The sequence below is a fragment of the Simiduia sp. 21SJ11W-1 genome (assembly GCF_024138675.1).
Classification (GTDB): Bacteria; Pseudomonadota; Gammaproteobacteria; order Pseudomonadales; family Cellvibrionaceae; genus Simiduia.
Window position 1 is genome coordinate 3,330,172 of the sequence record NZ_CP090959.1, and the last position, 115,343, is coordinate 3,445,514.

The window sequence follows — 115,343 nt, forward strand, 5'->3', positions numbered from 1 at the left end:
TTATCGCTGGTATTTTTTTGCAACAGGCGAATACGCACTTCACGGAATGCATTTAAAACATCGCGCTGGCGCATGCCCACGTACACCACTTTACGCTCGTGTAGCTCATCTTGATTCCAGAGCGGGGCCGGCGCCATGTCTTTAATGTTGGAGCTGGCTATCCGCTTTACCGCACCGGGTTGCGTAGTGGCGATATTGGCTTCTTTTAGCATCTTGCTTGCCTCTGAAGGTAATTCATTGCGAGTTAGTGCACGCGGCGCGTTAACCTGCGGCCTAGTTTCACTGGCAGGCATTGCATCAGCGCCCACCTTCTTACTGCCCACCAAGGCATCGCATTTGTCGTCTGCCCCGCCTAAGATCTTTCTGAAAGCCGCAGCTTCATTGTGCTTGCCTTGTGCGCTTAACACCTTTACCAACTGTGTGAGTGCTACCGCTTTATCCAGGCTGATCACGCTTTCCACCGGCAGCGTTTTTAACGCGGCCCTAACATACATTTCCGCCTTGGCGTAATTCAGGCGCCCAATGGCTATAGCACCTTGTAGCATCAGCGAGCGAAAGTGCGTGGGGTGGTGCTTTAGTAATTTATCTAGCATTTTTTTGGCCAACGCACTGTCGCCGCGCTTTAAGGCCAGATCTGCTGTTGCAAATTCGCGCTCTACGCGAATGGCATCCGCCTCGCTTGTAAGCTTGTCACTTACCGGCAGTACTGATTTACTTGGCGGGCCCATGATTTCCATTAAAGCGCAATCCGATACCAGTAAATGGCTAATCCGCAGTAGGCCGCCATAGAAAGGATAGACAGCAGCACCAGTAGCAGGATGTCTTTGCGCAATATGCGGTTTGCTATGGGCGAGTCGTAGTGTGGTACCACACCAATAAGATCTATCTCGGGCGGCAATTGCTGTTGCAGCACCCTGGCACTTCTGAAGTGCGGATCAATCAGTATCAGTAAAATGATTAGGCCAAAAGGCGCCAACAAGCCCAACACCGGCCCCGCTATAGCAAAGTGCAGGTATTGAATACCTGCAGGCGCCAGCGGGAAGGTGGCTGGATCTTGAATTCGGTAGGTAACCCCCTGCCCCTCTTGATCCAGCGTCATTGAAAGGCGCGCAGATTCTTTGCGCTGCAACATTTCCTCATAAACATCACGGGTAACGTTGTAGTCGCGGGTAAGCTCTGAAAGCTGAGCCTGGTTGGCGGCAACACGTTGTGCCCGGTCTCGCTCTTGATCAAGCAACTTCTCAAGCGACTGCATGCGGCGAACCTGGGCTCGCAAATCTACCTCAGCGAGTGAAAGCTGTTTGCGCAGTTCTTCATACAAGGGGTTCTCTACGTCTTTGCCATAGATTTCACCACTTTGCTTGGTTTGATCTATAAGTGCATCAAGCTCGGCAATCTGGCCCCTCAGGGATATCACATCCGGGTAATTCTCCTGGTAGCTCAGCAGCATATGCTCAAGCTGCGTACTCAGGGCTTGCTTGCGCTGCACCAGATCTTCAATCTGGCCTTTGGTTTTTAAATATTGGCCTTCGTCTGAGAGTTGCTGCTGGATGGTATTAATTCGTGAACGGGATTCCTCTATACCTATGGCCAAGGTTTCAATATCTACCCTTAGCTGCGCCATGCGGGAAGACACAGAGGCCTCTGTGCCATCTAGGTTTTTTGATTTGAACTCTTTCAGCCGCTCTTCAGCAAGCTCAAGCTGACGCTTATAGGATTGCACCTGGGCATCAATAAAGTTAAAGGCACCAAGGCTTTCTTCACGCTTTTTCTTTTCTGTGTTTTCTATAAATGCAGAGGTAATGGCATACAGCGTTTCAAAAGAGTTATCAGGCGTTTCTGCGGAGTAACTAACGGTAAAATAGTTGTTTTTATCTGGCTTTACCTTCAGGCCTGAGCGAATCTTCTTGATGGCGCGATCTTTTTCCTCTGGCAGGCTTGCTTTGGTTATTAGCCCAATTTCTTCTGCTGCGGCCTCCATAATTACCCGCGCATAGATGATTTCACGGGCCTGCTGGGAGCGATCTATCTCTGTTACCGCCGCCCGGCCTTTCAGGAGTGGCTCAATAATATTGGTGACATCCGAATAAAGCACCACACTGGTTGTGTACTTATTGGGCCACAGCATTCCAATACCGAGCGCCAGAAAGCTGGTAAGCAAAAACAAACAAACCACCGCAACGCGGTAGCGGATCAGCTCGGCCTTTAGGGCTGCGAGCATTTCTTTTAAGTAAACCTTATCCATGGAGGTATCTCATTGGGCCTTAAGCCTTTCCATCAAAACATTCTTTCAGGCACGGTTACGATGTCTGAGGGCTGCAAGGGGTAGTTGGTGCTTACATCCCCCTTGTGAAGCAGGTCGTCCAGGCGCACGGGGTATATTTTCATCTCGCCGTTTACGCGCCGGTACAATTTAGCGTTGTTTGACGATGCAAAATCGTTAGCGCCGCCGGCAATGAGCACAAGGTCTAGCACCGTCATGCCCTCGCGAAAGGGAATAGATTGCGGCGCTTGTACCGCGCCGGTAATCCGCACCCTGCGCTGAAAATCCGAACTGCTAGGGTTGGCAACTATTACCGTCACCTGGGGGTTGCGCACATAATTTTTGAGCCCGGCAACAATATTCTCAGACAGCGCAATAGGCGTAAGGCCTGCTGCCACTATGTCGCCCACAAGGGGCATGGAGATTTTCCCATCGGGCCTTACTGGCACTGCCAGAGAAAGCTCCTGATTGCGCCACACATTGATTTGCAGCGCATCGCCCACGCCAATGCGGTATTCCTGCACGTTGCCCACATCTGCAGCCGGCGGGGCCTCAGATTTCGGGTTGCCGGCACAGGCCGCCAGAACAATCAGGCCTGCGATAATTGCCAAGCGATAGATGATAGACGCCATAATCTGCCCTCAATAATTGGTATACATTTAACGCACACCCTTGCCCAGCAGAATAATTTCCACTGTTTGCACAAGAATGAGCATATCCATAAAAAAGCTTTTATTTTTTGCGTAGTACAAGTCGTATGTGAGTTTGTTTTTGGCATCTTCAACGGATGCGCCGTAGGGGTATTTCAATTGCGCCCACCCCATTAACCCCGGTTTGACTTTGTGCCTCACATCGTAAAACGGAATTTCTTTTGCAAGCTGTGCAACAAATTGTGGGCGCTCGGGCCTTGGGCCAACAAAACTCATTTCCCCAACAATCACGTTATAGAGCTGGGGCAGCTCATCAAGGCGGGTATTGCGAATGAAATTACCAACGCGGGTTACGCGTGAATCGTTCTTTTGCGCCCACACAGCCTTGCCCGCCTGCTCGGCATCCTGGCGCATACTTCTGAATTTATAGATACGGAACACCCGGCCATTTAGCCCCACACGCTCTTGTGAATAGAGCGCAGGGCCTGCGCTCTCAAGCTTTACCGCCAGTGCGGTAAGCAGCATAAATGGCCAAAGCACTAACAGAAAAAGTACAGACACACACAAATCAAAGGCGCGCTTGATAAACAGGTGCCGTTTAGAATTTTTAAAGCCATCGGAAAACAGCAGCCAGGAAGGTTGCAGCATGTTGACATCAATACGGTTTAGCTCGCGCTCACAAAATCCAAGCACATCGGTAGAGCCCACGCCTGCCACTTTGCAATCCAGAAACTCGCCCACGGGCAAGCCTTCACCGGCCGACTGGCTGCGGCGTTCATCGGGTGCAATAACAATTTCAGAGATTTGCTCGCGCTTTACAAAGGCTACCCAATTTTGCGGCACGGCGCGCAACAGCGCAGAATTTACGGCAATCTCGTCACCTGCGTCTGCAATGCACCCCACCACCTGCACGCCCAGCTTGGTGTTTGCGGTATCCAGCTCGGTCAGTAGCGCCTCTGCCTTTTTGCCAGCGCCATAGATAATCACCCTGCGGCGCAGATTGGCGGTATCCACCAGGCCAATAAACAGCGCCCGTACGGCAAACACTACAAGTGTTGCCACCAGCACGCCCCAAAATACCAGCCCACGGTCTATGAACTCATCACCCAACGCCAAATTGACGCAATACAGGCTTAGGCTACCTAACAGGAAAAAGCTTACGAGTGTACGCAGCATCATGCTGGCGTAACCTTCGCGCACCAAGGCGATGTAAACGCCCATAGACAAGGTGCAGCAGCTCAGCACGACGGCAAAAATGAATAGAGGAATCCAATCAGAAAAATTGATAGACCAAACGGGTGCCGCGTTCAGCAGCAATAACTGAAGATGTTCTGCAAACCATGCAACACCGATGAGCAGACAAGTTTCTACAACCCCCAGAACAACAAAGTGCTGGTGAATGTAGTGCTTGTTGAGGCGTATATACGACACCCTGAATCCCTTTCCCTTTTAATACTTCCTGTGCAGGCCTCTAACGTGCCTTTAGTAAACTGATAGCACTTAAGCACTGCCAGCGAAGCCCACCATTATATCGTAATCAAGAATTTTTACCCGAGCCTTTAGTATGAATATTATTTAACCAGCATTAAACTTTTGCCATACACCGGAAATCGGTTTTTGTGATAACTTACCCGCCGAAACAATGAGACCATCACAAGGACAGCGGCTCATGCTCCCCAGCTCCCCAAAGATTTGTATTATCGGCCTTGGCTACGTTGGCCTGCCCCTGGCTGCCGAATTCGGCAAGCAAATTAAAACCCTAGGCTTCGACATACACGCGGCACGCATAACGGCGCTGCAACAGGGCATAGACCATACGTTAGAGGTAGACAAAGAAACCCTAACTCAGTCTAAAGACTTAAGCTTTACATCCAACGAAAACGATATTAAAAACTATGATGTTTATATCGTTACAGTTCCTACGCCAATAACCAGCGCCAAACAGCCAGACCTCACGCCCCTTCAAAAGGCCTCTGAGCTTTTGGGGCGGGTAATTTCTAAAAATGCGGTAGTGGTATTTGAATCCACCGTGTTCCCTGGCTGCACTGAAGAGTTTTGCATTCCCATTATTGAGCGTGCGTCTGGGCTCAGGTTTAATCGCGACTTCTTTGCAGGCTACAGCCCCGAGCGCATAAACCCGGGCGATAAAGAACACAGGGTCCACAACATTACCAAGGTGACCTCAGGCTCTACACCCGAGGTTGCCGACTATGTTGACGCCCTGTACGCGCGCATTGTGACCGCCGGCACCCACAAGGCCAGCAGCATTAAAGTGGCAGAGGCCGCCAAGGTGATTGAGAACACCCAGCGCGATATCAACATCGCTTTAATCAATGAGCTGGCACTTATTTTCAAGCGCCTGGATATCGACACCCTGGAGGTGCTTGAAGCCGCCGGCACCAAGTGGAATTTTCTGCCATTTCGGCCGGGGCTTGTGGGCGGGCATTGCATCAGCGTAGACCCCTACTACCTCACCTATAAGGCGCAGCAGGTTGGCTACAACCCGGAAGTGATTCTAGCAGGGCGCCGCATTAACGATGGCATGGGCGCGTTTGTTGCGGAATCTGTAGTTAAAATGATGACCCAACGAAGGGTGCATGTGGTGGGCAGCCGCGTATTGATTATGGGCCTGGCATTTAAAGAAAACTGCCCAGACCTGCGCAACACACGGGTGGTAGATATTATTAACGAGCTCAATACTTACCACGCGGAAATAGACGTTTACGACCCCTGGGTAGACCCCGGCCAAGCAGCAGAGGAATACAACCTCAACATGGTAAACGAGCCTGCCATCGGCCAGTATGATGCCATTATCCTGTGCGTTGGCCATACACAGTTCCGCGCCATGGGCGCCCAACAAATACGCGCATTGGGTAAACCGGGTGCGGTGGTGTTCGACGTCAAACACATTTTGCCAAAAACCGAGGTGGATGGCCGGCTTTAGGCCTTCGGCGCCTACCCACATCAGTTAAATTAAACGAGCTTATACAATGAAAATTCTGGTTACCGGCGCCGCCGGGTTTATTGGGTCTACCCTTGCCCACAGGTTGCTTGATCGCGGCGACGATGTGCTCGGCATAGACAACCTCAACGATTACTACGATGTAACGCTAAAGCATGCACGCCTGGCCCGTTTAACCGAGCGCGAGGGCTTCCAGTTTGAGCAGCTGAGCATTGAAGATAAAAGCGCGCTCGATAAAGCCTACAAGCGCTACCAGCCCGATCGCGTGGTGAACCTGGCAGCGCAAGCCGGCGTGCGCTATTCCCTTGAAAACCCGCAAGCCTACCTGGATGCCAATATCACAGGCTTTTTGAACATTCTTGAAGCCTGCCGCCACATGGGCACAGAGCATTTGGTATATGCCTCAAGCAGCTCTGTGTATGGTGCGAACACCGCCATGCCCTTTTCGGTGCACAACAATGTTGATCACCCGGTAAGCCTTTACGCGGCGAGCAAAAAAACCAACGAGTTAATGGCGCACACCTACAGCCATTTGTTTGACATCCCCACCACTGGCTTGCGCTTTTTTACCGTATACGGGCCCTGGGGCCGGCCAGATATGGCGCTGTTTATTTTTACCCGCAAGATTTTGGCGGGCGAGCCCATTGATGTGTTTAACTACGGCAACCACCGCCGCGACTTCACCTACATCGACGACATTGTAGAGGGCGTAATACGCACACTCGATCACACAGCACCGCGCAATGAGCGCTGGTCGGGCGATACGCCAGATCCGGCCACCTCTAAAGCGCCCTTCCGCCTCTACAACATTGGCAGCAACAACCCCACAGAACTGCTGCGCTATATCGAAATTCTGGAGCAGTGCCTGGGCAAAAAGGCCACCAAAAACCTGCTGCCATTGCAGCCCGGTGACGTACCCGATACCTATGCCGATGTTGATGCACTAATGGAAGACGTTCACTACAAACCCACCACCCCCATCGAAGTGGGCGTGGAAAAGTTTGTGAAGTGGTACCGCGATTACTACAAGGTTTAACAAAGGTTCTTACCCGTGGCAGCAGAGCAGCGACGCATTACCCACGCCATGACCGTGGATGTGGAAGACTACTTCCACGTGGCGGCGTTCAACCAGGTAATTAAACCCGAGGATTGGGGTAACTGGCCGTCGCGGGTTGAGCGCAATACCGATGCGCTACTGGCCCTGTTTGATTCAGCGGATGTGCGCATCACTTTTTTCATTTTGGGTTGGGTGGCCGAGCGCCACCCACAGCTTGTGCAACGCATTCAACAAGCCGGCCATGAAATTGCCTCGCACGGCTACAGCCACCAACTGATTTACCAACAAACGCCTGAGGTTTTTCGCGAAGAAACCGCGCGCTCAAAGGCCATTTTGGAAGACATAACCGGCACCCAGGTGAAAGGTTACCGGGCGGCCAGTTATTCGATTACCCAAAAATCCCTGTGGGCATTAGACATACTGGCCGAACAGGGCTTTAGCTGGGATTCCAGTATTTTCCCTACCCGGCACGATAACTACGGTATACCCGGTAGCCCCGAGGAGCCCTACACCATCATTACGCAATCGGGAGCAACGCTTACCGAGTTCCCGCTCACCACAGCAAAGGTGTTAGGCCAGGCCATTCCAGCCGCCGGTGGCGGTTACTTCAGGCAATACCCCTACGCACTTTCGCGCTGGCTGTTTAATCGTGCAAGCCACAACCAAACCAGGCCACAGATTTTTTATTTACACCCCTGGGAAATAGATCCAACGCAGCCTAGAGTGGCAGGCGCCAGCTGGTTTTCGCGCTTTCGCCACTACACCAACTTATCGCGCTGCAAGCCGAGGCTGGAACAATTGCTGAAGGATTTTGCCTTTGGCACCATGACAGATAGCCTGCGCGATGCACCTATCTCGCAAGTGCTGGATTTGCGCGCCGCACAAAAGCTCAGCGCCTAGCTGCGCCCGTAGCGATCATCAAAGCGCACTATGTCGTCTTCACCCAGGTAGCCGCCCGTTTGGATTTCTATTAATTCAAGGGGAATTTTGCCGGGATTTTCCAGCGAGTGCACATCGCCAATGGGTATGTAAGTGGATTCATTTTCGCTGATGAGTTGCTCGCGCTCACCCACGCGCACTTTGGCCGTGCCACTTACCACCACCCAGTGCTCGGCGCGGTGGTAATGCATTTGCGTTGAAAGCTTTTGGCCGGGGTTTACGGTGATGCGTTTCACCTGGTAGCGGCCGTTTATTACCAAGCCATGGTATTTACCCCAGGGCCTGTGCACTTCGCGATGCCAATCCACCTCTGGGCGGCCTTCACGCGCAAGGTGATCAACTATTTTTTTAACGTCTTGGGCACGATCTGCACGGGTAACCATGACTGCATCATCTGTTTCAACAATAATGAGATCTTCCACCCCAACAGCTGCCACCAAACGCGACCCGGCGTGCACCAACGTGTTTTTGCTATCAAGCAACAAGGCATCGCCGCGGGTCACATTATTTTGCGCATCCGGCTCGCCCAATTCGCGCATGGCAGACCAACTGCCCACATCGTTCCAGATGGATGGAAAGCGCACCACTTGCGCACGCTCGGTGCGCTCCATAACCGCGTAATCAATTGAAATAGACGGCAAGCGGGTGAATGGCTCTGGCGCCAAGCGCGTAAAGGTGAGGTCTGCCTCAGCCTGCTCAAGTGCGGCCTGGCTTAAGGCGTGAATCTCTGGCTCAAAGGCCGCCAACTCGCGCAGGTAGGCATCGGCGCGGAACATAAACATGCCGCTGTTCCACAGGTAATTGCCATCGGCAAGGTAAGCCTTGGCGCGGGCGAGGTCTGGCTTTTCTACAAATTCGGCAACAGCGGCAACGGGCGCGCCCGTGCGTGCGCGAATATAGCCGTAGCCTGTTTCCGGCGCACTGGGCTCAATACCAAAGGTAACCAGGTCACCGGTGCTTGCAACATCGGCACCCTGGGCCACCTTTTCGGCAAATTGGGTGGCGTCGTCTATGACGTGGTCAGAGGGTAGCACCAGCATAATGGCGTCTGGCTCTGTTTGCGCAATCAGCCAAGCCGCTACTGCAATGGCGGGCGCCGTATTTTTACCGACGGGCTCCAACAAAATACTGCGCGGCGTCACCCCAATTGCGCGGGCTTGCTCTGCAATTAGAAAGCGGTGTTCTTCATTACACAGCAACACCGGCGCTTGGGTTGTCATGCTGCAGCGCTTGAGCGTGGCCTGCAGCAAACTATTGCCACAATCCTCTAGATCAATGCATTGCTTTGGAAAGCGAGACCGCGAAAGCGGCCAAAGCCTGCTGCCTACACCACCGGCAAGAATTACGGGAACAATATGGTGCGCCATGGTCAAAATCCTTTTTGCTCCAGCATGAGCAGGTCATTGGTTGCTAAGGGCCCGAGGGCCCGCGCGAAAAATCAACCGGCCACGAACCTTGCGCTCGCAGCCGGGCAGCAAAAAATATTAGAACGGAATATCGTCATCAAAACTGTCGAAACCACCGGCCTGTGGCGCAGACTGCTGTGGTGCAGACTGCTGCGGGGCTTGTTGTTGCGACTGTTGAGGCTGCTGATACCCACCCTGCTGCTGCGCCTGCTGAGGCTGCTGGCGTTGCTGGGGCGCCTGGTTGAAGCTTTGATCATAACCGCCGCCCTGGCTGTATCCGCCCCCTTCGCGGCTATCGAGCATTTGCATCTCGCTGGCTACAATTTCGGTGGTGTAGCGATCCTGGCCATCTTGCCCCTGCCACTTGCGGGTGCGCAGTGAACCTTCAACGTAAACCTTGCTGCCTTTTTTCAGGTACTCGCCGGCGATTTCAGCCAGACGGTTAAAAAACACCACGCGGTGCCATTCGGTACGCTCCTGGGGCTGACCGGTATTTTTGTCTTTCCAGGTTTCAGAGGTGGCCACACTTACGTTGGTTACGGCGCCACCGCTGGGCATGTATTTTGTTTCAGGGTCCTGACCGAGGTTACCCACCAAAATCACCTTGTTCACACCTCTTGCCATGCTTGTATCCCCTATTCGAATTTATGTCACTTGTAATATGAAGTTATCTAACCAAAGGTCTGTTTGGCTGTCGAGCTTAATTGCACTATGGCCTTGCGGCCTCTGCGGGCCACCATTCATAGCGGGCCAATAGCGCGGTATTGAAATTGCGGGCATCCACCTGCACCAGCGCCACGTGATCTGAATCTACCCATGTTACCTGACTCACGCCTCGCAGCTGCGCCAACTTTTGCAATTGCCCATGATCACCGCTTGGCAAGCGCACGCTAAAGCGCACGGGCTTGGCCGGCGGCACATGAAATAACGCCACCAACAACCACACCAGCAACACCAATGCACAAATGCCAAATACCGCCTGCATGCCCATGTTTTGCAACACCCAGCCGCCGGCCGCGCCCCCTAAAAATGCGCCGCTAAACTGCCAGGTGGAATAGATACCTGTGGCCGTGCCCTTAAGTTCAGGCGCCGCCACTTTGCTCACCCATGAAGGCAGGGTGGCCTCTAACAAATTAAACGCCATGAAAAAGGCAAACAAGGCCAACACCAGGGTTACCGCAGAGCCTGCAAAGGCATACAGGGTGAACTGTACGGCGCACAAGAGCGCTATGGCGCCCACGAACACCCACTTAACCTGCCCCGAGCGCTCACCCAAAATCATAAAGGGCAACATTGCCAGAAACGAAAACACCATCACCGGCAGGTAGACCCAACCGTGCTGGTCGCGCGCCCAGCCTTGCAACTCCAGGTAGCGTGGCAAGGCGATAAATGCCGCCATCAACACGAAATGCAGCGCAAAAATACCGAAATTCAGGCGCCAAAGCTCCAGGTTTTGCAACACCGGGCCCCAGGCCATGTCTTTCGGGCGCATCACCTGTGGCGCTTGGGGCACTTGGGCCCACAACAGCCAAAGCCCGGCGAGCGCCAGTCCCGCGGTGGCCCAAAACAGGCCAGCCATGCCCACACTGGCCGCCAGCAGCGGCCCCAGGATCAATGCCAGTACAAAAGACGCACCAATAGAGGCGCCAATTATCGCCATAGCCTTGGTGCGGTTTTCTTCGGCCGTCACATCGGCCACCAGCGCCATGATGACACTGGCAATGGCACCACAGCCCTGTAAAAAACGCCCGGCAATCAAGCCGTATACGCTATCTGCCAGCGCCGCAACCACGCTGCCCACACCGAATAACACCAAACCGAGCGCGATCATGGGCTTGCGGCCTAGTTTGTCTGACAGGTAGCCAAAGGGAATCTGCAGCAGCGCCTGGCTTGCGCCGTAAACGCCCAGCGCCAGGCCCAGCAGCAAAGGCGTGGCGCCGGCATAGTCTTGCCCGTACAAAGACAGCACCGGCAGCACCATAAAGAGCCCCAGCATCCTGAAAACGTACAGGCCCGCCAAGGGCAAAACAGCGCGGCGTTCAAAGGGGGGATTCACGAAAACTGCTACCTTGTCAAAATACTGAGGCCGAAAGGGCAGCTATTCTAACAAATGCGAGCCAACTCTGGGGCACCAACTGCAACCCCCGGCGCTATTAGCGTCTTTTGATCTGGGAAGTCGATTATCTATAACTATCGCTTCTTTAGCGCTAATTGCTTAGATTTTGCCCCCTCGCTATAGTGAACTGACTAGATTTTGTACGACCGATCGCCCCGCCAGCCCTGTGGCCGGCCCCACAATAACAACTGCACTTGATTGCACCAGGAAGTACCCATGAATACGAACAAGCTCCTAATCAGCATTGCAGGCCTGGCCCTGATTTCCTCAATGGCACAGGCAGACACAGCGCTGAAAGACGCAAGCAAAGCCGCACAGGCGCTGACCGACAGCCTGGCCTATGCCGATGAAGCGATAATGGCAGTGAGCTCTCAGGAGGCCGTCAACCTGCTTACGGCATCTATTGCCGAGGCAGACCTCACCATCGCACTGGCTGAGGCAGATTTCGCCATACGCGATGTGACCCGCCAGGAAGCCGTGAATCAACTAGCAGCAGCCGTAGTAGGTGCCGAGTTCGCCATTGCCAGCGTAGAAGCGCAAGTGGCCATTAATAGTGTTTCAGACGACCAATTGCTGAACGAGCTGGACGCCACCCTGGCCGGCGCCACAGCTGATGACGCCAACGACATGATCCGGGCAGTGGTATCTGAACGCCCCATGCTAGCCGCAGCTGTACAAGACCGGGCTTTGGCCCAAGGGCTTGATGAAGCAATGGTGGCCAATGCCCTTACCGCAGGGTTTGGCGAAGCGGCCGCAACTGCCGCCGGCGAATAGACCGCGAGCACTTGCACACACCAAGGCCCCCAAAATTGGGGGCTTTTTTATGGTTTGATGAAAATTCCCGGGCTGACTGTGACGCCGGTACCAATAGCAAGGTGCCGCCGCAAAAGTGCGTAAAATCACGACATTCACACCAATTTATGCCTGATAGCCGCACATCTGCGTTAAATTTTTGCAAGGCGACAACGTTGTTTAATTTTGGCCAATCAATCTGTGCTTAAAAGCCTCACAAATACTTGCCAAATAATCTAACGAACCCATACTAAGGTGGTATTTTTAGAAGTCTAACTTCCGCCGTCTTGCCGTACTAATACTGACACTTTACTCTTAACAGCAGCGTCAGGACGCAATGGAAAGCTAATCATAACTAACATGGACTCAAGTATGATGAACGCCCACAGTGCCCCCCAAAAGGCCAGTGCCGAAACCATGGTGCTGCTCAGCGAATCCAGCATGCAATCAAAAATGCTGGCTAATTTAATGTCCGACAAACTTGGCCTTGCCTGCCGCTTAGCTGACCAACCTCAGCAAGTTGGTCATATGCTGCAAGCCGAGCAATCGCTACTGCTCATTGATGCGCAGCATTTCGACATGAACGCACTGCGCAGCCTGCTGCAGAACCTGCAAAGCAAGCACAACCGCTTGGTAGTAGCGCTGTTTAATGTGATTCAAAGTTCAGAACAGGAACAGCTGGCAGAGTGGCCCCAGGTGAAAGGCCTTTTTTACATCAATGCCGATCACAACCAACTGCTTAAAGGCTTGGGCGCGCTTATTTCAGGCCACCTGTGGCTGCCCAGGGAAGTGACTCACCAATTGATTGAGCAAAACCGCCGCCCGCCCATGGATGCAGGTTCGCGCCAGCTGCTCACCCGCCGCGAGTTGCAAATTATGGAGCTGCTGGCAGGTGGCGCCACTAACTTGCAAATTGCCGAGGCGCTGTTTGTGAGTGAGCACACCATTAAAAGCCACTTGTACAATGTGTTTAAAAAAATCGATGTGAAAAATCGACTGCAAGCCTGCAACTGGGCGCGCAATAACATCTAGTGAACATACGCACATTTTGGCGGCCACTGCTCATTAGCTGCGCATTACTTTGCAGCGCCCCACAGGGGTATAGCGCAGAAATTGAAGATGAAATTACAGGCTTTACGCACGACAGCACCATCACGCGCGTAGGGCATGCATTTACGCAGGCCTTAAGCAGCTACCGCAACCTGCACTTCACCGCCGATAACGAATACAACCTCACTGTGTTTGAACGGCCTTCGGCACGTTGGGGCAGTTTGATTTGGGTAAACCTTGATGACCGCGAAGTCTACCGCCGGTTTTTACCCCCGGGCAAAATAGACGTAAGCCAAGAGGCACAAAATGCCGCCCAGCACATTCATCAGCAGGCACAGCAACAAAAATTGCAACGCCTATTCATGGATACTTTTGATCTCGATCAGGATGAATTTTAAGAGATTTTCCCAATGAAACATCGCACGCTTACTGCAACCCTGTTTATCACCCTGCTGGCGCCGTTGAGCCTTGTTGCCAGCGAATTAATTTACACGCCCGCCAATCCGAGCTTTGGCGGCAACGCTCTAAATGGCAATTACCTGCTAGGCAATGCCCAGGCCCAAGACACCTATAAAAATCCGGATTTGGGCGAGGGCTACCAAGCGCCCACAGACATAGAGCGCTTTGCCAACTCGCTGCAATCGCGCTTGCTCAATCAATTACTTACCGATGTTGGCAGCGGCAATAGTGGCAGCCTGCAAACGGATGCATTCATCGTTGACCTGGTAGACGACGGCGGCGTATTGACCGTGCTGATTACAGATAAAAATACCAACGAAGTCACCGAAATTGTGGTTTCCGGATTGAACCCGCAAAACTAGCCTGCAGGAATCATCATGCTTACCCAAACGACCCGGATGCTACTGGCATCTTGCGCACTGCTTTTGACTGCAGGCTGTGAAACCGCAAAACAAACAGAGACCGCCTTGTTCGGCCCAGCCCAAGGCCACGCCACACTTACCCCCCGCGCCAGAACCTACCAAGATCTCACTAGCCTGCCCGCCCCCAGGGGTAAAATTGTGGCGACGGTTTACAACGTAAAAGATCAAACAGGCCAGTACAAACCCATGCCGGCAAGCTCTTTCTCCACGGCGGTATCGCAAGGTGCCACCGCCATGCTGGTGAATGCCATGAACGATTCGGGCTGGTTTATTCCACTGGAGCGCGAGGGGCTGCAAAACCTGTTAACAGAGCGAAAAATTATTCGCGCGGCGTTAAAAAAGCCCAACACTCCGCAAAACAATGACGACGAGCTGCCCTCGCTACTGGCGGCAAACGTATTGATAGAAGGCGCTATTGTGGCCTATGAATCCAACCTGAAAACCGGCGGTGCGGGCGCGCGCTATTTCGGCATTGGCGCATCAGAGCAATACCGGGTTGATAAAGTTACCGTGAACTTGCGTGCAATCGATATCCGCTCGGGGCGCATTTTGCACAGCATCATGACCAGCAAGTCGATTCTCTCGCGCGAAATTTCTGGCGGCGTGTTCCGCTTTGTGGAGTACAAACGGCTACTGGAAATCGAGGCGGGCACCACCACCAACGAACCGGCACAAATGTGCGTTTTATCTGCCCTTGAAGCCGGCTTAATTCACTTGATTGCCGATGGTATTCGAAAAAACAGTTGGTCTTTGGCCAATCCGAACGAAATTAACAACCCGACACTTGCACAATATTTAAACCAAACGCCGGAAATATTGTGAGGTTTGTTGCAGAGTTACTAAGGCCTTGCCAAGAAAACTAATGCCTTGCGCTTAGCTGCAAAGATGACGATCAATTCACGCATTAAACCGACACCAAAGCGGCTTGTAAAAAAACCCACTAAAGCGCGATAGAGACAAAGAGAAACACGTCACAGAATGGCCCAGACATTTTTCGACCTGGCTGCCAACACCCATGGAAGATCCCAAACAAAGGCGATGGAAAAACGCCCGCTTACTGTTAGTGCTGCTTACTTTGGTGGGCGCCAGCAGTTGGGCCTTGGGCAACCCGCTCACCGCCCAAACACACACCCCTTACCAATTTGATCTAGATCCGCACACTACGGATTTATCTGGCGATGAACTCAGCCAGCTGCAAGCCACGCTGGCAGGCAGCCTTGCGGTGCATCAGCAATTGGGCAGCCACAACGACGCCGTGATTTACCAGCAGGGCCAAAACCTGCTCTCTATCAGCGCGCAAATGGGCAACCACAATACTTTGCACATTGAACAATTGGGCGCGCAGCAGCGTGCCCTTACGCTACAAGCGGGCGATGCCAACGAGGCACAGCTGCTGCAAACAGGCCTTGCGCACACCAGCACCCTAGTTCAGCTGGGCCATAACAACCTTGCAGACATTGAGCAACACGGGCAAGGGCATAGCAGCTACGTGAAGCAGGTGGGCAACAGCAATAGCGCGGCGGTTTACCAAGAGGGCAGCAGCCATTCAAGCCTCATCATTCAATACGGCAGTCATCAATCGGCGAGCGTTCGCCAAATTCAATAACCCGTAACACCACTAACGCCAAACACAACCATCAATTAAGGAAGATGCAATGATCAAACAACTTTCCCCAATCGCTTTTGCCATCGCACTTGCCAGCAGCGGTGCGTGGGCAGACAACAACATAGCCACCAGCGATCAAATGGGCGACAACAACAACGCAACCATTGATCAAATGAACGTATTTGATAGCACCGCCACCGTTTTGCAAGACGGCAGCGGCAACGGCGCGGCCATTGTGCAAGGCGACAGCCTGGCGCCCATGACCGCCACCATCGAAACCCTGGGCACCGACAACCGTGCGGCCATCACCCAAAACGACAGCTGGTTTGCCGAGGCGAGCATTTTTCAGGACGGTACAACCAACAACGGCCAGATTACCCAAGTAATGGTTTCTGACGGCTCAACCGCCAGCATTAACCAAGAACTTGCCGACGACAACATGGCCAGCATTGATCAAAACCAGGCTGCAGTCAGCACCGCGAGCATTGATCAGTTCAATGCGTTATCCAACGCCGCTGAAATCCAGCAGCAAGCCACTTTCGGCAGCGATGCAACCATTAGCCAAACCAATACGCTGCTAGACCAAGCGTTCATCTTCCAAACCGGTGATTTACACCAGGCCAGCATCGTGCAGGACGATTCGTGGGTTGCGAGCGCAAACATCAGCCAGGAAGGCGGTTTACACACAGCCGCCATCAATCAAACCGCAATCTCAGACGGCTCTGTTGCCGACATCGCCCAAGCCGGCTTCATGAATACCGCGAGCATTGACCAAGACGCCTCGGTTGCAAGCGAAGCGGTAGTAAGCCAGGACGGTGAAATGCTGATGGCCACCATTTCCCAGGGTGCGGGCGACGGCAACATGGCAACCGTCATGCAAACCGGCGGCATGAACCAGGCAACCATTGATCAACCCGGCAGCCAGAACATGGCCGATATTGACCAATCTGCCGAATTCAACACCGCAGACATAGTGCAAACCGGCGACAACGGCATAGCCACTATTGTACAAACCGGTTTCGGCATGGCGGATAACACCAATCTGGCCACCATCCAGCAATCTGGCATGAACGACATGGCCACCATCACCCAATCAGGTGGTGCCGGCAACTACACCGCCATTACCCAGAACTAAGCGCTCACCCTAGTGATGTGCAAGGGGCCTGATGGCCCCTTTTTTCATTCCTGACAGCCACCCTGCGAGCCTCTATAATGGTCGGTTTTCAACCACTAGAGAGCTGTTAAGTGGATACCATTCAAGTTCGCGGCGCCCGTACTCACAATCTCAAGAATATCGACCTGGATATACCCCGCGACAAGCTGGTGGTGATCACGGGGCTTTCGGGCTCTGGCAAATCGTCACTGGCCTTCGATACCCTCTATGCCGAGGGCCAGCGCCGCTATGTGGAATCGCTTTCTACCTATGCGCGGCAGTTTTTATCCATGATGGAAAAGCCCGACGTTGATCACGTAGAGGGCCTGAGCCCGGCTATTTCCATCGAACAAAAGTCCACCTCTCACAACCCGCGCTCAACCGTGGGCACCATCACGGAAATTTACGACTACCTGCGCTTGCTATACGCCCGCGTTGGCGAGCCGCGCTGCCCCATCCATGCAGAACCACTGGCTGCGCAAACGGTAAGCGAAATGGTAGATCAGGTGCTGGCACTACCAGAAGGCAGCAAGATTATGCTGCTGGCGCCGCTCGTGCGCGATCGCAAAGGTGAGCACTTACATATTATGGAGCAGCTGCAGCGCGACGGTTTTATTCGCGCACGCATCGACGGCCTAGTGGTAGATCTGGATGACGCACCCAAGCTCGACAAAAAGAAAAAACACACCATCGAGGTGGTGGTAGATCGCTTTAAGGTAAAAGATGACCTGCAGCTGCGTTTGGCGGAATCTTTTGAAACTGCGCTGAATCTGGCCGATGGCCAGGCGATCATCAGCTACATGGATGGCGACGGTGAAGACCGGATTTTTAGCGCCAAGCACGCCTGCCCCATTTGCGACTACTCACTGGCAGAACTCGAACCGCGCCTGTTTTCCTTTAACAACCCCGCCGGCGCCTGCCCTAGCTGCGACGGCCTGGGCAACAAGCAATATTTCGATGAAGAAAAGGTGGTGCACGACCCGGAGCTGACTCTGGCCGAAGGCGCGATTCGCGGCTGGGACAGACGCAATGTGTATTACTTCCACATGCTTACCTCTATCGCAGATCACTACGGTTTCTCTATTGATACACCCTGGCAGAAACTTCGCAAAAAAGATAAAGACGCCGTGCTACACGGCTCGGGCAGCACCGAGATTTCCTTTCGCTATGTGAACGACCGGGGCGATATTTACCAGCGCACCCACCGCTTTGAAGGTGTGCTCCCGAACATGGAGCGCCGCTACCGCGACACCGATTCGCAAATGGTGCGCGAAGACCTCGCCAAATTTCTCTCGCATCAGCTGTGCCCCGAGTGCGACGGCACTCGGCTCAGGCGCGATGCCCGCAATGTATTTGTAGACAACAAAACCCTGCCGGAAATCACGAGCCTGCCCGTGGGCGATGCCTACGACTACTTTGAGCAACTGGAGTTTGAAGGCCGCAAGCAGGAAATCGCGAGCAAGGTGTTAAAAGAGTTGCGCGACCGCTTCCGATTTTTGGTGGATGTGGGCCTTAACTACCTCACCCTCAACCGCAGTGCCGACACACTCTCCGGCGGCGAGGCGCAGCGCATCCGGCTTGCCAGCCAAATTGGCGCGGGCCTTGTGGGTGTGATGTATATTTTGGATGAACCCTCCATTGGCTTGCACCAGCGCGATAATGAGCGCTTACTTCGCACCCTGACCCACCTGCGTGATTTGGGCAACACGGTGATAGTGGTAGAGCATGATGAAGATGCCATCCGCTCGGCAGATTATTTGATAGACATAGGCCCTGGCGCCGGTGTTCACGGTGGCGAAGTGGTGGCCGCCGGCACCTACAAGCAAGTGCTGAAGGCCCGCGGCTCACTCACGGCAGATTACCTTTCCGGGCGCAAATCCATTGCCATACCCGCAAAGCGCCACCCCAACGACCCGAAGGCGCAATTGGTGCTCAGTGGTGCCACGGGCAATAACCTGAAAGACGTCACGCTGAATATTCCCGTGGGCCTGATGACCTGTGTGACCGGTGTATCTGGTTCGGGCAAATCGACGCTGATTAACGCAACTCTTTACCCACTGGCGGCCACGGCCTTAAACAAGGCAACCACACTCAAGGCTGCGCCCTACAAAAAAGTGGAGGGGCTGGATCATTTCGACAAGTGCGTGGATATAGACCAAAGCCCCATCGGGCGTACGCCGCGCTCTAACCCGGCCACCTATACCGGTATCTTCACACCCATACGGGATTTGTTTGCCGGCACCCAAGAGGCGCGCTCGCGGGGCTACAAACCTGGCCGGTTCAGCTTTAACGTAAAAGGCGGGCGCTGCGAAGCTTGCCAGGGTGACGGCGTCACCAAAGTGGAAATGCACTTTTTGCCCGATGTTTTTGTGCCCTGTGATGTGTGCAAAGGCAAGCGCTACAACCGTGAAACCCTGGAAGTGAAATTCAAGGGCAAGAATATTCACGAGGTATTGGAACTTACTGTAGAAGATGCCCGCGAGTTTTTTGATGCGGTGCCAGCCATTGCCAAAAAATTGCAAACCCTGATGGATGTGGGCCTTTCCTACATTCGTTTGGGGCAAGCTGCCACTACCCTTTCTGGCGGCGAGGCGCAGCGGGTGAAACTTTCGCGCGAGCTTAGCAAGCGCGATACCGGCAAAACCCTGTACATACTTGATGAACCCACCACCGGCCTGCACTTTTACGACATCCAGCAGTTGCTGAACGTATTGCACCGCTTGCGCGATCACGGCAATACGGTGGTGGTTATTGAGCACAACCTGGATGTAATCAAAACGGCCGACTGGCTGGTAGATCTCGGCCCGGAAGGTGGCAGCGGCGGCGGTGAAATTATCGCGCAAGGCACACCTGAAGCCGTTGCCAAAATGAAGCAATCCCACACCGGGCGCTTTTTGAAGCCCATGCTCGCCCAGGCAAAACCGGCCAGCACAAAAAAAGCCGCCGCTAAAAAAGCGAAGGCTTAAAGCCGGGCTTGGCAGCGCGGCCAACTGCAAGCGCTGCCAAGCCACACCCGGAAATTTTTAAGGCGAAGCGGGCCTAAATAATGTTGGCGCGCGCCAGCTCCTCTTTTACCGGGCGCATCAATTCTTCAAAGTGCCGCCAGCGCCCCACCGAGCGGGCGTGAGGTTTTTCGCGCACCTGCGCGGCGCTGGCGGTGGCCACGGTATGCTTTTGCTGATGAAAGTTAAGGCAGGCCTCTTCAAAATCGAGCCCCAAGCGCGCAAGTAGCTGGCTTATTTCCTGTTTGGGGTTTGCCACCAAATGCTCGTATTGCACCTCAACCAAGCGCTCACCCAGCACCGACCGCCAATGATTCATTAGCCGGTGGTAGTTCACATAGTAGTGGGCAAGCTCATCCATGGCGTAGGAAAACGGGTAAGCACCGGCAAACAGCTGCTTATAGATGGCAAAGCAGGCATCAAGAGGATCGCGCTTCACATGCACAATTTTCCCCTTCGGGAAGGCCTTGGCAATCAGCCCCAGGTAGTAGGTGTTGCCGGGCAATTTATCCGTGCGCAGAGCACCTTGCGGCTCAAGGTAGGCAGATTCACGCCAATAGAAATCAGCCAGTGCGCCCGGGTCTATTTGTGTGGCCTGCGCCATAATTTGGGCGCTGATTAAATCGGCACCGGCAATGCCACTGAGCTTTTTTACTCCCAGGCCAAAAAATTGCAATTCACCCGCGCCGGAAACTTTGGTGTGTGACGTGAGAATGGTATCCACAAGCGTTGTGCCGGTGCGCGGCAGCCCTACAATAAATAGCGGCTCGAACGCTGCGGATGTACTTCCGTCATTAGAGGCATTAGAGGCACTGGCTGCCGCCAACCACTGGCCGGTATGTTTCTCAATAATGGCATCCACCAGCGCGGTTTCGAGCGCTTTGTTATAGCCAGGCACCACTTTTCGCGCATGGAGCGCCGCCGCTTGGTAGGCGGTAGCGGCCTCGCCCCAATTACCTTCATCTTCATACAGCTTGCCCAAGGCGTAGTGCCCATAGGCTAAATCCAACGGGTTTTGCCAGTGAGGCTGCAAGCGGGATATTTGGCTAATGATGTCGTGAGGGTTGGTTTGCTTAAGGCGCGACAACTGCCACCAGGCGCGGGCATCATTCGGGTTGAGCGCAAGGCCCTGCTCAAGGCTTGTGCGTGCAACATCCATCTCGCCATTGAATAACGCACAAGCCGACAGATTGCTAAGAAAGTCGGCTCGACCCGGACAAAGGGCCACCGCCTGGCGGTACAGGGCTAACGCCCGCTGATGACACCCCACGTGGGTAAGTACAGAGCCTGCCAAATCCAGCAAATAGCCGCTTTGCTGAACATCGGGCAGCGCTATATTCACAAGCTGCACAGCCTGCCTGTGTTCGCCTGTGCGCACCAGGCAGCGGGCCAGATGAAGGGCGGCATCGGCACGGCTGTCGTCCAGGCGCAGGGCCCGCTCAAAGGCTTTAGCGGCCAGGCTAAAGCGCTCGGCATTGCCCGCCATTAGGCCTGCCAGATAGTGGCCCTCCGGGTGATTGGGCCACTGGCTCAGCCATTGCTGGCTAACCACAGAAACCCTGCTCCAATCCCGCGCTATAACTGCCTGCCGGCCAGTGGCATATAGCTGCTGCTGCGCCTGTGTGTGGGGCTTTTCCACGGCTATTCCTTATTGAGTGCGAAAAAAAATGGCGGCCACTGGCCGCCATTCTATGCTCGTGCTTTGACGCCAGGTTTAGAAGCTGTAGCCTGCCTCTAAACCAAGAATACGTGGGTTGCCCACATAACGGAATGCACCGCGCGTACCGTAGCGGGCTTCGCCACGTGCGCCATTCTCGTAGTATTCGTTGGTGACGTTATCCACAAACAGCTTCACATGCCATTGATCGCGCACATAATCTGCGCTCACGTTCAGTAATCCGTAGCTGTCTAGCTCTACATAATCACCGTTGTTGGCAATGGTATTGTTCAACTGGGTTTTCACTTCATCTTTCCAGTAGTAGTTACCGCGCAAAATCAGCTCGGCAGACTCCATGGGAATGGTGTAGTCGGCTGCAAGATTAAACTGCAGCTCTGGCACACCAGGGAAGCTATCACCCTTTAAGCCATCGATTTCCAATGCATCTTCGGTAAGCTGGGTGTCGTACATGGTTACCCACGCATCCACTTTCAGCTGCTCAGTTGCATAGGCCTGTACGGTAAGTTCAACACCGTTGATCTGGCCTTGGTTGCCGTTCTTGGTGATATTTAACGCGTTAACTTGCGACTTGGTGGGCACCTGCAGGTCGTCCCAATCGATTGTGAACAGCGCGGCGTTAAAGATTACCCGCCCATCAACCCAGGTAGAGCGCAAGCCCAGCTCCATGTTGGTGGCCTTGTCGGGTGAGTAGGTTTTCTCGCTCGCCAGTAAACCCGGGCCGATGTTCACACCACCGCGGCGGAAGCCCTCTGCCCAGGTGCCGTATACCATTACATCATCGTTGATATCGTAGGAAAGGTTCACCTTGCCAACGGTATCTTTGACGGTGCCTTTGCCTGATTCACACTCGGGCAATACCGGTAAGCCATCACGATAGAACCAGTAAATCGGGATGAGGGTGCAGTCTTGTTTGATATCCAGCGTTTGCTCAAAGCGGCGAATACCCACTGTAGCCTGGAATTGTTCCGAGACATGCCAGGTCAGCTCACCGAAAACAGCCTTTTCTGTAAAGGTGTCTTTGTTGAGCGCTTGATACTCAATCTCGCCCCAACCGGTGTCGATGCCTGCCCAATCCTGATAACCGGGCGTGAATTCCGTTGAGGAACCTTCCGATTGCTCATTTTCGTAGTAAAAACCGGCAATCCAGTCGATGGCGCCGTCGCCGGTAGACAGGAAGCGGGTTTCATGCACCAGGGTGTCAACGTCGTCGATTTCTTGCGTGAACGCCGAGAACTCGGGGAAGTTTGCATAACCTGGGTAGATGTCTACCACCAGCAGATCCGTTTGATCACGCTGGCCCTTGCCATCAAAGTTGGCCACAGAAGTGGTAGAGAAGATTTCTACGTAATCGGTTTCCCAGCCAAACTCCACATTGGTGAGCTGATCTTTGGCATCGTAGGGTTCTTCGTAGCGCATGGCCGATTCGTACTTATTGCCGGTATACAGCTCATTGGCCGCTTGCCGGCCACCGGCTTGCTGGTCTTGCAGGTAGTAATTGGCCTGCACATAAAATTCGTCTGAGGGCTCCCAACGCAGCGACATACGCGCACTGCTTGTTTGCTCGTCGTTGGCGTCTGCTACGGTACGGGTGTTATTGGAAACACCTGGCTCTGTGAGCACTTCGGTGTAATCCACAAACCCTGCGTCATCGAGATAACCTACGGCAAAGCGGGCTGCCAGGGTTTCGGAAAGGGGCAGGTTCAAAATAGCGGTGGTTTCATAGCTCAACCCGCTACCTTCAGCACTCTGGGAAACCTTGCCGTAAACTTCGCCTGTAAGCTCCTCTGTTGTGGGCTTATTCAGAATGTAGCGCACAGTGCCACCCATGGCGCCACGGCCGTAGAGTGTGCCCTGTGGGCCGCGCAGCACTTCAATGCGCTCGATATCAATCAGTTTGAAGTCGATCAGCAGGGGGGTGTCGTTAACATAGCGGGAGATCACATCTTTACCGCCCTGGTTTTCGGCCGCCTGCAGGCCGCCGATGTTCATACCGCGCAAGGTCACAAGGCTGGTGCCGCGGGCACCGGCGTCCACCATTTGCATGCCGGGTACGAATTGCGCCATTTTGGAAAGGCTGGTAGCGCCTACATCACGCATGGCATCGCCACTGACGGCGGTAATGTTGTAGGGGATATCCTGCACGCCTTCGGCACGGCGGGTGGCGGTAACCACCACTTCTTCAATATCGAAAATGGCATCATCTTGGGCTGAAGCCACCATAGGCACTGATAATACGGCGCAAGAAATGGCCTGCCCCAACAGCGTACGCTTTAACATAGGTTCTCTCCGGTTATTATGGGGCTAAAGCCCGCTTTATAGCTCAGTGATACTGAGATACGCCATCCTAGGAAGCTGCCGCCCTGGCTACAAGCACAGCCCCAGTGAGAAACGACAAACCTGTACGTTTATGTCGCAATTACACATAAGCGTAGCAGTGCCAGAAGGCTATTTCAGACGACAGCGCTCTAAGTAAATGAATTTTAGGCATAAAAAAAGCCAGGCTAGGCCTGGCTTTTCAGGATGATGCAGCAAATTACTCTGCAGCTTCTTCCTTCAGGTTGCGATCGACCAGTTCAACATAGGCCATTGGGGCCTTATCACCGGTACGCAGGCCGCACTTCAAAATACGAATGTAACCGCCTGGACGGTTTTCGAAGCGTGGACCCAGCTCGTTGAACAACTTGCCAACTGCCTTGTCGTTGTTCAGGCGGCTGAACGCCAAACGACGGTTAGCAACGTTGTCGCTCTTTGCCAAAGTGATCAGGGGCTCGAGCACGCGGCGCAGCTCCTTAGCCTTTGGTACGGTGGTTTTGATCAGTTCATGCTCAACCAGAGAAATAGCCATGTTCTTGAACATAGCCTTGCGGTGTGAGCTGTTACGATTCAGTTGACGGCCACTTTTACGATGACGCATGACGCTAAATCCTATCCGTTCTGATTGCTATCACAGCAAATCTTGTTAAGCGCGCGGCGTACCGCGCACAGAAACTACCTACTTGTCGTCTGTACGCAAGCTGGCTGGAGGCCAGTTTTCGAGACGCATACCCAATGACAAACCGCGTGAAGCCAGGATGTCTTTGATTTCGGTCAGTGATTTTTTACCCAAGTTCGGGGTCTTCAACAGCTCAACTTCAGTGCGCTGAATCAGATCGCCGATGTAGTAAATGTTTTCCGCTTTCAAGCAGTTTGCTGAACGCACGGTCAGCTCGAGGTCATCCACAGGGCGCAACAGCACTGGGTCGATTTCCTCTTCTTTGCGAACTGGCTCGGCTTCTTTCTCGCCTTCCAGGTCAACAAACACTGCCAACTGCTGCTGCAGGATAGTAGCTGCACGACGGATCGCTTCCTCAGGCTCAATTGTGCCGTTGGTTTCCAGATCCAGAACCAGCTTGTCCAGGTCGGTACGCTGTTCAACACGCGCACTTTCAACTGAATAAGCCAAGCGCTTAACCGGGCTGAATGAAGCGTCCAGCTGCAAGCGGCCAATGGCGCGAGTTTCTTCCTCGTCGCTATGACGCTGATCAGCAGGCTCGTAGCCGCGACCACGGGTCACGGTTAACTTCATGTTCAGCGCTTTATCGCTGGTGATATTGGCGATTACGTGGTCGGGATTTTTAATCTCAACTTCGTGATCAACCTGAATATCAGCCGCGGTAACAACGCCTGGGCCCTTCTTCGACAAGGTCAGTTCAACCTGATCTTTGCCGTGCATTACCACTGCTACACCCTTGAGGTTAAGCAGGATTTCGATAACGTCTTCCTGCACGCCTTCAATAGCGCTGTACTCGTGTTGTACACCGTCGATTTTGACTTCGGTGATCGCACAGCCGGGCATGGAAGACAGCAAGATGCGACGCAACGCATTGCCCAGAGTGTGGCCGAAACCACGCTCTAGAGGCTCCAAAACCACCTTTGAGCGGGTTGGGCTCAGTTCGGTAACGTCGATATGACGCGGTGTATAAAACTCGTTTACTGCACTCTGCATAGCCGTTCCTGTTAGCGGTTAATTACTTGGAGTAAAGTTCAACGATCAGGTTTTCGTTGATGTCGGCTGGCAAGTCAGCGCGATCAGGTACACGCTTGAACGTGCCTTCTTTCTTCTCGCTGCTTACATCAACCCATTCAACGTCTGCGCGCTGAGCGGCCAGAGTCAAAGCTTGCTGGATACGCAGCTGTGCCTTGGCTTTTTCGCGAACAGATACCACATCGCCTTCAGCTACCTGGTAAGACGGGATGTTAACGGTTTGGCCGTTAACCAAAATCGCCTTGTGAGAAACCAGCTGGCGGCTTTCGGAACGGGTAGAACCGAAGCCCATACGGTAAACAACGTTATCTAAACGTGTTTCCAACAGCTTCAACAGGTTTTCACCAGTTGCGCCCTTACGACGGGCTGCTTCTTTGTAGTAACCGCGGAATTGCTTTTCCAGAACGCCGTAAATGCGACGAACTTTCTGCTTTTCACGCAGCTGCACACCGTAGTCAGACAAACGACCACGACGCTGGCCATGCATGCCAGGTGCAGTTTCTGCTTTACATTTTGAATCTAGCGGGCGAGCGCCACTTTTCAGGAACAGGTCAGTTCCTTCGCGACGGGCCAGCTTACACTTTGGTCCGATATAACGTGCCATTGTTCAGTCCCCTTAAACGCGACGCTTCTTGGAAGGACGACAGCCGTTGTGTGGAATCGGCGTGACGTCAACGATGTTGGTGATTTTGTAGCCAACATTATTCAGCGCGCGAACTGCTGATTCGCGGCCTGGGCCTGGGCCCTTTACTTCCACGTCGAGGTTCTTCAAGCCGTACTCTTGCGCAGCTTGACCGGCGCGCTCTGCTGCTACCTGAGCGGCAAAAGGCGTGCTCTTACGAGAACCACGGAAACCTGAACCACCGGCAGTCGCCCAAGAAAGGGTATTACCCTGACGGTCGGTAATGGTCACGATCGTGTTGTTAAAAGAAGCATGGATGTGGGCAACACCATCAACCACGGTCTTTTTGACTTTCTTTCGAACAGTCTTATTACTTGGCTTGGCCATAGCAATCTCTTCCTAAACCTTTGGTTACCGAAAAGCCAATTACTTCTTAATTGGCTTGCGCGGACCCTTACGGGTGCGAGCGTTAGTCTTGGTGCGCTGACCGTGTACCGGCAGATTGCGGCGATGACGCAAGCCACGGAAACAACCCAGATCCATCAAACGCTTGATGTTCATGTTGATTTCACGGCGCAGGTCGCCTTCTACGGTACGCTTGGTGACTTCGCCACGCAGCACATCCAACTGTTCTTCGGACAACTCGCCAACCTTGGTCGTTTCAGCAATACCAGTATCAGCCAAAATCTGCTGAGCGGTGGTACGACCAATGCCGAACACGTAGGTCAAGGAGATAACCGCATGTTTGTTATCTGGTATGTTGACACCAGCAATACGGGCCATTCAAATTACTCCATAAAGCATAAAATTGTAGCGTTGACGGCAATACTCGCCACCCACCACACGAAAAGGCGCGGCAGGATAGCGAATATACCAGCGAAAAGCAATAGCCCGGAGATTGCTCCCCGGGCGACAGTCAACGCCCCCTTGTCCCAAAACGGCCCGAAACCGGGCCTTTTGGGTTGTTAGCGCCTTTCGGCACTAACGAAAATTAGCCTTGACGCTGCTTGTGGCGTGGCTCAACGCTGCAGATTACCCGCAGAACACCGTTGCGCTTAACCATTTTACAGTTGCGGCAAACTTTCTTAACTGAAGCACGAACTTTCATTTTCTACCTCGCTTAAATCAGCGTTGACCCTAGCGGCCAACACTCTTCAAGTTGGATTTCTTCATCAGTGAATCATACTGATGAGACATTAAATGGGCCTGCACCTGAGACATGAAGTCCATGACCACCACAACCACGATCAGCAATGAGGTACCACCCAAGTAGAAGGGCACGTTCGTTGCAACAATCAGGAACTGGGGCAATAAGCACACAGCTGCCATGTACAGCGCACCTACAACGGTCAAGCGGGTCAGTACAGAATCTATGTACTTGGCCGACTGATCTCCTGGGCGAATACCCGGGATGTAGGCACCAGATTTTTTCAAATTATCGGCAACTTCTTTCGGGTTGAACATCAACGCCGTGTAGAAGAAGCAGAAGAATATGATCATGCCTGCAAACAAAATGAAGTTCAGCGGCTGACCTGGGCCAATAGCTAACGCAAGCTCTTGCAAAAACTCAGCACCTGCACCTTCTCCCTGGCCGAACCAGCTGGAGATAGACGCCGGGAACAGCAGCAGGCTGCTTGCGAAAATGGGGGGAATTACGCCCGCCATATTCACTTTCAGCGGCAAATGGCTGCTTTGTGCTGGCATTGCCTGACGCCCTTGCTGGCGCTTGGCGTAGTTTACAGTAATGCGACGCTGACCGCGCTCTACACGCACCACGAACCAAACAATCAAGATCGCAAGGAAGGTGATCGCCAGCAGCATCAGGATGTGAAGATCGCCTTGGCGAGAGCTTTCAAACGCCTGACCCACCGCACTTGGCAAACCGGCCACAATACCTGCGAAGATCAGCATGGAAATACCATTGCCAATGCCGCGCTCTGTTACCTGCTCACCTAACCACATCATAAATACCGCGCCGGTTACCAACGACACGACAGCAATGAAGTAGAAGCTAAACCCTGGCTCGCCGCCATAGGCCTGGCCGGAGAAGCCCACTGCCATGGCAATACCCTGAAAGGTTGCCAACATTACAGTGAAGTAACGAGTGTACTGGCTGATTTTGCGGCGACCTGCGTCACCTTCTTTCTTGAGCTGCTCGAGCGAGGGCGTTACCGCCGTCATCAGCTGCATGATAATAGAGGCAGAAATATAGGGCATGATGCCCAGTGCCAAAATACTCATGCGCTCGAGTGCACCGCCAGAGAACATGTTAAACAAACCCAGAATGGTGCCCTGGTTTTGGTTAAACAGACTCGCCAAACGGTCTGGATCCAAGCCCGGTACAGGGATGTGCGTCCCTATCCGGTAAACCACAATAGCCAGAAACAGAAAACGAAGGCGAGCCCAAAGCTCGCCTAAACCTTTCTGATTTCCTAATGGCAGATTACTCGCCATTGGGACCTCGTCTTATTCTTCTACTTTACCGCCAGCGGCTTCAATTGCAGCCTTGGCACCCTTGGTCACAGCCAAACCTTTAACGGTTACAGCTTTGGTCAGCTCGCCAGACAACATGATCTTGGCGCGCTTGATGTTGGTGCCGATGATATCAGCACGCTTCAGCGCTTCCAAATCCACCAGCTCACCGTCGACCTTGTTCAGCTCGCCCAAACGCACTTCCGCAGTTACGCGGCCGATACGTGAGGTGAAACCGAACTTCGGCAGGCGCTTTTGCAAAGGCATCTGACCGCCTTCGAAGCCTGGACGAACGCTACCACCTGAACGGGATTTCAAACCCTTGTGGCCGCGACCAGCCGTTTTACCAAGACCGCTACCAATACCGCGACCTACGCGCTTCTTGGAGTGTACGCGACCGGGGTTGGGGCTCAGAGTATTCAAACGCATGCTTACTCTCCCTCTACCTGGACCATATAGGTCACTTTGTTAATCATTCCACGTACCGCAGGCGTGTCTTCCACCTCGACGGTGTGACCGATGCGACGCAGCCCCAGACCCTTCAAGCAAGCCTGGTGGTTCTTCAGGCGGCCGATTGAGCTCTTAACCTGAGTCACTTTGACAGTTTTCTTAGCCATGGTCGTTCCGAATTCTCAGTTCTAAATCCCAGGCCTTAGCCCAAAATGTCTTCAACACTCTTGCCACGCTTGGCTGCTACGGATTCCGGAGAAACCATGGCCTTAAGCGCGTCAAATGTCGCACGTACAACGTTTACCGGGTTGGTAGAGCCGTAGCACTTAGACAGAATGTTTTGGACGCCAGCAATTTCCAGCACGGCGCGCATGGCACCACCGGCAATCACACCGGTACCCTGTGAGGCGGGCTGCATGTAAACCTTAGAGCCACCGTGACGACCTTTGGTTGGATACTGGATGGTATCACCATTCAGCTCAACCTGGATCATGTTACGACGGGCTGCTTCCATTGCCTTCTGAATGGCAATCGGCACTTCACGCGCCTTGCCACGGCCGAAGCCCACTTTACCATTGCCGTCGCCAACAACTGTCAGTGCGGTGAACGCGAAAATGCGGCCGCCCTTAACGGTTTTGGCAACACGGTTAACCTGAACCAGCTTCTCTTGAAAGCCTTCAGAGTTAGCTTTGTCTTTTTGATCGTAAGCCATGATTCAACCTTTAGAATTCCAGGCCGGCTTCACGCGCGGCGTCGGCCAATGCTTTAATTCGACCGTGGTATTTGAAACCACTGCGATCGAACGCTACTTGGGTCACGCCTGCAGCTTTCGCCCGCTCAGCGATCAGACTGCCAACAGCCTTGGCGGCGTCTACGTTGCCTGTCTTACCTTCGCGCAGACTCTTATCAAGAGTTGATGCGCAAGCCAGCACTTTGGCGCCTTCGCCAGAAATAATCTGGGCGTAGATGTGGCGTGGAGTGCGATGTACTGTCAAGCGGGTCACTTTCAGCTCGGCGATCTTCGCACGAGCACGGCGTGCACGACGCTGACGAGCAATTTTCTTGTCGCTCATATCCTAGCCCTACTTCTTCTTAGCTTCTTTACGCAGTACATTTTCGTCGCTGTAGCGAACACCTTTGCCTTTGTATGGCTCTGGTGGACGGAAAGCGCGAATCTCAGAGGCAACCTGGCCAAGCAACTGCTTGTCGGCGCTCTTCAGTACTACTTCGGTCTGACTAGGGGTCTCAGCCTTTACACCTTCCGGTAAGGTGTAATCAATAGGGTGAGAAAAGCCCAACGTCAGGTTTACAGTGTTTCCAGATGCTTTCGCACGGTAACCAACACCGATCAAGGTAAGCTTCTTTTCAAAACCTTCAGAAACACCTTTAACCATGTTGTTTACCAATGCACGGGCGGTGCCCGCTTGCGCATTGGACTGCTTGGCATTGTCGCGCGGTGCGAAAGTCAGAACGTTACCGTCCTGCTTTACTTCCACATCTTTGTGGACCGCGAGTGCCAATGTACCTTGCTTGCCTTTAATAGTGATGTCTTGGCCTTTCAGGCTAACATCAACGCCAGCAGGTATTTCAACCGGACTTTTTGCAACTCGTGACATGACGACTTCCCGTTAGAATACAGTGCAGAGCACTTCACCGCCCACGCCAGCAGCACGTGCCGCGCGGTCGGTCATAACACCTTTACTGGTAGATACGATGGCAACGCCCAGTCCACCGCGGACTGAAGGAAGCTCGTTTTTACCAGCATAATTACGTAGGCCTGGACGGCTTACACGGTCAAGCTCAGCAATTACTGGCTTGCCCTCGTAATATTTCAGATCTACGGTCAGCTCTGGCTTGGCGCCTTCGCTCACTGAAAAACCTGCAATATAGCCTTCTTCTTGCAGCACGCGTGCAACGCTTGCCTTCAAGTTGGAAGACGGCATGGTTACGCTTGGCTTACCAACCATTTGCGCGTTTCGAACGCGGGTCAGCATATCTGCCAAAGGATCTTGCATACTCATTGGATTCTGCTCCTGAAAACAGCCGTCTATTACCAGCTAGATTTAACCAGACCAGGCACGTCACCGCGCATGGCTGCTTCACGCAATTTGTTACGGCACAGGCCGAACTTGCGGTATACAGCGTGCGGACGACCGGTCAGACGACAGCGACGCTGCTGACGGCTGGGGCTGGCATCACGTGGCATAGCCTGCAACTTCTGTTGCGCTGCCCAAACTTCCTCGTCAGAGGAAGCTGCGCTGCCGATAATTGCTTTCAGCTCAGCGCGCTTGGCAGCGAACTTGGCGACAGCTTTTGCACGCTTAACTTCACGTGCAATCATTGATTTCTTGGCCATAGTCCTACCCTTATCCTTTGAATGGGAAGTTGAACGCCTTCAGCAGCGCGCGCCCTTCCTCATCGTTACGAGCGGTAGTGGTGATACAGATATCAAGACCGCGGATTTTATCGATTTTATCGTAATCGATTTCCGGGAAGATGATCTGCTCAGTCACGCCCATAGAGAAGTTACCACGACCGTCAAACTGCTTGGGGCTAATGCCACGGAAGTCACGGATACGTGGAATCGCGATGGAAACCAGGCGATCAAGGAATTCGTACATACGATCCTGACGCAGGGTTACCTTACAGCCAATCGGCCAACCATCACGGATTTTAAAACCTGCAATGGACTTACGGCTCTTGGTAACAACTACCTTCTGACCCGCAATCTGCTCCAGGTTGGCAACAGCGTGCTCAAGCACTTTTTTGTCGCCAACAGCTTCACCAACACCCATGTTAAGAGTGATTTTGGTGATGCGTGGAATTTCCATCACATTCGCCAGTCCCAGCTCTTGCTTGAGCTTGGGCGCGATTTCTTTTTTGTAAAGATCTTTCAGCCTAGCCATTTCTGCTACCTGGTCTGCTTATGCGTCTACGGCTTCGCCGCTGGATTTAAAGACGCGAATCTTCTTCCCGTCTTCGAGAACTTTGAAGCCAACACGGTCAGCCTTCTGAGTTGCAGCATTAAAGATTGCAACGTTAGAAGCCTGAATCGGCGCTTCTTTTTCAATGATTCCACCAGGAACCTGCAACTGAGGGTTCGGTTTCTGATGTTTTTTAATCATGTTTATACCTGAAACAACCAAACGGTCGTCGGCCAGTACGCGCACTACTTTGCCGCGCTTGCCCTTATCGCGTCCCGCGATAACAACCACTTCGTCGTCACGTTTGATCTTACGCATTTGCCTGTCCTCTCTCTGACTCTGGCCTGTACTTACAGTACTTCAGGTGCCAGAGAAATGATTTTCATAAACTTATCACCGCGAAGCTCACGGGTTACCGGCCCAAAAATACGAGTGCCGATAGGAGCGTCTTGGTTGTTGAGCAGTACAGCTGCGTTGTCATCAAATTTGATCAGTGAACCGTCTGGGCGGCGAACACCTTTTTTAGTGCGCACTACGACAGCCTTCATCACTTGACCCTTTTTGACCTTACCGCGAGGAATTGCTTCCTTCACAGTCACCTTGATGATGTCACCAACAGATGCATAGCGACGATGAGAACCGCCAAGCACCTTGATACACATAACGCGGCGAGCACCACTGTTGTCAGCCACTTCTAAGTAGGATTCAGTTTGAATCATGGTCCGTCTCCGAAACTCTTAATCGAGCGTTACTGAATTAAACTTCAGCAGCGCGCTCTTCAATTTTAACTAAAGCCCAAGACTTAGTTTTAGAGAGAGGACGAGATTCAGCGATGGTAACCAGGTCACCAATCTTGCACTCGTTTTTCTCATCATGAGCCTTCAACTTAGACGACTTACTTACATACTTGCCGTAAATCGGGTGCTTTTCGCGACGCTCAATCAGCACAACAATGGACTTGTCCATCTTGTCGCTAACAACTTTGCCAGTCAGCGTACGCGCAGTTTTATTTGCCTGATCCATTGTTAATTACCTGCCTTTTCGGTCAGCACTGTCTTGATACGTGCGATGTCGCGACGAGCTTTCTTCAACAGATGAGTCTGACTCAGCTGGCCAGTGGCCGCCTGCATACGGAGCTTGAACTGAGCCTGAAGCTCATCCAACAGCGCCGCATTCAGCTCTTGAACTGATTTTTCGCGGAGTTCTGAAGTTTTCATTACATCACCGTACGCTTAACGAAAGTTGTAGTCAGCGGCAGTTTTGCTGCAGCCAGAGCGAAGGCTTCGCGAGCCAGTTGCTCGGAAACACCTTCCATCTCATACAACACCTTGCCAGGTTGAATCTGGGCTACCCAGTACTCAACGTTACCCTTACCTTTACCCTGACGTACTTCCAAGGGCTTTTCGGTAATTGGCTTGTCTGGGAACACACGGATCCAGATTTTACCGCCACGTTTAATGTGACGAGTCATCGCACGACGAGCCGCTTCAATCTGACGAGCAGTGATGCGGCCACGGCCGATGGCTTTTAAGCCAAATTCGCCAAAGCTAACCTTGGAGCCACGCTGGGCCAAGCCGCGGTTGCGGCCCTTCATTTGCTTGCGAAACTTTGTACGCTTCGGTTGCAGCATCTTGCGTACCCCTTACTTAGAAGACTTCTTCTTAGGCGCTGGAGTTTCTACAGGTGCTTCACCACCCAGAACTTCGCCCTTGAAGATCCATACTTTCACGCCAATGATGCCGTATGTGGTTGAAGCCTCGGCAGTGGCGTAGTCAATGTCAGCACGCAGGGTGTGCAACGGCACACGACCTTCGCGATACCACTCTGAACGAGCAATTTCTGCACCGCCCAAACGACCGCCAACCTGAACCTTGATACCTTCTGCACCCTGGCGCATGGCGTTTTGCACAACGCGCTTCATAGCGCGACGGAACATCACACGACGCTCCAACTGTTGTGCAACACTTTGTGCTACCAGAGCCGCATCCAGATCAGGCTTGCGGATTTCTTCGATGTTGATGTGCACAGGCACGCCCATTTTGGCGGTAATTGCACTGCGCAGTTTCTCAACGTCTTCGCCTTTTTTACCGATCACAATGCCTGGACGGGCAGTGTGGATGGTAACGCGGGCAGTATTCGCTGGGCGCTCGATATCAATGCGGCTAACAGACGCATGTGCAAGCTCCTTTTGAATGTACTCACGCACTTTCAAATCGGTGTAAAGCTTATCTGCGTATTCATCACTACCGGCATACCAAACAGAAGTATGCTTCTTAACGATACCCAGACGAATACCTGTCGGATGTACTTTCTGACCCATAACGCCTGCTCTCTTACTTGTCTGCTACTTTAACGGTAATGTGGCAGGTGCGCTTCATAATGCGGTCTGCGCGACCTTTGGCACGAGGCTGAATACGCTTCATTGTTAGACCTTCGTCAACAAAAATCGTAGAAACCTTCAGCTCATCCACATCAGCACCGTCGTTGTGCTCTGCGTTAGCAATCGCAGATTCCAAAACTTTCTTGATAATGGCGGCGCCTTTTTTAGGGCTGAACGCCAGAATGTCGAGAGCTTCATCTACGGCCTTGCCACGAATCTGGTCTGCAACCAGTCGAGCTTTTTGCGCCGATAAGCGAGCGCCGCGTAATTTTGCTGCTACTTCCATCGTCATAACCTCAAATTAGCGCTTCTTCGCTTTCTTATCAGCGATATGACCGCGATAAGTGCGAGTTGCGGCGAATTCGCCCAGCTTATGACCAACCATTTCTTCGTTGACCAGAACCGGAACGTGTTGACGCCCGTTGTGCACAGCAATCGTCAGACCAACCATATCTGGCATGATCATTGAGCGACGTGACCAGGTTTTAACTGGACGACGATCGTTCTTTTCGATCGCTGCTTCGACCTTCTTCAACAGGTGAAGATCGATGAAAGGACCTTTCTTCAGTGAACGTGGCACTGCAATTCCCCTATCAGCTAAGTCGCGCGATTACTTCTTGCCGCGACGACGAACAATCATGTTATCTGTGCGCTTGTTACTACGGGTCTTATAACCCTTAGTTGGCACACCCCATGGAGTTACCGGATGACGACCACCGGAGGTGCGGCCTTCACCACCACCGTGCGGGTGATCTACCGGGTTCATCGCCACACCGCGAACGGTTGGACGCACACCGCGCCAACGTTTGGCACCGGCTTTACCCAGTGAGCGCAAGCTGTGCTCGCTGTTAGACACTTCGCCTAAAGTCGCACGACATTCGCTCAACACTTTACGCATTTCACCACTGCGAAGACGCAGGGTTGCGTAAGCACCATCGCGCGCAACCAGCTGAGCTGAGGTACCCGCAGAGCGCACCATCTGAGCACCTTTACCAGGCTTCAGTTCGATGCAGTGAATCACTGAACCCACTGGAATGTTGCGCAAAGGCAAGGCATTACCAGGCTTGATGGGCGCCGCGTCACCGCTGATGATTTGATCGCCAGCACTTACACCCTTAGGTGCAATGATGTAGCGACGCTCACCGTCGGCGTAGCAAACCAACGCAATGTTTGCGCTACGGTTTGGATCGTATTCCAGACGCTCTACTTTGGCAGGAATGCCGTCTTTAGTGCGCTTGAAATCGATTACGCGATAATGCTGCTTATGACCACCACCGATATGACGGGTAGTGATTCGACCGTTGTTGTTACGACCACCGGTCTTGGATTTCTTTTCCAACAGAGGCGCGTATGGTGCACCCTTGTGTAGATCAGGATTAACAACGCTCTCAACGAAGCGACGACCGGGTGACGTTGGTTTACGTTTTACAATTGCCATCTCAACAATCCCCTTACTCTGCTACTGCAAAGTCAATATCTTGACCCTGCTCGAGACGAACGTAAGCCTTCTTCCAATCGCTCTTTTGGCCCATACCGTGTTTAGTACGCTTGGTTTTACCCTTCACGTTAATGGTACGAACACCTTCAACTTTTACGTTGAAGAGCTTTTCGACAGCGGCTTTAATCTCGGCCTTCTCGGCGCATGGCAGCACCTTGAAAACCACCTGATCTTGCTCACCAGCACCGGCAGCCTTTTCGGAAATTACCGGACCGAGCAACACTTTATACATGCGTTCTTGGTTCATCCCAGCATCTCCTCAAGCTTCTTCAGCGCAGGCACAGTCACCACAACCTTGTCGAAGCGGATCAAGCTAACAGGGTCTACACCCTGCGCATCACGCACGTCTACTTTGTGCAGGTTGCGCGCTGCAAGATAAAGATTCATGTTCAGCTCTTCAGTTACGATCAGCACATCTGAAAGATTGTACTGAGCCAACTGGCCTACCAAAGCTTTGGTTTTCGGGGCTTCCAGCTCAAAGCTGTCTACCACGATCAAACGCTCCTGACGGGCAAGCTCGGACATAATGCACTGCATAGCAGCGCGATACATTTTCTTGTTGAGCTTCTGATCAAAGCTGCGTGGCTTGGCGGCAAATGTTACGCCACCGGTACGCCATAGCGGACCACGAGTGGTACCCGCACGCGCACGACCAGTGCCCTTTTGACGCCAAGGCTTGGCGCCACCACCAGAAACCTCTGCGCGAGTTTTCTGGGCCTTGGTTCCCTGACGGGCGGCTGCCATATAAGCAACCACTGCCTGGTGTACCAAGTCTTGATTAAACTCACGAGCAAACGCTACGTCAGATACGTTAACCGTACCTTTGGCGCCTGCTGGAGTAGTGATATTCAATTCCATGGTCGATCCCCCTCGGAAACTTAGCCGTTGCTGCGCGCTTTAACAGCCGGACGCACGATAACGTCGCCACCCGGAGCTCCGGGAACAGCGCCTTTAATCAACAGCAAATTACGCTCTGCATCGACCTTAACCACTTCCAGGTTTTGAACGGTTACACGCTCAGCACCCATATGGCCGGTCATTTTTTTGCCTTTGAATACGCGGCCAGGAGTCTGGCACTGGCCGATAGAGCCAGGAACGCGATGAGAAAGGGAGTTACCGTGGGTGGCATCCTGAGTACGGAAATTCCAGCGCTTAACAGTGCCGGCAAAACCTTTACCCTTGGAGGTACCAGTGACATCTACGATTTGACCAGCTTCGAAAGCCGCTACAGTAATTTCTGCACCAACTTCAAAAGCTTCACCGCCGTCATTGCGCAGCTCATACAAAGCACGACCGGCTTCAGTATTTGCTTTGGCAAAGTGACCAGCAGCAGATTTAACAACACGAGAGGCGCGACGCGAACCCAAGGTAATCTGCACAGCAGAGTAACCATCAGTTTCGACGCTCTTCACCTGCGTGACGCGGTTGGGATCAACCTCAACCACAGTGACAGGAATAGAAACACCGTCATCAGTAAAGATACGGGTCATGCCGCTTTTGCGACCGACAATACCTATTGTCATTTTAATAACCTCAATGGTGTACGGGGCTTTTACCCGCTATGGCCGCCCATTTCAGAGCGTTACACACACCTGCACCACCCCAGTGGGCAGGCAGCTTTTGTTAATTAACCGAGACTAATTTGAACTTCGACACCAGCAGCTAGGTCCAGCTTCATGAGGGCGTCTACAGTTTTTTCTGTAGGCTCAACAATATCCAACAAACGCTTATGTGTGCGGATTTCGTACTGATCGCGCGCATCTTTGTTGACGTGCGGAGAAACCAGAACGGTGAAACGCTCGCGACGAGTAGGCAGCGGAATCGGACCACGCACTTGTGCACCTGTACGCTTTGCTGTCTCGACGATTTCCTGAGTGGACGCGTCGATCAACTTGTGATCGAAAGCCTTCAGGCGAATGCGAATGCGCTGATTCTGCATCTGAACCAAACTCCAAAATACTATAAAGAACAATCCGCCAGGGGAAATCCCTGAAAAACGGAGGCGCAATATTAAGGGCCGACCGGCCCCCTGTCAAGCATCTGCTGAAGAAATAACCAAAAGATAAGTTTTAGCTTTAAAATCAACAACTTAACAAGAAAGCAGGCGCCACAAGAGGCGGCGCCCACTCACTTAATGCCAGGCAAGCCCGGCAATCAACCGATTACTCGATGATTTTAGCTACAACACCGGCACCAACGGTACGGCCACCTTCGCGGATCGCGAAGCGCAGGCCGTCTTCCATGGCGATAGGTGCAATCAGGGTAACTTCCATCTGCACGTTATCACCTGGCATTACCATCTCAACACCTTCTGGCAGCTCAACAGCACCGGTAACGTCGGTAGTACGGAAGTAGAACTGTGGACGGTAGCCTTTGAAGAATGGCGTGTGACGACCACCTTCATCTTTAGACAACACGTACACTTCGCCCTGGAACTTGGTGTGCGGCTTGATTGAACCTGGCTTACACAGAACCTGACCACGCTCAACGTCGTCACGCTTGGTACCACGCAGCAGAACACCTACGTTCTCACCGGCACGGCCTTCGTCCAGCAGCTTGCGGAACATCTCAACACCGGTACAGGTGGTTTTGGTGGTGTCGCGGATACCAACGATCTCGATTTCTTCACCAACTTTAACGATACCGCGCTCTACACGACCGGTAACAACAGTACCGCGGCCAGAGATAGAGAACACGTCTTCGATTGGCATCAAGAAGGCACCGTCGATGGCACGCTCGGGCTCAGGGATGTAGGAATCCAGAGTTTCTACCAACTTCTTAACAGCGGTAGTACCCATTTCGTTGTCGTCCTGGCCGTTCAGGGCCATCAACGCAGAACCGATGATGATTGGCGTGTCGTCGCCTGGGAATTCGTACTGGCTCAACAGCTCACGCACTTCCATTTCAACCAGCTCAAGCAGCTCTTCGTCGTCTACCATGTCGGCTTTGTTCAGGAATACCACGATGTAAGGTACACCTACCTGGCGAGACAACAGGATGTGCTCACGGGTTTGTGGCATTGGGCCGTCAGCGGCAGAACATACCAGAATCGCGCCGTCCATTTGGGCAGCACCGGTAATCATGTTCTTAACGTAGTCGGCGTGACCTGGGCAGTCTACGTGTGCGTAGTGACGCTCAGGTGAATCGTATTCTACGTGTGCAGCAGAGATGGTAATACCGCGCTCACGCTCTTCTGGAGCCGAGTCGATACCGTCGAATGCTACTGCTTCACCGCCCCATACTTCGGCACATACGCGCGTCAGAGCTGCGGTCAGCGTGGTTTTACCGTGGTCAACGTGACCAATGGTGCCCACGTTTACGTGGGGCTTGTTACGTTCAAACTTAGCCTTAGCCATTTTATTAACCTCAGATTTCTGAATTGGATTCTGAATTAGTAATCGCTGGTTACCCTGCTTTTGGCAATGATTTCCTGCGCGACATTAGAAGGTGCCTCAGCGTAGTGCAAAAACTCCATAGCGTAAGTTGCACGACCCTGAGTTGCAGAGCGCAATGCCGTTGCGTAGCCAAACATCTCGGCCAGCGGAACCTCGGCATTGACAATCTTGCCTGACGGGCTGTCTTCCATACCCTGTATCAGGCCCCGGCGACGATTAAGGTCGCCGACTACATCACCCATATTCTCTTCCGGCGTTACCACTTCAACCTTCATAATCGGCTCAAGCAATACCGCACCACCCTGCTGCGCCAACTTCTTGGTGGCCATTGAGGCAGCGATTTTGAACGCCATTTCATTGGAGTCAACATCGTGGAAAGAGCCGTCGTAAACGGTTGCCTTTAAACCCAACAGGGGGTAGCCGGCCAACACGCCATTTTTCGACTGCTCTTCAATGCCTTTGCCAATCGCGGGGATGTAATCTTTGGGGATAGCACCACCCACAACCTCACTGACAAACTCCACTTTTTCAGCATTGGAATCCTCTGCCGGCTCGAAACGAATCCAGCAGTGACCATACTGACCACGGCCGCCCGACTGCCGCACGAACTTACCTTCAATTTCGCAGGTGTTCGTGATTTTTTCGCGGTAGGCAACCTGCGGCTTACCAATGTTAGCCTCAACGCTGAATTCACGGCGCATACGGTCAACAATGATGTCCAGGTGCAGCTCACCCATACCCGAGATGATCGTCTGACCCGTCTCTTCGTCTGTGTGAACGCGGAATGACGGGTCTTCTTGCGCAAGCTTACCCAGCGCAACACCCATTTTTTCTTGATCTGCCTGTGAGCGCGGCTCCACTGCCACCGAAATTACGGGCTCGGGGAACTCCATGCGCTCAAGGGTGATCTGCTTGTTGATGTCGCACAGGGTGTCGCCTGTTGTCACATCTTTCAAGCCGATGCCGGCGGCGATATCGCCCGCCAACACTTCTTTGATTTCCTGGCGGTTATTGGCGTGCATTTGCACCATGCGGCCAATGCGCTCTTTTTTACCTTTAACCGGGTTATACACCTGGTCGCCCGTTGCCAGCTTGCCGGAATAGACGCGGAAAAAGGTCAAGGTGCCCACGAAGGGGTCGGTTGCGATCTTGAAGGCCAGCGCCGCAAAGGGGGCGTCGTCTTCGGCCGCACGGGTGTCGTGGGTTTCGCCATCGGCCAACACGCCATCAATGGCTTTTACTTCGGTAGGCGAAGGCAGATATTCGATGACTGCATCAAGTACGGCCTGTACGCCTTTGTTCTTAAAGGCAGAACCGCCCAACACGGGCACAACTTCATTGGCCAGCGTGCGCTGGCGAATGGCTTGCTTGATTTCAGCCTCGGAAAGCTCCTCGCCCTCGAGGTACTTCTCCATCAGCTCTTCTGAGGCTTCAGCGGCCGCCTCCACCAGATGCTCGCGCATTGCCTGACACTCATCGAGCAGCTCAGCGGGAATCTCTTCGTAGGTAAAGGTGGTGCCCTGGTCGGCCTCACTCCACATGATGGCCTTCATTTTGATGAGGTCCACCACGCCTTTGAAATGCTCTTCGGCGCCAATGGTCATTTGCAGCGGCACCGGATTTGCGCCCAGGCGGGTTTTCAGCTGATTAACCACGCGGTTGAAGTCGGCGCCGGCACGGTCCATCTTGTTGACGAACACCATGCGGGGCACTTCGTATTTATTGGCCTGACGCCATACGGTTTCGGTTTGTGGCTGCACACCGGAGGAGCCACACAGCACCACCACGGCGCCATCGAGCACACGCAGGGAACGCTCCACCTCAATGGTGAAGTCTACGTGGCCGGGGGTATCAATAATGTTAACGCGATGCTCTTCAAACTGGGCATCCATACCGCGCCAGAAACAGGTGGTAGCGGCAGAGGTGATGGTAATACCACGCTCCTGCTCTTGCTCCATCCAGTCCATGGTAGCTGCACCATCGTGCACCTCACCAATCTTGTGGGACATCCCCGTGTAGAACAGCACGCGCTCGGTAGTGGTGGTTTTACCCGCATCAACGTGCGCGCAAATACCAATATTGCGGTAACGTGAAATAGGAGTCTTACGTGCCACTGCGATATCCCCAAAAATTCGTCTGTATGAACACTAAAAGGCAGCCAAAGCTGCCTTTTAGTGTCAAAGCCTGCCGCTTAGAAGCGGTAGTGGCTGAATGCCTTGTTGGCTTCCGCCATGCGGTGAACGTCTTCACGCTTCTTCACAGCAGCACCTTTGCCCTGTGAGGCGTCAATCAGTTCGCCTGCCAAACGCTGGGGCATAGACTTCTCACCGCGGTTGCGGGAGTAATCTACCAGCCAGCGCATGGCCAGGGCAGTACGACGTGCAGGACGCACTTCAACGGGCACCTGGTAGGTAGCACCACCCACACGGCGAGACTTAACCTCTACCAGTGGCGCGATGGCTTCCAGCGCTTCATCAAAGACTTCCAGAGGGTCGCGGTTCAGTTTGGTCTGAACGATTTCGAGGGCACCGTAAACGATGCGCTCAGCGACGGACTTCTTACCACTGATCATCACGTGGTTCATAAATTTCGCCAGCGTAACGTTACCGAACTTGGGATCCGGCAACACTTCGCGTTTTGCGACGACGCGTCTTCTTGGCATTTTAAATCGCCTCTATCTTTAGGTTTCTCTAAGACTCCGCTCTTACCGCTGTTCAAATGCCCGAAAAGCCAGGGCTTTCAATCACTTCAACGGGGCAAGCGCGCTTAGCCTTACTCGGTTCAACCGAAAACGTATGTCTTCAGTAATCTGGGATTACTTAGGACGCTTGGCACCATACTTGGAACGACGCTGCTTGCGGTCTTTCACGCCAGCGGTATCCAAGGAGCCACGCACAGTGTGATAGCGCACACCTGGCAAGTCTTTTACACGACCGCCACGGATCAGCACTACGCTGTGCTCTTGCAGGTTGTGACCCTCACCACCGATGTAAGAAGTTACTTCAAAGCCGTTGGTCAGGCGCACACGGCAAACCTTACGCAAAGCTGAGTTTGGCTTCTTAGGGGTAGTGGTGTAAACGCGGGTACAAACGCCACGCTTCTGCGGATTGGCTTGCAATGCAGGAACGTCGCTCTTAACAACCTTACGTTTTCTCGGCTTACGAACCAACTGGTTGATCGTTGCCATGAAAATAAACTCCACAAACTATATATCGTCACCCTAGGGTAACGGTGTTAAAAGTGCAGGCAGACACCTGCCCCACTCAGAAAAAGCGGGAGGCGCATTGTAAAGACGCCCCCCACCCCAGTCAAGGCATTAATAAACCAGCAATCTGGCTGATTAATGCCCGCATTTTGGCGTTTGAGCTTAGCTGGCGCTAGACTTCAACGCTTCGGTCAGCGCTGCTTCAACCTCTGCAGCACTCACGCCACCTTCACTCGGGCCGACATCGCGCTGGCGACGACGGTCGTTGTGGTAGGCAAGACCAGTACCGGCCGGGATCAAACGACCCACAACCACGTTCTCTTTCAGGCCGCGCAGATCATCGCGCTTGCCGGTCACAGCCGCTTCGGTCAATACGCGGGTTGTCTCCTGGAAGGAGGCCGCCGAGATGAAGGACTCTGTGGCCAGCGAGGCCTTGGTAATACCCAGTAACTGGCGCTCGTAGGTTGCGGGCTGCTTGTTCTCGGCACGCAAACGTTCGTTTTCTTCCAGCACCTTGTGGTATTCGGCCTGCTCACCCTTAACGAAGGAGGAGTCGCCCATGCTGGTGATCTCAACTTTACGCAGCATCTGACGGCAAATTGTCTCGATGTGCTTATCGTTAATCTTCACACCCTGCAGGCGGTAAACGTCCTGGATTTCGTTGGTGATGTAACGGGCCAGCGCCTCAACACCCTGCAGGCGCAGAATATCGTGCGGATTGCTTGGGCCGTCTGACACAACTTCACCCTTGGCTACCTGCTCACCTTCAAACACGGTCAGCTGGCGATGCTTGGGAATCAACACCTCGTAGTGGGTAGAGCCATCGGGTAATGGCTGGCCATCTACAGGGGTGATCACCAGGCGACGCTTGCCCTTGGTTTCTTTACCGAAGCTCACGGTACCGGAGATTTCCGCCAAAATGGCCGGCTCTTTCGGCTTACGGGCTTCAAAGAGGTCGGCCACGCGTGGCAGACCACCGGTGATGTCACGGGTTTTCGAACCTTCCTGCGGGATACGCGCCAGGATGTCACCTACGGCAATCTTGTCGCCGTTGTTCAGCGACAAAATAGACTTGGCTGGCAAAGCGTAGTGCGCCGGCACGTTGGTGTTGGGCAGGTACAGCTCGTTGCCCTGCTCATCGAGCAGCGTAATCGCAGGCTTGAGGTCTTTACCGGCAGCTGGACGCTCGGCCGGATCAAGAATCTCGATAGACGAAAGGCCGGTCATTTCGTCGGTTTGACGACGGATAGACAGCCCCTCTTCCATGCCTGAGAAGGCAACCTGACCCGCCACCTCGGTAACGATGGGGTGCGTGTGCGGATCCCACTTGGCAATGATCTGGCCGCCGTTAACTTCTTCACCTTCTTTAACGGTGATGATGGCGCCGTAAGGGATCTTGTAGCGCTCACGCTCACGACCGTTGGCGTCTGCCACAGCCAGCTCACCGGAGCGGGACACCGCAACCAGGTGGCCGTCTGGGCGGCTAACCACCTTGATGTTGTGCAGGCGAACAGTACCTTCCTGCTTCACGCTGACGCTGTCGGCCGCAGAGGCTCGCGATGCCGCACCACCAATGTGGAAGGTACGCATGGTCAGCTGGGTACCCGGCTCACCGATCGACTGGGCTGCAATAACACCGATGGATTCACCCATGTTGGCACGGTGGCCACGGGCCAGATCGCGACCGTAACACTGGGCACAAATACCCTGGCGGGTTTCACAGGTGATGGGCGAGCGCACCATTACCTCGTCGATACCCATTTTCTCTACACGCTTCACCCACTCTTCGTCGATGATGGTGCCGGCCGGAATCAGGATCTCATCTGAATCTGGACGCACGACATCGCGGGCCACAACGCGGCCCAGAATGCGATCACCCAAAGATTCAATAACGTCACCGCCTTCAATCACCGGCGACATGGTCAGGCCTTCGTCGGTACCGCAATCGGTTTCGGTAACAACTACGTCTTGGGCCACATCAACCAAGCGACGAGTCAGGTAACCGGAGTTAGCCGTCTTCAAGGCGGTATCAGCCAAACCTTTACGGGCACCGTGAGTTGAGATGAAGTACTGGAGTACGTTCAAGCCTTCACGGAAGTTTGCGGTAATCGGCGTTTCAATGATCGAGCCATCGGGACGCGCCATCAGGCCGCGCATACCGGCCAGCTGACGAATCTGGGCTGGCGAACCACGAGCGCCTGAATCGGCATACATAAATACCGAGTTGAAGCTGTCTTGAAACTCTTCTTCACCTTGGCGGTTAATCACGGCCTCTTTACTGATGCCTTCCATCATGGATTTGGCAACCAGGTCGTTGGCGCGCGACCAAATATCAATAACCTTGTTGTACTTTTCACCGGCCGTTACCAAGCCCGCCGCAAACTGAGATTCAATCTCTTTCACGTCGTTTTCGGCACGCTCAACGATCTGGTACTTGGCATCGGGAATGGCAAAGTCATTCACACCGATGGAAGAACCAGACTTGGTTGAGTACTCGTAACCCATGTACATCAACTGGTCTGCGAAGATCACGGTAGATTTCAAACCCACCTGGCGATAACAGAAGTTGATGATGGCAGAGATTGCCTTCTTAACCATGGGCTTGTTAACCATGTCGAAGGGAATACCCTCTGGCACAATTTCCCACAGCAGTACGCGACCAACGGTAGTTTCCACCACCTTGGACACTTCAATACGCTCACCCTGCTCGCCGAAGGTCACCTGGTTAATGCGCACTTTGATTTTTGCCTGCAAGCCAACCACTTTACCGTGGAAGGCACGGTTAACTTCTTTAACGTCGGCAAATACCATGCCTTCGCCTTTGTCGTTAACGCGCTCGCGGGTCATCCAGTACAAGCCCAATACCACGTCTTGCGACGGCACGATGATGGGCTCACCGTTAGCAGGAGACAGAATATTGTTGGTAGACATCATCAAGGCGCGCGCTTCAAGCTGCGCCTCGATTGTCAGCGGTACGTGTACCGCCATCTGGTCACCGTCGAAGTCGGCGTTGTAGGCCGCACAAACCAACGGGTGCAGCTGGATCGCCTTACCTTCAATCAGCACAGGCTCAAACGCCTGGATACCCAAGCGGTGCAAGGTAGGTGCACGGTTCAGCAGTACCGGGTGCTCGCGAATCACTTCATCGAGAATATCCCACACCACTGGCTCTTCGCGCTCTACCATTTTCTTGGCAGCTTTAATGGTGGTAGCCAGTCCTTTCAGCTCAAGCTTGCTGAAGATAAACGGCTTGAACAGCTCAAGTGCCATTTTCTTCGGCAGGCCACACTGATGCAGACGCAGGGTTGGGCCAACCACGATTACCGAACGGCCAGAGTAGTCAACGCGCTTACCGAGCAGGTTCTGACGGAAGCGGCCCTGCTTACCTTTGATCATGTCGGCCAGCGACTTCAATGGGCGCTTGTTGGAACCGGTGATGGCGCGACCGCGACGGCCGTTATCCAACAGGGCATCAACCGCTTCTTGCAGCATGCGCTTTTCGTTGCGCACGATGATGTCTGGCGCAGACAAATCCAGCAGGCGCTTCAAGCGGTTGTTACGGTTGATAACGCGACGGTACAAATCGTTCAGATCTGAGGTGGCAAAACGGCCACCGTCTAGCGGCACCAATGGGCGCAGATCTGGCGGCAGCACCGGCAGCGCTTCAAGCACCATCCACTCGGGCTTGTTGCCAGAGTTGGCAAAGGCCTCAAGCAGCTTCAAACGCTTGGAGTACTTTTTGATTTTTGTTTCAGAGTTGGTGTTTGGAATTTCTTCACGCAGGAACTGGATCTCGCGATCCAGATCGATGTCTGCCATCAACTTCTGAATTGCTTCAGCACCCATGGACGCTTCGAATTCGTCGCCGAACTCTTCCATGGCTTCGAAGTACTGCTCATCGTTGAGCAGCTGGCCCAGCTCCAGGGTAGTCATACCCGGGTCTGTTACCACGTATGATTCAAAATACAACACCCGCTCGATGTCGCGCAGGGTCATATCCAGCAGCAAACCGATACGGCTTGGCAGCGATTTCAAGAACCAGATGTGGGCAACGGGTGACGCCAGCTCAATGTGACCCATGCGCTCACGGCGCACTTTGGCGAGCGTAACTTCTACGCCGCACTTTTCACAAATAATGCCGCGGTGCTTCATGCGCTTGTACTTGCCGCACAGACACTCGTAGTCTTTTACCGGGCCAAAAATCTTGGCACAGAACAAACCTTCACGCTCTGGTTTGAACGTACGGTAGTTGATGGTCTCTGGCTTTTTCACTTCACCAAACGACCAAGAGCGAATCATGTCTGGCGAGGCCAGACCAATACGAATCGCATCAAATTCTTCAACCTGTCCCTGGGACTTCAGCAGATTAAGTAAGTCTTTCAAGGCGCTTCCTCCAATGGGCTGTTATAGCTCCGGGTGTGCCAGCGGGGGTTGCCCCCCGCCCTTAAATGTCATGCCAAACGGTGGATTAGGAGTCGTGCTCCAGCTCCATATTGATACCGAGTGAGCGAATTTCTTTCACCAACACGTTGAAAGACTCAGGCATGCCTGGCTCCATCCGGTGGTCGCCATCAACGATGTTTTTATACATCTTGGTACGGCCATTCACGTCATCCGACTTCACTGTGAGCATTTCCTGCAGGGTATAGGCGGCACCGTATGCCTCCAATGCCCACACTTCCATCTCACCGAAACGCTGTCCACCGAACTGCGCTTTACCACCCAGCGGCTGCTGGGTAACCAAGCTGTAAGAGCCGGTAGAACGGGCATGCATCTTGTCATCCACCAAGTGGTTAAGCTTGAGCATGTACATGTAGCCAACGGTAGTATGACGCTGGAAGGCATCACCGGTACGGCCGTCGAACAACTGCACCTGGCCGGTGTCGGACAAATCTGCCAAGCGCAACAGCGCTTTGATTTCAGATTCCTGGGCACCGTCGAATACCGGGGTGGCCATAGGCACGCCATTGCGCAGGTTTTGCGCCAGCTCAAGCACTTCCTGATCTGTAAACTTAGACAGGTCAGCCTTTTCCAAGGCCTCGCCGGTTTTGTTGTACATCTCATCGAGGAACTTGCGCAGGTCTGCAACCTTGCGCTGCTCTTCAAGCATGGTGTTGATCTTGTCACCCAGGCCTTTGGCAGCCATACCCAAGTGCATTTCCAGCACCTGACCCACGTTCATACGCGAAGGTACGCCCAGCGGGTTGAGTACGATATCTACGGGCACGCCGTTTTCATCGTATGGCATGTCTTCCACCGGCATGATCACAGAGATCACACCCTTGTTACCGTGACGTCCAGCCATCTTGTCACCAGGCTGAATACGACGCTTGATAGCAAGGTAAACTTTTACTACTTTCAGCACGCCGGGCGACAAATCATCGCCGGTTTCAAGCTTGCGCTTTTTATCTTCAAAGCGCTCGTCGAGAATCTTGCGACGCTCAATCAGGCCGGCTTCGGCTGCATCCAACTGCTCGTTGAGTGCATCTTCTGCCATACGAAGCTTGTACCACTGATCAAAGGGCAGCTCGTTAAGAGTTTCATCGGTGAGCACTTCACCTTTCTTGACGCCCTTACCTGAAGAAACCTTCTGGCCCACCAGCGCTGCACGCAGACGCTCGAAGGTGGCATTTTCCATGATACGGTATTCTTCGTTCAGATCTTTGCGCACTTTATCTAGCTGTGCTTTTTCGATGTCTTTTGAACGCTGGTCTTTTTCAATACCATCGCGGGTAAACACCTGCACATCAATCACGGTACCGCGGGTACCAGTACCTACGCGCAGCGAGGTGTCTTTAACGTCAGACGCCTTTTCACCGAAGATGGCACGCAAAAGCTTTTCTTCTGGCGTCAGCTGGGTTTCACCTTTCGGCGTTACCTTGCCCACCAAAATGTCACCTGGGCCCACTTCGGCACCAATGTACACAATGCCGGATTCATCCAGCTTGGCCAGCGCGCTCTCACCTACGTTTGGAATATCCGCAGTGATTTCTTCGCTACCGAGCTTGGTGTCACGGGCGATACAGGTGAGTTCCTGAATGTGGATGGTAGTAAAGCGATCTTCCTGCACAACACGCTCAGACACCAAGATGGAGTCTTCGAAGTTGTAACCGTTCCAAGGCATAAAGGCGATACGCATGTTCTGACCCAGAGCCAGCTCACCCATATCTACCGATGGACCGTCAGCCAACACGTCACCACGGGCGATGACATCGCCGGTTTTTACGATAGCGCGCTGGTTAATACAGGTATTCTGGTTCGAGCGGGTGTACTTGGTGAGGTTGTAGATATCCACACCGGCATCACCTGCCTCTACTTCAGCGTCGCTTACGCGGATCACGATGCGCGAGGCATCTACGCGGTCAACCACACCGCCACGCTTGGCAACCACACACACACCGGAGTCTACCGCTACGTGGCGCTCCATACCGGTACCTACAAATGGCTTCTCAGCCTTCAAGGTAGGCACAGCCTGGCGCTGCATGTTAGAACCCATCAATGCACGGTTAGCATCGTCGTGCTCAAGGAACGGAATCAACGAGGCCGCCACAGAAACAACCTGACGCGGGCTTACGTCCATGTAGGTTACTTCGGTAGGTGCTTTCAGGGTAAATTCGTTCAAGTGACGAACAGACACCAGCTCTTCAGAGAGCTTGCCGTTTTTATCAACTTTTGCCGAAGCCTGTGCAATAACCTGCTCGGATTCGTTAATCGCAGAAAGGTACTCGATGTCGTCTGTAACCTTGCCGTCAATCACTCTGCGATAAGGGCTTTCCAGGAAGCCGTAATCGTTGGTGCGCGCATAGGTTGCCAGCGAGTTGATCAAACCGATGTTTGGACCTTCCGGCGTTTCAATTGGACATACACGACCGTAGTGCGTGGGGTGTACGTCGCGCACTTCAAAGCCTGCGCGCTCGCGGGTCAAACCACCCGGGCCAAGTGCCGAAACACGACGCTTGTGCGTCACTTCAGACAGCGGGTTGTTTTGATCCATGAACTGCGACAACTGCGAAGAGCCGAAAAACTCTTTAACAGCGGCAGCAACAGGCTTGGCGTTGATCAGGTCTTGCGGCATCAAACCTTCGCTTTCAGCCATCGACAGGCGCTCTTTTACAGCGCGCTCAACACGAACCAAACCTACGCGGAATTGGTTTTCAGCCATTTCACCCACAGAGCGAACACGGCGGTTACCCAAGTGATCGATATCATCCACAACGCCTTTACCGTTACGGATTTCGATCAGGGTTTTCAGCACATCCACGATATCTTCGTTGGATAAGGTGCCTTCACCGGTTTCATCTTCACGGCCCAAGCGGCGGTTGAACTTCATGCGGCCAACGGCCGACAGGTCATAACGCTCTTGGCTGAAGAAGAGGTTCTGGAACAGTGTTTCTGCAGACTCTTTGGTTGGCGGCTCACCCGGGCGCATCATACGGTAGATCTCTACCAATGCTTCCAACTCTGAGCGGGTAGGATCTACACGCAATGTTTCAGAGATGAACGGGCCGCAATCGATGTCGTTGGTATACAAGGTTTCAAAGGCTGTTACATTGGCTTCACGCAATGTTTCCAGCACTTCGTCGGTAAGCTCTGTGTTGCACTCAAGCAACAGCTCACCGGTTTTTTCATCAACGATATCTTTCGCCAGCGCCTTACCAAGCAAGTAACCGTTAGGTACAACCAGATCGGTAATGCCGGCCTTTTCAAGGTCGCGAATATGGCGCGCAGTAATACGGCGGCCTTCTTCAATAAGCACCTTGCCTTTTTTGTCTTTGATATCGAAGGTTGCAACATCACCACGCAGGCGAGATGGCACCAACTCAAGCACGATGTCACCGTCTTTGGTAACTGTGTACTTGCTGGTATCGAAGAACATCTCAAGCATCTGCTGAGAGGTGTAACCCAGCGCGCGCAACAAAATAGAGGCAGGCAGCTTACGGCGGCGATCGATACGTACGAACACCAGATCCTTTGGATCAAATTCGAAATCCAACCATGAACCACGGTATGGAATAACGCGCGCAGTAAACAACAGTTTACCGGAAGAGTGTGTTTTGCCCTTGTCGTGATCAAAAAACACACCTGGCGAACGGTGCAACTGGGAAACGATTACACGCTCGGTACCGTTGATAACGAAAGTACCGTTATCAGTCATGAGCGGAATTTCGCCCATGTAAACTTCTTGCTCTTTAATGTCTTTAATAGACTTGTTCGCTGATTCCTTGTCGTAAATGATCAGACGAACTTTCACACGTAACGGGGCCGCGTAGGTCACGCCACGTAAAATACATTCATTAACATCAAACGCCGCTTTGCCTAATGCATAGCTAACGTACTCCAGGGCTGCATTCCCTGAATAACTCACAATTGGGAATACCGACTTAAATGCAGCGTGCAGACCAAAATCTGTGCGCGCATCGGCAGACGCATCTGCCTGGGTAAACTTTCTGTAAGAGTCCAACTGAATCGCCAGGAGGTAAGGTACATCCATTACACTCGGCAGTTTGCCGAAGTCCTTGCGGATACGTTTTTTCTCAGTATATGAGTAAGCCATCAGTATTCCCCAGCTTGTTCACGAATTGGGCTTTTGGAATCTCTGAGCCTAGAAGCGCGGGTGGCACTTCATTGCTACTGTTTCTACAGCGTTTTTGCTGTGAGCATGATCTGCGGCGCCGAACGCCTGCATCACTCTTCGGTCTGTTACCGTTGACCGCAAACGGCAAAAGGCCGGCGGGGTTTTTCGCCCCGCCAGCCCAAGCCAGTATTAACTACTGACTTTGCTAGCATGCAAAACTGAATTACTTCAGCTCTACTGATGCGCCAGCGTCTTCCAACTCTTTCTTAGCGGCTTCGGCTTCAGCCTTGGCAACGCCTTCTTTCAGAGTCTTAGGTGCGCCGTCTACCAGCTCTTTGGCTTCTTTCAGGCCCAGACCAGTGATACCGCGAACGGCCTTGATCACGTTAACCTTCTTGTCACCAGCTGCAGTCAGAACGATGTCGAACTCGGTCTTCTCTTCAGCAGCAGCGCCAGCGTCGCCAGCACCGGCAACTGCAACAGCAGCAGCGGCAGAAACGCCAAACTTTTCTTCCATTGCTGAAATCAGTTCTACAACCTGAGTTACAGACATTTCAGCGATTGCATTCATGATATCGTCGTTAGTCAGAGACATGACTCAATTCCTAAATTGTGTGAGCTTGCGCTCGAAAATGGTTTAAACGGCAAATTAATCCAAAGATTAAGCTGCAGATTGCTCTTTCTGGTCGCGAATGGCCGCAATAGTGCGAACCAGTTTGCCAGCGGCTGCTTCTTTCATCACGCTCATCAGCTTCGCGATAGCTTCGTCGTATGTTGGCAGGCTTGCCAATAATCCGACATCTACCACTTTGCCTTCGAAAGCAGCTGACTTAAGCTCCAGCTTGTCGTCACTCTTAGCGAAATCACGCAGGATACGCGCACCGGCGCCTGGGTGTTCGTTAGAGAATGCGATCAAGGTCGGACCAACAAAAGCGTCAGTCAGACATGCGTAGTCAGTGCCCTCTACTGCGCGGCGAGCCAGTGTATTACGTACAACGCGGAGCCATACGCCGTTATCACGGGCTTCTTTGCGCAGCGCTGTCATGCTGGACACGGTTACACCGCGTGCATCAGCAACAACAGCAGACAGAGCGCTCTTAGCAGCTTCCTGGACCTCAGCGACAATCGCTTTTTTGTCTTCGAGTCCTAGTGCCACGATCTTCTCCTGGATTTGATTAGCTGTGCTAATCGTTAACAAATCAGCCGTACTACCACATAGCTTTACGGCCGCATTTCCGGTGTATCAAATCCAGCTAAATACTGAATTGGGCCACCATCTGCGTAGGCAGCATCGCCATTACTTTTGATGCCATTAGAGGCACTGCCGAAGCAGCGCCCACCTACGGTCTTTGACAGACCGGCCGAAGCCGGCCCCCAAAGTTTGTGCTGCCGGACTTAGATGTCCAGCGAAGACTGATCAACCACAATACCTGGGCCCATAGTGGTGCTCAGAGTAATGCGCTTGAGGTAAACGCCTTTTGAAGAAGCAGGCTTGGCGCGCTTGAGGTCGCCTACCAGTGCTTCCAAGTTTTCTTTCAGTGCCTTCTCTTCGAAAGACAGCTTGCCGATACCGCCGTGGATGATACCGCCCTTCTCAGCGCGGTAACGAACCTGACCCGCCTTGGCGTTGTTAACAGCAGTTACAACGTCTGGCGTTACGGTGCCGGTTTTAGGGTTTGGCATCAGGCCGCGCGGACCAAGTACCTGGCCAAGCTGACCAACAACGCGCATAGCGGCAGGATCTGCAATCACTACGTCGAAGTCCATCATGCCGCCCTTGATGTGGGCTGCCAGCTCTTCCATACCTACAAATTCTGCACCGGCAGCTTTAGCCGCTTCAGCGTTTGCACCCTGGGTAAACACCGCAACACGCACATCTTTACCATTGCCGTGCGGCAGGGTAGTTGCACCGCGCACAGCCTGGTCGGATTTACGTGGGTCGATGCCAAGGTTAATGGCAACGTCTACAGTTTCAGGGAACTTTACTGAAGAAATTTCTTTCAACAGCGCAACAGCTTCGGAAATACCGTACTGCTTAGCAAAATCTACTTTCTCGCGAATCGCACGCTGACGCTTAGTCAATTTAGCCATGTTATAGACCCTCCACTTCAAGGCCCATAGCACGGGCAGAACCGGCGATTGTACGCAGTGCAGCGTCCATATCAGCAGCGGTCAGGTCGGGGCGCTTCATGTTTACGATTTCTTCCAGCTGCGCACGGGTAACAGTGCCAACTTTCTGAGTGTTTGGACGCGGTGAACCGCTCTTGATGCCCGCAGCTTTCTTTAACAGGTAAGAAGCCGGTGGCGTCTTCATGGTAAAAGTGAAAGAGCGATCGCTGTATACGCTGATTACTACAGGTACAGGTGCGCCGGCTTCCAGCTCTTGGGTCTGTGCGTTGAACGCTTTACAGAACTCCATGATGTTTACACCGTGCTGACCCAAAGCAGGACCAACTGGCGGCGACGGATTCGCTTTACCTGCAGCTACCTGCAGCTTGATGTAAGCATTGATTTTCTTAGCCATGATTTACTCCCATAGTTGGGTTTTAGCGCCTCGAAAAGCCTTTGGCGTGGCCTTTGTCACTGGCTCCCCAGCCGCCGGGCAACAACAAAAAACCCGGAGACACGAAAACCTTCCCGCACCTCGCGATGCAGGAAGGTCATAAATTCTTGAATCTAGACTCAGGTCTTCTCGACCTGGCCAAACTCCAACTCAACCGGTGTTGAGCGACCGAAAATGAGCACTGCTACGCGCAGGCGGCTCTTCTCGTAGTTAACCTCTTCAACAACACCGTTAAAGTCGTTGAAGGGGCCATCGCATACGCGAACCATCTCGCCCGGCTCGAAAATTGTTTTCGGCTTGGGCTTGTCAGCCGAGTCATCCACTCGCTGCAAAATAGCTTGCGCTTCTTTTTCTGTAATCGGGGCCGGCTTATCTGCCTTGCCACCAATAAAGCCCATAACGCGCGGTGTTTCTTTCACCAAGTGCCAGGTGTCGTCGTTCAACTCCATCTGCACAAGCACGTAACCCGGGAAGAATTTACGCTCACTCTTACGCTTTTGGCCGCCGCGCATCTCAACCACTTCTTCAGTGGGAACCAGCACGTCGCCGAACACATCTTGCATTTGATGCAGTTCAATGCGCTCTTTAAGCGAAGCCGCAACTTTCTTTTCAAACCCGGAATAGGCGTGTACTACATACCAGCGCTTAGCCATTGCTCACCCTTATTTATCAGCCGATAATCAGTGATGCCAGCCAACCCAGCACTGTGTCGATCAACCAGAGAATCAGCGCCATTACCAGCACAACTGCCAACACAATCAGTGTTGTCTGATTCGTCTCTTCACGAGTAGGCCATACCACCTTACGCACTTCCACCTGGGCTTCTTTCATCAAACCCCAGAATGCAGCACCTTTTGCAGTATTGACGGCAATAAAGACTGCTACCAAACCGGCAGCCACCATACCCAAAACGCGGTAAAGCAAGGCGACATCCGCAAACTGCGAATTAGCCACAACGCCCGCAGCAACAATGGCAACCACAAGCAACCACTTAATTGCATCGAACCGATAGGCTGGAGCTTCTACTTTAGCGTTCATCAGGGAACTTACCCTTAACTACTCAAATTATAATGGCAGGCCAGGAGGGACTCGAACCCCCAACACCCGGTTTTGGAGACCGGTGCTCTACCAATTGAACTACTGGCCTGTAGTAAAACGTAAAACCACAAAAAGGCCGGAGCCGAGGCTCCGGCCTTGCATCAACGATTACTCGATGATTTTAGCTACAACACCGGCACCAACGGTACGGCCACCTTCGCGGATCGCGAAGCGCAGGCCGTCTTCCATGGCGATTGGTGCAATCAGGGTAACTTCCATCTGCACGTTATCACCCGGCATTACCATCTCAACGCCTTCTGGCAGCTCAACAGCACCGGTAACGTCGGTAGTACGGAAGTAGAACTGTGGACGGTAGCCTTTGAAGAACGGCGTGTGACGACCACCTTCATCTTTAGACAACACGTACACTTCGCCCTGGAACTTGGTGTGCGGCTTGATTGAACCTGGCTTACACAGAACCTGACCACGCTCAACGTCGTCACGCTTGGTACCACGCAGCAGAACACCTACGTTCTCACCGGCACGGCCTTCGTCCAGCAGCTTGCGGAACATCTCAACACCGGTACAGGTGGTTTTGGTGGTGTCGCGGATACCAACGATCTCGATTTCTTCACCAACTTTAACGATACCGCGCTCTACACGACCGGTAACAACAGTACCGCGGCCAGAGATAGAGAACACGTCTTCGATTGGCATCAAGAAGGCACCGTCGATGGCACGCTCGGGCTCAGGGATGTAGGAATCCAGAGTTTCTACCAACTTCTTAACAGCGGTAGTACCCATTTCGTTGTCGTCCTGGCCGTTCAGGGCCATCAACGCAGAACCGATGATGATTGGTGTGTCGTCGCCTGGGAATTCGTACTGGCTCAACAGCTCACGCACTTCCATTTCAACCAGCTCAAGCAGCTCTTCGTCGTCTACCATGTCGGCTTTGTTCAGGAATACCACGATGTAAGGTACACCTACCTGGCGAGACAACAGGATGTGCTCACGGGTTTGTGGCATTGGGCCGTCAGCGGCAGAACATACCAGAATCGCGCCGTCCATTTGGGCAGCACCGGTAATCATGTTCTTAACGTAGTCGGCGTGACCTGGGCAGTCTACGTGTGCGTAGTGACGCTCAGGTGAATCGTATTCTACGTGTGCAGCAGAGATGGTAATGCCGCGCTCACGCTCTTCTGGAGCCGAGTCGATACCGTCAAATGCTACTGCTTCACCGCCCCATACTTCGGCACATACGCGCGTCAGAGCTGCGGTCAGCGTGGTTTTACCGTGGTCAACGTGACCAATGGTGCCCACGTTTACGTGGGGCTTGTTACGTTCAAACTTAGCCTTAGCCATTGCCAACGTCTCCTATATACAGGGGCGAACACATCGTTTCTTCAAACAAAACAAAATCCCGCAAAAGACCGGCCTTTGCGGAAACTGGAGCTCTTGACCGGAGTTGAACCGGTGACCTCACCCTTACCAAGGGTGTGCTCTACCAACTGAGCTACAAGAGCGAAACTTTACAACTTTCCAACACTAAAACTGGAGCGGGCAGCGGGAATCGAACCCGCATCATCAGCTTGGAAGGCTGAGGCTCTACCATTAAACTATGCCCGCATTGACCGACGGACTCTGCACTCACAGCCAATCCGAAAAACCTCGCCACCTGAGTGACGACTGCCAGTCAAAAAGACCTGGGCTTAAAAATGTGCAGGGGGATGGATTATTCCCTACGGTCGCCGCTATCGCGGCGCTCGCCTGCGCTTCGCTGGTCGTCGAACCATCTCTCTGGTTCTCACTCCATCCCCCAACGGGGATTTTTTCCAGCGACTGCCAGACTCAACATCTGGACTTCAATAATGGTGCAGGGGGATGGATTCGAACCATCGAAGCTTTCGCGTCAGATTTACAGTCTGATCCCTTTGGCCACTCGGGAACCCCTGCCAAAAGAGCCGGCAATTCTCCGACTCAAGCCAGCGCTTGTCAACCATTTTTGTGAGTAAATTCACAGGCTTACAGCACGTAGCTTATAGAAAATGGAGCTGGTGAAAGGAGTTGAACCCTCGACCGCCTGATTACAAGTCAGATGCTCTACCAACTGAGCTACACCAGCTAAACACCACCTCAAACACACCTTTTCAGGCCTGCCTGTAATGTGGAGGCGCGATTCTAGTGAAACTTGCCCCCTGACGCAACAGCTGAACATAAATTTTGGCGAATCTCTTGCCCGCCACCCTCAGGCAGCAGCTCAGACCACACGGATTCGCCCACCCGCAACGCCTGGCCGGGGCCCAAAATAAGCCACAGCTCTTTTTGGGTGCGCGGTAACACCTTGATTTCAGCCTCATAACCCAGCTTTACCATTTCAGCACGGCGCGCCTCCGCCAAAGGCTTTTGGGTGAACATGCCAAAGGAGATGCCATTGGCCAGCTCCCCCTTGGGTATTACGTAGCTATCTACCTGCTTGGCGTGCAATTCATGCAGGCGCCTCAGGGCCTGCTCTTGAGAGGGCTCCGGCCTTAAGAAAACCCAATAGGATTCGCCCGAGGTGATCTCTAGCGATTGCAACGTAGATTCCACCCCCAAAGCCCTTAGCCGCTCGCGCACAATCGCCCCGCGATCGGCATCCACAAAAGGGCCGGCGAGCGTGCACACAGGGTCACTCGAGGTGCGCTCAGTACCTACCGATTGCGCCAGTGCGCGGCGCGCGTCTGCGTCCATCTCGTCAAGCAACACCAGCGAGCGCGCCGAGGCACCCGCCGCCGGCGCCGCTGCCACCACTGCGCGGGGTTCATCTGCCGGGCTTAACAGTTGCCAGCCAAACAACAGCACATTCATTACTACCAGCACGATCAAAACCATCCGCATGCGTTGCTTCCTTATGCTTCTACCGCGTTAGGGCATGCCACCGCTAGGGCAGCGCCACCGCCAAACCATCCAATACCAAATCGGGCACATAGTCTGCACCCGCAAAAGCCGCCTGCAAAGCACGGCCATCACCGCCGGTAAACACCAGCTGCGCCCCGGCTGCGAAACGACTTTGCGCCTCTTTTACCAGCCCCACCGCCATGAGCAGTAGCGCACCCGAAACCGCGGCCTCTGTGCTGCTGCCGGGCGACGCAGGCATACCCGCCTGTAAAGACGCCACCTTCACAGCCGCCGTGCCACCGTAAAGCGCCGCGCGCATCATGCCCAAACCCGGGCCGATAAAGCCACCTTCAAATCTGCCGCCTTGCACCACATCCACCGTAAGTGCAGTACCGGCATCCACAATTAACAGAGGCTTGCCAGGCCAATGATGATGAGCCGCGAGCGCCGCCAGCCAGCGATCCACCCCCAGGGTGGAAGGCTTAAGGTAGCCGCACTCAAGGCCGGCGCTGCCACTTTGCACAATGGCACGCTCAACCTCCACACCAAAAGCCGCGCCAAGGGCCGCCTGAAGCTGGGCCGATTTACTGGCCACAGAGGCCAAGCGGATTCGCCGGACACCTTCTTTGGGCAGCGACAATATCTGGCAGCCCGCTGCCTCGAACTCTTGCCAGCTCACAGCGTGAGACTGCACCTGCCCGGCAAGGCGCCATTTGATGCGCGTATTACCGCAATCGACATCCACAATCACTTGCGCGCCCTCACACTCACCTCGCCGCCGTGAAACGCCTGTATACCGCCCTCTGTTTCGAGCAGTAGCGCGCCGCCATCATCCACACCGCGCGCCACACCCGCCACCGACTGACTCACACTCAGCAGTGTCACCGGTGCATCTTTATATACATCGAGCGCTGCCCACTCGGCACGCAAGCCCGCAAAGCCCTTAATTGAGAATTCTGCCAGCACTTGCACCAGCTGGCTTAGCAGCTCAGCCGCCAGGCGCGAGCGCGGCACCTGCACACCCTGCGCCTGCACACTTGTCCAGGGCTGGTCGATACCCGCCGCCTGCTGCCGGCCCATACCCACATTAATGCCAATGCCAATGACCACCTGACACTCGCCGGCCGGGTCGCCCGTCATTTCAAGGAGAATGCCACCAAGCTTGTGGCCATTCACCAGTAAATCGTTGGGCCACTTAAGCCCCACGCCGGGCAAGCCGAGCGCCGTGAGCGCGCGTGCACAAGCAACACCCACCGCGAGGCTCAGCCCGCTCAAAGACGCCGCACCGCCGGCAAAACGCCACACCAAAGACAAATAGATATTGGCACCGAATGGGCTCACCCACTGGCGCCCGCGACGACCTCGGCCGGCGCTTTGCTGCTCAACCAACACCGCAAGGCCGTGCACCTGCCCTTGGGCTGCTGCACGCATGGCATAGGCATTGGTGGAATCGATTTGCAGCGCCAGATCAAGCGTCACCTGTTTGCGCGCCGCCTCCGACATAGCTGCACGAATGGCCGGTTCAGCCAATAGATCGAGGGGCGTCGCGAGCCTGTAGCCACGCCCCTTTACCGACTCCACCGCCAGGCCAAAGGCCTCAAGCTTCTGCAGCTGCTTCCATACCGCCGCGCGCGACACCCCCAGCAATGTGCCCAGCACTTCGCCTGAATGAAACTCACCATCGGCAAGGGCCACCAGCAATGACCCAAGGTTACTCAGGTCGCCCGTCATAGACTGCGCTCGCCATTTAAATAGCAGCGCTCGTAGCGCGCCCCCAAGCTGGTGAGCACCTCATACCCGATGGACCCCATGGCGCGCGCCATGGCATCTACATCAAGCTCGGCATTCAACACCTCTATAGCGGCCTCACCTACGGGTGGCAACGCGGGCACATCGCTGACATCAAACACCAGCGTATCCATCGCCACGCGCCCCACCAGCGGCACGCGGCAGCCGGCCAGCATACCCTGCCCACGGCTGCTCAAACTTCTGTGCAGGCCATCGGCATAACCGCCGGCCACCACCGCCAACTGCCGCCCTTTCTGAACCCGGGCCGTTGCGCTGTAACCCACCGACACATCGGCACCCAGCGTGCGATATTGCAGCACCGGCAGCGCCAGACGCACCACCGGCTCCTGCGGGTTGGGCTGGCCGGGCGTTGGGTTGACACCGTAAAGCGCAGCCCCCGGGCGCACACATTGCTGGTGCCACGCAGGCCCCAAAAAAATACCCGCCGAGTTGCTGAGGCTCGCCAGCGCCTGCGGCCACACCTTGCGCGCCGCACTTAAGCCCCGCTCAAACGCCTGCAGCTGGGCCAGATTCTGTGGATGCTCTGGCTCGTCGGCAGAGGCCAAATGGCTCATGAAAATTTGCACCGGCAAGTTACGCGCCGCAGGCGAACCAAGAAACGCCAGCAACTCCTGCTCATCCAACCCCAAGCGGGTCATGCCGGTGTTGAGTTTCAGCGCGCAAGGTGCGGGCTCGGCGCCACATGCTGCCAACCAGCGCTCTATGGCCTCCATTGAGAACAGGCTCGGCCACAGGCGCGCAGCCACAAAGCGCGGTTCGGCACCGGGGCGCACACCACCCAGCACCACAACATCCGGCACATCGCCAAGGCAGCCTCTAAGCGCCTCACCTTCGGCCAGGGTGGCCACAAAAAACAACTCACAACCGGCCGCACGCAGCGCGCGAGCCACCGGCTCAACACCCAAGCCGTAAGCGTTGGCCTTCACTACCGCCGCGCAGCGAGCGGGCGCCACTCGATCACGCAAGCGTGTCCAATTTCGCACAATGGCCTGTACATCTATGGTCAAAAGACCGTCTGGCTGACTCATACCCTCTCCTTACAAGCCGCCAAGTTTACGCACTCGGCCCCCAAGACGATAGTCACCGGCCCCCGGGTGGGGTAGGCACACACCTATAGTAGAAGCACCACTGAGAATGAAAGCGTATAAACACGGCACCACGCCCGCCGCCAAGGCACACTAAAATGAGTAGGCCAACGCGCTTACAGGCCCCACCATGCAAAATCACCGCAAACTCGGCGAGCTTCTGCTCGACCGCAAACTGATTACACAGCAACAGCTGGCCGACGCCATAAGCGAGCAGCAACGGCATGCCAAGCCACTGGGGGAGATTCTACTGGAGCGCAAAATCATCAGCGCCCGCCAACTCTCGCGCACACTGAAATGGCAAGCGCTCTTGCGCGCCGCCATGCTGGTAAGCAGTTTCGGCCTTGCAGCAAGCCCCTGCCAAGCCTCGGAGGCCCAACGCATTACCCAACAATTGGTGGGAGATTTAGGCAGCGCAGCCCAGCTGCGCGCCCGCAACGATCGCCCACAACAGGCTGGCAACACAGAGCCCGAATGGCTTCGCAACCTGCGCGCAGGCCCTACAGCCCCCATCGTCACCCTGCTTTCGGGGCGTTACGCAGGCGGCGTGAAAACCAGCATGAAAGGCTTGCGCTACAAAGCCGACTGGTCTGACAGCAGTGTAAAGCTTGAGCTGCGCTACCAGTTTTAGCCAAAAGCGTAAGCACAACGAAAAAAGGCCTGCAGTTACCTGCAGGCCTTTTCGAATATGGTAGCTAGAGGCGGACTTGAACCGCCGACCCCAGCATTATGAGTTTGCTCCTGGCGGTTTTCCGTAATTCTCCCATCTTCACTAAAAGTCTATTTTCTGCTTTAATTTCAGCAAGTTATGTACACTCTTCATCACGCTCACTTTTTGAGCTTCACGCCACCCGGTGACCCATGGGTGACCCAGAGCCGACCCCAGCATCCTATGACAGACAAAAAAATTCGCTTCACTAAGCAGGTCCTTGAGAACCTAACCTCTCCAGAAAAGGGACGTGTTGATTACTACGATACCGGGGTTACGGGATTGCAAATTCGTATATCCAGTAGCGGTCGGAAAACTTTCGCCTTAAGGAAAAAGGTCAATGGCAGAGCCGTCAGGGTCACGCTCGGTGACTTTCCGGCCATGACCATTGACCAGGCCCGAAGGCTTTGCGCTCACGAAGTGGTTGGGATGTTTGAAGGTATCAACCCCAATGTAGCCAAGCGCGCTGAACGCGTTAAAGGCGTCACCCTGTCAGAGTGCTTGGATGATTACCTCAGCACCCGCGCAGGCCTGGCTGACAACACGGCCAAAACCTATCGACAGTCTGTAGAGAAGCATCTAGCAGACTGGCTAAACCGCCCACTGAAAGACATCACACGAGATATGGTATCTCAGCGCCATAAGCGCATTGCACAACAATGGCCGGTAGCGGCAAACAACGTCATGCGGCACCTGCGAGCGCTGTTCAATTTTGCGGCTGGTCAATATGAGGACGTGGCGGGCCAAGCAATCTTCACTGACAACCCCATTAAGCGCATATCCCACAACCGGCAGTGGACACCTGAGAAGCGCCGACAAAGGATTATTAAAACTGGCGAATTGCCTGGCTGGTTTCAGGGAGTGCAGGAGCTAAGACAGGAAGTGTTGGGGGATATGAACGAACCCGCCTATGTTGTGGCGGACTACTTAGAGTTCATATTACTGACTGGTCTACGCCGTGACGACGCCCTCTGCCTGCGCTGGGACCAAATTGAACTGGATACAGCAACTATGCACCCGGTGATCCATAAAAAGCAAAAGGAGGTGATTCCTCTCCCCCTTTCACACTACACGCTTGAACTGCTAAAGCGCCGACACCAGCAAAAGGTCAACGAATACGTCTTTCCCGGGCGCTATGGCATTGGTCGATTTGACGACCCCAAGAAAGCCATCGCAAAGGTAGTAGAGGCCACAGGGATACAGTTTAGCTCTCATGACCTACGGCGGACCTTCATCACAGTCGCCGGCAGCCTGGACCTCTCCGGCTACGTAGTGAAAAGGCTGTGCACACACTCGATCAGCGGAGATGTCACAGGCGGTTATATCATTTTTGATGCTGAACGGCTGCGTGAGCCTGCGCAGCGCGTTGAAGACGCCATTTTGAAACGGGCATGCATCCAAGAAACTGGCGCGATTATCAAATTACCTATCATGCATCATCAGGATGCATGATCAAACACCACACTAATTTTCACTACAAGAACGTATATGACCAGGAAATTTAGAGACCCACGTAAATTCTATTCCCTCGCAGAAGCCGCAATACTACTTACAGAGAAGCTAGAGATGGAATACACCGTAAAAATAGTTGCACAGCTTTGCAATGAGGAAGAAATTCCTATCTATTGGTATTTCACCAGCCCACAGTGGGCGGAAACTGTCAAATTACATCAAATACCTACACCCACTGAAACCGGGAACAATCAAGGTGTAAAGCAGTTTTTAGAAATCCAAAATATCTATGGTGACGTTAGCAATAACCCTGATACGCAGTTAGAGGGCTATAAATATCAGATAGCACTTAAATACAGCCAACGATTTAGGGAGTACTTGGCCTATTTGGCCACAGGTATTCCTGCAAAGGATGCAATTGATGGAATGATAGTCAAGGATGATCAGGGGAGCTTGTATAGGCCTGTAATACAACACTGCCAAAGAGATGGAGACCACTGGATTCCAGCAGGTTTTGTAGATGCTGAAGAGCGCTTCGTTATTCGAGCTGAAGATCTAGATGATTTTGTACAAAAAGCGCTCAAGGAACAACCTTCTGATATAACGAACGACAGTCCAACTTTATTAGCTCATCCAGTCAGCGATACAGCACACGCTTACTATGCTCCCGATCTACATATAGCTCTTAATCTGTGGGACAGCTGCTACAGGCAAGGCACAGCGGATCTCAGCCTAACGCATACAAAAATTGCCCAAATGTGGTTAAAAAACAACCATCCCAATCTGTCCGAAACCACCACTAAGCGCATTACTCTCATCACCACACCAGCCCAAAGAAAAAATGATGGTAGGTTCAAAGAGAAATAGCGGTGATACCTAAAATATTTTTTCCCTTCAAAACCGGGCTGCAGCCCTCGTAAATCAACGGTGACACCGTAGCGGTGATACCTACTTCGTTAGGTATCACCGCTAGACAGACACCGCACTTCATTCCGTATCTTTGTGGCTCCCAATGACTCAAGGAGCCTCGCATGGCTACATCGCAACACCCGCAACTACAAACCACAGATCAGGCGGCGCACTTCGTTCAGATCGGTCCGCGCACCATGGAAAACTGGCGCTGCCAAGGCCGAGGACCACGCTACGTGAAAGTCGGCCGCTATGTGCGATATAGAACGAGTGACCTGCTCGAATGGTTAGAAAGGCGAACTACAGGAGGCGATCTATGAACACCTCGCCCAATCGATCGAAAAACAACCAAAAAGCGATTTTTTCAATAACCTTTAGCCAAGAGGAAAATAACATGGTGCATTTAGAAGTAACCATTTACAAACCAAAGCCGGCCCATCGTAACACCAAAGCCGTTGATCACCGCCAAGCGACTTGCCCCAAGCCAACCATCGACCTTAGCTTGGCAAAGCCACCAATAATATTTCGTGTGCTTGATCACTTGCTAAAACATCAGATCTTGGTTGATAGCGAAATGGAAAGACTATTTCAAAACAAGAACATCCGTCACGCCTTAAATAGACTGATTGGTCGCCATGGCTTAAACATTGCAAAACTTTGGACGCCACACTTTATTGATGCATCAACCAAAAAATGCGGAATACTCATCTATCGCCTCGAGTACGGGTCATATGATCGGGCAAGAATGGTTCACGATCATATGAAACACCGCTACTTGGATTACATTTTTCGCCGGGTTAACGACCAGATGGGAGTAAATCCAACATGCCACTAGTAGGCATACTAAACCTACTTAAAAAGGTGCGCCCCTCGGGGCGCAATCGATGGATGGCCTGCTGCCCAGCCCATGAAGATAACTCACCAAGTTTGTCCATAGCAGTAGGTGGAAACGAAAAAATACTGCTTCATTGTTTTGCGGGATGTCAACTTGCAGACATAACTGAAGCAATTGGACTTTCAGTCAGTGACCTTTTCCCCAAAATCACTAACGATCTTGAGTTTAGCAACCGGTTCAAGCATGCCTCGAATTTGGCCAATCAGGCTGAGCTCGATGCACTGACATTAATAATCGCCAAAAACGAACTCATGGCCGGTAGAGCACTTAGCGCCGAAGACCAAAAAACTGTGACGCAGGCCATCGATAGACTAGGGAATGCAATTTTATGAACCCCATTCCAGCAAATGAACTCGAAAGAATAGTAACTGGGCTAAATATCAGCGCGGCGAGCGCAAAAAAAGCTGCTTACATAAACGCACTGGATCGATCTGAAACCAATATTAGCGGCTCGATTCCGGAAACTGATCCCTTGCGACCATGGCCGAGGCCAAAACCGCTGGTTTCAAAGCTTACTGCAGAACCCTACCCCATCAATGCGTTACCTAAAATTATCCGCGATGCGGTTGAAGAAGTGTCCAACTTTGTAAAGGCACCCAATGCGCTCGTTGCTGGATCGGCACTATCGGCAATATCCCTTGCCGGTCAATCAATCGCCGAAGTTAAACGTGCAGAGCGGCTTGAAGGGCCCACCAGCCTGTATCTTTTAACCATTGCAGATTCTGGAGAGCGGAAATCTACATGCGATGGGTTCTTCACCCAGGCTATCCGAAACTATGAACGGCAGCAGACCGAAGCGGTTAAGCCCCAGCAAAAGCACTACCAAGCGTCCATCGATGCCTGGGAAGCTAAGCACGCCGGTATTAAGGAGAAAATTAGACAACAGGCTAAAAACGACAAACCCACTGATGACCTGTCTGCCAAGCTATTAGATCTGGAAACACAAAAGCCGACCCCGCCTCTACAACCCAGGCTTTTATATGCAGACGCAACGCCCGAAGCATTAGCCCACAACCTAGCCAACGGCTGGCCCTCTGGTGGAGTTTTTTCGGCCGAGGCGGGCGCTGTATTTGGCTCGCACGGCATGAGCAAAGATTCTGCCATGCGCAATTTGGCACTTTTAAACGTACTTTGGGACGGCGGAGCGCTGCAAATTGACCGTCGAACCGGCGACTCATACAGAATCGATAAAGCCTGGTTAACGGTGGCTCTCCAGGTTCAAGAATCCACCCTTCGCAGTTTTTTTGACAGGACAGGGGACCTAGCGCGCGGCACCGGATTTCTCGCACGATTTCTAATCGCCTGGCCTGAGTCCACTCAAGGCAAACGTCAGTTCTCGGAAGCCCCAAAAGAATGGCCTGCGCTAGATAGATTCAATGACCGCATAATCGAACTACTGGGACAAGTTAGAAATTCCATTGAAGATCAGCCTGAGGCGCCGGATATACTCACCTTATCGCCAGAAGCAAAAGCAGCCTGGGTAGACTATTACAACTCTGTGGAAGGTCAGCTCATGTCTGGCGGACAGCTCTACGATATACGTGATGTTGCCAGCAAGTCTGCCGATAACGTTGCAAGACTTGCGGCACTCTTTCATCTATTTGAACAAGGAATAGGCCCTATAGGAAAGCGGGCAGTAGAAAGCGCAATACCCATCGCCACATGGCATCTCAATGAGTCACGGCGGTTCTTCAGTGAAATTTCACTATCGGCAGAACTAACCCGGGCATGCAAGTTAGATTGCTGGCTTATAGACTATTTTGGATCTCAGCACACTGCAGAGATTTCAGCACGTGAGGCACAACGCCACGGCCCAGCATCCACAAGAACAAAGGAAGGATTGCTACAAGCGCTCGCCGTTCTCGAGGACCTAGACAGGGTAAGAGTGCTCAGCAATGGCCGGAAAAAAGCGATAACGATCAATCCTGCATTACTACCCACAAGGCGCGAGGCGGGACACTAACTGCCGCACAAAGACATAAGCGTGTGCCATTGACAGTTGTGATTACTGCGACAATTTGAACAATCAATGTCACAGCTGTCACAACTGTCAATGTCAACCAACTACACAGAAGTGAGATCTACCACCTACTCATTACCATCCCTTCCCACAGTACGCGTGCCAAGCCTTTCGTATTCCCCCCAATAGATTCAGGCTACCTGCTGCCAGCGGCGCCAGTATTCACGCCCGACTTTTTGAGACAGCCCGATGTGGAACTGAATGAGTGACAAAGATTCGTAAACCCAGCATGATCCTGACTTCTGAGCAAAAAACAACCAGCTAGCCCCGTGTATCTAAACGCTGGCACTAGAATCGGTACCGCATCCCTAGCCCAATTGGTTAAATGATGATCAGGGTGTATTTGCACGGGTAACCCCTCTATTGCGTGTAGACTTGTACTTAAGTACGATCAATAAGCGCTAACGGGCTGAAAAATAAGGAAATTTGCCTAGATTGAAATTAGGTGTAATAACTTGCCCGTGGTTCGGTTAATGCGGCCCCTTCCGTTGTCGCACATAATGATCACTGCCCGGATGCAACAGCATGGACGTTTTCGAATATCGTGATGCGGTTATACGTGACTACCGCGCATTCACTACCAGCTTTGCAAAAATCAAAGCACCAGACATCAAGCAGTACGTAGATGGGCTTTACGAGTCGGGTCAATATTGGCCTGCACCGCTGATCCAATTGAACCCGCAGTTTGTGCAGGGGGGCAATGTGGAGCAGTTGGTAGCCGACGGGGTCCTGCAAAAAGAGTGCGCCAATATATTCCGCTTCGGACGTGAACAGGGCGGCGCGGGCATACCGGCACAGCTGCACAAGCACCAGCAAGATGCCATCCATATTGCCCAGCGCGGCCAAAGCTATGTGTTAACCACCGGTACCGGCTCGGGTAAGTCGCTGAGTTACATTCTGCCCATTGTAGATAGCGTTCTGAAACAAAAGGCCCGATGCACCAAAGCAAGCATCAAAGCAATTATTATTTATCCAATGAACGCGCTGGTGAATTCTCAACGCGAAGAGCTGGAAAAATTTCTCGGCCATTATGGGCAAGACAAGCCCGTGACCTTTGGCCGGTATACAGGCCAGGAATCCTCAGAAGAGCGCCATGCAATGGCGGCCAATCCGCCAGACATTATCCTCACTAACTTTATGATGCTCGAACTGCTGATGACCCGGCAGGACGAGATAGACCGCAAGGTCATGGCCGCCGCCCAGGGCCTGCAATTTCTGGTACTGGATGAGCTGCATACCTACCGTGGGCGCCAGGGTGCCGATGTGGCCATGCTGGTGCGCCGCGTGCGTGAAGCGCTGAACGAAAACGTCTTGTGCATTGGCACCTCGGCCACCATGGCCAGCGACGGCAATCTGGCCGCCCGCAATGAAGCCGTGGCCAAGGTAGCCTCCAAACTTTTTGGTGCCCAGGTCAGTCCCGAAAATATTGTTACCGAAACTCTGCAGCGCCAAACGCCCCATGCCAAAAAGCCTGAGGGTGCAGCGTTGGCTGGCGCACTTAGCGCACCACTGCCAGACGGTAGTGATTTTAAAACCATGCGCGAGCACCCACTCTCAGCTTGGATTGAGCTGACCCTGGGCTTGCGCTGGGAAGAGGATCGCTGGGTACGCGCAAAGCCCCAGGCGCTGCGCTGGGCAGCTGAGCAATTGGCGCAAGATACGAGCCTCACCATTGATCAATGTGAAGCTGTTTTACGACAGTTTTTGTTAACGGCCTACCAAACTCGTGATGGCAATGGCAAACCGCTGTTTGCGTTCCGTTTGCATCAGTTTATTTCGGGGGCGAGCAACGTCTATTCCACTCTGGCTCCGGCGGGCCAACGAACCTTTGATGTAACTGGCCAACAATTTTTACCCGGACAACGAGAATACCGGTTTTACAGCCTTCACTTTTGCCGTCAATGTGGTCAGGACTATCACCCCGTCTGGTCTGAGACCGAAAATGGCCAGGAGCAGCTGGTACCTCGCGATATGGATGATCGCGATAATACCGATGATGGCGAGGAAGGTAGCGCCCAGTGGGGATTTTTTTGCTTCGATACCCAGCAACAGTGGAGCGATGACGACCCTGCCAACTATCCGGAAAATTGGCTTGAACAGAAAGGCGACGAGCTCCGACTCAAAAGCAATTACCGGAAATATAAGCCGGTCCGTACTTATGTATTGCCCACCGGTGCAAAAAGTCACGAAGGCCAACACGGTTGGTTTATACCAGGCAGTTTCCGCTTCTGCTTAAGCTGTGGTATTGCACATGCCGCTCGTGGGCGCGATGCCACACGCCTGACGGGTTTGAGTGGAGAAGGCCGCTCATCGGCCACCACGGTATTATCCATTTCTGCTCTCCGTTACATGTTAGAGCGCGACAGCGAGCTGGCCGACGATGCAAAAAAATTGCTCGGCTTTACCGATAACCGCCAAGATGCCTCTTTGCAAGCAGGCCACTTTAACGACTTTATTCAAATTCTATTGCTGCGCGCGAGTCTTTTGGCGGCAGTGAAGGGAAGTCCAGCGGGCTACCTGACCGATTCCAATTTGGCGCAAGCTGTTTTTGACTCCCTGGGCTTTAACACCAGTGGCGAAGATTATCTCGAAAACCCAGACGCCCGAGGGCCGGGCCGCCGAAAGGCCGAAGAAGCCGCCCGCAATATGCTCGCCTACCGTTTGTATTTTGATTTGCGGCGTGGCTGGCGCTTTAACAACCCCAACTTAGAACAGCTGGGGCTATTACATATTGATTATGAAGGGCTCGAAGAGCTGGCCGCCGATGAGGCAGTCTGGCAATCCGTGCCCATGACCGTGCTGCAGCAAGTGCAACCTGCCAGCCGTTTGCGCGCGCTCAGGGCTATATTGGATGTAATGCGCCGCAGTCTCTGCATCAAGAGCCGGTTCTTAGATCCAATTCAGCAAGAACAACTCAAAAGCCAGAGTTACACATACCTGAAAGAACCTTGGGGATTTACCGAAGAAGAACAGCTGCAACCTAGCAACGCGCTAATCCTTACCAGCTTGCCGCAGGGTCGCAACGACAGTTTGGTCACTGCCTCCAGTCGTTCGGCCCTGGGCAACATATTAAAGCGGGCATCCATTTGGGGTGATGACCTCAGCCTCATTGGCAGAATTAACGACGAAAGTTATCCGGATCTCATTGTCAGTCTCATGCAGGCCCTGACGGATTATGGTTTGGTCGAAGCGCAAGAAACCGATGCCAAAACGCCGGGCTATCAATTGCTTGGCGAATTTTTACAGTGGTTGCCCGGAGAAGGGTCACCCGAGGTAGACCCTACCAACCCCTACAGTGCCGACAACGCCTATTTTAAAAACTTGTATGAAACCGTGGCGGTTTTATTGCAAAGTGGCCAGCGCACATTGTTCGATTTGGAAGCGCGAGAACACACCGCACAGGTGGATGTAAATGACCGCGAAGAGCGCGAACACCTGTTCCGCAAGGCAGAGTTAAAAACACTGTTTTGTTCGCCCACTATGGAGCTAGGCGTGGACATTGCCTCTCTCAATACGGTGTATATGCGCAATGTTCCCCCCACACCGGCGAACTATGCGCAGCGCTCGGGGCGAGCTGGTCGTTCAGGGCAGCCTGCGTTGGTGATTACCTATTGCGCAGCCCTCAGCCCGCACGACCAGTACTTTTTTACCGATCCGGTGCGCATGGTACACGGCCATGTAAGTCCTCCCACCCTGGATCTGGCCAATGAAGAATTGGTAGCCAGCCACCTGCATGCAGTATGGCTAAATGAAACCCGTAAAGCGCTACCCAAAACCGTCAATGATATGCTCAATATGAACGAGCCAACCGTAATGCCGTTGCTGGCGGAGTTTGTTCATCAAATGGATTGCGACAAGGTGCGTGCGGCCAGCGCTGAACGCGGCCTAAACCTGTTGCGAATGTTAACCCCCGAGTTGCCAGAAGCTGAGGGTGTTTGGCTTGCTGAGAATGTGGAGCTGCACCAAGCCACCGCACAATGGTTAGACCGTCGCATAAAAGGCGCGTTTAATGCTTTTAACAATGCATTGGACCGTTGGCGCGATCTATACGCCAGCACTCAAGAACAATTGCAGCGCGCCCACCAGATTATTTCAAACCCGGCCGCGGTCGAAAAAGACCGCCGTGCGGCAGAGCGTCGCTACAGCGAAGCCAAAACCCAAATGAACCTGCTGCTGAACAGTGGTGTGGAATTAAGTTCCGATTTTTCCACCTACCGTTACCTGGCAAGCCAGGGCTTTTTGCCGGGGTACAATTTTCCCCGATTGCCGTTAATGGCCTACATCCAGGGCCGCCGAGGCCATGTAGGGCGCGATAGCTTCTTGGCCCGCCCGCGCTTTTTGGCCATTTCGGAATTTGGACCATTGAGTTTGATATATCACGAAGGCAGCCAGTACCGGGTCAACAAAGTCATGCTGGGCCTACGAGGCTCTGATGAAGAACAGCAAGGCCTGCCCAAAGCCGAGGCGCGTTTATGTCCGGTATGCGGTTACGGCCACTTTGGTGACCAACTAGAAAACGAGTTGTGTGTGGCATGCAAGGCACCCATTGCCGGCGGCAAGCGCATCGACAATCTATACCGCATTGAAAACGTCAGCACTAAGCGCGTGCTGCGGATTACCTGTGACGAAGAAGAGCGCATGCGTCAGGGCTATGACATGCAAACTACAGTGCAATATGCATTGGTAGACGGGCAGTTGCGGGTGGTGCAAGGCAGTGTAGAAGCAGACGGTGAATCGATGTTAACGCTGCACTATGCCCCAGCAGCCACTGTCTGGCGTATGAATCTAGGTTGGCGCCGGCGCAAAGAAGAATCCATCTACGGCTTTAATATCGACAGCGTATCGGGCTATTGGAGCAAAGATGACCAGGCCCCAAAAGACCAAGAAGATGACCTAGCGAAAGTGGAGCGCAATATTGAGCGCATTACCCCCTTCGTGGAAGACCGTCGAAATGTTCTGATCCTTCGACCGGCCGTAGCTCTGGCTGAAGAGCAAATTGTCACCCTACAATACGCGCTCAAACGCGGCATTGAAGAGGAGTTTCAGATAGAGGAGTCTGAGCTTATTTCTGAACCTTTGCCTTCGCGCCAGGATCGCAATGCCATCTTGTTTTATGAGGCAGCCGAAGGCGGTGCGGGTGTACTCACACGGCTCACCACCGATGCCGGTGCCATTGCCCGCATTGCCCGTCGTGCCTTAGAAATCTGCCATTTTAGTAGTGCCGATGACTGGGCGAACCATAATGATGAGCACACCGGTTGCGAAGCTGGTTGTTACCGCTGCTTGCTCAGTTACTACAACCAGATGGAGCACAAGCTCATCGACCGCAAAGAGCCAAAGGTGGTTGAGGTACTGAAAAAACTCACCCGCGCCGAACTCAAAACCGCCGTTGGCGGTCGCAAACCCAGCGATCATCTGGCGCATTTGCAAGGGCTTGCCAGCAGCAGCCTCGAGCAAGCCTTTCTTACCTTTCTGCAAAAGGGGCATTGCCGCCTGCCCGATGACGCACAAGTGACTATTGAACAATTCAATACCCGGCCCGACTTTGTCTATCGCGATCATCAAGCGGTGATTTACATTGATGGCCCCCACCATGAACACCCTGGCCAACAAAAAATTGATGCCGCAATAACGGAACAGCTGGAAAGTAAAGGCCTCACCGTGATCCGCTTTCCCAAAGAACAAAATACCTGGCCAGACATCCTAGGCCGGTACCCCGATATTTTTGGAGCTTATAAGCCATGAGTGCGCAGTTTTCCCCTGGGTCTATCGTGCGGGCGCGCCGCCGTGAATGGGTGGTGTTGCCCCAAAGCACAGAACACAACTTGTACCTGCGCCCCCTGGGCAGTGGCGAAGACATGCCCACCCTGGTGGTGCCGGCCCTGGAGCGTGAGCCCGTCACCGCCGCCAGCTTTCCGTCTCCCACAGTAGAGCAAATCGGCACCCAAACCGCGGGCCTGTTATTGCGCGATGCGCTCATGCTCAAGCTTCGCGCCGGTGCCGGCCCTTTCCGCAGTTTTGGCAATATTGCCGTTGAGCCCCGCGCTTACCAGTTGGTGCCACTGATGATGGCGCTCAAGCAGGAAGTGGTGCGCCTGCTCATTGCCGACGACGTGGGTATTGGTAAAACCATTGAGGCGGGTCTTATTGCCCGCGAGCTCATGGATCGGGGCGAGATCAATGCACTCACTGTGCTTTGCCCACCGCATTTGTGTGAACAATGGCAAGAAGAACTCCAAAATCGTTTTCATATTGATGCCGTGGTGGTGCGTTCCGCCACCGCCAACCGCTTAGAACGCGGCATTCCCGCCGGCGGCTCCATTTTTACCGAATACCCCTTTACCGTGGTGTCGCTGGATTTCATTAAAAGTAAAACCCGGCGTGATGCCTTTGCCGAACAGTGCCCGGATTTTGTGATTGTGGACGAGGCCCACACCTGCTCTCGCACCGGCCAAGGCCGCCAGCAGCGTTATGAATTGTTGCGCGATTTAGCCGCCAAAGCCGAGCGCCATTTGGTGATGCTCACCGCCACACCGCACAGTGGCGATGAAGAGGCTTTTTACAATTTGCTGGCACTGTTAAGCCCGGATTTTGCCCAGCTTAAAAATGAAACCCGCACCGATCACCCCCTGCGGGCCAAACTCGCCAACCACTTTGTGCAACGCCGCCGGCAAGACATTGACGAATGGAAAGAGGGCAGTCTCTTTCCAGATCGCGAAGTGGCTGAGGCCCCCTACAAGCTCACCGGTGATTGGAACGGTATTTTTCAGGAGGTGCTCGATTACGCCCGCGAGTTGGTGGAGCGCGAAACCGAAAGCCGTTACCAGATGCGCATGAACTGGTGGGCAGCCCTGGCGCTGTTGCGCTGTATTTCATCATCACCCCAGGCCGCCGTGCGCGCACTCGGCCGCCGGCTTGATAACGCGCAAGAAACCAGTGATGACGATGCTGAGGAGCTCGACGCCCAAGGCCTGGCCTCCGTGCTCGATGGCACCGCCGACGAACTGGTATTGGATGACGTAGAACCCGGCGCTGCTCAACAACAAGACATTGAACGCCTTACCCAACTCATTGCCCGCGCCGAAAAATTATCCGGCAGCGCCGACCCGAAATTGCAAACCCTGGTGCAGGCTCTAAAACCGCTCATTCAGCAGGGCTTTCACCCGGTGGTGTTCTGCCGCTATATCGCCACCGCCGATTATCTGGCCGCTGAACTCGCTAAAGTATTTACCGACCGCGAAGTGGTCAGCATCACCGGTGAGCTGGCACCCAGCGAGCGGGAGGCGCGCATTGCTGCCTTAAAAGACGCAGACAAAGCCCCGCTCTTAGTCGCCACCGATTGCCTGTCGGAAGGTATCAACCTGCAAGACCAATTCACCGCCGTAGTGCACTACGACTTAAGCTGGAACCCTACCCGCCACGAGCAGCGCGAAGGCCGGGTAGACCGCTTTGGCCAGCGCGCACCCAAAGTGAAAGCACTCATGCTCTATGGCGAAGATAACCCCATCGATGGCGCGGTGTTACAGGTCATCCTGCGCAAGGCCGAAAACATCCGCAAAGCCCTGGGTGTCTCGGTGCCTATGCCCGAAGACGACGACCGGGTGATGAATGCCATTTTAAATACCGTGTTGCTGCGCCGCGATGCCACCAGCGGCCCCACTGGCGATTTATTTGCCGAGCAGCAAATGCTTGAAGCGCTCGACGTGAAGTGGGAATCGGCCCGTGAAAAGGCCAAGAAAAACCAAACGCTGTTTGCCCAAGGCAGGCTCAAGCCCGAGCAGGTCATGCCCGAATGGCAAAAAGCCTTTGCCGTACTGGGTACGGAAGAAGACGTTAAACGCTTTGTGCTGGCCGCCTGCGAGCGCCTCGGTGCACCGCTAGACCCGCAACGCCACGGCGGCTACCGCGCACCCCTTGGCCATTTGCCCAAAGAACTGGTGGAGCGCCTGGAGCGGCTGGATTTACTGCACATCAAGCGTGTGGATTTTCACTACCCCACCGCCGAGCGCTGCGAATTTTTACACCGCACCCATCCGTTGGTGGGCCAATTGGCCGATTATCTGGCCGAGCTCGCCATGGCCGGCAAAGCCAACGACAAAATTGCCCGCGCCGGCGCGCTCTTTACCCAGGCCGTGCAAACCAAAACCACCATCTACCTGCTGCGCCTGCGCTCGCGCCTCACCATTACCCGCACCCACCAGGCGCGCGATTTATTGGCCGAGGAAGCCCTGGCGCTGGCAGTAGAAAGCGGCGGTGCCAACCGGTTGCTGCCCAAAGAGCAAGCCTTGGCGCTCATGCAATCGGCGGTATCCAAAGAACTGCCACTAGAGCGCCGCACCCGCGAATTACAGCAAGCGCTCGATGCACTGCCCGCACTCATGCCTCAATTTGAACAGCTGGCGGATGACCGCGCCCAAAGCCTCCTGGCCGATCACCGCCGCGTGCGTGAGGCGGCCGGCAGCCGTGGCAGCTACAGCGTCTCGCCCCAATTGCCCGTGGATGTCATGGGCGTGTATGTACTCGTGCCCGATGTGGCCTTGTTTTAAGGGCATAAGGATTTTTACCCATGGCCAAACACAACCACCAAACCTTTGAATCCCTGCGCATTGTGGGCGCCTTGCTCGGCACCCAGGTGTTGCACGAGGCCCGCAACCTCAAACTGCCGGGCCAGGCGCTCGGCGAGTACAGTATCGAGCGCGGCTTAAAGCTTAACGATGAACTGGGCCGCTATTGGCGCATTGCCCGGGCCCGCTGGCAGGAATTCCAAAGCCAGCGCCCCCGGCAAGACATCAACCCCCATCGCCTAGCCCAACAGGAATGGCTGCTGCCGCTGTTGCGCAATGTGCTGGGCTTTACGGTAGTGGAATCGCCCACCCTCACTTTGGGCGAGCGGGAATTCCCCTTAACCCACACCGCCCACAATGGCGCCGTGCCACTGGTGCTGTGTGGTGCCAACCAAGACCTCGACAAAGGCGATCCGCTCTTTGGCCAGGAGGGCCGCAAGCGCTCGCCCATGGGCCTGGTGCAGGAATACTTAAACGCCGAAAGCCGCTGCCTGTGGGGCATTGTCAGCAATGGCGTGCAACTGCGCCTGCTGCGCGACAACCCCGCCATGACCCGGCCCGCCTATGTAGAGGTAGACCTGGAGCGCTTGTTTGAAGAAGACAACTACGCCGATTTCGCGCTCTTCTGGTTACTGGCCCACGCCAGCCGATTTGCCCCACAAGATCAAAACCCCGAGGCCTGCTGGCTGGAGCAATGGCGCAACCAGGGCCACAGCGATGGTGAGCGCGCACTCGAAAAGCTGCGCGATGGCGTCACCAAAGCCTTGCGCGAACTGGGCACGGGCTTTGTGGCCCACCCCGCTAACCAGCCCTTGCGCGATAGGCTCACAGACGGCAGCCTCAGTACCGATGCCTACTTCCAGCAGGTCTTGCGCCTGGTGTACCGCTTTTTGTTTTTGCTCACCGCCGAAGACCGCAACCAGGCGCTCTTGCCCGAGCACTACGAAGGCACCGATTACAAAGCCGCCCGTGCGCTCTACCAAAGCGGTTATTCCATCACCAACCTGCGCGAGCGCGCCCGCCTGCGCCGCCACCACGACACCTACACCGATGCCTGGCAACAACTGTGCGTCACCTTTGCGGGCTTTGCCGAAGGGCAACCGGCGCTGGCCCAGCCGGCACTGGGCGGCCTGTTTGCGGCTCACCAATGCGAAGCGCTGGGGCCCTGCGAACTGGCCAACCAGCACCTCTACAAAGCCCTATTTGAATTGTGCTATTTCGAGCACCAGGGCCGGCTCTCGCGCATCAACTACCGCGACATGGATACCGAAGAATTCGGCTCCGTGTACGAATCCCTGCTGGAGCTCATTCCCCAGCTCACCACCGAGGGCCAGTGGCGCTTTCGCTTTATGGGCGACAGCGAAGACGAAGAGGCCGCCGGCGGCCATGCCCGCAAACTCACCGGCTCCTACTACACGCCCGACAGTCTGGTGCAGGAACTCATTAAATCCGCATTGGAACCGGTAATTGCCCAGCGCCTGCAACAATACCCGGCGCAACCGCGCGACGCGCTGTTAAGCATCAGCGTGTGCGACCCGGCCTGTGGCTCCGGCCATTTTTTGTTGGCAGCCAGCCGCCGTTTAGCGGCCGAACTCGCCCGCATCGATGCCGGCACCGACCAGCCCACTGAGGCCCACTACCGCCACGCCCTGCGCGATGTGGTGCGCCATTGCATCTACGGGGTGGATTTAAACCCCATGGCGGTGGAGCTCTGTAAAATTGCACTTTGGTTAGAGTCTATCGAGCCTGGGCAGCCGCTTAGTTTTCTGAATCACCATATTCAGTGCGGGAATGCATTGTTGGGCTTAACCTCATTGAGTGCGCTAGATCACGGCATCCCAAAAGCAGCTTTTAAACCGCTTGCGGGTGATATGAAACCGGTGTGCTCAGCCCTCAATAAGCGCAACACTAAAGCACTAAAGCAATTGGAAAGCTCACGCGATAGCAACCAATTCAGGCTGCCTCTAGAGCAAGATAATCAATTAACGGAATTGCAATCCATTGAGGCAATGCCGCAAACCAGTGCTAAGCAAGTGGCTGAACAAGAAATAGCCTATAGGGCCTTTTTAGACAAGGCTAAAGCTAGCCACTTACGCCAAGCGGCCGATATGGTTTTGGGGGCATTTTTGCTGCCTAAAACAGAAGAAATTGAAGATGCCATTCCTACTACGGCCAGTGTGTATCTAGAACTGGTAAGTGAGAATCACAATGCGCAGCATATCGCTCAGCGTGAGACGGTGATAACTGCCTGCGTTGAAGCCCGCGTTTTCCACTGGCCATTAGCCTTCCCGCAGATATTTGCCAAAGGTGGGTTCGACTGCGTGCTTGGCAACCCGCCGTGGGAGCGCATCAAACTACAGGAGGAGGAATTCTTTTCCACCCGCAATGCTGATGTGGCCAGGGCCAAAAACAAGGCTGAGCGCGCCCAACGTATTCAGTGGTTGAGTGAAGGTATGTTGGCCAAGCACCTGCTTCCGGAGCTCCACCATCCGGAGCATGAATGCCAGGCCGAAGTGCGGCTGTTTAACGAATTTGTTACCGCCAAGCATACCGCCGAGGCAGCCAGTGCTTTTGTGCATGTGAACGGTGATGAAGGTGGTCGCTATGCGTTGACCGGGGTTGGGGACGTGAATACCTATGCCCTGTTTAGCGAGACCATCTATCAAATTGTATCACCCATGGGGCGGGCAGGGTTTATCGTGCCTTCAGGACTGGCTACCGACAATTCAACCAAGGGCTTCTTTGGTGAGTTAATTTCAAAGAAATCATTGGACAGCTTTTTCGAGTTTGAAAACGAAGGGTTTTTCGCCGGTGCTGGTCAGGGGCATATGCTGCGCTTCGCCTTGACCACTATTGTGGGCTCTGCTCAGGAAATCCCTGAAACACGCTTCCTGTTCCAGGGTAAAAAGATCGAACATCTTCATGATCCAGAACGGGTTTTCACGTTAAGTCCGGAAGATATTTTCCGGGTAAACCCCAATACGCTGACCTGCCCGATTTTTCAATCCCGCTACGACGCTGAAATTACCAAAAAAATCTATCAACGTGTTCCAGTGCTTATTCGCGAAGCCAATGACGACCAGCCTGAGGTAAATCCCTGGGGCATTCGATTTATGGCCATGTTTCATATGTCCAACGACAGTCACCTATTTAAAACTTACGAGGATTTGATAGGTGAAGGATACGAGCTGGATGGAAATCACTTTGTTAAAGATAAATCTGAGTATGTTCCGCTTTATGAATCAAAAATGATTCAGTTGTACAATCATAGGTATGGCGATTTTAGAGAATCACTTAATGAAAGGCCGCATGTTCTACCAAGAGCGCCGGAGGAATATTTTGCCACTGCAGAATATCTGACATATCCTTTTTACTGGGTAGATAAAACGCAGATTTCTCAAAAAGTTGAGGCTTCCGGATGGGGGCGGAAATGGTTTATTGCATGGAGGCGTATAACAGACGCCCGGGCTAGCGCCAGAACTATGATAGCTAGTGTTATTCCGGATTGTGGATCTGGAGACAGTCTGTTTTTACCGTTGTTAAAGGATTTTGATGACGGTAGGAATTATGCTGCATTCCTGGCCAACCTATCTTCTCTCGTCTTAGATTATTTTGCCCGTCAAAAGCTTGGTGGTCTTAATTTAAATTACTTTACTTTTAAACAGTTGCCAATAATTTCTCCAGAGGCATATGACGATAATGACCTTGAGTTCATTGCCAGTCGAGTTGTAGAGCTTACCTATAATTCAATGGATTTAAAGGAGTGGGGTAAGGACATTGGGCATAATGGCAATCCCATAGTTTATAATTCTGAGCGCCGCCATAAACTTAGATGCGAGCTGGATGCCTACTACGCCAAGCTCTACGGCCTCACCCGCGAAGAACTCTGCTACATCCTCGACCCCACGAATGTGGCAGGCGCTGACTACCCCTCAGAAACCTTCCGGGTGCTGAAAAGCAAAGAAGAAAAAGAATTCGGCGAATACCGCACCCAGCGGCTGGTGCTGGAAGCTTGGGATCAACTGCACGCCGGTCAGTTGGAGTAGTGGCCGGTATGCCAGTGATTGTTTTTTTTATAGCTTGGGCGGTATTGCACCTGGCGTTTAAAGATCTCGAAGGCATCTGGGCATTTTTACTGGCGCTGCTGGCCGCTTGGGTGGCGTCGCTGGTGGGCGAGGCCCTGGAAGAAAGTCGATCGCAAACGGATGAAGCGGGCTGGCGTGAGGCACCCGCGCCTGATGCTCCCGCCCAAGTGGTAAGAAATAAACTGCTAGATGAAGCCGCTGGCGCAACTCGGCACCGCCATAGTACACCCACAGACGCCATTCATAATGGCACCCTGATTTGGCAGGGCGGCCCTTTGAAGGTGCATTTTGGTTATCGGGATGCCAAAGGGAACCACACAAACCGAACGGTGAGCCTAACCCATATCTACAAAACCCATGAGGGACACTATTTGGAGGGGCATTGTCATCGCCGCAATGAGCTGCGCCGTTTTAAAAGCGCCCGTATTCAGGGTGCGCTATTTCTCGACAACATAGGGCGCAAGTTTCCGGCCTTGCTCAAGTTCTTGACGGGCAAGCCAGACAAGCAATCGAACGCTAAGCCTGCCCACGATAGCTGGCAGGGCGGGCCGGTAGCGGTTCGCTTTGACTATTTGGATCACACGGGTAAAGCGCAGGAGATTCAGCTGGGTCTTATTCTCATTTTCCCGTCGGGCGGCCAGACTTATCTACAAGGTAGAAACTTGCAAAATGGGCGCGAACAAAAGTTCAATGCAGAGCGCATTCAAGGCAATATTTTTTGTGGCAACGTGGGGCGAAATCTGCGCGCGTTACTGAATTTTCTGCATCAACACCCGCAGGGCACCGCGCAAGACCCCCACAATGGCTTGCAATACCACGATACCCGTGGTGCGCGGGCCAAATTGCTGGCCAAACTCGGCACCGTAGATTGGCGCAAAGAAGGCATTCTGAAGATGAGTGGTTACCGGGTGGGCAAAACCCATGGCGTCAAAAAGGATCGCCGCTGGGCCATTTTAAACAGTCTGATGATGCAGGATACGCTCACCGATGTGCGGGATAAAAGTTACGCCACCGAGTGGGGCAAGCCGGCCTCGAAAAAGCGCTATAAAAAGATTCACGATTCTGTGGCCACGTTTCTCAATAACGGTCGGGCGCGCAACCGCAATGGCGCGATTGACCTAAGTGTCGCCGTGGCCGAGTGGGAAATGGATTTGGATTACCTGGAAAAAACTTTTGCACGCCAATTTGGCTAAGGGACTCTATGGCAGAGTTAGCTGAGCAAATTATAGCGGCCTTGCGGGCCAAGCCTGAGCAACTGGCGCGGGATTTGGGCGCCAGCCTGAATGTGGATAAAAAGCTCATTAACAGCGCACTTTACGGACCGCTTAAAGGACAGGTTGAGCAAGACAGCCGCTACCGTTGGTCGCTGGTAGGCGACGGGCCGGCGTTGCCTATGCCAGAGGCTCCAGCACGACAAAATACACCCTTGGCGCGCCTGTGCCGTTATTACCTGGCCTGCATGGGGCAGGATGAAGTGGGGGTGTCGGTATTTGCTCAGGACAAATACGGCAATCCGGATTACGCCACACTCGAACAACTGTCGGCCTCCGCCAATGCCATGTTGGCCGCCCCGGATTGCCAGCGGCTGCTGGGTAAGGTCCGCAAAGACCGCAATGCATCGGCGTTGTTTTTGGGGTATCCCGTAAGCCTACGATTGCAAACCTCTCGGAAGTCTAGTTGGCAAGGGTATATGGTAGAGCCTGTGATGCTCTTTCCGCTGGAGCTTAATGGCCCCAACCAAATGCCGGTGCTGGATTTAACTTATCCCATTATCAACCACAAGGTATTACAGAATTACAGTAACGCCGAGCGTGAAGGGCTGATGGAGGAGTTGGCGCAACTGGAGCAAGAGTTAGGCCTGGGGGATACCGGCGAGCTGGTGGAACTGGACGAGCTGGTAATGCGCCTGCGCGCGTTGCGTGAGGAGTGGCCCTGGCAGGAAGAGATAGATCCGCATGATCTCGCGCAAATACCTGCCATTCCAGAGCTGGCGCAACCCGGAATTTACAATCGAGCGGTGCTGGTCATGGCGCAGCGTTCGCCTTATACCCAGGGTCTGGAGTCAGAGCTTAAGCAACTGGCGGCACTTTCGCCGGGTGCTACCGATGGTACAGCCCTGGGCGATTGGTTAAAGGGCGAGACACTGGCCACTAAGCCCGGTACGGGAAAGCCGCTCATACAGGTATTGCCCATGAATTTGGAGCAAGGGCACGCTGTAGACTCGGCGCTGAATGCACCCCTTACCATCGTGACCGGGCCACCCGGAACCGGCAAATCCCAAGTGGTTACGAACCTGCTCATCAACGCTGCCTGGCAGGGCAAGCGCGTGTTGTTTGCCAGTAAAAATAACAAAGCCGTGGATGTGGTAGAAGCGCGTATAAACAATCTTGGCCCCAGGCCTGTGTTATTGCGTTTAGGTTCCAATCAATACCAGACCAAACTGGCTGAGTATTTAATGTCTTTGATGGCTGCGGCAGTATCGCGGGAGGATCATGAGGCGTTTGCCGAATTCACGGAAATACACCAGAAACTGGATCAACGCTTACAGGCATTATTGTCTGAGGAGCAGGCCTTTTTAGCCTTGCGCAATGAAGTGGACCGGCTTGAACAGGCAGCAGAGGCCGCACGCAGTAAGTTACCTGCCGTGACACTTCGGCAGGCCGACCAGATTAAGGTCCCGCAGATGCAACAGCGGCTCACTGCATTTGAATCATTACTGCACGGCGCTGAACGCCATCGCCAGAGTTTTCTGGATCGTGTGTTCTGGCGCTGGGTATGGCCGAAGCGGCTGGCATTGGTGGTGGAGCGGGTGGCGGTGATGGTGGCAGTGTTGAAGCCCCTGGGGGTGGACATTCCCGATAGCCCGCTGGTAGAGGCCGATATTCACGCTTGGTTGCTGGCCGTGAATGAGGCGCGCCAGGCCATCGATTTTCTCACCCAGTTTTCCCAGTACCGTGTTGTATTGAACACTTTACTGGACGCACGATCTTTAGAAGACATTGCTTTGGAGCGCCAAACACTGTCTCACAATATGGCCAAAAATGCAGACCGCTTGTGGCGCGCCTGGTTGAGGGTGCAGCCGGAGAAATTGTCATCGCAAGACCGGCAGATGCTGAATCGCTATACCTCGTTATTGAAAATGGTGATTGAGACGGGGCCAGAGGGGCGACTGAGTACCGAGGTATACCGTGAATACCACGGGCTATTTCCTAAAGTATCGCATTTGCTGTCGTGCTGGGCGGTGACGTCGTTATCGGCAAAAGGCAAGTTGCCGATGGAGCCCGGCTTTTTTGATCTGGTGGTGTTTGATGAGGCCAGCCAGTGTGATATTGCCTCAGCACTTCCCCTTTTGTATCGAGCCAAGCGGGCCGTGGTGATTGGTGACCCGCGACAGTTAAGCCACATTAGCGGTTTGATGCGCGGGCAAGACCAGCAGCTATTAGATAAACATGGCTTGATTGCCGACTACCCTCACTGGGCCTATTCCTACAATTCGCTTTTTGATGTGGCCTCTGGCATTGCCAGTGGCGACAGTTTGGTCAATTTACTGGACCACCATCGCAGTCATGCGGATGTGATTGAGTTTTCCAACCAGCAGTTTTATGAGGGACGCTTGCGGGTCGCGACTCGATACGATCACCTAAAGCGACCCGCAAGTGATGAACCGGGTGTCTCCTGGGTGCATGTGGTGGGCAAAGTGAACCGGCCAGCAGCTGGAGGCGCCGTTAATGTGGCTGAAGTGGTCGCCATTGTGCGCGAGCTGGAAAATTTAATTGTTAAGCGAGGGTATCAAGGCAGCGTAGGCGTGGTCAGCCCTTTTCGTGCGCAGGCCAATGCCATACGCGAATCCGTTAATCGGCAAGAATCACTTGCCGCCAAACTTCTTGAAAATGATTTTTTGGTGGACACTGTGCATCGTTTTCAGGGTGATGAACGGGACGTTATGTTTTTTTCGCCCGTGGTATCCAGCGGTATATCCCCTGGTGCATTAGGGTTTCTGAAAAATAATGGCAATTTATTTAACGTGGCCATTACCCGTGCGCGTGCGCAGCTGATTGTGGTGGGAGATAGGTCAGCCTGTGGTGCTTGCGGTGTAGATTACCTTGAAAATTTTGCTCAGTATGCGCAGCAACTCCTTAGCAAAGGTGCCCAAGGCCCGCAGGATGACGTGAAGGACTTTGGCCCTAAATACCCGGTGGTATCGAATCCTGAGCAAGTATCGGACTGGGAGCACCTACTCTATGAAGCCCTTTACAAGACTGGCATTAAACCGCTTCCGCAATACCGGATAGAAAAATACATATTAGATTTTGCACTTGTTCAGGGAGGCCGCCGGTTAAATATTGAGGTGGATGGGGAGCGCTATCATCGCAACTGGACGGGCGAGCTCTGTCGTCGAGACCAGCTCCGCAATCAGCGCATGTTTGAGCTTGGCTGGGATGTGATGCGGTTCTGGGTGTATGAAATCCGTGACGATTTACCTAGCTGCATTGTGCGGGTAAAAAATTGGCTTAATGAACAATAGGGGAAGGTCGTTATCAATGGCACGCTACTGCGGAGAAATGGAAACCCAGTCAAAATTTGCGGCGACCAGCCAGTGGCGCGAGCGGTGCTTACTGGCCGGTCAATCGGTGTTGGGTGAAGGGCCACTATGGACCCTGGAGAATGCCCGCGGGTTAGACCGCTACTTCGTCAACAACCTGGAAACGGGCGACGGTGATTTTTATGAAAAGCTGGAGGCTCAACTATCGGGCGGCGCCCCGGCCATCAACCAGCTGGCCGCTGAAATGCTCTGGTTTATGCAGCTCTGTCCCAGCAATATCACCGCTGGCAAAAAGCGGGAGACCATTGCCCGCGTTTGGAGCTGGTCTGGCCAAAGCCTGAACATTGAGCAACCGCTGCTGGCAGAGGCGGTGTTGGATGGCATCGGCTCGGCAGGTACATCGTTCAACACGAATCGCTGGCGTGAGCTGGTGTACTTTATTCAGTTTGCCAAGGCCTTCTTTGCCCTAGAGGTAGAAGAGCGCAAAAATTTGCTTTCCGATCCCTGGGCCTTTGCTGAGTGGCTGCAGCGCCTGCCAGAAAATGAAAGCCGGCAATTGCGCCACATGCTGTTGTTTTTACTCTTTCCCGACCAGTTTGAGCGCATCTTTGGCGGCGCTGACCGCCGCCAGATTGCTACTGCCTTTTCGGGCCGGGCCAAGCGTGCCATTCGCGCGCTGTCGGCAATGGAACTGGATAAGCTGTTGTTAGAGATCCGTACCGAGCAGGCCCAGGAGCTGGGTACTGAGAAGCTGGATTTTTATGTGCCGCCCCTGCGTGGGATGTGGCGCGACAGTGAACAAGCCCATTGGCTGCTGTCATGGAACCCAAAAAACTATTCGTGGCCCGAGTTGCCGGAACTCATGGCGAAGCTTGCTGCGGGTGACTCGGTTGTCATCAGTTGGTCCTGCGCCAATGGTGCGGTAGCCGTGGGTGACAAGGTGTGGATGGCGCGCGTAGGTGAGCCACCCAAGGGCATCATGGCCGTTGGGGTGGTGGTAACCGAGCCCTATCAGGGCGCCCATTGGCAAACCGAGAAGGCCCGCGCCGGTGAACAGGCGCAATGCGTAGACATAGAGCTCACCGACATCCGCGACGTCTACAAAGATGACATCATAGGCGAGCGCGACCTGGCCGGCATTACCGTAGACAACCAGAACTGGACGCCCCAGCAGTCGGGCATTGCCATCGGTACCCGCAGCGCGGCTCTATTGGAGGGAGTGTGGAAGCGCTTGCGTAAAAGTCATGCAGTGTCGGAACCGAGCCCCGCAACTTATTCCTTAGGTGAAGCGGTTAACCTGATTCTGTACGGCCCGCCCGGCACCGGTAAAACCTTTCAGCTCAATCGCCTGAAGGCTAAATACGTTACTGCCGTGGCCGATATTTCCCGCGAGGCGTGGCTTTCGGGGCAGCTGGGCGAGCACCGCTGGTTTGATGTGGTGTTTATGGCGCTGGCAGATTTGGGCGGTAAGGCGCGGGTCGCGGAGATTAACGAGCACCCCTTCATTGTGCAAAAGGCCCGCGTACTGGGACGCACTGCCAACATTCGCGCGCAGATTTGGGCCACGCTACAAACCCATACCGTGGAAGATTCAAAAACCGTAGGCTACAACAAGCGCAGCGCACCCTATGTATTCGATAAAGCGTCCGACAGCCAATGGCTGCTGGCCGGTGACTGGCAGCAGGAATGTGACGATCTGGTGGCCGAGGCTAAACGCTTGGCCGCTGGTCCGCAAGCCAAGGCCCGCGCCCAGCGCTATGAGTTTGTAACCTTTCACCAGGCCTACAGCTACGAAGATTTTGTGGAAGGCATTCGACCAGAGACGGACGAAGATTCAGGCACCTTGGCCTATCCGGTAAAGCCCGGTGTGTTTAAACGCATTTGTGACCGCGCCCGCCAAGACCCTTCAAACCGCTACGCCATCTTCATCGACGAAATTAACCGCGGCAATATCGCCAAAATTTTCGGCGAGCTGATTACGTTGGTGGAAAAGGATAAGCGGGTTTTGTCGGGGCAGGATACCGGCGATAGTGGTATGACACTGACCTTACCTTACTCGGGTGAGACCTTTGGTGTGCCCAAAAACCTGGATATTTATGGCACCATGAACACCGCCGACCGGTCCATCGCGCTGCTGGACACCGCCCTGCGCCGTCGCTTTACCTTTGAGGAAATGATGCCCAGGCCCTCTGTGATTAAAGGCGCGGGCGATGATGGTTATATCCCCGACGGCCAGGGCGGGTTGATTAACCTTCGCGAACTGCTGACGGCCATGAACCGGCGCATTAAGTTCCTGCTGAACCGCGACATGATGCTCGGCCACGCCTACCTGACCCATGTAAAGACCTTTGATGAGCTCAGAGATGTGCTCCTGAATCAGTTGGTGCCTTTGCTGCAGGAATATTTCTACAACGACTGGCACCGCATACAGCTGGTGTTGCGCGATGTAGGCCCGGCCGGTGAAAAGCTGGAGCCGCAAATTGTGGTTCATGAGCTGCTCAATGAGGTGGATGTACTGGGCTTTGACCACGAGGACTTTGATGACCTGGTGGAATACAGCATCGCCAGCCGCGACGCCATAACCCCTGAATCCATCCGCAAAATCTACGAAGTCGCCAACTGACGTGGCGGAAGTAATTTATTGCATAGAGCACGCCAGCCTGCCCGTAGTGCCACATCGGCAACCTGGGCAGCAGGCGCTTTCGGCTCGCCATGCAGACTTATTGGCAGGTTTAGAGCGCAAGCTACCCGCCCAGGCCTTTAGCTGGTCCCACAAGGCAGTGAAGTTCGCCAGCTTTTGCGGCGTTATCCAGCTGGGGGATCTGACCCTGGAAGTGCTGCCAAAAGTGCATGGCCGCGAAAGCGACCCTGGCGCTTGCCGGCTGATGCTGGTGCGCATGTTAAAAAAGGCAGGGCTGTTTAAGGTGCACTCAGGCCACAACGCCGCCATTAACCTTCAGCGCCATACCCTGCTGGATATTTTCATCCTGCAATTTTGCGCGGCACTATCGGATGAGTTACTGCAAGGCAAGCCGCGCCAATACGTGGAGCAAGAGGATAACCTCCGCGTCATTAAAGGGCGGCTGCTCATCCCCAAGCAGGTCAAATACAACACTGCCCACGGAGAGCGCTTGTACTGCCGGTTTGATGAGCTGAGCGAAGACATTCTGATTAACCAGATTTTCCGCTTTACTTTGCGCCTGCTGGCCGGGGTTGCCCGCGCCTCAAGCATTAAAAAGCAACTGCATTCGTTACTGCTGGCCTTTGATGAGGTATCGGATCAACCTATTAATGCCGATGCCCTAGACCGCCTAGAGCTGAATCGTACCAATAGTCGTTTCCGCCCATTGCTGGATCAATGTGCGTTATTTATTAAGGGCCTTAACCCGGATGCTATTTCTGGCAGCGGTTCTGCCTCTTCAATGTTATTCGACATGAACCAGCTGTTTGAGGCCTGGGTGGCCGCCATGCTGCGTCCACAGGTTGCCCGCTTGGGATATACCCTGCGAGAACAAGGCCCAAGGCGCTACTTTGCCGAGCGCACCGACCTGGCAAAGCCCATATTCCAGATGAAGCCGGATATTGCCATCCTCAACGACAAGGCTGAGCCGGTGGCCATTATTGATACCAAGTGGAAGCTGCTGGAGCCCCGGGAGGCCAAGCTGGGGGTCTCTCAGGCCGATATTTACCAAATGCACGCCTATGGCGCCCGTTATCAAACAAGCCACCTGGCGCTGCTCTACCCAGGCCAGGCCAACCTGGCTCGCAACCACCACCTAAATATCGCCACTCAGGCCAATCACCAATTACATTGTGCTGCTGTGGACATGGATGATTTTTCGGCGGCAACCGAAAGCTTGGTGGAATTACTGACGAGATTGCGGGTATTGGCTGCGTGACCCTTCCTGTGGCGTTTCGCGCCAGAAAAATGTTTCCAGACCAATAATAACCAACAATCGTCAGCACCATATATATCCATAAATTCCTCGCCAATACCTGCGCCTACCTGGCAGCCACACCCAACCCCCAATCAATCGGCAGGACAACCAATCGACGATTAAAGACCGCTTAGACCTACTGGCGCCTACCGGCGCCCACAATGGTGCCTGAGAGCTATGCGGATGATAAATGGATAGAGGTGCATCCCAATCGAGTAAAGCTGAAGTATTTTGTGCGGTGACCCATGGGTGACCCAAAGAAAAAGGGTTAGCAGGCACTTACCTGCTAACCCTTCCGAATATGGTAGCTAGAGGCGGACTTGAACCGCCGACCCCAGCATTATGAGTTACGTCTGGCCAAATTTACCGAATTTAATGAAATTTAATAAACGTTAATAAATATATACAAATCAACCAGTTATATTTAACCTGCTTATTCCCTCTTTAACCCGAATTAACGCGGCGGGTAGCACCAGAGTAGCACCGGTAGCACCAGATGAAGGAATAACACATGCCCAATACGGCCAATTTCACCAAAGCATTGTTAGAGGATGCGCAGCCAGAACCTGGCAAATCGCGCTCCTACATATACGACACACGCGTCAATGGCTTGTGCCTGGCAATCACCCCCAAAGGCACCAAAAGTTTTCTGGTCTACCGCAAGGTTGATGGCCGCCCGGTGCGGGTGACGCTGGGCCGTTACCCCGACATGAAAATAGAGCAGGCCCGCAAACTCGCGCTGGATGCCTTGTCGTCATTGGCAGGCGGCGTAAATCCCATTGAGGAAAAGCGGGCGCGGCGCGCAGAAGGTGTCACGCTTCAGGATGTGATGGACGACTACTTGCGGGTTCGGGGCCATACCCTGAGCCCCAATACAATCAGCAACTACCAAACCGTATTGAAGCGCCATCTGGAGCCTTGGGTAAAAAAACCGCTGGCCTACATCACCCGCGACAGAGTCGCGCGCCGGCACCGGGAAATCAGCGAGATCTCAGAGTCCGCCGCCAACAAAACCATGCGGGTACTGCGCGCCCTGTTTAACTTTGCCAACGGCCAATACGAAGACCGCCACGGCAAAGGCTTATTCCCAGATAACCCCGTCAGCCGGCTCACCCACACACGCAGCTGGAACAAAGAAACCCGGCGCGACAACAAAATCAAAAACAGCCAGCTGGCCAGCTGGTTCCAAGCCGTAAATAGCCTATATGAGCGGGAAGACCGATTCGCCCACGTGGCGGGCGACTACCTCCAATTTCTGCTATTTACCGGGCTCCGCCGCCGCGAGGCCGCCAGCCTTACCGTCAAAGACGTGGATTTCAACGAACTAACCTTCACCGTCTACAAGACCAAAAATGGCAACCCACTTACCCTGCCAATGTCCACACCCGTACAGCAGCTGCTTCAACGCAGACTGTCAGAGGCATCAGGTGACATGGTGTTTGAAAGCTCAGGTAGCAGCGGCCAAATCAACGACCCGCGCCGCGTCATCGAATACGTGAGGAAGGCATCGGGTGTCCATTTCACCCTACACGACCTGCGGCGCACCTTTATATCCATTGCAGAATCACTCGACATACCCGCCTATGCGCTGAAAAAGCTGGTCAATCACAGTACAGGTGGCGATGTGACCGCAGGGTATATTGTGATGGATGTGGAGCGCTTACGCGCCCCGATGCAAACAATCGGAAGATTTATCACCAATAATTCCAACCCAGCAAACCCCGAAAATTGGCCGGCTCACAACCGCCCTTAAAGCATCAATTAATCTTGGCAAGAATCAAATATCACTAGATTCCAAGCCGCTTACCCTAAAGATTTCTCTAAGAGCCCTGGTGCTCCGGCACACCTTTCCTCATCACACAGTTAAACAAAAAATCTTAGTTTTCAAAACCTCTCGACCAGTTGACCGCATTAAGGCATTGGAAACCAAATGTCAAATTTGGATTTTCGAAATTTGCCCATTGTCAATTGAATTTAACCAAAAACTTCGCAACACTAATCCTTGCAAACCAACAAGAATAACAAAAAAGGTATTTGCATGCGCTTTGACAGTGATTTTCCATCAGTAAATTTATTATCACCAGAAGCCACGAGTAAGCTTTTAGAAGTTTCAGTGGGTACGCTTTCAGTCTGGCGTTGTACTGGCCGCTACAATCTTCCCTACGTAAAAATCGGACGCAAGGTACGCTACCGCGCTAGCGATGTTGTCGCTTTCATTGAGAGTCGTTTACAGACTGGCGGGAGTTCCCACCATGAGTAAATCACGGAGCATCCCCACAAAACATGAGCTGGCGCTGATTGATCTTCTGGAGCATGGAACTGAAGGCATCTCTAAACTCACCACGCTAGCCTCCTATGGAGAGACATCGCTACCAACTACCATCAGCGAGCTAGGTTTGCAGCGGGGCATTCGCATCGATCGCAAACGCTGTAAACATCGCCATCGACACGGTGGTGAAACCTTTTTCACGCACTATTGGTTGGGGTCGAAATCTACCGCATACCAAGCGCTAGATGTACTGAAACACCTGCGCGCCGCCCGTAACGCGCCTCCTCCAATACATTTGGAGAAGGCCGCCAATCAATTCCCGGATGATGAGTTGAGGGGCTAATGGCAAAGCGCAGAGACCGCGCGCGCACCAAAGGGCGAAAAAACACTTCGCCCTTTGTACGCCTCGACCATCGCATATTGGACCACCCCGACTACCTCAACCTCAGTCATCCGGCCAAGGCACTACTCACTGATATGTTGCGCCAATACAACGGCAACAATAACGGTGATTTTTGCGTGACCTTGTCAGTGATGAGTAAGCGGGGTTGGACCTCAAACGACACCTTGAGGCGAGCGCTAAATCAATTGATAGCAGCCAACTTGGTCATGCTAACCCGCCAGGGCGGACGCCATAAGCCCAGCCTATATGCCGTCACTTTCCTGAACATTGACCCCTGCAATGGAAAACTAGAATGCCCAGCAACAAAAGTACCGCCAAGAAACTTCTCAAAAATTATACCGTCTCCCGGTATAAAACCTATGCCATTGGGCCGGCACACGGCCTAATCACTTTGCAGAGAACTCTTTTTTGTACCGTCTGCCGGCCCAGCCAGCCCTGTATTTGCATTTCTGCTTGGCCGTCTAACGGACACCTTTATAGATATATACCATATGCTAGCCTCACAATACGCACTCCCATACACGAGGGCTTTGCCATGAGCCAGAACCCAAAAACACCGAAGCGCCGCGCCAAAGCAGCACGCAGTTCGCGCGAGCAATTTGATCTGTTATATGCGAAAACCGATAGCAACTTATCAGCAGCGGCTAAAGAGGCCCGCGAAGTCATCAGAGCGCTATCTGAGTCAAGCAGGGCAACAAAGCACTAATCCATGGGTAACACACTTACTGAGCAACAACGCAGGGTTTTGCTACGCCAGTATTTTCAGCAGCAACGAGCGAGCTGGCTGCGCTGGTGGAATGAAGGCCAACGCAACGGCCCTAAACCCACTGTCGCCTTTCCGGATGCCTGTCGTGGCTTACGCTGCGGCGCCAAAACCCGGGCCGGCACGCCCTGCAAGAATAGCGGTACCGATTACCCAAACGGCCGCTGTCGATTTCACGGTGGCCCCAGCACCGGGCCTCGTACATCCGAAGGTAAAGCCCGGGCCTCCCGCAACAGCCAACTCGAGACCTCTAATGAATAAGCCCTCCGATACTGAAAAAGACGAAGCTCTGGCCCGTATACACCTGAGCAACCAGGATAAGCACTGCAAACTCACCCCCGCGCAGAAGCAGGTCGGCATAAGGCGATTTCTCAGCATTGCCCGGCGGATCAGCGCACCCTTACCAGCGAACAACAACTAGCCTCACTACCAATCAAGAATCCCTACTTTTCCCTACCCGGCAACGAACCCCATGGAACCGTAACAAAACCGAACATTGAATCGACCAAATACAAAACGCGCCGGGCAGGACAAGTTTGCCCAAGTGAGGCAAAATCCCCAACAACCCAAATTTCAGACATCCGTACCTACCCCCGCTAAATGCCGGACCAGGACGGTCAAAATTCAACCAGAAGGACAAATATGGCCAAGCCTGCCAAAGCCCCCAAAAAGCCCGCCAAGAGCTTTGAACAGAACCTGTGGGATACCGCCGACAAGCTGCGCGGCTCGGTGGAATCCTCCGAATACAAGCACGTGGTGCTGTCGCTCATCTTCCTCAAGTTCATCAGCGACAAGTTTGAGGCCCGGCGGCAGGAGTTGATTGACCAAGGCCAGGGCGATTATGTGGACATGGTGGAGTTTTACACCATGAACAACGTCTTCTACCTGCCCGAGGAATCCCGCTGGGGCACCATCCTCAAGCACGCCAAGCAGGACGACATAGCAGTCAAAATCGACACCGCCCTCCACACGGTGGAAAAGCACAACAAATCCCTGCGCGGCGCCCTGCCCGATAACTACTTCTCCCGCCTGGGGCTGGATGTGGCTAGGCTTGCCGCACTGCTGGATTCCATTAACAACATCGACACCATCGAAGATAACGAACAAGACGTGGTCGGGCGGGTGTATGAATACTTCCTCGGCAACTTTGCCGCCACCGAGGGCAAGGGCGGCGGCGAGTTCTATACGCCCAAGTGCGTGGTCAACCTGCTGGCGGAAATGATTGAGCCCTACCACGGCAAAATCTACGACCCCTGCTGCGGCTCCGGCGGCATGTTTGTGCAATCGGTCAAATTTGTGGAAAGCCACCAGGGCAACAAGAAAGACATTTCCATCTACGGCCAGGAACAAACCGCCACCACCTACAAGCTGGCCAAAATGAACCTGGCCATCCGCGGCATCAGCGCCAACCTCGGCGAGGTGCCGGCCGATACGTTTTTTAAAGACCAGCACCCCGATTTAAAAGCCGACTTCATCATGGCCAACCCGCCCTTTAACCTGAAGGAATGGCGCGGCCCCGATGAACTGCTAGATGACCCGCGCTGGGCCGGCTACGAGGTACCGCCCACCGGCAATGCCAACTACGGCTGGATTTTGCACATGGTGAGCAAGCTCTCCGCCAACGGCGTGGCCGGCTTTGTACTCGCCAACGGCGCCATGAGCACCAACACCAAGGGCGAAGGCGAGATCCGCAAAAAGCTCATTGAAAACGACCTCATCGATTGCATGATCGCCCTGCCCGGCCAGCTGTTTTACACAACGCAAATTCCCGTCTGCCTGTGGTTTATCACCAAAAATAAAAAAGCCGAAGCCATCCCCGGCCACCCGGAAAGCAACCACCGCAACCGCCAGGGCGAAACCCTGTTTATTGATGCCCGCAATATGGGCTCCATGATCAGCCGGGTTCACAAGGAACTGACCGAGGACGACATTGCGCACATTACCCGTACCTACCATGCGTGGCGCGGGGAAGCGAAAGACGGCGACTTTGAGGATGTGCCGGGCTTTTGCAAGGCTGCCAAGGTAGAGGATATTGCCGCCAATGATTTTGTACTCACGCCTGGCCGTTATGTAGGCACCGAGGTGGAAGAGGATGATGGTGAAGTATTTGAGGCTAGGATGCGAGAGCTCTCCAATACCTTATACCTGCAAATGGCAGATGCCCAACAACTGGACGCACTAATTAAGCAAAACCTGAGTGGACTTGGCTATGACGTGTAAGCCAAAACATATTGAATTTTCCCGCCTAATATTAGAAAAGCCCCGCAACGGCCTATACAAGGGCAAAGAATATCAGGGCTCTGGCAACCGCTGGATCAAAATGGGCGACATTTATAAAGATAACTTTTTCTATAACCAACCAACTGAGCGAATAGAAGTATCTGCGTCAGAAATTAAACGATTTTCATGTTTACCTGGAGATCTATTATTTGGACGGACATCTCTCACCCTAGAGGGGGTGGGCGATTGCATGCTTATTGGCTCCATTAAAGACCAGCCCATCTTTGAGTCAAATTTATTCAGAATAAGGCTAAATCAAGAAAAAGCCTCCCCTCTTTTCTATTTTTACTTTTTTAAGTCTTCCATCGGCAAGCGAATAATTCAAAAAATCGCCAAACAAACAGCCGCAACCAGCATCACTGCCAGCGATTTAATCGAACAGGATGTTCCATATTTTGAGAGAAAATATCAGGACAACATTGCCAGCTTTATCCACAGATTTGATAAAAAAATCGAACTAAACCGCCAAACCAACGCTACCCTGGAAGCCATGGCACAGGCGTTATTTAAAAGCTGGTTTGTGGATTTTGACCCGGTCATCGACAACGCCCTGGCCGCCGGCAACCCTATTCCCGAAGCGCTCCAGGCCCGCGCCCAACGCCGCGCCCACTACCACGAACAAAACCGCCAACAACCCAACCCCCAAGCCCCCCTCCCCCAACACATCGCCACCCTCTTCCCCAACCGTTTCGTAGAATCCGAAACCCTGGACTGGGTGCCGGAGGGGTGGGAGGTCAAGCCTATTAGTACAATTGCAACAATAAACAAAGAAGCTTGGACAAAGAAAAACTCACCCGAATTTGTGGAATACGTGGACTTAGCCAACACCAAAGACGGCTCAATTCTTGAAACCACGCATTACTCATTTACTGAAGCACCTAGTCGAGCCCGTCGAGTGCTACGAACTGACGATACAATATTCGGTACCGTCCGGCCGGGAAACCGGTCGTTTGCCTTTATCAACCAAGAAGGACTGACTGGGAGCACTGGATTTGCAGTGCTAAGGGCCAAGAAACAAAATTTCCGATCTTTCATCTACCTGGCAACAACTAGACCAGAAAGCATTGAACTTTTTGCCCACCTAGCTGATGGCGCTGCCTATCCAGCTATCCGACCAGACCTTATCGGCGCACAGCCAGTAGCAGTAGCTAGCAATCAGGTTGTAGATAAATTCGACCAGTTAGCCTATGGATGGCTTAAAAAGGCGGGGGAGGCCAGAAAGGAAAGCGCAACACTTTCACAGCTCCGCGACACCCTCCTCCCCAAACTCCTGTCCGGCCAACTGCGCATCCCTGAGGCTGAGCAGTTAGTGGCTGAGGTGTTGTAAGGTATAAGCTAAGCGCTACTTAAAAGGAATTGCCCATGATAGAAATCAGGTCCCAAGCCGATATAGCGGATTTACGCGAAAGCGTCGATGTGGAGTGCAAACTGGCGCAGGGTAGAGATGGCAACGGCCATTGCCCTACGAGCATTTGGTCAACTTACAGCGCCTTTGCCAATACCGATGGCGGTGAAATATTCCTGGGGCTAGAAGAAGCGAAAGATGGCTCATATAAGCTAGCAGGAATCATCAATACCGATAAAGTACTCGATGAAATTTGGACAGGTTTAAACAACCCTGATCACGCTAATGCAAACATATTGCGACCTCAAGATGTACAGGTAATAACCATTGATGGCGTCAACCTCATTCACATCCATGTACCCAGAGCGAACCGCAGGCAGCGGCCTATCTATGTTGGCCGCAACCCTTTAGCAGGCACCTATCGCCGTTTTAACAGCGCAGACGTTAAACAGCCGGAGCAAATAGTCCGTCGAATACTTGCAGAGCAACTAGACGATAGTCGCGATGGCGGCGTGTTACAGCATTATGGCATCGACGATCTCGATGAACAAACTCTGGCAAATTACCGCCAACGCTACGCCAACCTACAACCAGACCACCCATGGAATAAACTTGAGACCGAAGGGTTCTTACGCAATATTGGCGCGATGCGTCGAGATCGCGAGACAGGTCACGCAGGACTGACAACAGCAGGGCTACTAATGTTTGGCAAGCTCTATGCCATTAAAGAGGCGCTGCCCTATTACATGCTGGATTATCAAGAGCGACCCGACGCGAAAACGGAACCCCGCTGGATAGATAGGGTAACCCTCGACGGTAGCTGGCCCGGAAATTTATTCGACTTTTATCAGCGAGTGATTCGTAAATTAACCGCTGACTTAAAAATACCTTTTGCCCTTAAAGGTGACGCCCGGCAAGAAGACACTCACTTACATACCGCACTGCGTGAAGCTTTGGTGAATACATTAGTTCATGCCGATTTTTCGGGTCGAGCTTCTGTTTTAGTGGTGCGCAGGCCCGACATGTTTGGATTTCGCAACCCCGGCAAAATGCGCGTTCCTATCGAAATAGCCACCAAAGGGGGGGAGAGTGACTGCCGAAACCGATTACTACAGGATATGTTCCGCTACGTCGGCCTAGGTGAGAATGCGGGTTCCGGCCTACCTAAAATTTTTGATGGCTGGGCGAGTCAACACTGGCGTAAACCACTTTTACGCGAGTTAGATGAACCTAACGAACAAACGATACTAGAGCTCCACACTATCAGCCTTATTCCAGAAGGTGCCTTTGAGGCACTAAGAGAGAATATTGGCGAGGACATATTCAGCTCACTCTCTGACACTGAACGCCTCATTTTGATCACGGCGCAGGTAGAACACACAGTAAGTCACCGACGATTGATGGAGATTTTGGACATTCATCCCCATGACTTAACCTCACAGCTCTCTCGATTGGTAGAAAAGAACCTGCTGTTTCAAGAAGGTAGCGGCCGTGGAACCATCTATTTCCTCCTTGAGGCGCGCCTAGAGGATGCTTTTAATGAGCTAAACGCCAAAACGACTCAAGGGGAAAGCTCTAGGGGTTTAGAAAATAGGTCTGGGGGTTTGAGCGAGAGCTCTGGGGGTTTGCAGGCACTTCAGAAGATAGCGGCGCCAGTGGCAAGCACTAAAAGGTGCCCTAAACAATTGGTGGAAGAGACGATTATCAAACTGTGTAGCGTAACCCCTCTTAGCCTGCCCACGCTTACAGACTTGCTTAACAGGTCTCAAGAGGTTGTCAGAAAAGATTACCTACAGCCAATGATCAAAGACCGACGCCTAAAATACCGCTATCCAACCAGACTCAACCACCCGGATCAGGCATACATTGCAAATGACGCCATAGAGCATTGAGAGCAGCGGACCTAAACGCTATTTCATTGCTAACTTGAGTCTTCCATAAAAGGCAAACTAACCAATTGAAAAATATAGATTTTCTTATTTCAGAGCAAATCGAAGCGGCTATTTTTTAAACACAAAAAGGCTACCCCCTCTGCCCCCGAAACCAGCTTGTGGAGCGTAAAACAGGGAATAGACTCCAACACCTGGTTTGTCGCGTTTGCAGACTCCGCAAATACTCACTGGGTTAAGCCAATAAGGAAAACACATGCTGACACTCCACCCCACCAAAGCACTCGTGGCCAAGCTTCCGGCATCCTCCGGGGGGCAGGTGCCGTTGGATGAATCCAGCCAGTGGTTGCAAGCGCAGGATGGCGAACCAAGCCCCCTTAGCGGCTGGCAGGGGCATTTGTTCACGCTTCAACGGCAGCAATGCGTATTGTTGGTTCACCAGGCAACCCGCTTCCCGGTACTGCTGAAGCAACTAACCAAACCAGATTTCGCCCGCTTTCACTGGCACTTTGTGGATGGCCTGATGAATACGTTGCTGAAATGTGGCGCCACCGACGCACAAATGACGGCCGCAACCCACCTGCTCCAGCCCCTTCAGCTTGCAGCGGGCACTGACCGCTCGGTGCAAAGCACGCTGAACCAAATGAAAGGTGAAGTTGAACACCTATTGCACTGCGACCAAATAGCACTCGGTGACTTGGCTGTATACCGCGTTAGCGCCAGATTGGCGCACAGGCCAACCTCTGTACAAGGGCAGTACATTTGGCCCGACAATCTGATGCTGGCGCTACTGGACGCCCATGCTGACAAAACACCAGAGAATGTGGTGCAATTGGGGGACTACACTGGCTGAATCACAGGTTTTAGCAGCACACAGTGCTTTTTCATCAAGGAGAAGATGATGGCCCAAACACCAAGAAGAGCAGACCACCAAAAAGCCGAGGACAAATTCCAAACCCTACGAGATATGACTTACGATGTCACTCGGCAGGAATTTGACGACATTACCGTCGGCAGCATATCGCTACAACTATGCCAAGAGGCCGACCGCTGGAAGCATCAGACCAATGGGCGACCACAACGGGCCTCTTGGGAATGGTGCAAAGAATACCCTTTCTATCAACGCCGGCCCAACCGGTTTGAAATTGCTCTATCAAAGGGCGGCGTGCTTGGCGCACTCTGTTATGGGCAGCTTTCAAAACAAGGCTCACGCCTGCGTATGAACCTGATTGAATCTACCCCTATCAGGCCCACTCCGCTTGGGCAGCGGGCGCTGCCTATTCTGTCCTTTGCAGCCGCTGTGTTTGCGGATATTTGTGGTGCCGATGAATTATGGGTGCTAGACCCGGACCCGAACCTCGAAGGACTGTACCAAAGTGAAGGGTTTGGGCAGCGCGAGATTTATCATGGCCGGCGGGTAGGACAGCGGAGGATTTTATGATTCCAGATCCAACAACAAAAGAAGGCATGGAAGAGATACAGCGCCGCATCAAGAAGCGTCGGCAGGAAGCCGCAGAAGCCCGAAAGCGTGCAACAGAAAACCCAGATGATGAACCCTCTGGAAAGCACACCATTCCATCAGACATCGACAGGCACAAGGACAGGAAGAATGATGACTAATCAACAAACGCCGGAACAAATAAAAGCACAAATTGCAGATAGAAAAGCAAGTATTCAGGAAAAGGCCAAACGGATAGAGCAAGCACTCAAAAAGAGTAAGCCCGGCTCCAAGAGTTCGTAACAGCGCACGAATACGGTAAGGAAATCGCAGGTGTCATTCAACGAAGCAAAACTCGAACAGGCCATTATTGAACTGCTCCAGGCACAAGGCTACCCCTATAGCCCAGGCTCCGAGCTCAAAAGAGGCCCAGCCGACGCTTTATTGAATGACGACCTGCGCACCTTTCTGCAAACCCAATATGCCGGCGACGCCATTACCGATACTGAGGTTGAGCAGGTGATTACCGGGCTTGAGCGCTTGCCCTCACTGGACTTGTACGACAGCAACCGCGCGGTTCACAAGCAGGTGGCGGACGGCTTTTTGCTGAAGCGGGAAGACCGCAGCAAAAAGGATTTATACATACGCCTGATCGATTATTGCGACACCCCCAGCAGCTATCAGAAGGAAGCCAAAGCGCTCCCCATGGTGGCCGATATTGCAAACCCTACCGACAACAACATTTACCGGCTGGTCAACCAGCTGGAAATCGAAGGTTCCGAAAAGCGCATTCCCGATGCCATTCTCTACATCAACGGCCTGCCGCTGGTGGTGTTTGAGTTTAAAAGCGCGGTGCGCACCGAGGCCACCCTTCACAATGCCTATAAACAGCTCACTAACCGGTATGCGCGCGACATACCGGAGCTGATGAAATACAACGCCCTGTGCGTGATTTCGGATGGTGTGAATTCTCGCATGGGCTCCCTGTTTGCCCCCTACGATTTCTACTACACCTGGCGCAAAGTCACCGGCAATGAGGCCATTGAACAAGACGGCATCAACGCCCTCCACACCATGATTGGGGGGCTGTTTAATAAACAACGCCTACTGGAAGTGATTCGACACTTTATTTATTTCCCCGATGTATCCAAACGCCAGGACAAGATTGTTTGCCGCTATCCGCAGTTTTACGCGGCCACGCGCCTGTATGACAACATACTGAAGCATCGCAAGCCTTTCGGCGATGGCAAAGGCGGCACCTATTTCGGCGCGACAGGCTGCGGCAAGAGCTATACCATGCTGTTCCTGACCCGGTTGCTGATGAAAAGCCTGACCTTTGAAAGTCCCACCATTGTGCTGATCACTGATCGCACCGACCTGGACGACCAGCTTTCAGGCCAGTTCACCAATGCCAAAAGCTACATTGGCGACAACACCGTGGTAAGCGTGGAGAGCCGGTCGCATTTGCGGCAGCTGTTGAAAGGGCGCCAATCCGGTGGTGTGTTTTTAACCACCATCCACAAATTCACCGAAGATACCGAGCTGCTGACCGACCGCACCAATGTGATTTGTATCAGCGATGAAGCCCACCGCAGCCAAACCAACCTGGACCAAAAGGTTCGTGTGACAGAAAAGGGCGTGGTGCGCACCTTTGGCTTTGCCAAGCATCTTCACGACTCACTGCCCAATGCCACCTACGTGGGCTTTACCGGCACCCCCATCGACGCCACCCTGGATGTATTTGGCGCGGTGGTAGATAGCTATACCATGACAGAGTCGGTCAAAGACGACATTACCGTGCGCATTGTGTACGAGGGCCGTGCCGCCAAGATTATTCTGGATAACGACAAGCTCCAGGAAATTGAAGCCTACTACGCCCAGTGCGCGGAGGACGGCGCCAACGAGCACCAGATTGAAGAAAGTAAAAAGGCCAGTGCCAACATGGGCGCCATTCTCGGCGACCCGGACCGGCTCAAGGCATTGGCCGCCGATTTTGTGGCCCACTACGAGCGCCGCCTGAGTGAAGGCGCAACCGTTAAAGGCAAGGCCATGTTTGTGTGTAGCAGCCGCCCCATTGCCTATGCGTTCTGGCAGGAGGTGGTAGCACTCAGACCCGAGTGGAACGAGATACGCGCCGCCGAGGAAGGGATCACCCTGACAGAAGCGGAAGCGCGGGAGATCAAGCCTATTGAGCGGATCAAAATGATCATGACTCGCGGCAAGGATGACCCCAAAGCCCTATACGACATGCTCGGCACTCAGGAGTACCGCAAAGAGCTGGACCGGCAATTTAAAAACCCGAAATCCAACTTCAAAATCGCCATTGTGGTGGACATGTGGCTCACCGGCTTTGATGTGCCCTTTCTGGATACCCTCTACATCGATAAACCCATTCAGCGCCACAACCTGATCCAGACCATTTCCCGAGTGAACCGGAAGTTTGCCGGCAAAGACAAAGGGCTGGTGGTGGATTACATCGGCATTAAAAAGCAGATGAACCTGGCACTGGCCCACTACAACAAGGCCGACCAGCAAAACTTTGAAGAAATCGCCCAATCCGTGATTGTGGCGAAAGACCACCTGGACCTGCTCAACAAGCTGTTCTACAAGTTCGACGCCCGCTCCTACTATACCGGCGAGCCCCTGGCACAGCTCAATTGCCTAAATAACGCGGCGGAGTACGCCCAGACCACCGACAAGACCGAAAAGCGCTTCATGGCCCTGGTAAAGCGCCTGAAGGCCGCCTACGACATTTGCTGCGGGTCTGAGGCCCTGACCGAACCCGAGCGGGACCAGATCCACTTCTACCTAGCCGTGCGCAGCATCCTGTTCAAGCTCACCCGCGGCAACGCCCCGGACACAGCCCAGATGAACGCCCGCGTACGGGAAATGATTGCCGAGGCGTTGAAGGCCGATGGCGTGGAGGAAATTCTCAAGCTTGGTGAGGACAAAGCCGGCCCCACGGATATTTTCGATGATGATTATTTAGCCAAAATCGAGAAGATTAAGCTGCCCAATACCAAGATCAAGCTCCTGCAACAGCTGCTGGCCAAAGCCATTGAAGACTTCAAAAAGGTCAACAAAGCCAAAGGCTCCGACTTTGCCCAGCGCTTCCAGCGGCTGGTGGAGAGCTATAACGAGCGCAAGGAAGACAATGTATTGGTGAGTGAGGTACTGGAAGACTTCTCCGACGAGATCATCGACCTGCTCAACGCCCTCAAACGCGAAAAAGCCTCCTTCGCTGACCTGGGCCTGGAACTGGAAGAAAAAGCCTTCTACGACATTCTGAAAGCCCTGGCAGTGAAATATGACTTTACCTACCCCGACGACAAACTCCTGAGCCTCGCCAAAGCCGTGAAGGCCATCGTGGATGACAAGGCCAAGTACACGGACTGGAGCCAGCGGGATGACATTAAGGCCGAGCTCAAGGTAGACCTGATACTGATATTAGCCAAGCACGGCTACCCGCCAGTGGATAGGGATGAGGTATATAAGGAGATTTTTGAGCAGGCGGAGAATTTTAAACGGAATCGACGAGCTTAAGCAGAATGGAAAACACTGAAGAAAAATCGCTTTTTATCTGGCTGCTCGAATTTGGTGAGAAGCATCAAGGCGGCACAACGCTGCATAGCGCAATTAATGGTGCGATCGAAGATAAACTGTTAAGCAGCAGAAGCCAAGCTGAGGCCAATACCATTAGCAATCTTTTCAAAGAATGCTTTGATGTCCCCGAATGGTATAAAAACCAAGAAAAATTTAACGATTCAGCAGTCTATTCACTTAAAAGCGAATACTATTTTCGGTTACTGGAATATCGAGAATTACAGCTAGCTCGAGAAGCCGCCAATAGGGCTGAAGATAATGCAAGATTCGCTCGAAAGCATGCGTCATGGTCCATAGGGTTGTCAGTGATTGCCGTAATTGCAGCAGTTGTTACACCATTCTTCATCGCTGGCTGGCAATCAAAGCAGCCTATAGCGCTAAACCAGGACTCCATTACAAAAATTGTATTACCGCTATTGGAAGCCAATAGGGCGCGGATTCCAGCCACCCAAGAAAAAGAACTTGCCCCACACGAGAACACAGGCACAGCGACGTCAGCGGAGGGGGCAGCGCAGGCTCTAGAAGGCGCCCAAAAGAATGAATCTAGCCAAAATGAGTATGGCTCACCCAATGAGGAGCCCAAGGGCAAGACTTCGAACACTGAGCATGAGGCTAACAAAGGCCGCACAGCCAATTTTAACGATACCAACGCTCCAGCGTTTTCTGAGAGTAGCGCAAGCGAGGGATCACTGTGAAGCAGCATCCCGTCCAGGTAGCACCACGGTAGCACCAATAAAAAAGGGTTAGCAGGCACTTACCTGCTAACCCTTTCAAATATGGTAGCTAGAGGCGGACTTGAACCGCCGACCCCAGCATTATGAGTGCTGTGCTCTAACCAGCTGAGCTATCTAGCCATATCTTTTCAAGCGGCCAGATGACCAGCTCAAAGAGGGCGCGAATTTTGGCAATTCACCCCCACCCTGTCAAGGCCTAAATTGTGCTTATCGGCCTTTTAATAGTGCCGCCAGCATAGAACCCAGCACCACCAGTGCAGCACCCAGCCAACTCAACCAATTCATGGGCTCGGCCACCAGGAAATGGGGTGCTAGCCAATCCAGCAACTGAACACACAAGAGCGTAATAACGGGCACCAAGGTAATGGTGGCACTCACCCGGCTTGCCTCCCAGTGCACCAGCGCATAGGCAAAGGTGCCATAGGCAATCACCGTGTTTAAGCCGGCAAACAGCAGGCCCCCCCAAGCGAAGGGGCTTAAATTTGCAAAACTTGCGAAATCGGAGGCGGGCGCAAAGGTGACGGCACCCACGGCAAATATCACCCACAAAATCTCCATAGAGGTGAGCGTGGTTTGCAGCTGCTTTTGAATAATGCCGTAAGCGGCCCACACTACGGCAGCCAGGAAGATTAGCAACAGCCCCCACACATACTGCCCACGGGCGGCCAGCAGTTCGGGCAAGCGCATATTAAAAAACAGTGCCAGGCCCAGCAAAAACAGCATCACCCCCACGCCCTGCCCAAACGAGAAGCGCTCATTAAAAATAAACAGGCTCAACACTAGCATCATCATGGGCGCCAGCTGGATCATTACCTGTGCGGCAGAGGCGGTGGTGTAATCAAGGCCCATTAAATACAGCAGAAAATTGCCCAGCAGGCACACAATAGCCACCACAAAGCGCCCTGCCATCGCCCGCTCAAACAACTTGCGCCAGCGAAAGCCCCCACTATATTGGATGTAAGTACCAATCAGCACCGCCGAGAGCACAAAGCGAAACCAGGTAATGGTGACGGCGTCCATCTCGGCCAGCACGCCCTTGAGCGCGATAGGCAAGAGCCCCCACATGAGTGCGGTAATTAACGCCAAGGCCAAGCCCAGCTGCCAGCGCCCGGTGATTGTGTGCACTTTGCATACTCCTGGTGGGAATTAAGAAGATTGGCCTTGGCACTCAAAAAATGAACCAAGTGAAGTTGGATAATACGCCTGAAAGACGAGCTGCGTGACGCCACCCTCAGCTTTGACTAAGGATTTAACACAGGCCTTTGCCAATTTTCAGTAAAAGTGCAGAATAAATGACTACAGGGTCTCATAAGGTCATTGACCTAATTGTGTAATCCTTTATGTTAGGGGCAATGGCAATATAAATTGCCACTGACGCTAACAATAACAATCCATCAGAGAGCCGATTATGACATCTCAAAAGAGCACGCTTAGCCAATTCGCGCCCAGTGCGTTGTCGCTGGCCGTTACCACCGTTCTAACCACCTTTGCCCTACCCACCCTTGCCCAAGACGACGCGAACTTCGCCCTGGAAGAGATAGTGGTCACTGCGCAAAAGCGCGCGGAATCTGTGGATGACGTACCGATTACCATCAACGCCTTTGCCGCAGAAGGTGTGCGCGATTTAGGTGCACAAAACGTGAACGACCTGGGCACATTTATCCCCGGCGTTGAAACCAACGTAGGCGATACCAGCCAGGCGAGCTTCACCATTCGCGGTATTTCAACCAACGACTTCGGCTCAGGCTCAGATCCGGCCGTTGCCGTATATGTTGATGGCGTTTACACCGGCCACGGCGGCAGCGCCCTGGTTAACTTTAACGACATCGACCGCGTAGAAGTGCTGAAAGGCCCACAGGGCACCCTGTTTGGCCGCAACGCCGCAGCCGGCGCCATCAGCATTAGCACCAAGGCCCCCTCACAGGAAACCGAAGGTTACGCCGATGTGCAGGTGGGCAACTACAACAAACAAAAAATATCGCTGGGCTTTAACACCGGCCTTACCGACACCCTGGCACTGCGCGTAAGCGGCTATGTAAACAGCCGCGACGGCTTCATTAAGAACGCCTCCAATACCGGCATTGCCGACGACAACCTCTGGGTTGAAGACGATCAGGGCCTGGTGGGTGCACTGCTGTGGCAACCCACAGAAAATACCGACATCACCCTGCGCGCTGACTACAACAAAGAAGACAGCGACGGCCCCATTGGCTCGAGCTTTACACTGGCCGAAAACGAAGACCAGCTGTTCGACAACTACACCACCGATAACGCAGGCTATAACGACCGCACCATTCGCGGCACCAGCCTCACTATCAGCCACGCGATGGAGGAGTACACCTTTACCTCCATCACCGCCAAGCGCGGCTACGAGTTCCACCAGAACGAAGAAGAAGACGGCACTGATAAGGCGCGCTTTTTCCTCACCACCGACACCATTGAAGAGCAATCGCAGTTCAGCCAGGAATTCCGCCTGAACTACGAAGACGAAAACCTGAAATGGTTTGTGGGCGCGAGCTACTTTAAAGACTCCATCGACCAAACTTACCTGGTTGACGCCACTACCATTACGCTGGATACCTTTTTTCTGGTTGATGCCTTCTCGGACCTGGTTGAAAACCCCGCAGCCTACGTAGACCAAAACCCCGCCTTCTTCGGTGGTGGCATGCAGGGCTTCCTCACCACGGGTATTGCGCCACAGCTGAACAGCCAATTACCACCGGGCATCAGCATGGAAGCGGTAGACATTGGCAACGCCACAGTAGCCAACCTGGATGCAGCAAATGGCGGCATTCCATGGCAAGAGGCCATGAATAATAGCCGCGAGCTAACCAGCTACGCTGTATATGGCGACGTAACCTACTCCTTTAGCGATCGCCTTGATGCCACACTGGGTTTGCGCTGGAGCAAAGACAGCAAAGATTTTGAAATCCAGTCTAACTACACCAACAACATCCTGATCCCGACCTTGACAGTAGCGGGCTTGGGCAGCGTGCCTACCAGTGCGGTACCCGGCTTGCCGCAGGCCATTCCCTTTGGCCTGATCTTCTTTGACGAGATTGGTGCACCCGGCAACCCAGAGAAGAAAAGCGATTCCTGGAGCTCTGTTGATCCGCGCCTGGTTGTAAACTACGCCATGACCGATGACGTAATGCTGTTTGGCTCTATCGCCAAGGGCTACAAGGCCGGTGGCTTTAACAGCCTGGGTGACGACCCAAGCTTCGACCCGGAAGATGTACTGAACCTTGAAGTGGGTGTGAAATCGAAGCTGATGGATGGCCGCATGCGTCTGAACGCCTCGGTGTACCAGTTCGACTACGACAACCTGCAAATCCTGAAACTTTCAGGCCCGGCGGGCGTGATCCCCACTTATAACATCAAAAACGCCGATGCCATGGGCCGCGGCTTTGAGTTTGAGTGGCAGTTCATGGCCACCGAGAACCTGGTACTGGGCGCCAACTACGGCTACGTATTCACCGAATACACCCGCTACGAGCAGTTTGAAGGCGATGCGCCCGGCTTCACCCTCAAGGGCGAGCCTTTGTCATCTATGCCGAAGAACAAGTTCAACGCCATGGGCGAATACAGCCTGAACTTTGCAGACAACCTGGTACTGCGCTTGCGCGGTGACTACAACTACACCGGCGACCGCGTGAACAACTCGGGCGTTGGTGCAGGCCAGGAAATCGAAGGCTTCCAGGTAATCAACGCACGCGCCACACTTGAGAACGACGCCGGCGATTGGTCTGTTGCGCTTTACGCCAACAACCTGCTGGACGAAGAGTACCTGTGGGACATTGGCGGCACTGGCGATGGCCTGGGCTCACCCGTTGCCACACGCGGCATGCCACGCATGTACGGCGTACAGGCGCGCTACAACTTCTAAGGCTTACATTTTGTAAACTTACGAAAATCTGAGGGGCTGTTATAGCCCCTCTTTTTTTTGAGCGAGGCTTACCGCCAAGAGGGCGCGATTTGCCTTACCAGAACGCTGTAGAGTTTCAGCTGCACTATAACGACATACATTCCGAGAGCATTATGGCCGAACTTATCACTGTGCTGGCCGCACCCCTGTACCTTATTCTGATTGGCTGGGAGCTGTGGGTAGACAAGCGCCGGGGCACGGGCTTCTACCGCCTGAACGATGCCATTGCCAGCATGTCGCTAGGGGTAATATCACGCACCCACCGCTTGGTAGTATTTGCCGTGGGTACTTATATTTTCACCCAGGTACTGCCCACCGCGGGCGATCAATTCTGGCGCGACAACCTATGGCTTGCCTGGCTAGTGGCATTTATCGGTTACGACCTTACCTACTACTGGAACCACCGGCTTAACCATGAAATAAACTGCCTTTGGGCCGGCCACGTGGTGCACCACCAAAGCGAAGACTACAACCTCACCACCGCCCTGCGGCAATCGAGCGGCGGTGTGTTTGATTGGATATTTTCAATCCCGCTCTACCTCACCGGCATTCCCGCAGACATTATTATCGCCAGCGCCGGGTTAAACCTGATTTACCAGTTCTGGGTACACACCCAGCACATCAATAGATTGGGTTGGATGGAAAAATGGTTTGTCACGCCCTCACACCACCGTGTGCACCACGCACAAAACCCGCTCTACTGGGATAAAAATTACGGCGGCGTGCTCATCGTTTGGGACAAACTGTTCAACACCTTTCAGGCCGAGCGCGACGATACCCCCATTATTTATGGCGTGAGCCGGCCGCTCAACACCATGAATCCGCTAAAGGCAAATCTGCAGGTGTGGTGGTACTTGCTGCGCGATGCCCTCTACTGCAAGAGCCTTTGGGATAAGTGCCGCATCTGGTTTATGCCCACCGGTTGGCGCCCGGCAGACATGGAAGCGCGCATTCCCATAGCGAAAACAGATCTGGCAAGTTTTCAGAAGTTCAACCCGGAAGTCGCGGGCAACATAAAGATATATGCGCTATTTCAATTTACCGCCGCATTCTTACTGGGCTTCAGCTTTATTTTTATGTTCAGCAACGAAACGCGCCTGATCACGCTGCTGGCAGCCTGGCTTTTCGTTACCTTGCCGCTCATCAGCACAGGGCATTTACTCGACGGCGGCAGCGCCCAATGGGAGCTTGTGCGGCTAGGCTTAAGCGCGTTGATCTTTGGGTTGTGCATTAACCAACTGCCTGGCGCGCCTTACAGCCAATGGTTTGCTGGCGGCTACCTGCTACTAAACCTTGGAGCGCTGGTGCTACTGATGAAACCTACCGCACCGCAAACAACCTAGCGCACTAAGCGCACACTTTAGTGCAGGCATAAAAAAGCCCCGGTAATCCGGGGCTTTTTATCAGGCTCGTCAAATAAGGTGCGTTAAAGCTACCTTAAACGTTAAACAGGAAGTGCAGCACGTCGCCATCTTTAACGATGTAATCTTTACCTTCTTTGCGCGATTTGCCCGCGGCCTTTGCACCCTGCTCGCCGGAGTATTCCACAAAGTCATCATAGGCGATGGTTTCAGCGCGAATAAAGCCACGCTCAAAATCCGTGTGGATCACACCTGCTGCCTGCGGCGCTGTGGCACCTACCGGGATTGTCCAGGCGCGCACTTCTTTTACACCGGCGGTGAAGTAGGTGTGTAGATTCAGCAAGCTGTAGCCTGCGCGAATCACGCGGTTTAAACCCGGCTCTTCCATACCCAGCTCAGCCAGAAATTCAGCTTTTTCATCGTCTTCAAGCTCGGCAATTTCAGATTCAAGCTTGTTACAAATAGGCACCACCACCGCATGTTCTTCAGCGGCAATTTTATTTACCACATCCAGATAGGGGTTATTTTCAAAACCGTCTTCATCCACATTGGCAATGTACATAGTGGGCTTGACGGTAAGCAAATTCAGTTCTTTTAAAGCCGCCAGCTCATCGGTGTCTAAACCGAAAGAGCGCAGAGGCTTGGCTTCATTGAGATGCGGCAGAATTTTTTCAAGTAACGCCTTTTTGGCGATGGCGTCTTTATCTTGGCCTTTGGCGGCCTTGGCGTAACGTGTGAGTGCGCGCTCGCAGGTATCCAGGTCTGCCAGGGCAAGCTCGGTGTTGATTACATCAATGTCGGCCGCCGGGTCTACCTTGTTGGCTACGTGAATAACGTTTTCATTTTCAAAACAACGCACCACGTGGGCAATGGCATCGGTTTCGCGAATGTTCGCCAGAAACTTATTGCCCAGGCCCTCACCCTTAGAGGCACCGGCAACAATGCCGGCGATATCGATGAACTCCATGGTGGTGGGCACTACACGCTCAGGCTTTACAATTTCTGCCAGCTTGTCTTGGCGCGGGTCTGGCACCGGAACCACACCCGCGTTGGGCTCAATGGTACAAAAGGGAAAGTTTTCTGCATCAATGCCCGCTTTGGTCAGGGCGTTAAACAGGGTGGACTTCCCCACATTGGGAAGGCCGACAATGCCGCAATTAAAACCCATAGCTGACTCCTTGGGGCGTCTATTTACGTGTGTGCAGCGAGCGCATAGCCGCTTCTAAATCGCCACTCACAATGGAATTGATTTCACGCAAGCTGTCGTAGATGGCGTCATCTATGAGCTGCTGCTCTGCCTGCGGTGCGCGCTTAAGTACATAGCCGGAAACCTGGCTGGCCTGGCCTGGGTGGCCAATACCAATTCTTAAGCGCATAAAATTTTTATCGTTTGCCAACGCACTGATGATATCGCGCAAGCCGTTGTGGCCACCGTGGCCACCGCCCACTTTCAGGCGGGCAACGCCTGGCGCCAAGTCTAGCTCATCGTGTGCGACCAATATCTGGCTGGCTGCGATTTTATAAAAACTCGCCAAGCCCCCCACCGATTGCCCACTGCGGTTCATGAAGGTGGTGGGCACCAGCAAACGGACATCTTTACCGTTAATAAAGGCGCGGCCGGTCAGGCCAAATAGCTTGCTGTCTGCTGCGAGTGTTACGCTGTGCTGTTTTGCCAGCTCAAAAACGAAATCGGCCCCTGCATTATGACGAGTCCGGTCGTATTCTTGGCCCGGGTTACCCAGGCCAACAATTAACTTTACGGATTCACTCATAGTGCAGGGGCCGAATTCAAACAGCCGTCGACTTATTCAGCGTCAGTTGCTGCTTCGCCTTCATCAGCTGCGTCTTCAGAAGCCATACCGCGTGGCTTGATGATGCTCACAACCGGCAGGTCGTGGTCGCCACCTTGGGCCAACGCGAGAGACTCAACGCCCTTAGGCAGTTTGATGTCTGAAATGTGCAAGCTTTCGCCAACGCCCAGGTCTGCCACGTCAACTTCGATGAACTCAGGCAGATCTTTTGGCAATACGTTGATTTCCAGATCGGTCAACAGGTGCGATACGATACCGCCACCCTGCTTAACGCCTTTGGCGGTAGCTTCGTTGATGAAGTGCAGTGGTACACGTACATGCATCTTCTGGCCACGAACAACGCGCTGGAAGTCGGCGTGCAGCACAACAGGCTTGGCTGGGTGACGCTGCAGATCCTTCAGGATTACGTCTTCTGCTTTGCCATCAACTACCAAAGAGATGATGTGCGAGTAGAAGGCTTCGTTTTCCAGGTGGTGAACCAGATCTTTGTGATCAATCTGAATGTTCTGTGGCTTAGACTTACCGCCGTAAATAATGGCGGGTACCTTTTCAGCAAGACGACGAAGGCGGCGGCTCGCACCTTTCCCTTCTACGTCGCGCTTTTCAGCGTTCAGTGTAAATGCATCAGACATTGATGTGTCCTCAATATGCCATCTTGACCTGCGACCAGTCGCGATGGATTTCAGTTATGCCGATTATCGGCGGTTAACACTCGTGCCGCCGCTTACATGCGGAACATGGCACTCAGCGATTCTTCATTGCTTAAGCGGCGCACCGCTTCAGCCAACATCTTTGAAAGTGTGAGCTGGCGAATGCGCGGGCACTCGGCGGCTGAGCCTTTCAAAGGAATGGAATCTGTCACTACCAGCTCATCCAATACCGAGCCGTTGATGTTCTCAATGGCGCGGCCAGAGAGCACCGGGTGGGTACAATAGGCCACCACTTTCTTGGCGCCGCGGTCTTTCAGTGCGGCAGCGGCACTGCACAGGGTGCCGGCGGTATCTACCATGTCGTCAATCAACAAACAGGTGCGGCCTTCTACATCACCGATCAGGTTCATCACCTCGGCCATGTTGGCTTTCGGGCGACGCTTATCGATGATGGCAAGTTCTATATCTAGCTGCTTGGCGATGGCGCGGGCGCGTACAACGCCGCCAATGTCGGGCGATACCACAACCAAGTCTTCAAAGTTTTGCTTTTCTATATCTTCAATCAACACAGACGAGCCGTAGACGTTATCTACCGGCACATCGAAGAAGCCCTGAATCTGCTCTGCGTGTAAATCCACGGTTAATACGCGATCAACACCTACGGCAACCATCATGTCGGCCACTACTTTGGCGGTAATAGGTACACGGGCCGAGCGCACGCGGCGATCTTGGCGGGCGTAACCGAAGTAAGGCAACACAGCAGTGATGCGTCCGGCTGATGCACGACGCAGCGCATCTACCATCACGATTAATTCCATGAGGTTATCGTTAGTGGGCGCACAAGTAGACTGCACCACAAAAACATCGCAACCACGCACATTCTCGTTGAGCTCAACGGACACTTCGCCGTCTGAGAATTTGTTGACGCTGGCATCGCCGAGCGGCAACCCCAAACTTTCAACGATTTTTTGCGTCAACGCGGGGTTCGCGTTGCCCGTAAAGACCATGAAATTGTTCACGAGGGGATTACCTTTGCTGCCAGTTAGCTATGAAGATTCAGGTTCTTTTGATGTCTGTGTCAAAGTCACTGAGTATAGAAATCAGATGCCTATCGCGGGTAATTCTAGTCAGAATTCTCTCAAAGCACCTTGATGAAAATGGCAGGGGCAGAAGGATTCGAACCTTCGCATGACGGGATCAAAACCCGCTGCCTTACCGCTTGGCTATGCCCCTGTATCGTCAATTTGCTGGAGCAGGCTATGTAAGGGTGATATGTTCACAGCTTGCGCTACGAACCCTTGCCACTGCTTTGGAAGAATGCACAAAACTGATTGTGCTGCTTCCGCTGTGGCGAAGGCGCAATACACACTGGCACCTGTTCCAGTCATCTGAGCTGCACCAAATTGATTAAGCCAATCAATGACTTGGCGCACTTGAGGGTGGAGCTTAACAACCAGCTCCTGGCAGTCGTTCTGGCCACCCTGCTCAAGAAAGGCCGCTACTGTAATGTTGGGCGTGCCTCTTGTCAAATCTTTGTGTGAAAATATTTCAGCAGTAGAGACGTGGCAATTGGGCGTAACTACCAAGTACCATTTTGGCTCCATCGCCACCGGCGTAAGTTGCTCGCCAACGCCTTCAGCCCAAGCCGTTTGCCCCATCACAAATACCGGCACATCAGCACCGAGCTGTAGGCCAACTTCCGCTAAATGCGGCAAACTCAAGCCGGCACCCCACAAATGATTTAATGCCACAAGGGTGGTAGCTGCATTGGATGACCCGCCCCCAAGGCCGCCCCCCATAGGGATGCGCTTGTCTACCCCGATGCGCACTCCCTGGGTATTGCCCGTGGCGTATTGCAAAGCACGCGCGGCACGCACTATCAGGTTATCTTCGGCTGGCACATCAGCCACCGGGTTGAGCAACACCACGTCACCTGAGTCGTTTGGCTCGAAGGTGAGGTAGTCGGCGTAATTTAATAATTGAAACAGCGTTTGCAGGTTGTGGTAGCCGTCAGGCCTCTGCCCGGTAATGTGTAAGCATAAATTGAGCTTTGCCGGCGCTGGCCAACGAACTGCAGCTTTTGTACCTAACACTAACTCTCTGCCCCCAATTGCCAATCGTTGATTACCAAAATTAACCGCACCCCTAAAGCCTTGGATTCCGCCTTCAGGCGGCCGGGCAGTGCATGGCCCTGCACCAGCTTATATTGGCTGTACTCAAGCTCCCAGCCATCTTGGCTCTGGCCCACCAACAGGCCTTGCTCGTTGCGCGCGATTTGGGCGCGCGCGCTGCCCGGTGCCGGCAGGCCTCGCACCCAGTATTCCAGCGCGGCCATGGGCAACTGCCAGCCAAATGCCTTCTGCACTAACTCTGTTGCATTGCGCGCATAGCGAACCTGGTCGCCCTGGGTGAGCTTAACCCCTTGCGCGCTGCCGTTAATCTTGGCACTGCCTTGGCCCAAAGGCCCTTGCATACGGATGCTGTATTGGCCGGGTGCCTGATCCCAATTCACATAGGCACTGCCGCTGTCACCCGGGGCACGCACGCCCAGCTTGCCATCAAAGCGCCACTGATCGATTGCCAGCAAGGCTTGCTCGCGCTCATCGAGCACCCAACCTGCCGGTAGCGGCTGCAGGCGTGTGCAAGCGGTCACAGCGAACACCATCCACAGTGCAATTACGCTTTTTAGCCCAGCCGCGTGTAAGCACTTACTCATCGGCAGGCTCTGCCCCCAGGCGCTTCATGGCGTTGGGAATAATGCTATTGCGCGGGTTCAGCTCAATGCCGGCCTGCCACACTTCCAGCGCTTCTTGCTGCTGGCCGGTAACCCAGAGCACCTCGCCCAAGTGCGCTGCTATTTCCGGATCAGGGTAGAGTTTGAGCGCTTCGCGCAGGCGCAGTATGGCCTCGGCATAATTGCCCAAACGGTATTGCACCCAGCCCAGGCTATCAATAATGGCGGCGTCGTCCGGCTTTAGCAGGTGCGCCTGCTTAATGAGTTCATAGGCCTCCTGGTAGCGCTCGGTTCGGTCTGCCAGGGTATAACCTAGGGCATTGAGCGCGGTGGCATTGTTTGGCTCAAAGCGGATAACCCGGCGCAGGTCACGCTCGGCCAGATCGATCATATCGCGACGCTCGTTTACCAGCGCCCGGCTGTACAGCAGTTGAGTACTCTCGGGCAACTGCGTCAAACCCTGAGTGAGTACTTGCTCTGCGGCATCAAGGTGGCCGTATTTCGCAAGTATTTCAGCCTCCAGTGCATAGAGCCGCTCATGGGTTTGGGGCACCTTGGCACGCACGGCTTCCATGCGCGTATGGGCAGGCTCCAGCTCACCGGCGGCCACCAGAATCTCTAGCGTTTGCACCAGCGCAGGCATGAAATCGGGGCCGATTTCCACCTTTAAATAATGGTTGAGTGCCGATTGGTAGTCCCGCTGCTCCTGCGCGATGCGGGCAAGGTAATAGTGCGCCGTTGAGCGGCGGCGCTCTACATCGAGCAATTCAGCGAACAGCACTTCGGCCTCATCAAAGCGCTGCTGCTCAAAACGAATTAACCCCAAAGACAACTGCAAATCTACATCGCCCGGGTGATCTGCCAGCAGCACTTCGAACTGTTCTGCTGCCTTTTCAAGATCTGTTGAGGCAAGCAGCCTGGCATACTGCAAGCGCAAACGCTGATCTTCCGGCGAGGTGTCTACCAGTACCGCCATCTGGCGCAGCGCACCCACCTGATCACCCGATTGATAACGCAAACGCGCCTGCAGTGCCTGCGCCTGATTGCTGTCGGGCTCCAGCGCAACGGCCTTGGCGACGGCCGCAAGCGCCGGCTCAAACTGCCCCTGCTGCTGGTAAGTAAGCGCTAACGCCATCCACAAAGGCTGCTGATCTGCATGGCTTGCCTCCAGCGCCTGCAGGCCGGCCAACAACTGCTCGCGCTCTATATCTGTGCCCTTGCCTGCAAAGGCAGCCACAGTTTGCAACAGCAGGGGGTTGCCTTTCGCTAGCAGGTACTCTGCGTGGGCGAAGGCCTCGTTCAAGCGGCCTGCCTCGGCAAGCTCGCTTGCCGCCAGCACCCGCGCTTCGTTGTTGCCTGGCTCAAGTTCCACCCACAGCACCGACATTTCAAGCGCTGCGCGATGCTCCTCCATAAAGCGTGCAATGCGCGCGGCGCGCGCCACCACGCCAAGATCGCGGGTTTCATAGGCCTGTTGTACGTAGTTGGATAACGCAATATCAAAGCGCTGCTGGTGGCCGGCCAGCTCCGCCACCATGAGGGAATAGAGCGTATCTGGGGCAAAGGGCCGCTCTTTTACAGGCTCTGGGGCGGGCTCTACCGGCTCGGGCGCTGGCTGCGCCTGCGCTTCTACCACTTCGGGCTCAGGGGCCTGGGTAGCACAACCGGCAACCAACGCCAGGATTCCAAGGGCAACAAACAAAGCTGTAGGTTTCATAAGACTCCGAATTCAATGCCGCCCTAAATTTGGGCCAGCAGCGCCAGCACACAGGCCGACCTTAGCGAGGGTTTATCCATAACCGAATGCAATAAGCGCAGATTACCATGGCCAACAAGCCTGCCCTAGGGGCGCACCGGCAACTGCTACTATTTTAGACCAGCAGATGCCGGTGCCTTGTACTTGTCACAGCGGCTCGCAAACGGGACAATTGGCGCCCATTCACCGCAGCAGACGTTCGCCATTCATGACCTTTCTGGCCTTAGGTATCAATCACCACACGGCGCCCCTGGCGCTCCGTGAGCGCGTGGCCTTTGCACCAGAGGCGGTGGCCGGGGCCCTGCAACAGGCCAGGCAGGCACTGGGCACGCAGGATGTGGCCATTCTTTCTACCTGCAACCGTACGGAAATATACACCTTTGCCAATATTGAGACCGGCAAACTGGTGGAATGGTTCGGCCAATACCATCAAATACCCGCTGAAGAGTTACTCCCCTACCACTATGTGCACCAGGGCGAGGCGGCCATTGGCCACATGATGCAAGTGGCCTGTGGCCTGAATTCACTGATATTGGGTGAGCCGCAAATTCTTGGCCAGATGAAATCGGCCTATGCGGTGGCCTGCGAAGCCGGCACTGTGCAAAGCCCCCTGCACGCGGCCTTCCAGCATATTTTCAGCATTGCGAAAAAAGTGCGCACCGAAACCGCCATCGGCGAAAATCCGGTGTCGGTAGCCTACGCCGCGGTGAGCCTTGCGCAACAGATTTTTGCCGACCTTCGCCAGCAATCTGCGCTGCTCATTGGTGCCGGCGAGATGATTGAACTGGTGGCACG

General features: G+C 53.6%; 103 protein-coding genes and 7 tRNA genes (2 of these 110 only partly in view). 41 read left to right on the forward strand and 69 right to left on the reverse strand.

Annotated elements, in window-relative coordinates; genetic code table 11:
* The 4 genes in view from L1F30_RS14580 to L1F30_RS14595 are tightly spaced (at most 32 nt apart) and all read right to left on the reverse strand, a layout consistent with a single transcriptional unit that may run on beyond the window.
* On the reverse strand, window positions 1-737 hold the 5' portion of the coding sequence (locus L1F30_RS14580; RefSeq protein ID WP_253357230.1) for a hypothetical protein. Its footprint begins 523 nt before the window's first position; only the first 737 of its 1,260 coding nucleotides appear in the window; its start codon is at window positions 735-737; its stop codon lies beyond the left edge, outside the window.
* Window positions 737-2,245, reverse strand: coding sequence for an XrtA system polysaccharide chain length determinant (locus tag L1F30_RS14585; protein WP_253357232.1), 1,509 nt, complete (start codon window positions 2,243-2,245; stop codon window positions 737-739). The genes L1F30_RS14580 and L1F30_RS14585 overlap by 1 nt, the downstream gene beginning before the upstream one ends.
* Window positions 2,246-2,277: 32 nt before the next feature.
* Entirely contained in the window at window positions 2,278-2,895 is a 618-nt protein-coding gene (locus L1F30_RS14590) for an XrtA/PEP-CTERM system exopolysaccharide export protein (RefSeq protein WP_253357234.1), read from the reverse strand.
* Between the two features lie 27 nt (window positions 2,896-2,922).
* Entirely contained in the window at window positions 2,923-4,344 is a 1,422-nt protein-coding gene (locus tag L1F30_RS14595; RefSeq protein ID WP_253357236.1) for a TIGR03013 family XrtA/PEP-CTERM system glycosyltransferase, read from the reverse strand.
* 238 nt (window positions 4,345-4,582) lie between these two features.
* On the opposite strand from L1F30_RS14595, the gene tviB reads away from it, so the two are divergent.
* The 3 genes from tviB to L1F30_RS14610 are packed head-to-tail and all read left to right on the forward strand — an operon-like array spanning window position 4,583 to window position 7,832.
* Window positions 4,583-5,857: a Vi polysaccharide biosynthesis UDP-N-acetylglucosamine C-6 dehydrogenase TviB gene (tviB, locus tag L1F30_RS14600; RefSeq protein WP_253357238.1), complete on the forward strand. Its 1,275-nt coding sequence runs from the start codon at window positions 4,583-4,585 to the stop codon at window positions 5,855-5,857.
* Between the two features lie 46 nt (window positions 5,858-5,903).
* On the forward strand, window positions 5,904-6,911 hold the full coding sequence (locus L1F30_RS14605; RefSeq protein WP_253357240.1) for an NAD-dependent epimerase: 1,008 nt from the start codon (window positions 5,904-5,906) through the stop codon (window positions 6,909-6,911).
* A 15-nt stretch (window positions 6,912-6,926) separates the two neighbouring features.
* Window positions 6,927-7,832 carry an XrtA system polysaccharide deacetylase gene (locus tag L1F30_RS14610; protein ID WP_253357242.1) on the forward strand — a complete coding sequence of 302 codons (906 nt, stop codon included), beginning with the start codon at window positions 6,927-6,929 and terminating at the stop codon, window positions 7,830-7,832.
* Here L1F30_RS14610 and L1F30_RS14615 read toward each other — a convergent pair.
* The 3 genes from L1F30_RS14615 to L1F30_RS14625 form a co-directional block, all read right to left on the reverse strand.
* Entirely contained in the window at window positions 7,829-9,238 is a 1,410-nt protein-coding gene (locus L1F30_RS14615) for a mannose-1-phosphate guanylyltransferase/mannose-6-phosphate isomerase (protein ID WP_253357244.1), read from the reverse strand. The genes L1F30_RS14610 and L1F30_RS14615 overlap by 4 nt on opposite strands.
* A gap of 117 nt (window positions 9,239-9,355) precedes the next feature.
* The gene (gene ssb / locus L1F30_RS14620) at window positions 9,356-9,901 is read right to left on the reverse strand and encodes a single-stranded DNA-binding protein (RefSeq protein ID WP_253357246.1); all 546 of its coding nucleotides are present in this window, start codon (window positions 9,899-9,901) and stop codon (window positions 9,356-9,358) included.
* An 85-nt stretch (window positions 9,902-9,986) separates the two neighbouring features.
* Complete coding sequence (locus L1F30_RS14625; protein ID WP_253357248.1) at window positions 9,987-11,333, reverse strand: MFS transporter; 1,347 nt, start codon at window positions 11,331-11,333, stop codon at window positions 9,987-9,989.
* Window positions 11,334-11,609: 276 nt separating this feature from the next.
* Between L1F30_RS14625 and L1F30_RS14630 the strand changes: the two genes are divergently transcribed.
* The 8 genes from L1F30_RS14630 (at window position 11,610) to uvrA (ending at window position 19,841) form a co-directional block, all read left to right on the forward strand.
* Window positions 11,610-12,167, forward strand: coding sequence for a hypothetical protein (locus tag L1F30_RS14630; RefSeq protein ID WP_253357250.1), 558 nt, complete (start codon window positions 11,610-11,612; stop codon window positions 12,165-12,167).
* Between the two features lie 390 nt (window positions 12,168-12,557).
* Window positions 12,558-13,217, forward strand: coding sequence for a LuxR C-terminal-related transcriptional regulator (locus tag L1F30_RS14635; protein ID WP_253357252.1), 660 nt, complete (start codon window positions 12,558-12,560; stop codon window positions 13,215-13,217).
* Window positions 13,217-13,633 (forward strand): CsgE family curli-type amyloid fiber assembly protein, encoded by a 417-nt coding sequence (locus tag L1F30_RS14640; RefSeq protein ID WP_253357254.1) that lies wholly within the window; start codon window positions 13,217-13,219, stop codon window positions 13,631-13,633. The genes L1F30_RS14635 and L1F30_RS14640 overlap by 1 nt, the downstream gene beginning before the upstream one ends.
* 12 nt (window positions 13,634-13,645) lie before the next feature.
* Window positions 13,646-14,056 carry a curli assembly protein CsgF gene (locus L1F30_RS14645; RefSeq protein ID WP_253357256.1) on the forward strand — a complete coding sequence of 137 codons (411 nt, stop codon included), beginning with the start codon at window positions 13,646-13,648 and terminating at the stop codon, window positions 14,054-14,056.
* Between the two features lie 15 nt (window positions 14,057-14,071).
* Window positions 14,072-14,938: a CsgG/HfaB family protein gene (locus L1F30_RS14650; protein WP_253357258.1), complete on the forward strand. Its 867-nt coding sequence runs from the start codon at window positions 14,072-14,074 to the stop codon at window positions 14,936-14,938.
* A 193-nt stretch (window positions 14,939-15,131) separates the two neighbouring features.
* Window positions 15,132-15,722, forward strand: coding sequence for a hypothetical protein (locus L1F30_RS14655; RefSeq protein WP_253357260.1), 591 nt, complete (start codon window positions 15,132-15,134; stop codon window positions 15,720-15,722).
* A 49-nt stretch (window positions 15,723-15,771) separates the two neighbouring features.
* Complete coding sequence (locus tag L1F30_RS14660) at window positions 15,772-16,857, forward strand: hypothetical protein (protein ID WP_253357262.1); 1,086 nt, start codon at window positions 15,772-15,774, stop codon at window positions 16,855-16,857.
* 110 nt (window positions 16,858-16,967) lie between these two features.
* A complete protein-coding gene (uvrA, locus tag L1F30_RS14665; RefSeq protein WP_253357264.1) occupies window positions 16,968-19,841 on the forward strand; it encodes an excinuclease ABC subunit UvrA in 2,874 nt (957 codons plus the stop codon).
* Between the two features lie 73 nt (window positions 19,842-19,914).
* Here uvrA and L1F30_RS14670 read toward each other — a convergent pair whose 3' ends face one another.
* The 52 genes from L1F30_RS14670 to alr all read right to left on the reverse strand — a co-directional run bounded on the left by L1F30_RS14670 (window position 19,915) and on the right by alr (window position 60,415).
* Window positions 19,915-21,516: a sulfotransferase gene (locus tag L1F30_RS14670; protein WP_253357266.1), complete on the reverse strand. Its 1,602-nt coding sequence runs from the start codon at window positions 21,514-21,516 to the stop codon at window positions 19,915-19,917.
* Between the two features lie 75 nt (window positions 21,517-21,591).
* Complete coding sequence (locus L1F30_RS14675) at window positions 21,592-23,832, reverse strand: TonB-dependent receptor (protein ID WP_253357268.1); 2,241 nt, start codon at window positions 23,830-23,832, stop codon at window positions 21,592-21,594.
* A gap of 256 nt (window positions 23,833-24,088) precedes the next feature.
* Window positions 24,089-24,469 carry a 50S ribosomal protein L17 gene (rplQ, locus tag L1F30_RS14680; protein WP_253357270.1) on the reverse strand — a complete coding sequence of 127 codons (381 nt, stop codon included), beginning with the start codon at window positions 24,467-24,469 and terminating at the stop codon, window positions 24,089-24,091.
* A gap of 78 nt (window positions 24,470-24,547) precedes the next feature.
* The gene (rpoA, locus tag L1F30_RS14685) at window positions 24,548-25,540 is read right to left on the reverse strand and encodes a DNA-directed RNA polymerase subunit alpha (RefSeq protein WP_253357272.1); all 993 of its coding nucleotides are present in this window, start codon (window positions 25,538-25,540) and stop codon (window positions 24,548-24,550) included.
* A gap of 22 nt (window positions 25,541-25,562) precedes the next feature.
* Complete coding sequence (rpsD, locus tag L1F30_RS14690; RefSeq protein ID WP_253357274.1) at window positions 25,563-26,183, reverse strand: 30S ribosomal protein S4; 621 nt, start codon at window positions 26,181-26,183, stop codon at window positions 25,563-25,565.
* Between the two features lie 12 nt (window positions 26,184-26,195).
* Complete coding sequence (rpsK, locus tag L1F30_RS14695) at window positions 26,196-26,588, reverse strand: 30S ribosomal protein S11 (RefSeq protein WP_183911551.1); 393 nt, start codon at window positions 26,586-26,588, stop codon at window positions 26,196-26,198.
* 39 nt (window positions 26,589-26,627) lie between these two features.
* On the reverse strand, window positions 26,628-26,984 hold the full coding sequence (gene rpsM, locus L1F30_RS14700) for a 30S ribosomal protein S13 (RefSeq protein WP_253357276.1): 357 nt from the start codon (window positions 26,982-26,984) through the stop codon (window positions 26,628-26,630).
* Between the two features lie 208 nt (window positions 26,985-27,192).
* Window positions 27,193-27,309 (reverse strand): 50S ribosomal protein L36, encoded by a 117-nt coding sequence (rpmJ, locus tag L1F30_RS14705; protein WP_015047163.1) that lies wholly within the window; start codon window positions 27,307-27,309, stop codon window positions 27,193-27,195.
* Between the two features lie 29 nt (window positions 27,310-27,338).
* Complete coding sequence (gene secY / locus L1F30_RS14710) at window positions 27,339-28,655, reverse strand: preprotein translocase subunit SecY (RefSeq protein WP_253357278.1); 1,317 nt, start codon at window positions 28,653-28,655, stop codon at window positions 27,339-27,341.
* A gap of 12 nt (window positions 28,656-28,667) precedes the next feature.
* Window positions 28,668-29,102 carry a 50S ribosomal protein L15 gene (gene rplO / locus L1F30_RS14715; RefSeq protein ID WP_253357280.1) on the reverse strand — a complete coding sequence of 145 codons (435 nt, stop codon included), beginning with the start codon at window positions 29,100-29,102 and terminating at the stop codon, window positions 28,668-28,670.
* A gap of 2 nt (window positions 29,103-29,104) precedes the next feature.
* Window positions 29,105-29,290 carry a 50S ribosomal protein L30 gene (rpmD, locus tag L1F30_RS14720; protein ID WP_183911547.1) on the reverse strand — a complete coding sequence of 62 codons (186 nt, stop codon included), beginning with the start codon at window positions 29,288-29,290 and terminating at the stop codon, window positions 29,105-29,107.
* A gap of 35 nt (window positions 29,291-29,325) precedes the next feature.
* Complete coding sequence (rpsE, locus tag L1F30_RS14725; protein WP_253357282.1) at window positions 29,326-29,835, reverse strand: 30S ribosomal protein S5; 510 nt, start codon at window positions 29,833-29,835, stop codon at window positions 29,326-29,328.
* Between the two features lie 10 nt (window positions 29,836-29,845).
* On the reverse strand, window positions 29,846-30,196 hold the full coding sequence (rplR, locus tag L1F30_RS14730; protein WP_253357284.1) for a 50S ribosomal protein L18: 351 nt from the start codon (window positions 30,194-30,196) through the stop codon (window positions 29,846-29,848).
* 9 nt (window positions 30,197-30,205) lie between these two features.
* On the reverse strand, window positions 30,206-30,739 hold the full coding sequence (rplF, locus tag L1F30_RS14735) for a 50S ribosomal protein L6 (RefSeq protein WP_253357286.1): 534 nt from the start codon (window positions 30,737-30,739) through the stop codon (window positions 30,206-30,208).
* Between the two features lie 12 nt (window positions 30,740-30,751).
* Window positions 30,752-31,144 (reverse strand): 30S ribosomal protein S8, encoded by a 393-nt coding sequence (gene rpsH, locus L1F30_RS14740; protein WP_253357288.1) that lies wholly within the window; start codon window positions 31,142-31,144, stop codon window positions 30,752-30,754.
* A 29-nt stretch (window positions 31,145-31,173) separates the two neighbouring features.
* Entirely contained in the window at window positions 31,174-31,479 is a 306-nt protein-coding gene (gene rpsN, locus L1F30_RS14745; protein ID WP_253357290.1) for a 30S ribosomal protein S14, read from the reverse strand.
* 10 nt (window positions 31,480-31,489) lie between these two features.
* Window positions 31,490-32,029 carry a 50S ribosomal protein L5 gene (gene rplE / locus L1F30_RS14750; protein WP_253357292.1) on the reverse strand — a complete coding sequence of 180 codons (540 nt, stop codon included), beginning with the start codon at window positions 32,027-32,029 and terminating at the stop codon, window positions 31,490-31,492.
* Between the two features lie 18 nt (window positions 32,030-32,047).
* Complete coding sequence (gene rplX, locus L1F30_RS14755) at window positions 32,048-32,365, reverse strand: 50S ribosomal protein L24 (protein ID WP_253357294.1); 318 nt, start codon at window positions 32,363-32,365, stop codon at window positions 32,048-32,050.
* A gap of 32 nt (window positions 32,366-32,397) precedes the next feature.
* Window positions 32,398-32,766 (reverse strand): 50S ribosomal protein L14, encoded by a 369-nt coding sequence (gene rplN, locus L1F30_RS14760; RefSeq protein ID WP_183911539.1) that lies wholly within the window; start codon window positions 32,764-32,766, stop codon window positions 32,398-32,400.
* Window positions 32,767-32,803: 37 nt separating this feature from the next.
* Window positions 32,804-33,070, reverse strand: a complete 267-nt coding sequence (gene rpsQ / locus L1F30_RS14765) for a 30S ribosomal protein S17 (RefSeq protein WP_253357296.1) — start codon at window positions 33,068-33,070, stop codon at window positions 32,804-32,806.
* A 2-nt stretch (window positions 33,071-33,072) separates the two neighbouring features.
* Window positions 33,073-33,264, reverse strand: coding sequence for a 50S ribosomal protein L29 (rpmC, locus tag L1F30_RS14770; RefSeq protein WP_183911537.1), 192 nt, complete (start codon window positions 33,262-33,264; stop codon window positions 33,073-33,075).
* Complete coding sequence (gene rplP, locus L1F30_RS14775; protein WP_183911536.1) at window positions 33,264-33,677, reverse strand: 50S ribosomal protein L16; 414 nt, start codon at window positions 33,675-33,677, stop codon at window positions 33,264-33,266. Before rplP ends, rpmC begins: the two co-directional genes overlap by 1 nt.
* A 12-nt stretch (window positions 33,678-33,689) precedes the next feature.
* A complete protein-coding gene (rpsC, locus tag L1F30_RS14780; RefSeq protein ID WP_253357298.1) occupies window positions 33,690-34,367 on the reverse strand; it encodes a 30S ribosomal protein S3 in 678 nt (225 codons plus the stop codon).
* Between the two features lie 13 nt (window positions 34,368-34,380).
* Window positions 34,381-34,713 carry a 50S ribosomal protein L22 gene (gene rplV, locus L1F30_RS14785; protein WP_183911534.1) on the reverse strand — a complete coding sequence of 111 codons (333 nt, stop codon included), beginning with the start codon at window positions 34,711-34,713 and terminating at the stop codon, window positions 34,381-34,383.
* A 15-nt stretch (window positions 34,714-34,728) separates the two neighbouring features.
* Entirely contained in the window at window positions 34,729-35,007 is a 279-nt protein-coding gene (rpsS, locus tag L1F30_RS14790; protein ID WP_183911533.1) for a 30S ribosomal protein S19, read from the reverse strand.
* Window positions 35,008-35,037: 30 nt separating this feature from the next.
* The gene (rplB, locus tag L1F30_RS14795; protein ID WP_183911532.1) at window positions 35,038-35,865 is read right to left on the reverse strand and encodes a 50S ribosomal protein L2; all 828 of its coding nucleotides are present in this window, start codon (window positions 35,863-35,865) and stop codon (window positions 35,038-35,040) included.
* A 13-nt stretch (window positions 35,866-35,878) separates the two neighbouring features.
* Window positions 35,879-36,172: a 50S ribosomal protein L23 gene (gene rplW / locus L1F30_RS14800; RefSeq protein WP_253357300.1), complete on the reverse strand. Its 294-nt coding sequence runs from the start codon at window positions 36,170-36,172 to the stop codon at window positions 35,879-35,881.
* Complete coding sequence (gene rplD / locus L1F30_RS14805) at window positions 36,169-36,783, reverse strand: 50S ribosomal protein L4 (RefSeq protein WP_253357302.1); 615 nt, start codon at window positions 36,781-36,783, stop codon at window positions 36,169-36,171. Before rplD ends, rplW begins: the two co-directional genes overlap by 4 nt.
* Before the next feature lie 20 nt (window positions 36,784-36,803).
* On the reverse strand, window positions 36,804-37,448 hold the full coding sequence (rplC, locus tag L1F30_RS14810) for a 50S ribosomal protein L3 (protein WP_253357304.1): 645 nt from the start codon (window positions 37,446-37,448) through the stop codon (window positions 36,804-36,806).
* 104 nt (window positions 37,449-37,552) lie between these two features.
* On the reverse strand, window positions 37,553-37,864 hold the full coding sequence (rpsJ, locus tag L1F30_RS14815; protein WP_183911528.1) for a 30S ribosomal protein S10: 312 nt from the start codon (window positions 37,862-37,864) through the stop codon (window positions 37,553-37,555).
* 223 nt (window positions 37,865-38,087) lie between these two features.
* A complete protein-coding gene (gene tuf, locus L1F30_RS14820) occupies window positions 38,088-39,281 on the reverse strand; it encodes an elongation factor Tu (protein WP_253357306.1) in 1,194 nt (397 codons plus the stop codon).
* Between the two features lie 35 nt (window positions 39,282-39,316).
* The gene (gene fusA, locus L1F30_RS14825) at window positions 39,317-41,434 is read right to left on the reverse strand and encodes an elongation factor G (RefSeq protein ID WP_253357308.1); all 2,118 of its coding nucleotides are present in this window, start codon (window positions 41,432-41,434) and stop codon (window positions 39,317-39,319) included.
* A 77-nt stretch (window positions 41,435-41,511) separates the two neighbouring features.
* A complete protein-coding gene (gene rpsG / locus L1F30_RS14830) occupies window positions 41,512-41,982 on the reverse strand; it encodes a 30S ribosomal protein S7 (RefSeq protein WP_253357310.1) in 471 nt (156 codons plus the stop codon).
* A 153-nt stretch (window positions 41,983-42,135) separates the two neighbouring features.
* On the reverse strand, window positions 42,136-42,507 hold the full coding sequence (gene rpsL / locus L1F30_RS14835) for a 30S ribosomal protein S12 (RefSeq protein WP_015047189.1): 372 nt from the start codon (window positions 42,505-42,507) through the stop codon (window positions 42,136-42,138).
* Window positions 42,508-42,687: 180 nt separating this feature from the next.
* Complete coding sequence (gene rpoC / locus L1F30_RS14840; RefSeq protein ID WP_253357312.1) at window positions 42,688-46,908, reverse strand: DNA-directed RNA polymerase subunit beta'; 4,221 nt, start codon at window positions 46,906-46,908, stop codon at window positions 42,688-42,690.
* Between the two features lie 85 nt (window positions 46,909-46,993).
* Window positions 46,994-51,079, reverse strand: coding sequence for a DNA-directed RNA polymerase subunit beta (rpoB, locus tag L1F30_RS14845; protein ID WP_253357314.1), 4,086 nt, complete (start codon window positions 51,077-51,079; stop codon window positions 46,994-46,996).
* Between the two features lie 244 nt (window positions 51,080-51,323).
* Window positions 51,324-51,695, reverse strand: coding sequence for a 50S ribosomal protein L7/L12 (rplL, locus tag L1F30_RS14850; protein WP_253357316.1), 372 nt, complete (start codon window positions 51,693-51,695; stop codon window positions 51,324-51,326).
* A gap of 66 nt (window positions 51,696-51,761) precedes the next feature.
* Complete coding sequence (rplJ, locus tag L1F30_RS14855) at window positions 51,762-52,256, reverse strand: 50S ribosomal protein L10 (RefSeq protein WP_253357318.1); 495 nt, start codon at window positions 52,254-52,256, stop codon at window positions 51,762-51,764.
* A 239-nt stretch (window positions 52,257-52,495) separates the two neighbouring features.
* Complete coding sequence (gene rplA, locus L1F30_RS14860) at window positions 52,496-53,191, reverse strand: 50S ribosomal protein L1 (RefSeq protein ID WP_253357320.1); 696 nt, start codon at window positions 53,189-53,191, stop codon at window positions 52,496-52,498.
* A 1-nt stretch (window position 53,192) separates the two neighbouring features.
* On the reverse strand, window positions 53,193-53,624 hold the full coding sequence (gene rplK / locus L1F30_RS14865; protein WP_253357322.1) for a 50S ribosomal protein L11: 432 nt from the start codon (window positions 53,622-53,624) through the stop codon (window positions 53,193-53,195).
* Between the two features lie 158 nt (window positions 53,625-53,782).
* Window positions 53,783-54,316 (reverse strand): transcription termination/antitermination protein NusG, encoded by a 534-nt coding sequence (nusG, locus tag L1F30_RS14870; protein ID WP_253357324.1) that lies wholly within the window; start codon window positions 54,314-54,316, stop codon window positions 53,783-53,785.
* A 16-nt stretch (window positions 54,317-54,332) separates the two neighbouring features.
* Window positions 54,333-54,701 (reverse strand): preprotein translocase subunit SecE, encoded by a 369-nt coding sequence (gene secE, locus L1F30_RS14875; protein WP_253357326.1) that lies wholly within the window; start codon window positions 54,699-54,701, stop codon window positions 54,333-54,335.
* A 33-nt stretch (window positions 54,702-54,734) separates the two neighbouring features.
* Window positions 54,735-54,810: transfer RNA gene (locus tag L1F30_RS14880), tRNA-Trp, on the reverse strand.
* Between the two features lie 59 nt (window positions 54,811-54,869).
* Complete coding sequence (tuf, locus tag L1F30_RS14885) at window positions 54,870-56,063, reverse strand: elongation factor Tu (protein ID WP_253357306.1); 1,194 nt, start codon at window positions 56,061-56,063, stop codon at window positions 54,870-54,872.
* An 85-nt stretch (window positions 56,064-56,148) separates the two neighbouring features.
* Window positions 56,149-56,224 (reverse strand) — tRNA-Thr (locus tag L1F30_RS14890).
* 29 nt (window positions 56,225-56,253) lie between these two features.
* A tRNA-Gly gene (locus L1F30_RS14895) sits at window positions 56,254-56,327 on the reverse strand.
* Between the two features lie 243 nt (window positions 56,328-56,570).
* Window positions 56,571-56,654: transfer RNA gene (locus L1F30_RS14900), tRNA-Tyr, on the reverse strand.
* A 93-nt stretch (window positions 56,655-56,747) separates the two neighbouring features.
* Window positions 56,748-56,823 (reverse strand) — tRNA-Thr (locus L1F30_RS14905).
* Window positions 56,824-56,879: 56 nt separating this feature from the next.
* The gene (locus L1F30_RS14910) at window positions 56,880-57,578 is read right to left on the reverse strand and encodes a hypothetical protein (RefSeq protein WP_253357328.1); all 699 of its coding nucleotides are present in this window, start codon (window positions 57,576-57,578) and stop codon (window positions 56,880-56,882) included.
* A 43-nt stretch (window positions 57,579-57,621) separates the two neighbouring features.
* Complete coding sequence (locus L1F30_RS14915) at window positions 57,622-58,329, reverse strand: type III pantothenate kinase (RefSeq protein WP_253357330.1); 708 nt, start codon at window positions 58,327-58,329, stop codon at window positions 57,622-57,624.
* Window positions 58,326-59,309 carry a bifunctional biotin--[acetyl-CoA-carboxylase] ligase/biotin operon repressor BirA gene (birA, locus tag L1F30_RS14920; RefSeq protein ID WP_253357333.1) on the reverse strand — a complete coding sequence of 328 codons (984 nt, stop codon included), beginning with the start codon at window positions 59,307-59,309 and terminating at the stop codon, window positions 58,326-58,328. The genes L1F30_RS14915 and birA overlap by 4 nt, the downstream gene beginning before the upstream one ends.
* A complete protein-coding gene (alr, locus tag L1F30_RS14925) occupies window positions 59,306-60,415 on the reverse strand; it encodes an alanine racemase (RefSeq protein WP_253357335.1) in 1,110 nt (369 codons plus the stop codon). The genes birA and alr overlap by 4 nt, the downstream gene beginning before the upstream one ends.
* Before the next feature lie 187 nt (window positions 60,416-60,602).
* On the opposite strand from alr, the gene L1F30_RS14930 reads away from it, so the two are divergent.
* The 27 genes from L1F30_RS14930 (at window position 60,603) to L1F30_RS15040 (ending at window position 102,272) form a co-directional block, all read left to right on the forward strand.
* Entirely contained in the window at window positions 60,603-61,103 is a 501-nt protein-coding gene (locus L1F30_RS14930; RefSeq protein WP_253357337.1) for a hypothetical protein, read from the forward strand.
* Between the two features lie 261 nt (window positions 61,104-61,364).
* Window positions 61,365-62,633: an integrase family protein gene (locus L1F30_RS14935; RefSeq protein ID WP_253357339.1), complete on the forward strand. Its 1,269-nt coding sequence runs from the start codon at window positions 61,365-61,367 to the stop codon at window positions 62,631-62,633.
* A 114-nt stretch (window positions 62,634-62,747) separates the two neighbouring features.
* Window positions 62,748-63,500: a hypothetical protein gene (locus tag L1F30_RS14940; protein ID WP_253357341.1), complete on the forward strand. Its 753-nt coding sequence runs from the start codon at window positions 62,748-62,750 to the stop codon at window positions 63,498-63,500.
* A 239-nt stretch (window positions 63,501-63,739) separates the two neighbouring features.
* Window positions 63,740-63,862, forward strand: coding sequence for a helix-turn-helix domain-containing protein (locus L1F30_RS17625; protein ID WP_371922666.1), 123 nt, complete (start codon window positions 63,740-63,742; stop codon window positions 63,860-63,862).
* A complete protein-coding gene (locus L1F30_RS14945) occupies window positions 63,859-64,377 on the forward strand; it encodes a hypothetical protein (protein ID WP_253357343.1) in 519 nt (172 codons plus the stop codon). Before L1F30_RS17625 ends, L1F30_RS14945 begins: the two co-directional genes overlap by 4 nt.
* Complete coding sequence (locus tag L1F30_RS14950) at window positions 64,368-64,769, forward strand: CHC2 zinc finger domain-containing protein (RefSeq protein ID WP_253357345.1); 402 nt, start codon at window positions 64,368-64,370, stop codon at window positions 64,767-64,769. Before L1F30_RS14945 ends, L1F30_RS14950 begins: the two co-directional genes overlap by 10 nt.
* Entirely contained in the window at window positions 64,766-66,400 is a 1,635-nt protein-coding gene (locus L1F30_RS14955; RefSeq protein WP_253357347.1) for a YfjI family protein, read from the forward strand. Before L1F30_RS14950 ends, L1F30_RS14955 begins: the two co-directional genes overlap by 4 nt.
* Window positions 66,401-66,982: 582 nt before the next feature.
* Entirely contained in the window at window positions 66,983-72,202 is a 5,220-nt protein-coding gene (locus L1F30_RS14960) for a DEAD/DEAH box helicase (protein WP_253357349.1), read from the forward strand.
* A complete protein-coding gene (locus tag L1F30_RS14965; RefSeq protein WP_253357351.1) occupies window positions 72,199-75,003 on the forward strand; it encodes a helicase-related protein in 2,805 nt (934 codons plus the stop codon). Before L1F30_RS14960 ends, L1F30_RS14965 begins: the two co-directional genes overlap by 4 nt.
* Window positions 75,004-75,023: 20 nt before the next feature.
* Window positions 75,024-79,067 (forward strand): Eco57I restriction-modification methylase domain-containing protein, encoded by a 4,044-nt coding sequence (locus tag L1F30_RS14970; protein WP_253357353.1) that lies wholly within the window; start codon window positions 75,024-75,026, stop codon window positions 79,065-79,067.
* Window positions 79,068-79,075: 8 nt separating this feature from the next.
* On the forward strand, window positions 79,076-80,299 hold the full coding sequence (locus L1F30_RS14975; protein ID WP_253357355.1) for a WYL domain-containing protein: 1,224 nt from the start codon (window positions 79,076-79,078) through the stop codon (window positions 80,297-80,299).
* Window positions 80,300-80,307: 8 nt separating this feature from the next.
* The gene (locus L1F30_RS14980; protein WP_253357357.1) at window positions 80,308-83,631 is read left to right on the forward strand and encodes an AAA domain-containing protein; all 3,324 of its coding nucleotides are present in this window, start codon (window positions 80,308-80,310) and stop codon (window positions 83,629-83,631) included.
* Between the two features lie 16 nt (window positions 83,632-83,647).
* On the forward strand, window positions 83,648-86,272 hold the full coding sequence (locus tag L1F30_RS14985; RefSeq protein WP_253357359.1) for an AAA family ATPase: 2,625 nt from the start codon (window positions 83,648-83,650) through the stop codon (window positions 86,270-86,272).
* A 1-nt stretch (window position 86,273) separates the two neighbouring features.
* The gene (locus tag L1F30_RS14990) at window positions 86,274-87,548 is read left to right on the forward strand and encodes an McrC family protein (RefSeq protein WP_253357361.1); all 1,275 of its coding nucleotides are present in this window, start codon (window positions 86,274-86,276) and stop codon (window positions 87,546-87,548) included.
* Between the two features lie 550 nt (window positions 87,549-88,098).
* Window positions 88,099-89,340 carry a site-specific integrase gene (locus tag L1F30_RS14995; protein ID WP_253357363.1) on the forward strand — a complete coding sequence of 414 codons (1,242 nt, stop codon included), beginning with the start codon at window positions 88,099-88,101 and terminating at the stop codon, window positions 89,338-89,340.
* A 285-nt stretch (window positions 89,341-89,625) separates the two neighbouring features.
* Entirely contained in the window at window positions 89,626-89,847 is a 222-nt protein-coding gene (locus L1F30_RS17630; protein WP_371922635.1) for a helix-turn-helix domain-containing protein, read from the forward strand.
* Window positions 89,840-90,199 (forward strand): hypothetical protein, encoded by a 360-nt coding sequence (locus L1F30_RS15000; RefSeq protein ID WP_253357365.1) that lies wholly within the window; start codon window positions 89,840-89,842, stop codon window positions 90,197-90,199. Before L1F30_RS17630 ends, L1F30_RS15000 begins: the two co-directional genes overlap by 8 nt.
* Window positions 90,200-90,968: 769 nt before the next feature.
* Window positions 90,969-91,283: an HGGxSTG domain-containing protein gene (locus L1F30_RS17635; RefSeq protein ID WP_371922636.1), complete on the forward strand. Its 315-nt coding sequence runs from the start codon at window positions 90,969-90,971 to the stop codon at window positions 91,281-91,283.
* Between the two features lie 381 nt (window positions 91,284-91,664).
* Window positions 91,665-93,242: a class I SAM-dependent DNA methyltransferase gene (locus tag L1F30_RS15005; RefSeq protein ID WP_253357367.1), complete on the forward strand. Its 1,578-nt coding sequence runs from the start codon at window positions 91,665-91,667 to the stop codon at window positions 93,240-93,242.
* Window positions 93,232-94,629 (forward strand): restriction endonuclease subunit S, encoded by a 1,398-nt coding sequence (locus tag L1F30_RS15010; RefSeq protein WP_253357369.1) that lies wholly within the window; start codon window positions 93,232-93,234, stop codon window positions 94,627-94,629. Before L1F30_RS15005 ends, L1F30_RS15010 begins: the two co-directional genes overlap by 11 nt.
* A 35-nt stretch (window positions 94,630-94,664) precedes the next feature.
* On the forward strand, window positions 94,665-96,539 hold the full coding sequence (locus tag L1F30_RS15015) for an ATP-binding protein (protein ID WP_253357371.1): 1,875 nt from the start codon (window positions 94,665-94,667) through the stop codon (window positions 96,537-96,539).
* Window positions 96,540-96,792: 253 nt separating this feature from the next.
* Complete coding sequence (locus L1F30_RS15020) at window positions 96,793-97,389, forward strand: hypothetical protein (protein WP_253357373.1); 597 nt, start codon at window positions 96,793-96,795, stop codon at window positions 97,387-97,389.
* 45 nt (window positions 97,390-97,434) lie between these two features.
* On the forward strand, window positions 97,435-97,977 hold the full coding sequence (locus tag L1F30_RS15025) for a hypothetical protein (RefSeq protein ID WP_253357375.1): 543 nt from the start codon (window positions 97,435-97,437) through the stop codon (window positions 97,975-97,977).
* A complete protein-coding gene (locus tag L1F30_RS15030; RefSeq protein WP_253357377.1) occupies window positions 97,974-98,156 on the forward strand; it encodes a hypothetical protein in 183 nt (60 codons plus the stop codon). The genes L1F30_RS15025 and L1F30_RS15030 overlap by 4 nt, the downstream gene beginning before the upstream one ends.
* Window positions 98,149-98,277, forward strand: coding sequence for a hypothetical protein (locus L1F30_RS17545; protein ID WP_256475989.1), 129 nt, complete (start codon window positions 98,149-98,151; stop codon window positions 98,275-98,277). Before L1F30_RS15030 ends, L1F30_RS17545 begins: the two co-directional genes overlap by 8 nt.
* A gap of 30 nt (window positions 98,278-98,307) precedes the next feature.
* Window positions 98,308-101,517, forward strand: a complete 3,210-nt coding sequence (locus L1F30_RS15035) for a type I restriction endonuclease subunit R (RefSeq protein WP_253357379.1) — start codon at window positions 98,308-98,310, stop codon at window positions 101,515-101,517.
* A gap of 5 nt (window positions 101,518-101,522) precedes the next feature.
* Window positions 101,523-102,272 carry a hypothetical protein gene (locus L1F30_RS15040; RefSeq protein ID WP_253357381.1) on the forward strand — a complete coding sequence of 250 codons (750 nt, stop codon included), beginning with the start codon at window positions 101,523-101,525 and terminating at the stop codon, window positions 102,270-102,272.
* An 82-nt stretch (window positions 102,273-102,354) separates the two neighbouring features.
* On the opposite strand, the gene L1F30_RS15045 is transcribed toward L1F30_RS15040, so the two are convergent.
* Both L1F30_RS15045 and L1F30_RS15050 read right to left on the reverse strand, forming a co-directional pair.
* Window positions 102,355-102,431: transfer RNA gene (locus L1F30_RS15045), tRNA-Met, on the reverse strand.
* Window positions 102,432-102,518: 87 nt separating this feature from the next.
* Entirely contained in the window at window positions 102,519-103,436 is a 918-nt protein-coding gene (locus L1F30_RS15050) for a DMT family transporter (protein WP_253357383.1), read from the reverse strand.
* 283 nt (window positions 103,437-103,719) lie between these two features.
* Between L1F30_RS15050 and L1F30_RS15055 the strand changes: the two genes are divergently transcribed.
* On the forward strand, window positions 103,720-106,197 hold the full coding sequence (locus L1F30_RS15055) for a TonB-dependent receptor (RefSeq protein WP_253357385.1): 2,478 nt from the start codon (window positions 103,720-103,722) through the stop codon (window positions 106,195-106,197).
* Window positions 106,198-106,286: 89 nt separating this feature from the next.
* The gene (locus tag L1F30_RS15060; RefSeq protein ID WP_253357387.1) at window positions 106,287-107,579 is read left to right on the forward strand and encodes a sterol desaturase family protein; all 1,293 of its coding nucleotides are present in this window, start codon (window positions 106,287-106,289) and stop codon (window positions 107,577-107,579) included.
* Window positions 107,580-107,673: 94 nt separating this feature from the next.
* Here the strand turns inward: L1F30_RS15060 and ychF are convergent, their stop codons facing one another.
* The 8 genes from ychF to L1F30_RS15100 form a co-directional block, all read right to left on the reverse strand.
* A complete protein-coding gene (gene ychF, locus L1F30_RS15065) occupies window positions 107,674-108,765 on the reverse strand; it encodes a redox-regulated ATPase YchF (protein WP_253357389.1) in 1,092 nt (363 codons plus the stop codon).
* 19 nt (window positions 108,766-108,784) lie between these two features.
* Window positions 108,785-109,369, reverse strand: a complete 585-nt coding sequence (pth, locus tag L1F30_RS15070) for an aminoacyl-tRNA hydrolase (RefSeq protein WP_253357391.1) — start codon at window positions 109,367-109,369, stop codon at window positions 108,785-108,787.
* Window positions 109,370-109,401: 32 nt separating this feature from the next.
* Complete coding sequence (locus tag L1F30_RS15075; protein ID WP_253357393.1) at window positions 109,402-110,040, reverse strand: 50S ribosomal protein L25/general stress protein Ctc; 639 nt, start codon at window positions 110,038-110,040, stop codon at window positions 109,402-109,404.
* 92 nt (window positions 110,041-110,132) lie between these two features.
* Complete coding sequence (locus L1F30_RS15080; RefSeq protein WP_305879926.1) at window positions 110,133-111,065, reverse strand: ribose-phosphate pyrophosphokinase; 933 nt, start codon at window positions 111,063-111,065, stop codon at window positions 110,133-110,135.
* Between the two features lie 151 nt (window positions 111,066-111,216).
* A tRNA-Gln gene (locus L1F30_RS15085) sits at window positions 111,217-111,291 on the reverse strand.
* Window positions 111,282-112,151 carry a 4-(cytidine 5'-diphospho)-2-C-methyl-D-erythritol kinase gene (gene ispE / locus L1F30_RS15090; RefSeq protein ID WP_253357397.1) on the reverse strand — a complete coding sequence of 290 codons (870 nt, stop codon included), beginning with the start codon at window positions 112,149-112,151 and terminating at the stop codon, window positions 111,282-111,284. Before ispE ends, L1F30_RS15085 begins: the two co-directional genes overlap by 10 nt.
* The gene (gene lolB / locus L1F30_RS15095; RefSeq protein WP_253357399.1) at window positions 112,151-112,711 is read right to left on the reverse strand and encodes a lipoprotein insertase outer membrane protein LolB; all 561 of its coding nucleotides are present in this window, start codon (window positions 112,709-112,711) and stop codon (window positions 112,151-112,153) included. Before lolB ends, ispE begins: the two co-directional genes overlap by 1 nt.
* Before the next feature lie 55 nt (window positions 112,712-112,766).
* Complete coding sequence (locus L1F30_RS15100) at window positions 112,767-114,509, reverse strand: tetratricopeptide repeat protein (protein WP_253357401.1); 1,743 nt, start codon at window positions 114,507-114,509, stop codon at window positions 112,767-112,769.
* A 247-nt stretch (window positions 114,510-114,756) separates the two neighbouring features.
* Here L1F30_RS15100 and hemA point away from each other — a divergent pair, with 247 nt between their 5' ends.
* On the forward strand, window positions 114,757-115,343 hold the start of the coding sequence (gene hemA, locus L1F30_RS15105) for a glutamyl-tRNA reductase (protein ID WP_253357403.1). It continues 676 nt past the right edge of the window; the window shows 587 of its 1,263 coding nt (coding positions 1-587); it begins with the start codon at window positions 114,757-114,759; its stop codon lies beyond the right edge, outside the window.

Excerpts from the sequence above, each read along its gene's own strand:
- L1F30_RS14585 (WP_253357232.1), bottom strand. The coding sequence starts at position 2,245 with ATGGATAAGGTTTACTTAAAAGAAATGCTCGCAGCCCTAAAGGCCGAG.
- L1F30_RS14590 (WP_253357234.1), bottom strand. The coding sequence starts at position 2,895 with ATGGCGTCTATCATCTATCGCTTGGCAATTATCGCAGGCCTGATTGTT.
- tviB (WP_253357238.1), top strand. The coding sequence starts at position 4,583 with ATGCTCCCCAGCTCCCCAAAGATTTGTATTATCGGCCTTGGCTACGTT.
- L1F30_RS14605 (WP_253357240.1), top strand. The coding sequence starts at position 5,904 with ATGAAAATTCTGGTTACCGGCGCCGCCGGGTTTATTGGGTCTACCCTT.
- L1F30_RS14615 (WP_253357244.1), bottom strand. The coding sequence starts at position 9,238 with ATGGCGCACCATATTGTTCCCGTAATTCTTGCCGGTGGTGTAGGCAGC.
- ssb (WP_253357246.1), bottom strand. The coding sequence starts at position 9,901 with ATGGCAAGAGGTGTGAACAAGGTGATTTTGGTGGGTAACCTCGGTCAG.
- L1F30_RS14630 (WP_253357250.1), top strand. The coding sequence starts at position 11,610 with ATGAATACGAACAAGCTCCTAATCAGCATTGCAGGCCTGGCCCTGATT.
- L1F30_RS14635 (WP_253357252.1), top strand. The coding sequence starts at position 12,558 with ATGATGAACGCCCACAGTGCCCCCCAAAAGGCCAGTGCCGAAACCATG.
- L1F30_RS14645 (WP_253357256.1), top strand. The coding sequence starts at position 13,646 with ATGAAACATCGCACGCTTACTGCAACCCTGTTTATCACCCTGCTGGCG.
- L1F30_RS14650 (WP_253357258.1), top strand. The coding sequence starts at position 14,072 with ATGCTTACCCAAACGACCCGGATGCTACTGGCATCTTGCGCACTGCTT.
- L1F30_RS14655 (WP_253357260.1), top strand. The coding sequence starts at position 15,132 with ATGGAAGATCCCAAACAAAGGCGATGGAAAAACGCCCGCTTACTGTTA.
- L1F30_RS14660 (WP_253357262.1), top strand. The coding sequence starts at position 15,772 with ATGATCAAACAACTTTCCCCAATCGCTTTTGCCATCGCACTTGCCAGC.
- L1F30_RS14675 (WP_253357268.1), bottom strand. The coding sequence starts at position 23,832 with ATGTTAAAGCGTACGCTGTTGGGGCAGGCCATTTCTTGCGCCGTATTA.
- rplQ (WP_253357270.1), bottom strand. The coding sequence starts at position 24,469 with ATGCGTCATCGTAAAAGTGGCCGTCAACTGAATCGTAACAGCTCACAC.
- rpoA (WP_253357272.1), bottom strand. The coding sequence starts at position 25,540 with ATGCAGAGTGCAGTAAACGAGTTTTATACACCGCGTCATATCGACGTT.
- rpsD (WP_253357274.1), bottom strand. The coding sequence starts at position 26,183 with ATGGCACGTTATATCGGACCAAAGTGTAAGCTGGCCCGTCGCGAAGGA.
- rpsK (WP_183911551.1), bottom strand. The coding sequence starts at position 26,588 with ATGGCCAAGCCAAGTAATAAGACTGTTCGAAAGAAAGTCAAAAAGACC.
- rpsM (WP_253357276.1), bottom strand. The coding sequence starts at position 26,984 with ATGGCCCGTATTGCTGGTGTCAACATACCAGATAACAAACATGCGGTT.
- rpmJ (WP_015047163.1), bottom strand. The coding sequence starts at position 27,309 with ATGAAAGTTCGTGCTTCAGTTAAGAAAGTTTGCCGCAACTGTAAAATG.
- secY (WP_253357278.1), bottom strand. The coding sequence starts at position 28,655 with ATGGCGAGTAATCTGCCATTAGGAAATCAGAAAGGTTTAGGCGAGCTT.
- rplO (WP_253357280.1), bottom strand. The coding sequence starts at position 29,102 with ATGCGTTTGAATACTCTGAGCCCCAACCCCGGTCGCGTACACTCCAAG.
- rpmD (WP_183911547.1), bottom strand. The coding sequence starts at position 29,290 with ATGGCTAAGAAAACTGTCAAAGTGACTCAGGTTAAGAGCTCAATCGGC.
- rpsE (WP_253357282.1), bottom strand. The coding sequence starts at position 29,835 with ATGGCTTACGATCAAAAAGACAAAGCTAACTCTGAAGGCTTTCAAGAG.
- rplR (WP_253357284.1), bottom strand. The coding sequence starts at position 30,196 with ATGAGCGACAAGAAAATTGCTCGTCAGCGTCGTGCACGCCGTGCTCGT.
- rplF (WP_253357286.1), bottom strand. The coding sequence starts at position 30,739 with ATGTCACGAGTTGCAAAAAGTCCGGTTGAAATACCTGCTGGCGTTGAT.
- rpsH (WP_253357288.1), bottom strand. The coding sequence starts at position 31,144 with ATGAGTATGCAAGATCCTTTGGCAGATATGCTGACCCGCGTTCGAAAC.
- rpsN (WP_253357290.1), bottom strand. The coding sequence starts at position 31,479 with ATGGCCAAGAAATCAATGATTGCACGTGAAGTTAAGCGTGCAAAAGCT.
- rplE (WP_253357292.1), bottom strand. The coding sequence starts at position 32,029 with ATGGCTAGGCTGAAAGATCTTTACAAAAAAGAAATCGCGCCCAAGCTC.
- rplX (WP_253357294.1), bottom strand. The coding sequence starts at position 32,365 with ATGCGTAAGATCAAACGTGACGACGAAGTGGTTGTTATCGCGGGACGC.
- rplN (WP_183911539.1), bottom strand. The coding sequence starts at position 32,766 with ATGATTCAAACTGAATCCTACTTAGAAGTGGCTGACAACAGTGGTGCT.
- rpsQ (WP_253357296.1), bottom strand. The coding sequence starts at position 33,070 with ATGGATCAGGCAAATAAAACTGCGCGTACGCTGACTGGCAAAGTTGTT.
- rpmC (WP_183911537.1), bottom strand. The coding sequence starts at position 33,264 with ATGAAAACTTCAGAACTCCGCGAAAAATCAGTTCAAGAGCTGAATGCG.
- rplP (WP_183911536.1), bottom strand. The coding sequence starts at position 33,677 with ATGCTGCAACCGAAGCGTACAAAGTTTCGCAAGCAAATGAAGGGCCGC.
- rpsC (WP_253357298.1), bottom strand. The coding sequence starts at position 34,367 with ATGGGTCAGAAAGTACATCCGACAGGTATTCGTCTGGGTATCGTTAAG.
- rplV (WP_183911534.1), bottom strand. The coding sequence starts at position 34,713 with ATGGAAGTAGCAGCAAAATTACGCGGCGCTCGCTTATCGGCGCAAAAA.
- rplB (WP_183911532.1), bottom strand. The coding sequence starts at position 35,865 with ATGGCAATTGTAAAACGTAAACCAACGTCACCCGGTCGTCGCTTCGTT.
- rplW (WP_253357300.1), bottom strand. The coding sequence starts at position 36,172 with ATGAACCAAGAACGCATGTATAAAGTGTTGCTCGGTCCGGTAATTTCC.
- rplD (WP_253357302.1), bottom strand. The coding sequence starts at position 36,783 with ATGGAATTGAATATCACTACTCCAGCAGGCGCCAAAGGTACGGTTAAC.
- rplC (WP_253357304.1), bottom strand. The coding sequence starts at position 37,448 with ATGACAATAGGTATTGTCGGTCGCAAAAGCGGCATGACCCGTATCTTT.
- rpsJ (WP_183911528.1), bottom strand. The coding sequence starts at position 37,864 with ATGCAGAATCAGCGCATTCGCATTCGCCTGAAGGCTTTCGATCACAAG.
- tuf (WP_253357306.1), bottom strand. The coding sequence starts at position 39,281 with ATGGCTAAGGCTAAGTTTGAACGTAACAAGCCCCACGTAAACGTGGGC.
- rpsG (WP_253357310.1), bottom strand. The coding sequence starts at position 41,982 with ATGCCAAGAAGACGCGTCGTCGCAAAACGCGAAGTGTTGCCGGATCCC.
- rpsL (WP_015047189.1), bottom strand. The coding sequence starts at position 42,507 with ATGGCAACGATCAACCAGTTGGTTCGTAAGCCGAGAAAACGTAAGGTT.
- rpoB (WP_253357314.1), bottom strand. The coding sequence starts at position 51,079 with ATGGCTTACTCATATACTGAGAAAAAACGTATCCGCAAGGACTTCGGC.
- rplL (WP_253357316.1), bottom strand. The coding sequence starts at position 51,695 with ATGTCTCTGACTAACGACGATATCATGAATGCAATCGCTGAAATGTCT.
- rplA (WP_253357320.1), bottom strand. The coding sequence starts at position 53,191 with ATGGCTAAATTGACTAAGCGTCAGCGTGCGATTCGCGAGAAAGTAGAT.
- rplK (WP_253357322.1), bottom strand. The coding sequence starts at position 53,624 with ATGGCTAAGAAAATCAATGCTTACATCAAGCTGCAGGTAGCTGCAGGT.
- nusG (WP_253357324.1), bottom strand. The coding sequence starts at position 54,316 with ATGGCTAAGCGCTGGTATGTAGTACACGCCTATTCCGGGTTTGAAAAG.
- secE (WP_253357326.1), bottom strand. The coding sequence starts at position 54,701 with ATGAACGCTAAAGTAGAAGCTCCAGCCTATCGGTTCGATGCAATTAAG.
- tuf (WP_253357306.1), bottom strand. The coding sequence starts at position 56,063 with ATGGCTAAGGCTAAGTTTGAACGTAACAAGCCCCACGTAAACGTGGGC.
- L1F30_RS14910 (WP_253357328.1), bottom strand. The coding sequence starts at position 57,578 with ATGCGGATGGTTTTGATCGTGCTGGTAGTAATGAATGTGCTGTTGTTT.
- birA (WP_253357333.1), bottom strand. The coding sequence starts at position 59,309 with ATGACGGGCGACCTGAGTAACCTTGGGTCATTGCTGGTGGCCCTTGCC.
- alr (WP_253357335.1), bottom strand. The coding sequence starts at position 60,415 with ATGAGTCAGCCAGACGGTCTTTTGACCATAGATGTACAGGCCATTGTG.
- L1F30_RS14930 (WP_253357337.1), top strand. The coding sequence starts at position 60,603 with ATGCAAAATCACCGCAAACTCGGCGAGCTTCTGCTCGACCGCAAACTG.
- L1F30_RS14935 (WP_253357339.1), top strand. The coding sequence starts at position 61,365 with ATGACAGACAAAAAAATTCGCTTCACTAAGCAGGTCCTTGAGAACCTA.
- L1F30_RS14940 (WP_253357341.1), top strand. The coding sequence starts at position 62,748 with ATGGAATACACCGTAAAAATAGTTGCACAGCTTTGCAATGAGGAAGAA.
- L1F30_RS17625 (WP_371922666.1), top strand. The coding sequence starts at position 63,740 with ATGGAAAACTGGCGCTGCCAAGGCCGAGGACCACGCTACGTGAAAGTC.
- L1F30_RS14945 (WP_253357343.1), top strand. The coding sequence starts at position 63,859 with ATGAACACCTCGCCCAATCGATCGAAAAACAACCAAAAAGCGATTTTT.
- L1F30_RS14950 (WP_253357345.1), top strand. The coding sequence starts at position 64,368 with ATGCCACTAGTAGGCATACTAAACCTACTTAAAAAGGTGCGCCCCTCG.
- L1F30_RS14955 (WP_253357347.1), top strand. The coding sequence starts at position 64,766 with ATGAACCCCATTCCAGCAAATGAACTCGAAAGAATAGTAACTGGGCTA.
- L1F30_RS14960 (WP_253357349.1), top strand. The coding sequence starts at position 66,983 with ATGGACGTTTTCGAATATCGTGATGCGGTTATACGTGACTACCGCGCA.
- L1F30_RS14965 (WP_253357351.1), top strand. The coding sequence starts at position 72,199 with ATGAGTGCGCAGTTTTCCCCTGGGTCTATCGTGCGGGCGCGCCGCCGT.
- L1F30_RS14970 (WP_253357353.1), top strand. The coding sequence starts at position 75,024 with ATGGCCAAACACAACCACCAAACCTTTGAATCCCTGCGCATTGTGGGC.
- L1F30_RS14975 (WP_253357355.1), top strand. The coding sequence starts at position 79,076 with ATGCCAGTGATTGTTTTTTTTATAGCTTGGGCGGTATTGCACCTGGCG.
- L1F30_RS14980 (WP_253357357.1), top strand. The coding sequence starts at position 80,308 with ATGGCAGAGTTAGCTGAGCAAATTATAGCGGCCTTGCGGGCCAAGCCT.
- L1F30_RS14985 (WP_253357359.1), top strand. The coding sequence starts at position 83,648 with ATGGCACGCTACTGCGGAGAAATGGAAACCCAGTCAAAATTTGCGGCG.
- L1F30_RS14995 (WP_253357363.1), top strand. The coding sequence starts at position 88,099 with ATGCCCAATACGGCCAATTTCACCAAAGCATTGTTAGAGGATGCGCAG.
- L1F30_RS17630 (WP_371922635.1), top strand. The coding sequence starts at position 89,626 with ATGCGCTTTGACAGTGATTTTCCATCAGTAAATTTATTATCACCAGAA.
- L1F30_RS15000 (WP_253357365.1), top strand. The coding sequence starts at position 89,840 with ATGAGTAAATCACGGAGCATCCCCACAAAACATGAGCTGGCGCTGATT.
- L1F30_RS17635 (WP_371922636.1), top strand. The coding sequence starts at position 90,969 with ATGGGTAACACACTTACTGAGCAACAACGCAGGGTTTTGCTACGCCAG.
- L1F30_RS15005 (WP_253357367.1), top strand. The coding sequence starts at position 91,665 with ATGGCCAAGCCTGCCAAAGCCCCCAAAAAGCCCGCCAAGAGCTTTGAA.
- L1F30_RS15010 (WP_253357369.1), top strand. The coding sequence starts at position 93,232 with ATGACGTGTAAGCCAAAACATATTGAATTTTCCCGCCTAATATTAGAA.
- L1F30_RS15015 (WP_253357371.1), top strand. The coding sequence starts at position 94,665 with ATGATAGAAATCAGGTCCCAAGCCGATATAGCGGATTTACGCGAAAGC.
- L1F30_RS15020 (WP_253357373.1), top strand. The coding sequence starts at position 96,793 with ATGCTGACACTCCACCCCACCAAAGCACTCGTGGCCAAGCTTCCGGCA.
- L1F30_RS15025 (WP_253357375.1), top strand. The coding sequence starts at position 97,435 with ATGATGGCCCAAACACCAAGAAGAGCAGACCACCAAAAAGCCGAGGAC.
- L1F30_RS15030 (WP_253357377.1), top strand. The coding sequence starts at position 97,974 with ATGATTCCAGATCCAACAACAAAAGAAGGCATGGAAGAGATACAGCGC.
- L1F30_RS17545 (WP_256475989.1), top strand. The coding sequence starts at position 98,149 with ATGACTAATCAACAAACGCCGGAACAAATAAAAGCACAAATTGCAGAT.
- L1F30_RS15040 (WP_253357381.1), top strand. The coding sequence starts at position 101,523 with ATGGAAAACACTGAAGAAAAATCGCTTTTTATCTGGCTGCTCGAATTT.
- L1F30_RS15055 (WP_253357385.1), top strand. The coding sequence starts at position 103,720 with ATGACATCTCAAAAGAGCACGCTTAGCCAATTCGCGCCCAGTGCGTTG.
- ychF (WP_253357389.1), bottom strand. The coding sequence starts at position 108,765 with ATGGGTTTTAATTGCGGCATTGTCGGCCTTCCCAATGTGGGGAAGTCC.
- pth (WP_253357391.1), bottom strand. The coding sequence starts at position 109,369 with ATGAGTGAATCCGTAAAGTTAATTGTTGGCCTGGGTAACCCGGGCCAA.
- L1F30_RS15075 (WP_253357393.1), bottom strand. The coding sequence starts at position 110,040 with ATGTCTGATGCATTTACACTGAACGCTGAAAAGCGCGACGTAGAAGGG.
- L1F30_RS15080 (WP_305879926.1), bottom strand. The coding sequence starts at position 111,065 with ATGGTCTTTACGGGCAACGCGAACCCCGCGTTGACGCAAAAAATCGTT.
- L1F30_RS15100 (WP_253357401.1), bottom strand. The coding sequence starts at position 114,509 with ATGAAACCTACAGCTTTGTTTGTTGCCCTTGGAATCCTGGCGTTGGTT.